General features: G+C 58.8%; 91 protein-coding genes and 14 pseudogenes. 44 read left to right on the top strand and 61 right to left on the bottom strand.

Translation table 11 applies throughout. The features are described from left to right. Nucleotides 1-128 precede the first annotated feature (128 nt). Nucleotides 129-380 (top strand): hypothetical protein, encoded by a 252-nt coding sequence (locus BLU35_RS24485; protein WP_143032982.1) that lies wholly within the window; start codon nt 129-131, stop codon nt 378-380. A 237-nt stretch (nt 381-617) separates the two neighbouring features. Here the strand turns inward: BLU35_RS24485 and BLU35_RS24480 are convergent, their stop codons facing one another. Both BLU35_RS24480 and BLU35_RS24475 read right to left on the bottom strand, forming a co-directional pair. Then, the gene (locus BLU35_RS24480; protein ID WP_093234857.1) at nt 618-1,481 is read right to left on the bottom strand and encodes a class I SAM-dependent methyltransferase; all 864 of its coding nucleotides are present in this window, start codon (nt 1,479-1,481) and stop codon (nt 618-620) included. A gap of 35 nt (nt 1,482-1,516) precedes the next feature. Next, entirely contained in the window at nt 1,517-2,164 is a 648-nt protein-coding gene (locus BLU35_RS24475; RefSeq protein ID WP_093234856.1) for a TetR/AcrR family transcriptional regulator, read from the bottom strand. A gap of 90 nt (nt 2,165-2,254) precedes the next feature. On the opposite strand from BLU35_RS24475, the gene BLU35_RS35745 reads away from it, so the two are divergent. The 5 genes from BLU35_RS35745 (at nt 2,255) to BLU35_RS24450 (ending at nt 6,262) form a co-directional block, all read left to right on the top strand. Next, nucleotides 2,255-2,452 (top strand): hypothetical protein, encoded by a 198-nt coding sequence (locus BLU35_RS35745; protein WP_158539459.1) that lies wholly within the window; start codon nt 2,255-2,257, stop codon nt 2,450-2,452. Next, nucleotides 2,445-3,338, top strand: a complete 894-nt coding sequence (locus BLU35_RS24465) for an NAD(P)/FAD-dependent oxidoreductase (RefSeq protein WP_093234854.1) — start codon at nt 2,445-2,447, stop codon at nt 3,336-3,338. The genes BLU35_RS35745 and BLU35_RS24465 overlap by 8 nt, the downstream gene beginning before the upstream one ends. Nucleotides 3,339-3,690: 352 nt before the next feature. Then, the gene (locus BLU35_RS24460) at nt 3,691-4,260 is read left to right on the top strand and encodes a TetR/AcrR family transcriptional regulator (protein WP_093234853.1); all 570 of its coding nucleotides are present in this window, start codon (nt 3,691-3,693) and stop codon (nt 4,258-4,260) included. 49 nt (nt 4,261-4,309) lie between these two features. Next, nucleotides 4,310-5,227 carry an oxidoreductase gene (locus tag BLU35_RS24455; protein WP_093234852.1) on the top strand — a complete coding sequence of 306 codons (918 nt, stop codon included), beginning with the start codon at nt 4,310-4,312 and terminating at the stop codon, nt 5,225-5,227. 393 nt (nt 5,228-5,620) lie between these two features. Beyond that, nucleotides 5,621-6,262: a recombinase family protein gene (locus tag BLU35_RS24450; protein WP_502688173.1), complete on the top strand. Its 642-nt coding sequence runs from the start codon at nt 5,621-5,623 to the stop codon at nt 6,260-6,262. Nucleotides 6,263-6,393: 131 nt separating this feature from the next. On the opposite strand, the pseudogene BLU35_RS24445 reads toward BLU35_RS24450, so the two are convergent. Beyond that, a pseudogene (locus BLU35_RS24445) lies at nt 6,394-6,873 on the bottom strand (transposase); the annotation flags it as partial. Between the two features lie 589 nt (nt 6,874-7,462). Between BLU35_RS24445 and ku (BLU35_RS24440) the strand changes: the two are divergent. From ku (BLU35_RS24440) to ligD (BLU35_RS24430), 3 genes are read left to right on the top strand one after another with little or no spacing between them, the layout of a single operon-like run. Continuing rightward, entirely contained in the window at nt 7,463-8,359 is an 897-nt protein-coding gene (gene ku, locus BLU35_RS24440; RefSeq protein WP_093234850.1) for a non-homologous end joining protein Ku, read from the top strand. A 15-nt stretch (nt 8,360-8,374) separates the two neighbouring features. Further along, a complete protein-coding gene (gene ku / locus BLU35_RS24435; RefSeq protein WP_093234849.1) occupies nt 8,375-9,184 on the top strand; it encodes a non-homologous end joining protein Ku in 810 nt (269 codons plus the stop codon). Next, on the top strand, nt 9,181-10,224 hold the full coding sequence (gene ligD / locus BLU35_RS24430; RefSeq protein ID WP_093234848.1) for a non-homologous end-joining DNA ligase: 1,044 nt from the start codon (nt 9,181-9,183) through the stop codon (nt 10,222-10,224). The genes ku (BLU35_RS24435) and ligD (BLU35_RS24430) overlap by 4 nt, the downstream gene beginning before the upstream one ends. Nucleotides 10,225-10,352: 128 nt before the next feature. Here the strand turns inward: ligD (BLU35_RS24430) and BLU35_RS24425 are convergent, their stop codons facing one another. Genes BLU35_RS24425 through ligD (BLU35_RS24415) form a run of 3 tightly spaced genes read right to left on the bottom strand, consistent with a single transcriptional unit; the run spans nt 10,353 to nt 14,402 of the window. Then, entirely contained in the window at nt 10,353-10,862 is a 510-nt protein-coding gene (locus BLU35_RS24425) for a DUF4334 domain-containing protein (RefSeq protein WP_286161609.1), read from the bottom strand. Further along, nucleotides 10,837-11,751 carry a hypothetical protein gene (locus BLU35_RS24420; RefSeq protein ID WP_093234872.1) on the bottom strand — a complete coding sequence of 305 codons (915 nt, stop codon included), beginning with the start codon at nt 11,749-11,751 and terminating at the stop codon, nt 10,837-10,839. The genes BLU35_RS24425 and BLU35_RS24420 overlap by 26 nt, the downstream gene beginning before the upstream one ends. Before the next feature lie 29 nt (nt 11,752-11,780). Beyond that, nucleotides 11,781-14,402, bottom strand: a complete 2,622-nt coding sequence (gene ligD / locus BLU35_RS24415) for a DNA ligase D (protein WP_093234846.1) — start codon at nt 14,400-14,402, stop codon at nt 11,781-11,783. 480 nt (nt 14,403-14,882) lie between these two features. Between ligD (BLU35_RS24415) and BLU35_RS24410 the strand changes: the two genes are divergently transcribed. Both BLU35_RS24410 and katE read left to right on the top strand, forming a co-directional pair. Beyond that, nucleotides 14,883-15,542 (top strand): DUF6766 family protein, encoded by a 660-nt coding sequence (locus tag BLU35_RS24410; protein ID WP_093234845.1) that lies wholly within the window; start codon nt 14,883-14,885, stop codon nt 15,540-15,542. Between the two features lie 525 nt (nt 15,543-16,067). Continuing rightward, nucleotides 16,068-18,179, top strand: coding sequence for a catalase (katE, locus tag BLU35_RS24405; RefSeq protein WP_093234844.1), 2,112 nt, complete (start codon nt 16,068-16,070; stop codon nt 18,177-18,179). Nucleotides 18,180-18,391: 212 nt separating this feature from the next. Here katE and BLU35_RS36290 read toward each other — a convergent pair whose 3' ends face one another. The 3 genes from BLU35_RS36290 to BLU35_RS24395 all read right to left on the bottom strand — a co-directional run bounded on the left by BLU35_RS36290 (nt 18,392) and on the right by BLU35_RS24395 (nt 19,978). Beyond that, nucleotides 18,392-18,718, bottom strand: a complete 327-nt coding sequence (locus BLU35_RS36290; RefSeq protein WP_286161608.1) for a YihY/virulence factor BrkB family protein — start codon at nt 18,716-18,718, stop codon at nt 18,392-18,394. After that, on the bottom strand, nt 18,706-19,278 hold the full coding sequence (locus BLU35_RS36285; RefSeq protein ID WP_286161607.1) for a YihY/virulence factor BrkB family protein: 573 nt from the start codon (nt 19,276-19,278) through the stop codon (nt 18,706-18,708). Before BLU35_RS36285 ends, BLU35_RS36290 begins: the two co-directional genes overlap by 13 nt. A gap of 466 nt (nt 19,279-19,744) precedes the next feature. Next, nucleotides 19,745-19,978: a hypothetical protein gene (locus BLU35_RS24395; RefSeq protein WP_093234871.1), complete on the bottom strand. Its 234-nt coding sequence runs from the start codon at nt 19,976-19,978 to the stop codon at nt 19,745-19,747. A 1,077-nt stretch (nt 19,979-21,055) separates the two neighbouring features. Between BLU35_RS24395 and BLU35_RS35165 the strand changes: the two genes are divergently transcribed. The 3 genes and pseudogenes from BLU35_RS35165 to BLU35_RS36730 form a co-directional block, all read left to right on the top strand. Further along, nucleotides 21,056-21,433: an RNA polymerase sigma factor gene (locus BLU35_RS35165; RefSeq protein ID WP_143032981.1), complete on the top strand. Its 378-nt coding sequence runs from the start codon at nt 21,056-21,058 to the stop codon at nt 21,431-21,433. A 326-nt stretch (nt 21,434-21,759) separates the two neighbouring features. Then, on the top strand, nt 21,760-21,990 hold the full coding sequence (locus tag BLU35_RS24380) for a hypothetical protein (protein ID WP_093234870.1): 231 nt from the start codon (nt 21,760-21,762) through the stop codon (nt 21,988-21,990). A gap of 124 nt (nt 21,991-22,114) precedes the next feature. After that, nucleotides 22,115-22,315, top strand: a pseudogene (locus BLU35_RS36730) (hypothetical protein); the annotation flags it as partial. Between the two features lie 61 nt (nt 22,316-22,376). On the opposite strand, the pseudogene BLU35_RS24370 reads toward BLU35_RS36730, so the two are convergent. The 6 genes and pseudogenes from BLU35_RS24370 to BLU35_RS35160 form a co-directional block, all read right to left on the bottom strand. Continuing rightward, nucleotides 22,377-22,917: pseudogene (locus tag BLU35_RS24370) on the bottom strand (cysteine hydrolase family protein). A gap of 790 nt (nt 22,918-23,707) precedes the next feature. After that, nucleotides 23,708-24,661, bottom strand: coding sequence for an SDR family oxidoreductase (locus BLU35_RS24360; RefSeq protein ID WP_093234840.1), 954 nt, complete (start codon nt 24,659-24,661; stop codon nt 23,708-23,710). Between the two features lie 171 nt (nt 24,662-24,832). After that, nucleotides 24,833-25,768: a DUF3618 domain-containing protein gene (locus BLU35_RS24355; RefSeq protein ID WP_093234839.1), complete on the bottom strand. Its 936-nt coding sequence runs from the start codon at nt 25,766-25,768 to the stop codon at nt 24,833-24,835. Continuing rightward, nucleotides 25,765-26,184, bottom strand: a complete 420-nt coding sequence (locus BLU35_RS24350; protein ID WP_093234838.1) for a phage holin family protein — start codon at nt 26,182-26,184, stop codon at nt 25,765-25,767. Before BLU35_RS24350 ends, BLU35_RS24355 begins: the two co-directional genes overlap by 4 nt. Further along, nucleotides 26,177-26,548: a hypothetical protein gene (locus tag BLU35_RS24345; protein WP_143032980.1), complete on the bottom strand. Its 372-nt coding sequence runs from the start codon at nt 26,546-26,548 to the stop codon at nt 26,177-26,179. The genes BLU35_RS24350 and BLU35_RS24345 overlap by 8 nt, the downstream gene beginning before the upstream one ends. 326 nt (nt 26,549-26,874) lie before the next feature. Further along, the gene (locus BLU35_RS35160; RefSeq protein WP_143032979.1) at nt 26,875-27,084 is read right to left on the bottom strand and encodes a hypothetical protein; all 210 of its coding nucleotides are present in this window, start codon (nt 27,082-27,084) and stop codon (nt 26,875-26,877) included. 414 nt (nt 27,085-27,498) lie between these two features. Between BLU35_RS35160 and BLU35_RS24340 the strand changes: the two genes are divergently transcribed. Then, nucleotides 27,499-28,230 carry a carboxylesterase family protein gene (locus BLU35_RS24340; protein WP_093234836.1) on the top strand — a complete coding sequence of 244 codons (732 nt, stop codon included), beginning with the start codon at nt 27,499-27,501 and terminating at the stop codon, nt 28,228-28,230. A 206-nt stretch (nt 28,231-28,436) separates the two neighbouring features. On the opposite strand, the gene BLU35_RS24335 is transcribed toward BLU35_RS24340, so the two are convergent. Continuing rightward, on the bottom strand, nt 28,437-28,946 hold the full coding sequence (locus tag BLU35_RS24335; protein ID WP_093234835.1) for a DEAD/DEAH box helicase family protein: 510 nt from the start codon (nt 28,944-28,946) through the stop codon (nt 28,437-28,439). A gap of 378 nt (nt 28,947-29,324) precedes the next feature. Between BLU35_RS24335 and BLU35_RS24330 the strand changes: the two genes are divergently transcribed. The 3 genes and pseudogenes from BLU35_RS24330 to BLU35_RS24320 all read left to right on the top strand — a co-directional run. Beyond that, the gene (locus BLU35_RS24330; protein ID WP_093234834.1) at nt 29,325-30,533 is read left to right on the top strand and encodes an MFS transporter; all 1,209 of its coding nucleotides are present in this window, start codon (nt 29,325-29,327) and stop codon (nt 30,531-30,533) included. A gap of 731 nt (nt 30,534-31,264) precedes the next feature. Continuing rightward, a complete protein-coding gene (locus BLU35_RS24325) occupies nt 31,265-32,263 on the top strand; it encodes a purine-nucleoside phosphorylase (RefSeq protein ID WP_286161606.1) in 999 nt (332 codons plus the stop codon). A 169-nt stretch (nt 32,264-32,432) separates the two neighbouring features. After that, nucleotides 32,433-33,158 (top strand): annotated as a pseudogene (locus BLU35_RS24320) (PAS domain S-box protein); the annotation flags it as partial. Nucleotides 33,159-33,371: 213 nt separating this feature from the next. Here the strand turns inward: BLU35_RS24320 and istA are convergent. Beyond that, nucleotides 33,372-33,908, bottom strand: a pseudogene (istA, locus tag BLU35_RS24315) (IS21 family transposase); the annotation flags it as partial. 375 nt (nt 33,909-34,283) lie between these two features. Between istA and BLU35_RS24310 the strand changes: the two are divergent. Next, nucleotides 34,284-34,565, top strand: coding sequence for a hypothetical protein (locus BLU35_RS24310; protein ID WP_093234833.1), 282 nt, complete (start codon nt 34,284-34,286; stop codon nt 34,563-34,565). A 193-nt stretch (nt 34,566-34,758) separates the two neighbouring features. Further along, on the top strand, nt 34,759-35,658 hold the full coding sequence (locus tag BLU35_RS24305) for a sulfotransferase domain-containing protein (protein ID WP_176907411.1): 900 nt from the start codon (nt 34,759-34,761) through the stop codon (nt 35,656-35,658). Between the two features lie 190 nt (nt 35,659-35,848). Here the strand turns inward: BLU35_RS24305 and BLU35_RS24300 are convergent, their stop codons facing one another. From BLU35_RS24300 to BLU35_RS24285, 4 genes are all read right to left on the bottom strand, one after another. Continuing rightward, nucleotides 35,849-37,030, bottom strand: a complete 1,182-nt coding sequence (locus BLU35_RS24300) for a DegT/DnrJ/EryC1/StrS family aminotransferase (protein ID WP_093234831.1) — start codon at nt 37,028-37,030, stop codon at nt 35,849-35,851. Nucleotides 37,031-37,111: 81 nt separating this feature from the next. Next, nucleotides 37,112-37,795 (bottom strand): PIG-L deacetylase family protein, encoded by a 684-nt coding sequence (locus BLU35_RS24295; RefSeq protein WP_093234830.1) that lies wholly within the window; start codon nt 37,793-37,795, stop codon nt 37,112-37,114. A gap of 38 nt (nt 37,796-37,833) precedes the next feature. After that, on the bottom strand, nt 37,834-38,505 hold the full coding sequence (locus BLU35_RS24290; RefSeq protein ID WP_093234829.1) for a sugar transferase: 672 nt from the start codon (nt 38,503-38,505) through the stop codon (nt 37,834-37,836). A 51-nt stretch (nt 38,506-38,556) separates the two neighbouring features. Beyond that, nucleotides 38,557-39,801: a polysaccharide biosynthesis/export family protein gene (locus BLU35_RS24285; protein ID WP_093234828.1), complete on the bottom strand. Its 1,245-nt coding sequence runs from the start codon at nt 39,799-39,801 to the stop codon at nt 38,557-38,559. A 243-nt stretch (nt 39,802-40,044) separates the two neighbouring features. On the opposite strand from BLU35_RS24285, the gene BLU35_RS24280 reads away from it, so the two are divergent. Further along, nucleotides 40,045-41,379 carry a lipopolysaccharide biosynthesis protein gene (locus BLU35_RS24280; RefSeq protein ID WP_286161605.1) on the top strand — a complete coding sequence of 445 codons (1,335 nt, stop codon included), beginning with the start codon at nt 40,045-40,047 and terminating at the stop codon, nt 41,377-41,379. On the opposite strand, the gene BLU35_RS35155 is transcribed toward BLU35_RS24280, so the two are convergent. Then, a complete protein-coding gene (locus BLU35_RS35155; RefSeq protein WP_176907409.1) occupies nt 41,376-42,785 on the bottom strand; it encodes a pectate lyase in 1,410 nt (469 codons plus the stop codon). The genes BLU35_RS24280 and BLU35_RS35155 overlap by 4 nt on opposite strands. A gap of 208 nt (nt 42,786-42,993) precedes the next feature. On the opposite strand from BLU35_RS35155, the gene BLU35_RS24270 reads away from it, so the two are divergent. Further along, nucleotides 42,994-44,169: a glycosyltransferase family 4 protein gene (locus tag BLU35_RS24270; protein ID WP_143032977.1), complete on the top strand. Its 1,176-nt coding sequence runs from the start codon at nt 42,994-42,996 to the stop codon at nt 44,167-44,169. Between the two features lie 96 nt (nt 44,170-44,265). On the opposite strand, the gene BLU35_RS24265 is transcribed toward BLU35_RS24270, so the two are convergent. After that, on the bottom strand, nt 44,266-46,551 hold the full coding sequence (locus BLU35_RS24265; protein WP_176907407.1) for a GumC family protein: 2,286 nt from the start codon (nt 46,549-46,551) through the stop codon (nt 44,266-44,268). A gap of 323 nt (nt 46,552-46,874) precedes the next feature. Between BLU35_RS24265 and BLU35_RS24260 the strand changes: the two genes are divergently transcribed. Together BLU35_RS24260 and BLU35_RS24255 are read left to right on the top strand one after the other, a co-directional pair. Continuing rightward, a complete protein-coding gene (locus BLU35_RS24260; protein ID WP_093234823.1) occupies nt 46,875-48,164 on the top strand; it encodes an O-antigen ligase family protein in 1,290 nt (429 codons plus the stop codon). A gap of 69 nt (nt 48,165-48,233) precedes the next feature. After that, nucleotides 48,234-49,193 carry a class I SAM-dependent methyltransferase gene (locus tag BLU35_RS24255; RefSeq protein ID WP_093234822.1) on the top strand — a complete coding sequence of 320 codons (960 nt, stop codon included), beginning with the start codon at nt 48,234-48,236 and terminating at the stop codon, nt 49,191-49,193. A 192-nt stretch (nt 49,194-49,385) separates the two neighbouring features. Here the strand turns inward: BLU35_RS24255 and BLU35_RS24250 are convergent, their stop codons facing one another. Further along, nucleotides 49,386-50,531 (bottom strand): glycosyltransferase family 4 protein, encoded by a 1,146-nt coding sequence (locus tag BLU35_RS24250; protein ID WP_093234821.1) that lies wholly within the window; start codon nt 50,529-50,531, stop codon nt 49,386-49,388. 680 nt (nt 50,532-51,211) lie between these two features. Here BLU35_RS24250 and cysD point away from each other — a divergent pair. From cysD to BLU35_RS35740, 3 genes and pseudogenes are all read left to right on the top strand, one after another. Continuing rightward, nucleotides 51,212-52,111, top strand: coding sequence for a sulfate adenylyltransferase subunit CysD (gene cysD / locus BLU35_RS24245; protein WP_093234820.1), 900 nt, complete (start codon nt 51,212-51,214; stop codon nt 52,109-52,111). After that, nucleotides 52,111-54,015 (top strand): bifunctional sulfate adenylyltransferase/adenylyl-sulfate kinase NodQ, encoded by a 1,905-nt coding sequence (gene nodQ / locus BLU35_RS24240; RefSeq protein WP_093234819.1) that lies wholly within the window; start codon nt 52,111-52,113, stop codon nt 54,013-54,015. The genes cysD and nodQ overlap by 1 nt, the downstream gene beginning before the upstream one ends. 84 nt (nt 54,016-54,099) lie before the next feature. After that, nucleotides 54,100-54,219 (top strand): annotated as a pseudogene (locus BLU35_RS35740) (3'(2'),5'-bisphosphate nucleotidase CysQ); the annotation flags it as partial. A 278-nt stretch (nt 54,220-54,497) separates the two neighbouring features. Here BLU35_RS35740 and BLU35_RS24235 read toward each other — a convergent pair. From BLU35_RS24235 to BLU35_RS36725, 7 genes and pseudogenes are all read right to left on the bottom strand, one after another. Next, on the bottom strand, nt 54,498-55,742 hold the full coding sequence (locus BLU35_RS24235; RefSeq protein WP_093234818.1) for a glycosyltransferase family 4 protein: 1,245 nt from the start codon (nt 55,740-55,742) through the stop codon (nt 54,498-54,500). Beyond that, nucleotides 55,739-56,956, bottom strand: coding sequence for a glycosyltransferase (locus tag BLU35_RS24230; protein ID WP_093234817.1), 1,218 nt, complete (start codon nt 56,954-56,956; stop codon nt 55,739-55,741). Before BLU35_RS24230 ends, BLU35_RS24235 begins: the two co-directional genes overlap by 4 nt. 9 nt (nt 56,957-56,965) lie before the next feature. Continuing rightward, nucleotides 56,966-59,041, bottom strand: coding sequence for a polysaccharide biosynthesis protein (locus BLU35_RS24225; protein ID WP_093234816.1), 2,076 nt, complete (start codon nt 59,039-59,041; stop codon nt 56,966-56,968). A 441-nt stretch (nt 59,042-59,482) separates the two neighbouring features. Further along, entirely contained in the window at nt 59,483-60,181 is a 699-nt protein-coding gene (locus BLU35_RS24220; RefSeq protein ID WP_093234815.1) for an HAD family hydrolase, read from the bottom strand. Nucleotides 60,182-60,184: 3 nt separating this feature from the next. Further along, on the bottom strand, nt 60,185-61,282 hold the full coding sequence (locus tag BLU35_RS24215; protein WP_286161604.1) for an ATP-grasp domain-containing protein: 1,098 nt from the start codon (nt 61,280-61,282) through the stop codon (nt 60,185-60,187). Continuing rightward, entirely contained in the window at nt 61,222-62,133 is a 912-nt protein-coding gene (locus BLU35_RS24210; protein ID WP_093234867.1) for a methionyl-tRNA formyltransferase, read from the bottom strand. The genes BLU35_RS24215 and BLU35_RS24210 overlap by 61 nt, the downstream gene beginning before the upstream one ends. Nucleotides 62,134-62,294: 161 nt before the next feature. Beyond that, nucleotides 62,295-62,478: pseudogene (locus BLU35_RS36725) on the bottom strand (XRE family transcriptional regulator); the annotation flags it as partial. Between the two features lie 328 nt (nt 62,479-62,806). Between BLU35_RS36725 and BLU35_RS24200 the strand changes: the two are divergent. Next, nucleotides 62,807-64,107, top strand: a pseudogene (locus BLU35_RS24200) (transposase). Nucleotides 64,108-64,736: 629 nt separating this feature from the next. On the opposite strand, the pseudogene acuI reads toward BLU35_RS24200, so the two are convergent. The 6 genes and pseudogenes from acuI to BLU35_RS24170 form a co-directional block, all read right to left on the bottom strand. Then, nucleotides 64,737-65,664 (bottom strand): annotated as a pseudogene (gene acuI / locus BLU35_RS24195) (acrylyl-CoA reductase (NADPH)). 33 nt (nt 65,665-65,697) lie between these two features. Next, the gene (locus BLU35_RS24190) at nt 65,698-66,777 is read right to left on the bottom strand and encodes a quaternary amine ABC transporter ATP-binding protein (protein WP_093234814.1); all 1,080 of its coding nucleotides are present in this window, start codon (nt 66,775-66,777) and stop codon (nt 65,698-65,700) included. Beyond that, the gene (locus BLU35_RS24185; protein WP_093234813.1) at nt 66,770-67,657 is read right to left on the bottom strand and encodes an ABC transporter permease; all 888 of its coding nucleotides are present in this window, start codon (nt 67,655-67,657) and stop codon (nt 66,770-66,772) included. Before BLU35_RS24185 ends, BLU35_RS24190 begins: the two co-directional genes overlap by 8 nt. Before the next feature lie 87 nt (nt 67,658-67,744). After that, a complete protein-coding gene (locus BLU35_RS24180) occupies nt 67,745-68,746 on the bottom strand; it encodes an ABC transporter substrate-binding protein (RefSeq protein ID WP_093234812.1) in 1,002 nt (333 codons plus the stop codon). A 117-nt stretch (nt 68,747-68,863) separates the two neighbouring features. After that, complete coding sequence (locus BLU35_RS24175; RefSeq protein ID WP_093234811.1) at nt 68,864-71,377, bottom strand: CoA transferase; 2,514 nt, start codon at nt 71,375-71,377, stop codon at nt 68,864-68,866. Nucleotides 71,378-71,401: 24 nt separating this feature from the next. Next, on the bottom strand, nt 71,402-73,090 hold the full coding sequence (locus BLU35_RS24170) for a GMC family oxidoreductase (protein WP_093234810.1): 1,689 nt from the start codon (nt 73,088-73,090) through the stop codon (nt 71,402-71,404). A 160-nt stretch (nt 73,091-73,250) separates the two neighbouring features. Between BLU35_RS24170 and BLU35_RS24165 the strand changes: the two genes are divergently transcribed. After that, nucleotides 73,251-74,177 carry a LysR family transcriptional regulator gene (locus BLU35_RS24165; RefSeq protein ID WP_093234809.1) on the top strand — a complete coding sequence of 309 codons (927 nt, stop codon included), beginning with the start codon at nt 73,251-73,253 and terminating at the stop codon, nt 74,175-74,177. Between the two features lie 127 nt (nt 74,178-74,304). Here the strand turns inward: BLU35_RS24165 and BLU35_RS24160 are convergent, their stop codons facing one another. Beyond that, a complete protein-coding gene (locus BLU35_RS24160; RefSeq protein ID WP_093234808.1) occupies nt 74,305-75,201 on the bottom strand; it encodes a LysR family transcriptional regulator in 897 nt (298 codons plus the stop codon). A gap of 105 nt (nt 75,202-75,306) precedes the next feature. Between BLU35_RS24160 and BLU35_RS24155 the strand changes: the two genes are divergently transcribed. From BLU35_RS24155 to BLU35_RS24140, 4 genes are all read left to right on the top strand, one after another. Beyond that, nucleotides 75,307-76,389 carry a 4-oxalomesaconate tautomerase gene (locus tag BLU35_RS24155; RefSeq protein WP_093234807.1) on the top strand — a complete coding sequence of 361 codons (1,083 nt, stop codon included), beginning with the start codon at nt 75,307-75,309 and terminating at the stop codon, nt 76,387-76,389. Nucleotides 76,390-76,429: 40 nt separating this feature from the next. After that, the gene (locus BLU35_RS24150; RefSeq protein ID WP_176907405.1) at nt 76,430-77,431 is read left to right on the top strand and encodes an ABC transporter substrate-binding protein; all 1,002 of its coding nucleotides are present in this window, start codon (nt 76,430-76,432) and stop codon (nt 77,429-77,431) included. Between the two features lie 65 nt (nt 77,432-77,496). After that, nucleotides 77,497-78,264 carry an ABC transporter ATP-binding protein gene (locus BLU35_RS24145; RefSeq protein WP_176907413.1) on the top strand — a complete coding sequence of 256 codons (768 nt, stop codon included), beginning with the start codon at nt 77,497-77,499 and terminating at the stop codon, nt 78,262-78,264. Continuing rightward, nucleotides 78,251-79,027: an ABC transporter permease gene (locus BLU35_RS24140; RefSeq protein ID WP_093234805.1), complete on the top strand. Its 777-nt coding sequence runs from the start codon at nt 78,251-78,253 to the stop codon at nt 79,025-79,027. Before BLU35_RS24145 ends, BLU35_RS24140 begins: the two co-directional genes overlap by 14 nt. A 424-nt stretch (nt 79,028-79,451) precedes the next feature. Here the strand turns inward: BLU35_RS24140 and BLU35_RS24135 are convergent, their stop codons facing one another. Next, complete coding sequence (locus BLU35_RS24135; RefSeq protein ID WP_286161602.1) at nt 79,452-79,883, bottom strand: winged helix-turn-helix transcriptional regulator; 432 nt, start codon at nt 79,881-79,883, stop codon at nt 79,452-79,454. A gap of 71 nt (nt 79,884-79,954) precedes the next feature. On the opposite strand from BLU35_RS24135, the gene BLU35_RS24130 reads away from it, so the two are divergent. Further along, nucleotides 79,955-80,908 carry an aromatic alcohol reductase gene (locus BLU35_RS24130; protein WP_093234804.1) on the top strand — a complete coding sequence of 318 codons (954 nt, stop codon included), beginning with the start codon at nt 79,955-79,957 and terminating at the stop codon, nt 80,906-80,908. Between the two features lie 380 nt (nt 80,909-81,288). Here the strand turns inward: BLU35_RS24130 and BLU35_RS24120 are convergent. From BLU35_RS24120 to BLU35_RS24060, 13 genes and pseudogenes are all read right to left on the bottom strand, one after another. Further along, a pseudogene (locus BLU35_RS24120) lies at nt 81,289-81,420 on the bottom strand (tyrosine-type recombinase/integrase); the annotation flags it as partial. Nucleotides 81,421-81,521: 101 nt separating this feature from the next. After that, nucleotides 81,522-82,425, bottom strand: a pseudogene (locus BLU35_RS24115) (homocysteine S-methyltransferase family protein). Nucleotides 82,426-82,444: 19 nt separating this feature from the next. Further along, a complete protein-coding gene (locus BLU35_RS24110; protein WP_093234802.1) occupies nt 82,445-82,888 on the bottom strand; it encodes an Lrp/AsnC family transcriptional regulator in 444 nt (147 codons plus the stop codon). Continuing rightward, the gene (locus tag BLU35_RS24105; RefSeq protein WP_093234801.1) at nt 82,885-83,679 is read right to left on the bottom strand and encodes a phosphotransferase; all 795 of its coding nucleotides are present in this window, start codon (nt 83,677-83,679) and stop codon (nt 82,885-82,887) included. Before BLU35_RS24105 ends, BLU35_RS24110 begins: the two co-directional genes overlap by 4 nt. Nucleotides 83,680-83,692: 13 nt before the next feature. Further along, on the bottom strand, nt 83,693-85,102 hold the full coding sequence (locus tag BLU35_RS24100; protein WP_093234800.1) for an aspartate ammonia-lyase: 1,410 nt from the start codon (nt 85,100-85,102) through the stop codon (nt 83,693-83,695). 20 nt (nt 85,103-85,122) lie between these two features. After that, on the bottom strand, nt 85,123-86,394 hold the full coding sequence (locus BLU35_RS24095; RefSeq protein WP_093234799.1) for a trans-sulfuration enzyme family protein: 1,272 nt from the start codon (nt 86,392-86,394) through the stop codon (nt 85,123-85,125). A 93-nt stretch (nt 86,395-86,487) separates the two neighbouring features. Then, on the bottom strand, nt 86,488-87,366 hold the full coding sequence (gene dapA, locus BLU35_RS24090; RefSeq protein WP_093234798.1) for a 4-hydroxy-tetrahydrodipicolinate synthase: 879 nt from the start codon (nt 87,364-87,366) through the stop codon (nt 86,488-86,490). Nucleotides 87,367-87,391: 25 nt separating this feature from the next. Beyond that, nucleotides 87,392-88,081, bottom strand: a complete 690-nt coding sequence (locus BLU35_RS24085) for an ABC transporter permease (RefSeq protein ID WP_093234797.1) — start codon at nt 88,079-88,081, stop codon at nt 87,392-87,394. 10 nt (nt 88,082-88,091) lie between these two features. Further along, nucleotides 88,092-88,814, bottom strand: coding sequence for an ABC transporter permease (locus BLU35_RS24080; RefSeq protein WP_093234796.1), 723 nt, complete (start codon nt 88,812-88,814; stop codon nt 88,092-88,094). Between the two features lie 118 nt (nt 88,815-88,932). Next, nucleotides 88,933-89,703, bottom strand: a complete 771-nt coding sequence (locus BLU35_RS24075) for a transporter substrate-binding domain-containing protein (RefSeq protein WP_093234795.1) — start codon at nt 89,701-89,703, stop codon at nt 88,933-88,935. Nucleotides 89,704-89,736: 33 nt separating this feature from the next. Further along, nucleotides 89,737-90,516 (bottom strand): ABC transporter ATP-binding protein, encoded by a 780-nt coding sequence (locus tag BLU35_RS24070; RefSeq protein WP_093234794.1) that lies wholly within the window; start codon nt 90,514-90,516, stop codon nt 89,737-89,739. A gap of 129 nt (nt 90,517-90,645) precedes the next feature. After that, a complete protein-coding gene (locus BLU35_RS24065; RefSeq protein WP_093234793.1) occupies nt 90,646-92,055 on the bottom strand; it encodes an aldehyde dehydrogenase family protein in 1,410 nt (469 codons plus the stop codon). Beyond that, on the bottom strand, nt 92,052-93,116 hold the full coding sequence (locus tag BLU35_RS24060; protein WP_093234792.1) for a homoserine dehydrogenase: 1,065 nt from the start codon (nt 93,114-93,116) through the stop codon (nt 92,052-92,054). Before BLU35_RS24060 ends, BLU35_RS24065 begins: the two co-directional genes overlap by 4 nt. 230 nt (nt 93,117-93,346) lie before the next feature. Here BLU35_RS24060 and BLU35_RS24055 point away from each other — a divergent pair, with 230 nt between their 5' ends. Further along, complete coding sequence (locus BLU35_RS24055) at nt 93,347-93,814, top strand: Lrp/AsnC family transcriptional regulator (protein ID WP_093234791.1); 468 nt, start codon at nt 93,347-93,349, stop codon at nt 93,812-93,814. A 121-nt stretch (nt 93,815-93,935) separates the two neighbouring features. Here BLU35_RS24055 and BLU35_RS24050 read toward each other — a convergent pair. Together BLU35_RS24050 and BLU35_RS24040 are read right to left on the bottom strand one after the other, a co-directional pair. Beyond that, nucleotides 93,936-94,814 (bottom strand): annotated as a pseudogene (locus BLU35_RS24050) (LysR family transcriptional regulator); the annotation flags it as partial. Nucleotides 94,815-95,569: 755 nt separating this feature from the next. Continuing rightward, nucleotides 95,570-96,484 (bottom strand): nucleotidyltransferase and HEPN domain-containing protein, encoded by a 915-nt coding sequence (locus BLU35_RS24040; RefSeq protein ID WP_093234788.1) that lies wholly within the window; start codon nt 96,482-96,484, stop codon nt 95,570-95,572. 385 nt (nt 96,485-96,869) lie between these two features. Here BLU35_RS24040 and BLU35_RS24035 point away from each other — a divergent pair, with 385 nt between their 5' ends. Both BLU35_RS24035 and BLU35_RS24025 read left to right on the top strand, forming a co-directional pair. After that, the gene (locus BLU35_RS24035; RefSeq protein WP_093234787.1) at nt 96,870-98,066 is read left to right on the top strand and encodes an NADPH-dependent FMN reductase family protein; all 1,197 of its coding nucleotides are present in this window, start codon (nt 96,870-96,872) and stop codon (nt 98,064-98,066) included. A 486-nt stretch (nt 98,067-98,552) separates the two neighbouring features. Beyond that, on the top strand, nt 98,553-99,647 hold the full coding sequence (locus BLU35_RS24025; protein WP_093234786.1) for a nucleotidyltransferase family protein: 1,095 nt from the start codon (nt 98,553-98,555) through the stop codon (nt 99,645-99,647). Nucleotides 99,648-100,083: 436 nt separating this feature from the next. Here the strand turns inward: BLU35_RS24025 and BLU35_RS24020 are convergent, their stop codons facing one another. From BLU35_RS24020 to BLU35_RS36275, 5 genes and pseudogenes are all read right to left on the bottom strand, one after another. Then, nucleotides 100,084-101,067 carry a Nal1-like putative serine protease gene (locus tag BLU35_RS24020; RefSeq protein ID WP_093234785.1) on the bottom strand — a complete coding sequence of 328 codons (984 nt, stop codon included), beginning with the start codon at nt 101,065-101,067 and terminating at the stop codon, nt 100,084-100,086. A 198-nt stretch (nt 101,068-101,265) separates the two neighbouring features. Further along, the gene (locus BLU35_RS24015; RefSeq protein ID WP_093234784.1) at nt 101,266-103,725 is read right to left on the bottom strand and encodes a hypothetical protein; all 2,460 of its coding nucleotides are present in this window, start codon (nt 103,723-103,725) and stop codon (nt 101,266-101,268) included. 153 nt (nt 103,726-103,878) lie between these two features. After that, the gene (locus BLU35_RS24010) at nt 103,879-105,669 is read right to left on the bottom strand and encodes a sensor histidine kinase (RefSeq protein ID WP_286161612.1); all 1,791 of its coding nucleotides are present in this window, start codon (nt 105,667-105,669) and stop codon (nt 103,879-103,881) included. A gap of 25 nt (nt 105,670-105,694) precedes the next feature. After that, nucleotides 105,695-106,390, bottom strand: a complete 696-nt coding sequence (locus BLU35_RS24005; protein ID WP_093234782.1) for a response regulator transcription factor — start codon at nt 106,388-106,390, stop codon at nt 105,695-105,697. 83 nt (nt 106,391-106,473) lie between these two features. Next, a pseudogene (locus BLU35_RS36275) lies at nt 106,474-106,584 on the bottom strand (integrase core domain-containing protein); the annotation flags it as partial. A 578-nt stretch (nt 106,585-107,162) separates the two neighbouring features. Between BLU35_RS36275 and BLU35_RS23995 the strand changes: the two are divergent. The 4 genes from BLU35_RS23995 to BLU35_RS23980 all read left to right on the top strand — a co-directional run bounded on the left by BLU35_RS23995 (nt 107,163) and on the right by BLU35_RS23980 (nt 111,982). Next, on the top strand, nt 107,163-107,963 hold the full coding sequence (locus BLU35_RS23995) for a DUF2092 domain-containing protein (protein ID WP_176907401.1): 801 nt from the start codon (nt 107,163-107,165) through the stop codon (nt 107,961-107,963). Nucleotides 107,964-108,016: 53 nt separating this feature from the next. Continuing rightward, nucleotides 108,017-108,286, top strand: a complete 270-nt coding sequence (locus tag BLU35_RS23990) for a hypothetical protein (RefSeq protein WP_286161611.1) — start codon at nt 108,017-108,019, stop codon at nt 108,284-108,286. A 30-nt stretch (nt 108,287-108,316) separates the two neighbouring features. Continuing rightward, on the top strand, nt 108,317-109,759 hold the full coding sequence (locus tag BLU35_RS23985; protein ID WP_093234779.1) for a DUF1254 domain-containing protein: 1,443 nt from the start codon (nt 108,317-108,319) through the stop codon (nt 109,757-109,759). Nucleotides 109,760-109,969: 210 nt separating this feature from the next. Continuing rightward, entirely contained in the window at nt 109,970-111,982 is a 2,013-nt protein-coding gene (locus tag BLU35_RS23980; protein ID WP_176907399.1) for a mechanosensitive ion channel family protein, read from the top strand. Nucleotides 111,983-112,044: 62 nt separating this feature from the next. Here the strand turns inward: BLU35_RS23980 and BLU35_RS23975 are convergent, their stop codons facing one another. Beyond that, on the bottom strand, nt 112,045-113,070 hold the full coding sequence (locus tag BLU35_RS23975) for an AraC family transcriptional regulator (protein WP_286161600.1): 1,026 nt from the start codon (nt 113,068-113,070) through the stop codon (nt 112,045-112,047). Nucleotides 113,071-113,726: 656 nt separating this feature from the next. Between BLU35_RS23975 and BLU35_RS36270 the strand changes: the two are divergent. Both BLU35_RS36270 and BLU35_RS36265 read left to right on the top strand, forming a co-directional pair. Next, nucleotides 113,727-113,858, top strand: a pseudogene (locus BLU35_RS36270) (formylglycine-generating enzyme family protein); the annotation flags it as partial. A gap of 72 nt (nt 113,859-113,930) precedes the next feature. Next, nucleotides 113,931-114,140, top strand: coding sequence for a cold-shock protein (locus BLU35_RS36265; RefSeq protein WP_286161610.1), 210 nt, complete (start codon nt 113,931-113,933; stop codon nt 114,138-114,140). Nucleotides 114,141-114,367: 227 nt separating this feature from the next. On the opposite strand, the gene BLU35_RS23960 is transcribed toward BLU35_RS36265, so the two are convergent. Continuing rightward, nucleotides 114,368-114,748 carry a hypothetical protein gene (locus BLU35_RS23960; RefSeq protein WP_286161599.1) on the bottom strand — a complete coding sequence of 127 codons (381 nt, stop codon included), beginning with the start codon at nt 114,746-114,748 and terminating at the stop codon, nt 114,368-114,370. Between the two features lie 187 nt (nt 114,749-114,935). Here BLU35_RS23960 and BLU35_RS23955 point away from each other — a divergent pair. Continuing rightward, nucleotides 114,936-115,343: IS6 family transposase (locus BLU35_RS23955; protein WP_143032975.1), on the top strand; the 408-nt coding region annotated here is incomplete at its 3' end.

Below are 115,343 nucleotides of genomic sequence, written 5' to 3'. Positions count from 1 at the left end.
CCACTCTTAAGGACCGGATGCGGGGTCGATTGACACAACCGACCTTAGGATGCGGTGCAGGTGCCTTCTCCTATCGCCCAAGTCGCCTAGCGACTTTCCCGGAACTTGAGCCTATGCAGGAGATTACGATGCTGAAACGCTTTTTGGCAAAATGGCGACTCTGGGAGCAAGCGCTCGACGGGATAGATGACCTGCACGGGGATCATCTCGTGAACCTGGAGAAGCGCGTGCTCATCCTTGAAAAGGAAATGACATTGTTGAAGGAAACGCCCTCCCCGGAATCTCCGATTGAGCGCCTCTTGTCTCTCGACAAGCTGAACGCTGAAGGTGGAAGGGGCTCTGTGGGCATTACTGCACTAATACCTGCTAAGGGAAACTGACTTGTTTGGATTGAATTGGTTAGCGCGGATTGACCTGAATCGTTCAAAGGGGCGGTCAATTTCGTTCCAGAGGTAGTCGCCGATGAGCGCGACATAAACCAATGGCGGCGGTGCGACCTGGGACAAAAGCCCGCCGCCCTACCTCCTCTGCGTTCCGGCCGCAAGCGGTGCGGGGTCGATCGCGTCACGGCCGACGCCGAGCCATCGAGACGGGGCGTCTACCCCTGTTAATCCCTGTCAGCTTGCCGGATTGCGCGCGGTGACGATCCACGCCGCGCCGTCGATCATCACCGACCGCTCACCGGGGCAGCCCGCGAAGACGGCACGAACCGCAGCCGAGGCGCGGGCGCGGATATCGTCGGGCTGATCAGCGAGAGAGCGCGCCAGCGGGCCGACCTCGAGTGTCATCTTCACCGCGTCGTCGAGCGCCGCGTCCCGCGTCTCCCCCTTGCCGAACGGGATGGAGGCATCGAATGGCGTGATAGCGACATCGGTGAAGCCAGCCACCGTTAGAATACGCGCCACCCGCCCCTGGTCGCCAAACGAGAACGGGCCGGGCGCGTCGGGACCGGGCGGCGTCATCGGCGGGAGGATGCCCTTCATCGCGCCCATCGGCAAGCGCACCCAATCGTTCTCGGCCATGCCGCGCCAGCAGACGAAAGCGACCCGCGCGCCCGGCTTGAGCGCACGGCGCATATGAGTGAAGGCCGCCGTAGGATCGTCAAAGAACATCACTCCGAAACGCGAGAACAGGATGTCGAACGCGCCCTGGGGCAATTCGGTGCTGCTGGCGTCGGCCACCTGGAACAGGGCCGGCGTATCCTGCGGCGCTAGCGCGCGCGCTCTGCCGATCAGCGGTTCGGATATGTCCACGCCTAGCACATGGCCCCCCGCGCCGACGCGGGCGGCCAGGTCCAGACTAGACGCCCCCGCGCCGCAGCCGACGTCCAGCACGCGTTCGCCCGTGGCGGGCGCGGCGGCTTCGATCGCGGCCTGGCCGAACACCGCCATCATGGCATCGAGCCGGGCCTGGTAAGTGACCCAGCGCTCCCCGCTTTGGCCTTTCCAGTCGGCTACCTGATAAACACTTTTCTCTGTCATGCCATATCCTTTGTTCTGATCCGTTCTTAACCAGGCTATCCGCCCGCGTGGTCGTTCCCACCGTGTGCGGCGACGAACATGGCGACGGCGGACCGGCAATAGGATTCGATTTCGTTGTCGTCCTCTGCTCTCGCCTGATCGAAGCGTGCGATAATCAAGAGATCGGATCCTTTGATAAGCGCGGCAAACAAGCGGGCGGACCGGAGAGGATCGGGCACGTTCAGAACCGCCTTCGCGTGCAACTGACGCAACAGGGCCTCGATTTGGGCGATGACATAGGCGGGGCCGGCTTCGTAATGGAGCTTGCTTAACGACTTTTGATTCGTCTTGTCGGCCATGATCATGGCTTCGACACTGCGGACGTCCGGGCTCAACAGCGTGCGAAGCAGGGATGTGCCCACCGCCATGAGCTGATGTTCGGCCGAACCGTCGACGCCTTCAATAAGAGACTGGGGTGCAAACTGATGGCAGTGGGCCGCGATGGCCGCACTGAACAGCGCCTCCTTGTTCTCGAAGTGCCGATAGATGCTGAGCTTGGATATCCTCGCTCGCTGGGCGACCTTGTCCAATGTCGTCGCTTGAAAACCCAATTCCACAAAGAGTTCGCACGCGGCGTCGACTATCGTTTGGCCAAGCGCCTCGTTGGCGGGCCGGCCGCGCCGGCCCTGGCTGTTTTCGGTCACGACAATTCCAGTACTTGACAGTATCCTAATTCTTGAATTACGATACCATATAGTTTCTAAAATGTGCAAGCCATTGGGTAGGTTTCAACCATGTCCTCCAAATCCGGGCCGCCCGGCGATATCGAATGCGGCACCGTCCGGTCGATCAACACAGTGATGGGCGACTTTCTCGCCAATGCCGAAGCCCGGCTCGCTGCCCGTTTCGAGCGCGTATCGCTGGACGATATTGCGCACCAGGCCCAACCCAACCACCTCCAACCACAACACGGAGCCCATCACCATGGATGACGTCGTCATCATCGGCGGCAGCTTTGCCGGTCTCGCCGCCGCACTGCAGCTCGGCCGCGCCCGCCGCAAGGTCACCGTTCTCGATACCGGCCTGCCACGCAACCGCTTCGCCAGCCACTCGCATGGCCTGCTCGCTCACGATCACAAGCCACCGCTGGACATCCTAGCCGAGGCGCGACAGCAGCTAGCGCGTTATCCCACGATCAGGCTGGTCAATGCCCGGGCCGACAGCATCTCCGGCGCCATCGACGATTTCTCCGTCCTCACTGGCGATGGCGAAAGCCTTGGGGCCCGCCGCCTGATCCTGAGCTATGGCGTCGCCGACCAGATGCCTGATGTTCCGGGCTTTGCCGAAGGCTGGGGCACGTCCATCGTGCCCTGCCCCTATTGCGACGGCTTTGAAGTCGCCGGCCAGCATTGGGGCCTGGTCTGGTCCGGCCCGCAGTCGCACAATCAGGTCAGGCTGTTCCACGATTGGACCGACAGGTTGACGCTCTTCGCCGATGGTCACGACATTCCGCCCGATATCCGGGCCGATCTGGCGCATCGCAACATACCTGTCGTCGAGGGCCGGATCACCGAGATCGCCCGTCACGGGGGCCATAGCGCCACCGTCAAGCTCGATACCGGCCCCGATGTCGCGGTCGACATCCTGTTCGCGCATCCGCGCAACAAGCCGTCCGCAAGCCTGCATGAATCACTGGGTCTCGCCACGGTCGATACGCCCCTCGGCATCGCCCTCAAGGTCGACGAGCGCCGCGAAACCAGCATGCCCGGCATCTACGCCGCCGGCGACCTCGCCAACCCCCTCATGCCCTCGGTCACCACGGCATCATCGCACGGCGCGATGGCGGGCATCTTCGCCCAGCAGTCGATGCTGGTTTGAGAGCACAAATTCCCTTCTCCGGTTGCCGCCGGCTATCATATTCAGATGGTTGCGGGCAGCGGACGGACCGGGCGCTCTACCTCGCTAAGACCTCCGGCCGCAATCGTGTGGTGACGGAGGCACCTGCCGAGCGAGCCGCCTAGCCCAGCAACCTTCGTGCACTTAAGCGGAATTATGTAGCAAGCGCCACCAGCCGGTGATCGTGCGCGGTGGCCGTGACGCTCGGGGAATTCCGGCCCAAAGCCTCCGTTTGCGGGAAGTGCAAATTTGGTGACTGCATTCCTTGACCAATCTCATCTCATCCAATATACATAAATGAGTAACAACTCACTCACTTTCAGCTAGCGGAAATATGGCGCGTCCCCTCAGTGAAGAAAAGCGACAGGCACTGCTCAATGCAGCGGCGGACTTTGTCGCCAGCCTGGGCACTGGCGCGTCCACGGCTAAGATCGCAAAGGCTGCTGGCGTTTCTGAGGGGACGTTGTTCACTTACTTTCCAACGAAGGACGATCTGCTCAACCAACTCTTTCTCGAGATCGAGGCCGACCTCACGAATACGATGCTGGCGCCATATCCCGCGGGCGCCTCCACTAAAGACCGGCTACTCGCGGTTTGGAACCGTCTGATCGACTGGGGACTGGCTCACGGCACGGCGCGCAAGGCCCTTCGCCAGTTGAAGGTGTCGGATCGCGTGACAGCGGAAAGCCGGGGCCGGTGCCACGCCATGCAGTTGGATGCGCGTGCGATGGTTGAAGAGTGTCTTGCCGGCCATGCCGCGCCTGACAGAATAGCCTTCTACATTGATACCATTCTCTTCGACTTGGCTGACATCAGCATCAACGCGATCACCGCCAAACCCGAGGAAATTGATGCCATCCGACAGGCCGGGTTTGACCTGTTCTGGAACGGGTCTGCAGCCTAAGTTTTAACTGATAAATGAGTATGTAGTCACTCATATACAAGGGATAAAAATGTCGATTAGCAAGGGTTTCACCGAAGCCGATGTTCCGGATCAGTCCGGCAAGACCTTCATCGTTACGGGCGCCAATGCCGGCGTCGGTTTCGAGATTGCGCGCGTCCTCGCCACCCGACGCGCACGTGTGTTGCTTGGCTGCCGCGATCAGGCAAAGGGAGAAGACGCGATCGCCGGGATCCGAAAGATCACGCCCGCCAGCGAACTAGCATGGCTGCCGCTCGATCTCAGCGATCTTGAGTCCGTGCGAGCGGCAGTCGAAATCGCTGGAAAAGAGCCGCGCCTCGATGGGCTGATCAACAATGCGGGCGTGATGAACCCCCCGCTTATGCGGACGAAGCAGGGGTTCGAACTGCAATTCGGCGTCAACCATCTCGGTGTCTTCGCGCTTACCAGTCTGCTGTTGCCCAAGCTCGCCGAGACGCCGGGTGCGCGCGTGGTCGTGACCTCGAGCGTCGCGCATCTGAAGGCCAAGATCGAATGGGATGATCTGAACGCCGACAAGAGCTACCAAAAGAATGGTCGCTACGGCGCCAGTAAGCTGGCGAACGCGCTGTTCTTCTTCGAACTCGATCGTCGACTGCGCGCGGCGAAGTCACCCGTCACGGCGATCGGCGTCCACCCTGGCATCGCCGCAACGAGCCTTGGTCGTCACATGGGGCTTGCCCAGCTCGCAGGCCCGATCGTCGGTCTGGTGCTCAACAGCGCTGACAAGGGCGCGTGGCCGGCGCTTCTGGCTGCAACCGGCAACGCGGCACCTGGGGGGTATTACGGTCCCACCGGCTTTGGCGGAATCCGCGGTGTAGCCGGCAAAGCAAGGCGCGCGCCGCATGCCGAAGATCCAACACTTGCGAAGCGGCTGTGGGAGGTCTCGGTGGCGATGACAGGGATCGATCCCGGCCTCCCGGCCGCGTGATTTCACTCATTGGGCGGCATTGCGCCGCACCTACCTAATACCGCACTTAAGTCCCTGTCGGCGGGGATGATGTTGCTTCGAAGCAGCATCGATCACGCCAGTTTCAATGTGGCTCGCCAATCCTAGAAATGGCAGTAGCTTGGCGACTATATGAGCAACCTCAACGCGGTTACTACGCAGCTCTTGCCGTATGTGAGGGCGTAGCGTTGGTTTCCCGCAAAACAACGACAAGGGAGAACGAAGCCTGAACGCCCTTACGCTACTCGCTGTTTTCCAGCCAGGTTGAGCGGTTTCCGGCCGGTCGCCCTCGCGGCACGATCCCAAAGGAAATCGCCGGAGAAGGCGACGTGCTCCCATCCGACTGGTGAGGTGTGGGTCAGGAGATCGTATTCTGTGGACGGAATCGAAGCCGTTCAATGTATCAAGCGTGGTTATCCACAGAACGGCCGTTTCGGAGACAGAAAAATGGGAGCAATTCTCGGCTATGCTCGGGTTTCTACCGGCGACCAGGACGTCGCCGGTCAGACCCTGCGGCTTGAGCAGGCCGGCGCGATCGAGGTCTTCACCGACGTTAAATCCGGCAAGAGCATGGACCGACCGGGCCTGGCTGAACTGTTGAACTATGCCCGTGCCGGCGACACGCTCGCCGTCGTGAGGCTCGACCGGCTCGGACGTTCATTGGCGGAACTGTTGGAAACGGTGAAGGTGCTTCGCGAGCGGGAGATCGAGCTTCTTAGCCTTGAGGAGAAAATCGACACCTCCTCGGCCGCCGGCGAGCTAATCTTTCATGTGTTCGGCGCCATCGCCCATTTTGAGCGCCGGTTGATCTCGGAGCGGACGAAGGATGGCATCACCGCCGCTCGGGCTAAGGGAAAGAAGCCGGGTCGCCAGCCGCTTGATATGAAGAAAGTTGAAGCCGCCATAAAGCTGATCGAGGCGAAAACGACTCCGGCGGAAGCTGCCAAGCAACTTGGCCTTGGCCGTTCCACGCTTTATCGAGAAATGCGCCGGTTAGGCATCAGCCGTCCTGCGTAGTGCAACTTCGCTTTTCGACTTAAAACCGTCGTTTGCGATGAACTCGATGGATGTCTCGATTTGAGCAAAGCGGAAATATGCTGTTTTCAGAAGCCTTCTGTGTCCGCCACTGCGCCGCCCTTGACGATCCCGCGGAAGCTCTTGATCGACGCCCAGGCCTCGATCAGCGTGCCATCGACAGAGAAGTGGTCCGTTGACAGCAGCCGCTTTACTTTGGGCTGCGAAAGGATCGCACCGAGGAACTTCGCGGCGATGTCGCCTTCCAGCAACCGGTCGCGGTTCTTCGAAAACACCGAATGGTCCCAAGCTGGATCGTCAATGCCAATGCCGACGAACCAGCGGAACAGAAGGTCGTATTCCAGCCGCTCCATCAAAAGCCGCTCCGAGCGGATCGAATAGAAGGCTTGCAAAAGCATGGCGCGCAGAAGCTTCTCAGGCGCAATCGATGGCCGCCCGATCGGCGAATAGAGCGCTGCAAACTCCCGTTCCAAGAAAACCAGAGCGTCGTTCACGATCTGCCGGATTGCCCGCAGCGGATGATCACGACGAACGCGATCCTCCAGATCGACATAGCTGAAGAGTTCACCCGTCCTCACATCGCCGCCGCGCATCCACTAACTCCGAACCCCTACGAAGCCAATGAATCACGTCCAAACGCCCAGCGCCAGAGCCCTTTTTCAACGGCCTGCTAGAGGCACCTCGATCGCCGGTCAGCGATCGAGAGCAAAATGAAAGCTAGGGCGGTGACAAAGGGCCACCATTGGACCTCAGTCCGATGCCCGCGCCCCAAAAGTCTGACGTTCTTAATGATCGCAAACCGTCGCAAACGCCAAACCCTATTGCGCAATGCGACAGCGCCGCGCAGGCGAGCGTACGTGCGCAGCTTTAATGCACGGATGAGCGCTAAGAAAGCTGAACCCGTCTTTTTTGCCGATCTTGCTACCTCCCGTCAGCTACACCACGTCCCGGGCTCTGCTCCAGTATCGATCCGTTCGCGCTTGGTCATGGACCCCACTAGGTTGCTCCACCCAGGAAATGCGCGTGACCGCGTAAAGATGCACCGAATCAGGACTTTAGGCGAGACTCGCAAAACGAGCAGCCGACGAGGGCCGAGTTATTGAAAAATGATTCGTTTCGACGCGGAACGATTCGCCGCTGATTCGCTTGAATCGTTTGAGTCGCGTCAGGAGCATCAGGGTCATGGTAAGTCCAAGAGCGAATTGGAAAGGCTATATCAAGTTCGGCGAAGTCTCTTGTCCGGTCGCGCTTTATACGGCTGCATCGTCGTCGGAGCGCATCGCCTTCAACACGCTCAACCGCGCAACGGGTAACCGGGTCAAACGGGAATTCATCGACACCGAGACCGGCGACCCAGTCGAACGCGAGGACCAGGTCAAGGGATACGAGGTCGAGAACGGCCAGTACGTCGTGCTTGAGGCCGACGAGGTCGCCGCCGCCATCCCCGAGAGCGACAAGACGCTGAGGATCGAGGCCTTCATTCCCTGCTCGCAAATCGACACCACCTATTTCGACAAGCCCTATTACCTGGCGCCCGACAAGATGGGCAAAGATGCCTTCCTGCTGCTGCGGGACGGCATGAAAAAACAAGGGGTCGCGGCGATCGCCCGTGCGGTACTTTTCCGACGGATGCGCACCGTTCTTATTCGCGCTCACGGCAAGGGCCTCGTCGCCTCGACACTCAACTTCGACTACGAGGTTCGCTCGTCGGAGAAAGCATTCGACGACATGCCGGACCTGAAGATCGAAGGGGAAATGCTTGAGCTCGCCGAGCACATCATCGGTACCAAGAAGGGCAGCTTTGACGCCAGCAGCTTTGACGACCGCTATGAGGCCGCTATCGCAGAGCTGGTGAAAGCCAAGATCGAGGGCCGTTCGTTGCCGAAGAAGAAGGTGCCCGTCGCATCCAAACCCAGCGACCTCTTGCAGGCGTTGCGCGAGAGCGCCGGCGCGGACGCCAAGGACACGAAGGCGAAGCGGACCGCCGCTAATGCCAACCGGGGCGCTAGCCGCCAGAAAGCCGCCAAGCCCGCTGCGAAATCAAAGCAAGCCGCGACACCTGCCCGGCGCGCCGGCTGATCGGAGGTCACCGCCATGGCCCTGCGTCCCTATTGGATAGGCTACCTGAAGCTTTCGCTGGTCACCTGCCCGGTGCAGATGATGCCGGCCACCTCGGAGAGCGAAAAGGTCCGCTTCCACACGCTCAATCGCGAAACCAAGAACCGTGTCGTCAGCCACTATGTGGACTCGGTGACCGGAAAAGAGGTCAAGGAAGAGGACGAGGTCAAGGGCTACCAGCGTGGGGAAGATGAATACGTTATTCTCGAAGACGAGGAGCTCGAGAACGTGGCGCTCGAGAGCACCAAGACGATCGACATTTCTACCTTCACGCCGCGCGACAGCATCGAGTGGATCTGGCTCGACACGCCCTACTATCTCTCCCCGAACGACCCGGTCGGGCAGGAAGCGTTCTCCGTTATCCGCGACGCGATGGAAGCCCAGAACATGGTCGGCATATCCCGCCTGGTGATCTCGCGCCGCGAGCGCGCCGTCATGCTCGAACCACGGGGCAAGGGTATCGTTTTATGGACGCTCCGCTACGGTGACGAAGTTCGCGATGAAGACAGCTATTTCGAGGCGATCGGCGACGAAAAGGCGGACTCGGAGATGATGCCGCTGGTGCTGCAACTGATCAAAAAGCAGACGAAGGACTGGAGTCCTGGCATGGTGGCGGACCCGGTCCAGGAGCGTCTGCTCGATATCATCGCCGCCAAGAAAAAGACCCTGAAGAAACCTGCCAAAGCCAAGGGCAAACTCGCCGCGTCGGCTCCGCCGAACAACGTCGTCAATATCATGGATGCCTTGAAGAAGTCGGTCGCGGCCGAAAAGCGGGCCGGCAAATGAGCCGTCGCGCCAAACCTCTGCTTCAGAACGATTCGGTCGCCAAGTCCAGGCAGGCCCGGCCGCGCGATCCCGCTCAACCCAATCTTCCGTTCGACCCGATGCCGGCACGGATCGAGCCGTGCCTGGCGCTCCGGAAGTCCGTTCCACCCAAAGGGTCGGATTGGGCATTTGAGGTGAAGTGGGACGGGTATCGTCTGGCGATCCACATCGAACCGAACGGCGTGCGGATCCTCACCCGCGGCGGCCACGATTGGACGCACCGATTTCCGGCAATTGACGAGGCGGCGAGGAAGCTCGGTATTGGGACCGCCATCCTGGATGGCGAGGCCGTGGTGCTGGATGAAGAGGGACGTTCTGATTTCGGGGCGCTACAGCGATCGCTGGGTGGACGCGGCGGCAAGCGTTCGTCGACGGAATCGGTGTTTTTCGCGTTCGACCTGCTCTATTTCGATGGCCACAATCTGACGCGAACCGAGCTCTCCGTCCGCCGGCACCTGCTGGAGGACTTTCTCGATGGCGCCACCGGCGCGATCCAGCTGTCGGAGGAAGTCTATGGTGATGGTGCAGCACTTCTGGCGAATGCCTGCTCGCTCGGGCTCGAAGGCATCATCGCCAAGCACCGGGATCGGCCGTATCGCTCCGGTCGCGCCGGCGACTGGCTGAAGATCAAATGCGTCCAGAGCGAAAGCTTCATGATCGTTGGCTACGAACAGTCCACATCTACCCGCAGCGGGCTCGGCAGCCTGCTTCTCGCCGGCCGCAAGCGACATAACTGGGTCTATGTCGGCTCGGTCGGAACGGGGTTCAACGCCAAGGACGCCGAGTATCTGCGCAGCACGCTGGACAAGCTGAGAACCAGACAGCCGGCTGTGCCGCTGAAGGGCAAGAACATCGTTTTCGCCCAGCCGACCTTGATCGCGGAGATCGAGTTTCGCGGCTGGACCCACGACGGCAATTTACGCCATGCCTCCTACAAAGGACTGCGCGAGGTCCAGGACAATGCCGCGGTGTTTGACATGAGCGAGGAGCCGGACGACTAAAACAGACAGGGCGCTCGACCCTTTGCGGGGAGCGCCCTGCCGGACCCGGACGACCGTGCACGGCAGACAGGCTGCGGGCCAAGCGGTCATCGAAACGGGTGGTAGGCGATTGTCCCACTATCCGGTTTTCAAGGTTCGTCCACACGCTCGAGTTCGAAGAAGTAGATGCGGTCGTCGCCTCTGATCGTCATCGCCCCCATGACCCTCAGCTCGTCGATGCGCCGGAAATAATCGATGATGGGCTGGTGATCATAGACCATGGCGGCACTTTCGCCGCCACGAGACACCAAGCTCTTCAGAGATGCCACCGGTCCCGGCGCCCGCAGGCGGTGCTGAAGATAGGAAAACAGATTTCTCGCCACACGCGTTCTACCAAGCTGATGGAAGCGCAGCGCCAGGCCAAGCGGTATCCATTTCGGATCGATGGCTTCCAGCCGGCGTTCGCTCGAGCGAAACAGCAATGCATCCGCGCGCATGTCCGGCGTGAACCGCTTGCCGAACCAGCCAAGATTTTCCAGCACGCCGTCGAACGGGTGGCCTGCCGGTATGCCGCGCCCCTTCCATAGGCCGACGAGTTCGCGCGGCTCGATCGGCGGCAAGCTTCCGAAATCCTCAAGTACTGTCTGTTGGTCTCTCACCGAAAGAACTATCCTTTTCCTTGCGCTCTCGGGCCCGCCGCCTCGATCTGGCGTCGCGGCGGGCGATCCGCAACTCATCCAGCGTCGGCGTCCACCAGCCTCGGTCGACTTCGTGTTGTGCCGGCGGAGCTCGCGACGGCCAAGTCGTCACCAATTCCTCCAACGAGCCCGGCCGCCACGACGCCCAAACGTATTCTTCACTATCAGCCGCGGGAAAGTAGAATGCGCCGATCGTCGCCGGGTCCGCCAGTTCTCCGTCCGTGCCGATGAAGAAGACCACGCCGACATGGGTGCCGATCGCGCGCTCGAAGGGTGGGCCATCATCGGCAGGGACGGGATAGCGCTTCCGCCGGCGCTCCCTCGTCCTCGCCTTGGAAGCCCGCTCTTCTTCCGTCCCCTTGATTGCCTCACGCCGCGCGCGCCTGGCTTCCGGCTCACTGCGTTCAGCTGCCGACTCGATGACCGGCCACCGTCGCCGGAGATCTTCGAACGAGCGATAGGGCACAGTCCAGAGGCGACGATCACCATCCCAGCGCGCATGTGGGATTTCGCGGATCTCGTTGATGACGCTACGTGAATAGGGGGTCCGGATCTGGAAGTTTGCCGGTCCCGCCTCAAGGTAGTGGCTCTCGATCGGATCGAACACGAAGGCGTCCTTGCCCTTCTCGTCGGCAAAGGCGTCGGCCTCAGCCTCCATCTCGGCCAGCCAACGGCGAATACGCCTCTCGGCAGTGAGGCCCGGCACGAACCACGCATTCAGGCTGTCGCTCCACCGCGCACGCGGGAACGCCTCCCGAAAGCGCTTGACCGTCATCCGGTCGTGCGGCAGGTCAGTCGTTGCTCCCACCCGCGTTGGGGGGGCCGATGTGTCTTTGGTTTCCTCTTCCATGTGCCATAGCCCGAGAACAACCTCGGCGTTCACGCGGCCCGTTTGGATTTGCCGAGACGCTTGATCGCCTGCTCCAAAGACCTCTCGCCGTCCCAATAGTCCTGCCAGGCCGACGTTTTCGCAAGCAGCGCAGGCACGGTCCTAATCGTAAACCGCTTCGGATCGAGAGCGGACTTCACCTGCGTCCAGTTGAGTGGCATCGATACCGTGGCACCGGGACGGGCGCGCGGGGACAACGGCGCCACTGCCGTCGCCATGCGATCGTTGCGGAGATAATCGAGGAAGATTCTTCCGCCACGAAGGCTCTTGCTCATCTTGATGAGATAGAGATCCGGGTTGTCGCGCGCCATCTGCTCGCAGACCTCGTGGGCAAAACCCTTTGCTTGCGTCCAGGAGAGTGGCTCGCGCTTTTTGACGGCAAGCGGAGTGACGACGTGCAGCCCTTTGCCGCCGGTGGTCTTGCAGAAACTGATGAGGCCGAACTCGTCGAGGCGGTCGCGCATCTCGCGCGCGGCCGCAGCCACGGTGGAGAACGGCACGTCAGGCCCCGGATCGAGATCGAACACCAGCCGGCCCGGTACTTCCGGCTTGCCGGGCTCGCAATTCCAGGGGTGCAATTCGATGCCGCCGATCTGGGCGATGGCTACGAGTCCCTCGATCCGGTCGATTTGCAGGTAAGGCTTTTTGTCACCGAAGACTTTCACCAGTTCGAGAAGGTTCGATGTGCCGGGCATCGCATGGCGCTGGAAGAACTGCTCTCCGCCGATCCCATCGGGTGCTCGAATGATCGAGCACGGCCGGCCCTTGATGTGCTCGATCAGCCAGACGCCGACGGCTTCATGATAGCGCGCAAGTTCTTCCTTGGTGACGGGCTCGCCATCGCCGGCATCCGGCCAGAGCGGTTTGTCGGGATTGGAGATGAGGACGCCCATGACCGCGGCCTTTGCGCCTTTGCGCCGGACGGGTTTGGCGTTGGCGATCTGAGCTGTATCAGTCTTGGCAGGCGATGCCGGCTTCCCGGCCTCGACCTCTTTCGCCGGCTTGTCCTCGCGCAGGCCCTTAAAGGCAGCCTGGCGGACAAGGCCGTCCGCGGTCCACCCTTCGAATTCGATTTCGGCGACCAGCTCGGGCTTCAACCAGACAACTTCGGCCTGCTTCTTCGGAGCGCCGATACCTGTGAACGGCGATTTTGCGGTCTCGATCGCCTTCAGTTTCGGTAGCAGCAACTCGACTTTCCTGGCGCCGTAGCCGGTTCCGACACGACCGACATAGACGAAGTGTTCGCCACGGTGCACGCCGACAAGAAGAGATCGGAACTTGCCGTTGGTTTTGGCGTAACCGCCGATGACCACCTCATGACCGGCCCGGCATTTCGACTTCGCCCAGGTTTTGGTGCGGCCCGATTGATAAGGCGCATCCATCTGTTTGGAGATGACGCCCTCGAGATGTAGCTTGCAGGCGGAGCGCAGCACCGCGTCGCCACCGGACTCGAAATGTTCAACATAGCGGATGCTGGGATCGTCGCCCGCTTGGGCAAGCAGATTTTGCAGCCGCGGCTTCCGTTCAACCAGCCGCATCGACCGCAAATCCTCATCGCCATCGAACAGCAGGTCAAAGGCGAAGTAGACAAGGTTACCGGTCTTGCCTTCCGAGAGCGCGGCCTGGAGTGCTGCGAAATCGGGTGCGCCATTGTCGTCCAGGGCGCAAATTTCGCCATCGATGATGCAATCGGGCAGTTCGGATGCAGCACCGGCGATCTCTGGATATTTCGCTGTCCAGTCGAGGCCCTTGCGCGTCTTCAGCGCCACTCCTCCGTCGGCGACACGCATCTGGATCCGATAGCCATCGAATTTGATCTCGTGAAGCCAGTCATCACCGGCCGGCGGCCGGGCAAGCGTGTCGCACAGCTGCGGCTCGATGAAATCCGGCAGATCGACGGCAGTCGCGACAGCCTTGCGCGACCTCTTTCTGCGCTCGGCGGCAGCCAGCCCATGCTTGCTGTCCCAGACAGCATCCGCCTCCAGCTTCGCGGTCGCCATCATGAACGGTCTCGGTTTACGCCCCCTGCCCTCGGCGATCTGCTCCATGCTGCGGCCGGAGGCGACCGACGTCTTGTTCTCGTCCAGGATCGCCGCGCCGTCCTCCTCGAGCGAGTGATCGTCGTGATGCTTGAACAGCAGCCAGTTGGTCCGCTTGCCGCCGTCGCGGTTGTTGCGCATGCGCACCAGGACGAAACTGCCATGCAAACGCTTGCCATGAAGCGTGAACTTGAAGTCGCCCTTCTGCAGGGCCGCTTCCGGTGACTTGCTGCCTTCCGGCTCCCAATAGCCGCGGTCCCACAGCATCACCGTACCGCCCCCATACTGGCCCTTGGGGATGGTGCCTTCGAAATCGCCGTAGTCCAGCGGATGATCCTCGACTTCGACGGCAAGCCGTTTGTCATGCGGATCCAGCGAAGGCCCTTTGGTTACCGCCCATGACTTGAAGACCCCGTCAAGTTCCAGTCTGAGGTCATAATGAAGCCGAGTCGCGTCGTGCTTCTGAATCACGAACCGGCGGCGGTTCGACGGCTTGACGTGGTCCTCGCCACTCGGTTCGCTTGTCTTTTGAAAATCGCGCTTGGCACGGTATTTCGAGAGATTATCGGCCATGTGTCTTGCGGACCCTTCCATAGCAGGAGAGCGGCGCTGGCCTGTCTCCTGATGTTGATCTCAACGAAACGACAACGCCTCCGGCGACCGGAAGTTTCGAGGATGCGTGTTACAATCCGGGGAAAAGTAGTGGAAGACGCAAGACAGAATGCTACCCCGCCAAGTTCGCCAAACGCTTAGGAATGCAAGCGACTTACCATCGGGTGTTTTCGACGGGATTATCTTAGGTCAAGTGGAGCCCGGCAAATTTGCTCTCGCCGGCGGCGTGTGGTTTCTTCGGAAACCGTCCATCCACGAAGCGTCGATACGGCTTTCTCTCACAAGAAATTTCATGGCATCGCAAGCGATGCAGGCAAGACTTCCATAATGGCCCGGAGGACGGGCCCCCACAACATTCCGCGTAGGAAGATCTCCAAAAGGAACAGCCGCGGCGCTGCGTCGTTTATGCGGAAGTTGTGTCACGCAATTAGGAACTCAAAAATGCGCTTCTTCAGGGATAACGGGCTTTCAGTTGTCTTGATTGCTCTGTCGCTCTTCACTATCGCGGGGATGCTGTTGACCGGATTGTATGCTTACGGGCGCGAGCTTACCGATCACGGCTCAGGGGATCTGGGTTTGGTCGCCTACGCGAAAACCGGGCACTTTTTGTCGGCGCTTTTTGAAAATTGGGAATCTGAGTTCCTGCAAATGTCGGCCTATGTGATGCTGACCGCGTTCCTGTTTCAACGTGGCTCGGCCGAATCCAAGAATCCGGACGAACCGCCAGAACAGGAGGAGGACCCAGCACTCAAGCACGGCGACCCGGAGGCTCCTTGGCCGGTTCACCTCGGTGGTTTCGCGAAATGGCTCTATTCCTACTCATTGGGCATAGCTCTCGGGCTGCTCTTCCTCAGTACCTTCGTCCTACATCTTTGTTACAGCAGCCAGGCCGAGAACGCAGAAGCCCTGTTGCATGGACAACCAACTGTTTCAATTGCCGAGCATCTCGCCAGCGCTTCGTTCTGGTTCGAGTCCTTCCAGAACTGGCAAAGTGAATTCCTCTCGACAGCCGTCATCGTTATTCTCTCGATTTTCCTGAGGTTTCGCGGTTCTCCCGAATCCAAACCCGTGGCTGCCCCCCACGGGCAAACCGGCGCATAGGATAGTTTCTCGAGGTCGTGATCAATAATCTCAGGACGATCCCAGCCCGAAGAAGGCGCAGTTCTTGGCGTGATGGCAGTGCCCCGTTCATCTGCCCATGTCGGCGATGAAGTTGAGGTTCTTTATCGGCAGGCACAGCGCTTTCGGCGCCTTGTTATCCAATGGCCGTCAGAGTTAGTCGGGGAAGGTGAAAGCCAGGATCATCGCGATCCCGCGAAAGCTGCAACTAGCACGGCCAGTTCAACGATCATGATGCTGAGTATGACCACACATGCCAAAAACCTTCAGATAGCGGCGAGCATTTAACAGAACGCCTGATCTGTAGAAATGTTCAGTGGCTGCGGGAATTTTGGGCTGCAGATCTATGCCCCAGGGGAGACGGATTCCTCTGCGGCTCGGCGGCATAAAACGAACACGGACTTCGGCTCCAGGGGCCTTGCCCGCCCAATCCTCGGAACATCCGCGGGCCCAACAGGTTTGGAGCCGACACAAAGCTCGTCTCTCTTTCACTTGAGGATTATCGGTATGGCCAAATCTGCGAAACAGACACCGGACAAGCGCGCGACGATTCACGATCAGAAGCTGTCACGCGGTCGCGGGGGCGAACTTCATCAGATTGCCAGTGGGAATATTGATGTTCTCACGACCGCGCAGGGCGGTTCCGTAGCCGACGATCAAAACACTTTGAAGATCGGCGAGCGCGGGCCTACGCTCATTGAAGACTTTCACTTCCGCGAGAAGATCTTCCATTTCGATCATGAGCGTATTCCGGAACGCGTGGTGCATGCGCGCGGCTATGGCGCCCATGGGTATTTCGAAACCTATGAATCGCTTGCCGCCTACACCCGTGCCGACATCTTCCAGCGGTCAGGCGAAAAGACACCTGTTTTCGTACGCTTTTCGACCGTCGCCGGTTCCAAGGGTTCTTTCGACCTGGCGCGCGACGTGCGTGGCTTTGCTGTCAAATTCTATACGAAGGAAGGCAATTGGGATCTCGTCGGCAACAACATTCCCGTCTTCTTCATCCAGGATGCGATCAAGTTCCCGGACATCATCCATGCGGTAAAGCCCGAGCCTGACCGAGCTTTCCCGCAGGCCCAGTCCGCGCACGACAATTTCTGGGACTTCATCTCACTCACACCGGAATCATTGCACATGATCATGTGGGTGATGTCTGATCGGGCAATCCCCCGGTCCTTTCGCTTCATGCAAGGGTTTGGCGTCCACACCTTCCGGCTCGTCAACACGAAGAATGAATCGACCTTCGTCAAGTTCATCTGGAAACCCAAACTCGGCCTGCAGTCGGTCGTGTGGAACGAGGCGGTCAAGATCAACGGCGCCGATCCGGATTTTCACAGGCGCGATCTGTGGAACGCCATCCAATCCGGCGATTTCCCTGAATGGGAACTGCAGCTGCAGCTTTTCGATCAGGAATTCGCCGACAGCTTCGACTTCGACATCCTCGATCCGACAAAGATAATCCCCGAAGAGACCATAAAGCCCATTCCCGTCGGACGGCTTGTCCTTGACCGCATGCCGGACAACTTCTTCGCAGAAACCGAACAGGTTGCATTCATGACCCAGAACGTTCCGCCCGGCATCGATTTTTCGAATGACCCGCTGCTGCAGGGCCGCAATTTTTCCTATCTGGACACGCAGTTGAAGCGCCTCGGCAGCCCGAACTTTACGCACATTCCGGTCAATGCCCCAAAATGTCCATTCCATCATTTCCAGCAGGACGGGCATATGGCGATGCGCAACCCGGCCGGGCGAGCCAACTACCAGCCGAATTCCTGGGGCGAAGGTCCGCGAGAAAGCCCACAGAAGGGCTTCCCGACGTTCGCCGCTGAAGAGGAGGGTCCAAAGGTCCGGCTGCGTGCCGAGAGCTTTGCGGATCACTACAGCCAGGCGCGTCAGTTCTTCATCAGCCAGACCGCAACGGAACAGCGCCATATCGTCATGGCTCTGACGTTCGAGCTGGCGAAATGCGAAAACCCCGTTATCCGCGAGCGCATGGTTTCCCATCTTCTCAACGTCGACAAGACGCTTGGTACCACCGTTGCCGACAAGCTTGGCATCACGACGCTTCCCAAACCCGCCGACGCGGCGGTACCGCCACGCAACGACCTCCCGGCCTCGCCCGCCCTTAGCATTATCGAGAATGGGCCAGATAGCTTCGCCGGGCGAAAGCTTGGCGTCTTGGTCACGGCTGGGGCGGATGCCCGCATGGTGAAGGCTCTCCAGGCGGCAATCGAAAAGGAAGGCGCCGAGATGGAAGTCGTGGCACCGAAAGTCGGCGGCGTGGAGGCCGCTGATGGCAGCTTGATCGAGGCCAACCATATGATTGACGGTGGACCTTCGGTGCTCTTCGATGCCGTGGCGCTTATCCTATCAAAGGAGGGGGCTGAACGTTTGGCAGAAGAATCTGCAGCCCGCGACTTCGTCGCGGACGCCTTTGCACATTGCAAGTTCATCGGCTTTTCATCCCAGGCGCTGCCGCTTTTGGCCCGAGCCGGGATTGAATCCGAAATGGATGAGGGACTGGTTGCGCTCGACGCTCCAAAAGCGATCCCTGCGTTCATCAAGGCCTGTGGCAAGCTGCGCTTATGGAGCCGCGAAACGGCCGTCAAACTTTAGGGCCAGCGCTGCCGCTTGTCCGCCTCCCCGTCTCGCCTCGTCGAGGACGAGGCAGGCAGGCTTTTTGCAGGCCTATTACCGGAACTGGGTGCGAGCGATGGAGAGCACGAACTTCGTCGACCTTGCCTGGGTGCCGAAGGTGGGTGCAGACCGCCGTCGACATGCTTTGCTCGCAACACCGTTCACCTGGCGAGACTGACAAAGGACAATCCCTATGGGCGCGGCGGCTCACGCTCCAGCTCGGCGTTCAGTTCGGCGCCGATGATGACAATGACGGTGGATACCCAAATCCAGAGTAGGAAGCCGATCAGAGCCCCCATCGTGCCATAGGTGGCGTTGTAGTCTGCGAAATTGTCGACGTAGAAGGAATAGGCCAGAGAAATTGGAAGCCAGCAAAAAGTACTCAGCACAGCGCCCCAGGTGAACCATCCGGCCTTTCGCGGATCTCGATCAGGACAATAGCGATACACCAGCGTTATGCCGGCGCCGGCCAGTAACAGGAGCACAGGCCATCGCAACAACGTGGCTAATTCTGCCATTTGCTCGTCGGGGCGAATCGCGGCCAGGACGGACGGCAGACCGCGATCGCTGCTAGGAGGAGTGCCAGGAAAATCAGCCCCGCAACGGTAAATACAAGACTGATCAAGGTAAGATGAACGAAGCTGCGCCCCTCGGTTTCACCGTAAGCGATATTGATCGCTTCAAGGAGCGCCGCGACGCCGTTACGTGCGCTCCAGATCGTAACGAGCAAACCGGCAGCGAAGCCGACACTCAGACTTGAGGTCTTTTGAGACACAATCGCTTCTAGCTGTTCTGCAACCAGCTCAAGCGACTGTGACGGCAACACTGCGGAGAGATTGACAAGCTGCCGGCCGATTGCCACTGGATCGGATATCAAGCCGTATATGGACACCAGGGACGTCAGTGCGGGCAGCAGCGCAAGGAGCACGTAAAACGTCACGCCCGCGGCGACGAGCGTCACGCGATCGTCGATGACCTGAGCGACCACTCGTGAAGCGAGATCAAACGCGCGGCTGTGCCCGCCATGGCTGCTTTGCTTTTTCTCGCGTTTCGGCCCCGCCGGTTTGGCATTGTCCATAGACCGACCTCATACCACGTCGTCGCCACTGCCGCCCAACGCGCGACTGCGCGCCTAGTTCCTTTTCGCGTCGCGGCGCGGATGCGGCGTCCGCCCGACCCTAGAGGGAATGGTTCCGCGCGTCGCGTTTACGATGAAGCCGTGCGGCCACTGAATGTCGGCGGGCGGGAACCTCCCGGCTATAGGCTGGAGCAGCAGGCGCTTGACTTATCATCCGCCAAGGCGATCGCTTGCCATTGACGGGATCCGTGCGCCGAACATGCGCTTCCCGCAGGACAATCCTTAGGACGCGTGCTTCGAAACTATCGCGGACGCTGTTTCGAACCAAATGCCGGCAAGCCGGCTTTTTTGCTCAAAAGGCCTCATACGAGTCATCAAATTCCCCGGTGGCTACTCGGCCATCCTTCATGAAGACCTGCCTCATACGCGCGTAAACGGGTAAAAGATCCTATTAGGTTGACCAATTTCAGCGTTGGCGTCGTTTCCACTCCCGGTATGGCACCAGCAACTGGCCCGGAAAGCGCTTTTGAATTTCTTCTTCGGTTAATGCAATTCTCGCCATAACCTCCTCGCGCTCCGTGCCTTCAGCACTTTCGCTTGCAGCCTCCAGATCAGTCATGACGGAAAAAACTTCATCCTGTGTCATCGTCTCAAGTCGACCGGCAAGATCCGCAATGGGAATGTTTTTGTAGTCTGTCATGAATAGCCTCCCGCCTTCCAAGCCATAAATCTTTACTCGGCTCGAAGTTCCCCCCATACGGTCACTCAGTCGCCAGACGGGGAAGCAAGTGAAGTCTTTGCTTGCCCCCACGCTGAGATTGTTTTTGACGCTGCTTCTTAAAAAGTGACTAGGAAGCGCCATCATGAGTGGCAAGGACGAGCAAGGCCTGACGCCGTCCCCGAAGACGGCCCTATAAGCCGGGATGAGCTGACAGAACCCCGTCAACCTGTTCTCGACCCGCATGACCCGGACGAAGACGACGATCCGGACGAAGTCGAGGAAGTGAAGGTTCCCGCCCCCGAGCTGGATCCGGACAACGAAGAGCCGGACGATTTGCCGGCTCGCGAGTAAGGGTGGACTAACTCCGACTCGGCGGGCGGCAGAAGCACCGAAGGAGGTCTGCCGCGATGGTCTTCATTCGACCGGAATTTGATTGCCGCGGCGGCGAAGGCTCTGACGCCTCGGGTCTCATCGCGTCCGTAAAGTTCGCATTGGCATCCGAGGCGCCATTCGAAACGCAGAACCTTTGCTTCAGATCGCTCGGAAAATGCCTCGTCATTGAGGGACAAGTTACAGAACCGAACGGGGACGTATTCATTCGCCGCGTCGCCGAGGAAATCGCTGGTGCAGACCGGGTCGTGGTGCGGGTCGGTTGCCCTCGATCAAACCCATAGCGCCAGCCAGAGGGGCTCGTGTCCCCTATCCTTCCCGAGGACCGCGAACAGAATGCCCGGATCCCCTCGGTCAAGCTCACGCGAGCGCCATACGCTAATACACCGAGGGCAACGATGCCCCATAAGCTTTCACATCGTCGGTGACTGGCTTAGCCCCTGAGAGAGCTTGCCGTCCCTCTTCGCCTGCTGGTGGGGGCTGGCGTGCCAAGCAGACGACATGTCAAAGTGAGTAGTCAGAGCGTCCTTCTGGACGCACAATCTACCCATCGCCGGACTGTACAACGGGCTCCGGCGGCTGGGAGATCATAAGCGCTTTCGCCCCAACTGGAGGAGATTGCGTATCAACGGCGATCTGGTTACATCCTAGGTCTTTGATAAGGTCTTGGATGACCGGGATATTGCCAGATACAGCGGAGAAGGCGAATGCCTCGCTCGACACGCGCTCAGGCTCTACATGAGCGGCACACGTGGAACGTTAGAGCTTGAACACCAACTCATCGATGTCTGGCGCTCCAAAGCCAATGCGCAACCCACAACCAGCGGCACGACCACTGTCGTCGACTTGCTGCCTGAACTGGCGGCATGGGCTCGAAGACTCAGCCCTTCCCCGGAGGCAGCGACTGAGCTCACTGAGCAGACACTCGAATATGCCATCGAACATCTCGATGAATTCGTGAACACTTCCGACGTCAGAGGATGGCTCGTCAACCTGATGGTGGAGCTTCGCCTGCGCCGCAGTCGGCACCTGCACAGCTCGTGAACGCAACGCCGGGTGACCTTTGTCCTCGCGCTTAAGATCTTATATTTTAGTGCTTCCTAATTTCTAGGGAGGCACCCTTGGCCATCAGTGCAGAGTTTCGGAACACTAACGTTGCGGTAGTGCTACCTCCTGCCACCTACACCACTCCCGTGGACACGATCCAGGCTGCGCCGCGAATGGCGAACCGGGCGAGAACCATTTCGAGTTTGACGAGTTGGATTGATCGGGAAGGGAAGCCAGAAACGGGTGGCACCGCCGTGGAAAATACCCCACCCAACGCGCCCTTCCACGTTCGTCACCAAGTGCCGATGGACGAGGAGGTATCGATGTCGATTTACGTTCTCATCAGTGCTGTTTGCATCGTGGTCGGAGTGCTTCTTCTCTGCTGGGAGGCGCTTGCTGGACGGCCCTTGAGCAGTCCCCGCAACCCGGCCGCAGACGCAGCCCCGACCTTGGAGCCCAAGGGACAGGGGCTCGGCTTTCTCGGCGTTAAAAGAAACTGGACGGGACTGGGCCTGATTGCGGCCGGTATGGTCATCTTCGTTGCAACCTTCTGAGCGAGAATCCGGCTGTCTCGGCGGCCGGCTGGAACATGGTCCTGATTAGACGGACGACGGGGGCAACAAGGGAACGTAGTTGCGCCGCAACTGGTTATGCACCGTCGCCACTTGAACGGGCTCTGCGGTCGCGCACGCCGATATAGTCTGCGACCAGGCCGGAATGACGAAGCTTGAGACCGATGTAAATTCGATTAGGGACGCCTCGAAGAAGGAGATGGCCACTAAGGAGATGGCCATGGCCAAGGAAGCGATGACAGCGAATGATACGCAGAAATGCAAAACGCATATAGAGAATGCGATGAAGGGGAAGGACGGCATGTAAGGGCAGGCTCGCCGATTGGATATTGGCGTCGCGTTCGCCGTCGTATGAGCGGGCTGCTCCCCTACCTTGCGGAAACCGCACTCAACCATTCTTCAGCCGTTGAAAGCTCGAGCTGCACGGAAAAGCGGTTGCCGAGAAGCTGGAGCGAAGCGTCATGCGTTTGATCAAGTCCACTATAGACGCCGTCTTTTAATAGGGTCACCCCGTAGCCGCGGTCGATGGCGCCAAGCACCGCCGACATGACGCACACATCGGTTGCGCCGCCCGTAACGATGATCGTCTCGACGCCTTCAAAGCTCAACGCTCGGTCAAGCCTCCCGCTCAGCCACGGCGAATAGGTGCGCTTGTCCAAAATACGGGCCGGGGGGACCAGGCGTTGGAGGGGATGGATGAGCTTGATCAGTTCCGGGTCCATCTGTGATGCTGTCATCATTGGCCATTTTTCGTAGTAGTCGCGCCACGTGCCCGGCATCTCCTGGGGGTGTCCCGACCTCGATTACCTGATCGGCGATTTTCGGCATCCATCTTGCCTGCCATGGCGTCTCGTCTTCGAACATACGCTGCATATCGACGCAAAGATGGATCCATTTCTTCAATATCATGCCACCTCCCCATCAATCGCTTGAAAGCCACTACCAACTTCGCGCAGGGACAGCCGGTTCCCAAAACAGCTGCGCATGGGCCCGCGAACAGCGCACCCGCGCGGGAGAAGATCGGGATGCCCGGAAAACAAGTGTCGGCTAGGGCGTCGGTGCGTGACCAAGCGCATCGACAGGCGCGCCGGGATTGGGTGTCGGGGTTTCTTGTGTGTCTCGAGGAGGCTGGGTGGACTCTTCACTGGGCTTTGGTGGCGGCCCCCTGGCGCGGGCCGTTGCTCGCGCTGCGGTTTCCGATCACCGGGTTTGGAAGGAGTTGGGATCTGCTCGTTGATGGATTCAGCCCTCGCTTTTCCCTTCAAAACCTATCAACCGGCGCTGGGTTCCGGCTCCAAACCCTTGCGACCGCAGCCGCGAAACAAATCTGAGTACCGCAAATTCGCCAACGCGCGGACATCGTCCCATTCGCCGAAAAGCGCTAGCGAACCGGTGGCACGGGAATGACTGGACGCTCCTGTCCGGGATCTATGGGCGGTATGAGGTCGGACTCGTCCTCGTCCGGCTGGGGCTTATTCCTCGTCTCCGGCTCGCAGCTTGGCGTGGGTGTAGGCCGTTCAGGTCCCGGTTCTTCCTGCGCGCACCAGCTCGGACTGAGTTCAGCCAGAAGACTCTTAATCACGGTATTCATCACATCCACTTCCGTCGATGACGGTGGGTGGCGCTGCCCGTCTGTCCTGTGGCAGCGCCCCTGAGATCGCGCGACGGGCAAGTGCCGACGCCATGCCGGCGCCTGCGATCAGTAGCCGCCGATGATCGGCAAGATTTCGCCGGTGATGTAGCTCGACATCTGCGGCGAGGCGAGGAAGACGTAGGCCGGGGCGATCTCCTCCGGCTGAGCCGCCCGCTTCATCGGTGTCTTGGACCCAAATGTTTCTACGTCATCAGCTTCCTTGTCGGAAGGGTTGAGAGGGGTCCAGACAGGACCGGGGGCAACGGCATTGACGCGGATGCCTTTGGAAATCAGGTGGCCCGAGAGGGCACGCGTGAAGGCATGAATGCCACCTTTTGTCATCGAGTAGTCGAGCAGGTCCTTTGAGCCGTTAAGCCCTGTCACTGATCCGGTGTTAATGATCGAAGAGCCATTTTTAAGATGCGGGATGGCGGCCTTTGCCATGTAGAAATAGCCGTAAAGGTTCGTTTTCATCGTCTCGTCGAAGTGTTCCGCCGTCAGGTCTTCGATGTGCTTTGTGTGAATCTGGAATGCGGCGTTGTTTACGAGGATGTCGAGGCGATCGAACTTGGCCACCGTCTCCTCCACCACCTTTCGACAGAATTCGCTATCTTTGACGTCGCCTTTGATCACAAGGCACTCGCGGCCCTCGGTTTCAACCGCGGTTTTCGTGTCTGCTGCGTCCTGCGCTTCATCAAGATGCACGATTGCGATGTCTGCTCCTTCGCGGGCAAATAGGATCGCAACCGCTCGACCTATGCCGGAGTCTCCGCCGGTAATCAGGGCCACCTTGCCTTTCAGTTTCTCTGAACCTTTGTAAAATGGGGCATCATACATCGGCGCGAGCGGCAGATCGGCCTCAGAACCGGGCTTGGCTTGATGCACCTTAGGAAACGGGGGTTCGGGATAGCGGCGCGCGCCCGCTTGCATGGCTGCGGGCGGCTTGGTGTCTTCCTTCCTGTCGGCACGCTCCACCTGTTTCTGAATCTTGCGCTGCTTCTGGGCGGTCGGGGGCGTCATTTGAATCTCCCTTTAACTGAGAAGAGGAAACGCAGGCGGCGCAGAAAAGTTTGAATCGAGAGCCCGCCGATGTTCGCGTCTGCCGTGGCGTTTGCCGGCGGCAGAACAACCGGGATACAACGGCAGTCCAGCGGGGCCTATACCGGCGTCGTGTTCGCGGGTTTCAAGCTATCAGCCGGACGGCGTCAGGTTTTCAAGCCTGTCGGCCTCGTCAAGGGCGCTCTTGGCACCTTCGATCGCGCCTTCGGCCGCTGCATCGGCCGTTGATACAAGCTGGTCGCGAACGCGATCCGAAACCTCGCCGGCCGCCTCATCCTCAAACTCGGTTGCGGGCAAGGCTGCTCCAATGGCCGCGCCGATCGCAAACGCCAGTGCACCGCCAACCAAGGGCTGATCGCGAAACGTCTTGACGATGACCGCATTCAACTGCGCCCCATGGTCGTGGGCGCTCTCGCGGACATTTCGAACGCTGTCGGCGGCCGACCGGCCGGCGTCTGAAACGGTGCCCGAAATCGAACTGGCCGTACCCTTCATTTCGCGCCATGTCGCCGATGCCCAACCGGTTGCTTCATCAAACAAGCCGCCGGTCTCATCGCGGATATCTTCGATTGCTTGCCCAGAGGCGTCGGCGAAACCGCGATAGACTGTACCGCTAGGATCTACGAAATGACCGGCCCTGCGGCCGACGGCATCCGTGCGGGCACGAAAGTGACTGCCGTCCTGATCTTCGAAATGGCTGTACCGCTCGCCGAAATTCGCCTCAACCGGTCCAACCCTCCGCATATTGCCCTTGACCGTCGCGAGCGGATAGTCGTCCATTCCCCTGTCGGCGACGGAAGCTTGAGGAGCCCTGGAGGCGGGATCTGCAAGCAGCCATGCAAGGCCAATCCCCGTCAGCGCGACCGGAATCGGATTCGCCTTCATAGCGCCGCTGAGATTGGTGAGGAATTCGGCTCCTCCGCTCCCTCTCGCATAGGCGATAACCTCGTCCATTAATTCGCCCGGTGACATTCGCTCCTGAATTGCATGGAGCTTTTCTTCGATCCTTTGGCGATCGGTCTCAATTTCCCGCTGGAGTTCTGCGGATGAGGGTGTATCGGCGGTCATTTCACTGTCTCCTTGGCCACATCAAGGTCGCGCTGGAGCGATGCCGTTGTTCTCTCGAAGAGGATGCTGCGGTTTCCGAGCCTTGCAAGGCTGCGGGAGATCATCACCCAGGCGAGAAGTCCGACGACAAGCCCGACCACAACCGCTGACAGCGCATGGGCGTTCGCCTCCTGCATTCCTTGCCCAATGAGGAACGCGCTGAGCCCCTGCACCACCGCGCTCAAGAGCACGCCGATGGCCGCGATGGCAAAGATCAACCCGACCAGAAGTGTCTCGATACTGCCGATTGCCCGGTTGAGATTTTCGCTCGCCTCGGCCTTTGCAAGATCGATCTCTTTACGAAACAGGCCGGCTATGTCGGTTACCAACCCCGTCATGAGGTCGGATAAAGAGCGGTCGTCGCGGTGGTTAAGCATCGCGCAACTCCTTTTCAAATGTCCAGTTGCCTTCAGGTTGCTGCTTTGACGAGGTGGCCGGTGCCGCTTCGGTCGATCGCTTTGCCGAAGCATTCAGGAAGCGACTTGCCGCCAACCCCGCCATTGCTGCCATTCCGAGAAAAGCAAGTGGCTGCTTGCGCCCAAAGTCTTCTGCCAACGCGGCGATTTCGCCGAGGTCGCGGTCATCGCAGTCGCGTGCGAGGCGTCCAACAGAACGGCCCAGTCTCTGCGTGTAGCGCCCAAGCCCTTGCTGGTTCGACTGGCAAAGCTCGGATCCGACTTTCTCCATGGCGCCCGCAAGCCCACGCAGTTGGTGCGCGAGTGCGCCCTTCTCCTCATCCATGGCTCTGGCAGCGGCCGCCTTGGCCTGGCTGGAGCGATCGCCGCTATCTGCGGGATCATCGGCCCGGCGGTCATCGACGTTGGTTTCGGTGCCGTCTGAATTGGGGTCGCCCTCATTTGAGGACCAGACGTGTCGCTGCTGCTGTGGCCTGCGGTTTTGTGGGTCGCCCATCGTTTCGTGCCTCCTGGTTTGTGCGGACCGCAGCCCGATCCGTTGGGCTTCAAACCACCCACAAACGATCTTGTTCCCGGCCCTGTACGGTCATTCCCGCCCGCTCAGCTGAGCCAGCACGGCAACAAAACCAGCACCCCTTGAGACACGAAGGGTCAGGCCGATCCGATCAACGCGTCGATACGGATCGGCAGATCCCGCACACGCTTGCCTGTCGCATTGTACACAGCACTGGCGATGGCGGCCGCGGTGCCGACATTGCCGAGTTCGGACGCCGGATTATCGCGCTTCAATTGCCGCAAGATCGTGTCGTCGCTGACCGACATGCCGAGCCGACGAAAGGCTTGCAGGGCTCGTGGAAGCACAGTTCTGTCCGACCCGTAAGGCGCGTCCACGCTTAAGTCTGCAAACGACAGCATTGCGCCCCAATTTTGGTCACTCACACCACCCGCGCGAGCTCCTGGAAGCCGTCGGTCTGCTTCGCCAATGGTCGCGTCCGGAAGGCGCCCGACGAGAACATGTTGGAGGACGCTTGGCAGACTGGATTTTCGCGGGGCTTTTACCAAAGGCGCTGTAATCCGGCTTCGCCTCCATATCCAATCGTTACGAATTTCGGCATCGGACACACTCCTACCTTTGCGCTTCTGAGCTTGCCGAGGCTTTCCGCGAGAACGCTTCCCAGAGCCGACTTCCATCCTCCGAGTGGGAAGGCTTGAGTTCTGGTTCTTCGGTTCCATTTGATGTGCCGACAGGCTCAACATCATGAAGGAGGTGGTCGAATGACGCGGAACATCATGGCACTGGCTTTCACGGCCGTAATCGGAATGTGTAGTGCAGGCGTGGCGCATGCCGAGCAGTTGGCAGCCAGATCGAGCGCCAGCATACAGAATGATCTCAACTATCTGATGTACACGCCCGACGACTATGCTTCGTCCAGCAACGCGTATCCGCTTGTTGTTTGGCTACACGGCGGCGATCAGGGCGGGACCGATATCGAGAAAGTCAAATCGAGTGGCATTCCGAAACTGATTGAGGATGGAAAGACATTCCCCTTCCTAGTGTTTTCGCCTCAGAATCCGAGTGAAGAACTGCTTTATCCGATCGAGAAAGTGGAGGCGGCACTCGACGAGGTTATCTCGAAGTATCGCGTAGATCGCGCGCGTGTCTATGTCGTGGGGTTCAGCCGCGGGGGGTTCGGTACTTGGGCCATGGCAGAACAGTTTCCCGAAACATTCGCCGCTGTCGTTCCGATCGCTGGTGGCGGTAATCGCCACTACCTTAGCAGGACAAATGAAAAGGCAGCTTTCTGGGTGTTCCACGGCACGAACGATGAAGTCATCCCTTTGTCGGATTCGGTCGTGCTGTACGAGCGCCTCGTGGGTCTGAAGCGTAATGCTCGTTTGAGTGTTCTGGAGGGCGTGGACCACTCGGGCGTCGAACGGGCCGCCTTAAATGATCCCGAGCTTTGGGATTGGCTTCTGAAACAGCGCCTTGAGGTCGCGCCTGAGTAACCTTTCAATCCTCTACGCGTACCGCGGAATGCGAACGGCGTCTGCTTAGCGCCCTCAAGACGGTCGTTGAGACGCCCGGTTTGTCGTTCTGAAAGCTGCCGGTCGGCTACGAAAACGACAATGCCGCCAGTGAGCCGTTCAGGCGGCCAGCGTCTTTCCCGCAATAATCGAGTGCTTCCTATCCCATTCACAATACTTTCAGGGCTTCAGGGGAGTTGAGCGAAGATATCGTCGACGACACTTGGGACGGTACCCGCCGTGTCTATATTGATGCCGACGGGAAGATATTCCCGGGTATGATGGTAGCGGAGTACCAGCGCCCGCTCGGCCGGCTCGAAGCCCGGCTCATTCGGCCGCCCATCTAATCGTCGGTTCAACGTCTCAACGTCGATGTCGAGCACGAAAACCTTGTCGAATAGGTCCAGGAATTTGTGGAAATTGCGCGAGCCGCCACAGAAGAAGGTGGCAGGATGGGTGGTGTCGGCAGCAATAGCCCGGAGCTTGTCGACCGGCCAGATCCAGTGCGCGTATCCCCAAACGATGCGGTCCGCGCCTTTGGGCGGTCCTGCGAGTGCCTGGCCTGTCTCGGGGTCGCCGACATAGGCCAACACCCGGTCACCATGGACGGCATGGTAGCCCCGCCGCTCCAGTTCGGTAGCGACAGACGTTTTTCCAGTGCCGGAACCGCCTTCGATCAGATAGTTCTTGATTCCCATAGGGGCTCTTATCATGGCCTTCAATCCGGTGAGAAGAGTCTCTCCGGGCGGGCGCTCCGCTACTCAGTTCTTCGTCGAGGCCGAGTAGTAGAGCCGCCCGACGCTGCATCTCGATGTCGAGGTCACCTGGTCTTCCGATGTAATCCAGCGCCTGATCGACGAGACCGCCGATGTCGGCTCCGGCTTCCTCACGACATTGGCGCGCGACCTCCATCGGGATAGGATTGCCACCTATTGCCCTCGTAGCGCGAATAAACGGTTGCCCGCCCCTCGGGCGATGCATAAGCTCCCATTGCGGCGCGCCGCGTTCTACCGATGACGGTCGGATGCCGCTGCAAGCCGCCTCCCCAAATTTCCCAAGGGCCAAGAACAACAATCATGACTGTCGCCATTCCCACCATGACGCGTCCCAAGACGCATCTCGCTGTGCTGGTCTTTCTGGGTCTCACCCATCTACTCAATGACCTGATGCAGTCACTGATTCCGGCGGCCTATCCGATCCTGAAGGACGCCTATGCGCTGGATTTCGTGCAGATCGGCTTGATCACCATGACCTTCCAGATCGCCGGGTCGCTGCTGCAACCGGTAATCGGCATGGTGACGGACAAACATCCCGCGCCCTATTCACCGGTCGTGGGGATGATGTTTACACTCTCTGGCCTGGTTAGCCTTGCCTTCGCCCATAGCTACGCGGTGATTCTGGTTTCAGTTGCGCTGATCGGCATTGGATCGTCCATCTTTCACCCGGAAGCGACGCGCATGGCGCGCTATGCCGCCGGCGGGCGCCAGGGGTTGGCGCAGGGACTGTTTCAGGTCGGCGGTCAGGCGGGCGGCGCGCTCGGCCCGGTCTTCGCTGCGCTGATCATCGTTCCCTGGGGACAGCCGAGCCTCGCCTGGTTTGCCGTTCTCGCATTGATGGCCATGGCACTTCTTGTATGGATCGGTAGCAAGCAGCGGGAGATCGGCGCCGCATTCATGGCGTTGCGGGCAGACGGCAAGAAGGCGGGCGGCGCCGTTCGTCACGCGCCAGCGACGATCGGGGTAGCCCTGGGTGTCCTGACGCTGCTGATGTTTACTAAGAACGCCTATGGCGAGAGCTTCCGCTCATTCTACACCTTCTATCTCATGGAGAAGTTCGGCCTCTCGATCCCCTCCGCACAGATGTTGCTGTTCATCTTCCTACTGGCTTCGGCCGCGGGCGCGCTGATCGGCGGCATCGTCGGTGATCGCATCGGGCGTTATCGTATCATCTGGATTTCGGTTCTGGGGCCGCTTCCGCTGACGCTGATCCTGCCACACGTCGACCTCCTCTGGACCGGCGTGCTGACGGTGATGATCAACCTGATCATGGCGAGCGCCTTCGCCTCCATCCTGATCTACGCAATCGAGTTGCTGCCGCACCGGATAGGACTCATTGGTGGGCTGTTCTACGGTCTAAATTTCGGCCTTGGCGGTATAGCCGCAGCGCTTCTCGGAATATTGGCCGACAGCTATGGTGTCGGAACGGTTTACTACGTCTGCTCCTTCCTCCCGCTTGCGGGGCTTCTCGCGTGGTTCCTTCCGAGGATTGAAGAGGGCCACGCTTGAAGACATCGGTCCTATGGCCGGATGCCCCGTGGTAATAAGGTCCAGTCGATACATTATGCGATCTTCAAAGTCCCAAACATCAACATAGGTAGAATTCCGCCCTTACATGGGCAACCCTTGCCACTTGGCTTCGAGCAAATACACCTCGTTGCCAAGCAGGAAGCTATTTAATCGCGAGACTGTGCCTCTAATATTTTCAACAACATAGCGCGCCACATTATTTGAGATTAAGCAGTTAATTTGAGATTTTGGCTCGTGAGCTGGCACCTAATTTGAGATTTTCCGCAATGGCAGCAACGTCATATCTTCGGAGATGACCCCCCCCGCTAAACCCGCATGTTTACAGATGCTTAAACCCTCAAATGTCCAATGATGCGTGGGCATGCGATCTCAAATTAACCGCCAAAAGCTGCCGCAACGAACGCAATCTAACGGTTCACTGCCAAACGACATCTACGCCAAGGCCCTGCCGATGGAGGAATTCAGACCTTCTATCGAAGGGGCTCCGCTCGAAATGCGTCCTGACGCAGGACCAGAGCAGTTCGGGGACGTTTTTCATATTCGAGAAAGGCACGGACGCCCTTTCGTAACCGACCATCCTTTCCTGCCTGCCGTGAATCTGCCGTAGCGGCGAATTCTGTAAGAAGATGCAGCGCCTTGCGGAGTTTACGTTATGGTGGCAGGGCGTCCTGTACCGGGATATCGCAACGGCCATGAAGAAGGTAAGGCAGATGAGAAAAATTGCGCTGATTTCGTTGACACTCGCATTCCCGATGGTCGCGCATGCCGAAATCGTCACCCCCAAAGTTTTGGTGATCACCATGTTCGGGGAAGAAACCAAGCCCTGGCTGGAAAACCTGCAATTGCCCAAGCGCATCGCGGTGACAGGGCTGCCGAAAAGCGCTCCCGACGTCGTCTGCAACGACGATCTCTGCGTCATGACGACCACGATGGGATTTGCAAATGCGGCCGCGTCCACAGCAGCGGTCGCGCTTTCGGACAAATTAGATCTGTCGAAGACCTATTTCATCATCGCAGGAATAGCCGGAATCGACCCTTCGAAGGGCACGCTCGGCTCGGCTGCCTGGGCCGATTATGTCATCGATGGCGGCCTTTTCCATCGCATGGCCACGTCTGAGGCGCCGGCAGAATGGAAGTCGACCGTCGTCGAGCTTGGTGCAGGCGTGCCTGGAGAAAAGCAGGCCTGGGGCGCCGGAACCGAGGTGTTTGAAATGAACAAGCCGCTGCTCGAGGCGGCGCTTGCGGCGAGCCGGAATGTCACGCTGGCCGACGGCGAGACCGCGACCGCCTATCGCGCACTCTATTCGCAGCCGGCCGCCAAGGCCAAGCCGGGCGTAACGAGTTGCACGACCATTTCGGCCGATACCTATTGGCATGGCGCGGGCGTTGCTACGGAACTCGCCGCGCACGCAAAGGTCCTCACCGATGGAAAGGCGGATTACTGCACGAGCCAGATGGAGGACAACGCCACCCTGACCGCTCTCAGCCGCGCCGCGGATGCCGGGCGACTGGATTTCGGCCGGATCGCCGTATTGCGCACGGCATCCAACTTCGACCGTCCGCATGACGGCCAGAGCACGGCGGAGTCGCTGGCGGCGAAGTCCGGCGGCTTCGGCCCGGCAACCCTGAACGCCTTCCTCGTCGGCAATGCGCTCGCCTCAGACATCATCGCCCATTGGAGCCGCTATGAAGCAGGGCTGAAAAACTGACCGGAAATTGGCGCGGTCGCAAATGTCCGCGTCTGGGTCTGTGAATCGGCGTTAAGTTTCGGCGCCTGTTGGCAGAATAGCCTAGCCGACTGCTATAGAGAGGACGATGCACGCAAGCTCTCTTCATCAGCCGGCGTCCCGCATCGAATACTCTTGAGGAGGACGCGCCATGGAAATTCCGGGCGACGACGAACAATCTGGAGGCGAACGGGCCGCGCAGATCCGCAAATTGCCGTTCAGCGTGCGCTCGACGTCTCACAACCATGCCTCCAACTTTGCTGACACATCGGTCGCGGATGGACCCGATCCCCGCGATTGGCTGGCCGCAATAATCGAGGGCTCCGACGATGCGATTGTCAGCAAGGATCTGCGAGGCATTATCCAGAGCTGGAATCCCTGCGCGACACGCTTGTTCGGCTATCGGGCCGAAGAGGTCATCGGAAAGTCGATCACCATCTTGATTCCACAGGACCGACTGGATGAAGAGCCGGCGATCATCGCCGAAATCCAACGCGGCATGCGCGTCGAACACTTCGAGACACTGCGGCGACGCAAAGACGGATCATTGGTCGATATCTCGCTGACCATCTCGCCGATCCGGAATGCGGACGGCGTGATCGTCGGCGCCTCGAAGATCGCGAGAGACATTACTGAAAGACGCGTCGCCGAGGAGCAGCAGCAGCTCTTGATGGGCGAAATGCGGCATCGCGTGAAAAACCTCTTTGCACTCGCTTCCGCGATCGTCTCGATCAGCGGCCGGTCGGCCAGCGATATCGACAGCCTCCTTGCGACGATCCAGGCGCGGCTATCGATGCTCTCCCGCGCCCATGAACTGACCATGTCGGATTGGCAAAACGGAACCGGAAACAAGCAGACGATTTCGCTGCACGCACTGATCAGAACGATCCTCGAACCGTATGCGGTGGCAGAAGAGAGGATAACGATCAGCGGGCAAGATCGTGTTGTGGGAGGCCAGCCGATGACGCATATAGCGTTGTTGCTGCACGAACTTGCAACCAATGCCGCAAAGTATGGGGCGCTCTCCGTGACAAACGGTCATCTCGATTTGAGCATCCGGGAAGAGAACAACTGGACGCACCTTGGCTGGCGCATCGAACGCTGCCACGTGGCATCGCAGCACCGTTGGCAGATCCTGATGCATAACAAAACGCGCCCAGATGAGACGGCTATGGCCCAGCACCATGGAAAACAGCCAGACAATCCTGGGGGTAGCCGGCTCATCGGTGAAGACAACATGGAATTGGGCGAAATCCACCTGAGCTTGTTCGCCGGGAGCCGTTTCGAACCGAACTTCAAACCCGTGTTCGGAGGACGGGCGGACGTCTCTGAGAAAGTCCGTGACTGCAGTGTAGCCACCGGAATATCCGCGTTCCTTGAGCTCACGCAGGAGCCGTCGTCCGCTAAGACCGGGATAGGCCGCCACCCGTTCACGCAAATACGCCGTGAACGGGTCAATGACCGTCGCCCGAGGCTTCCTTGGTCCATAGGCAGGTGCCTCAAGGCCCCGTTCGATATATTTGCGGATTGTCTTTCGATCGACGCCGGTCTGCCTGGCGATCGCAGACACCGACAAGCCTTGCCGGTGTAAATCTAAGATCATGGCTATCTCCCCGAGTTTGATCACCGCCAATCCCCTCTCGACCATCGAGAGTAGTATCGGTGAACGCGTGCCGCCGGTCTTCCGGGGCGCGCCCCGGAAGACCGGCGGCGTCGCTAAACTGGAGAAGATTCAAACGGCACTTCTGGGGAGTATTGATCCGGTATCGACAGTTGAACTATGCAACTGTCTCGTAGGCCCCAGCAAGCAGGAAGTTGTAGGCAGCTGAGGCCCAGAGGCGCCTCGATCGCGGGCCCCGAGCGAGAGCGTATTTCCAACTTAGGGCGATCGCAGCGTCCATCTATGGGACTTAGGTACAGCTCGCGCAAAGGTCGTCTTGGGCGAGCCGGCCTGGAACAACGCCCGCATGGGCGGGTTGGACTTCTACAGGGAGTTCTGGCGATGATCCTAATCCCACCCCAATTTGACAGCAGAGGCGGCGGGGGTTGCGACGCTTCGGGGCTCATCGCCTCCATCAAATATGCGCTGGCGGCCGAAGCGCCGTTCGACATCCAAAACATTTGCTTGAGCATGCTCGGCAACACCGTTGTCATCGAAGGATTGGTCGACGCCCCTTACGCCGACGCATATATTCAACGCGTGGCGGAGGACATCGCCGGCGAGGGTCGCGTTCTAGTACGGGTGAGTTGCCCCAAGGGCGATCCGGGCGGCGAGGCCCATTAGTCGAAGCTTCCTTAAGTGATTTCGCACTCGCGGCCTTGCTTTTCTTTGCCGCGGCACAGGTGTTTAGCGATCCGACATCAAATGGCCCATAGCTGGGACAAACATACCCAAGTAGATTTCGGTGCATGTCATGCGGCATGCATCGCGGTACCGTGTATACGAAAAATTTCTACGCAACGGTCGGGGGAGGCACATGAAACCAAACCTGTTTATTGTGGGGGCACCAAAGTGTGGTACGACGGCATGGGTAGAGTATCTTCGATCGCATCCGCGTGTCTTTTTCTCAAGCGTCAAGGAGCCCCATCATTTCTCGCATGATTTTCCGAAGTGGTGCTGGGCCCGTACGCAGCACGAGTATCTTGCTCTGTTTCGTGAAAGCGGGGACGCGCCTGTCGTCGGTGAGGGGTCGGTCCGGTACCTCTATTCACGGGTGGCCGCGCGGGAAATTCACAAGTTCAATCCCGATGCAAGAATCCTGATATTCCTGCGCAGCCAGGAAGATTTCCTTCCATCGCTGCATAATCAGCAACTCTACAATCGGGACGAGTCGATTGAGAATTTCGAGCAGGTCTGGCGGCTCTCCGGCAAGCGTTCCGCTGACACCATACCTGCCTGTTGCCGTGAACCGAGCTTTCTTGACTACAAGGCGATGGGTCGCTTCCGCGAGCAGGTCGAACGCTTCTTCGCTGTCTTTCCGGCTGACCAGATCAGAGTATTCGCCTTTCGCGATTGGATCGGCGATCCACGCCAGACTTATCTTGACATCCTGCGCTTTCTAGAGCTGGAGGATGACGGGCGGACCGACTTTCCACCCACCAACGAAGCCAAGCACCACAAGAGCAAGTTGGTGGCATCCCTTACACAGAACCCTGCACCATGGGTGCGTAAGATCTCCACACTCTTGACGCAAGTCGCCGGGAGACAGCTTGGCCTGCTGACGCGGTTGCGAAAGTTGAACCGTGGCACTGGCTATCGCTTGCCTCAGATAGAGTCCTCCCTAAAGCAGGAAATCCGGGAGTACTACGAGGCGGACAACTCGTCTCTGTTGCCACTGATTAGTTGGCGTGCTTCCGGTGAACATACCCGATTGTGAAAAGCCTAACTCGAATTTTCGTTGCGCGGAGCGCGTCCCTTGTCATCCATAGCAATGGATCGTTTACAGCCTCGCTGGCCCAATGACTTGCAAAGCTCAATTTACGGAATCACCGGCAGCCACTTTTGCGCGTGGTCTTCGCGAGGGACAGTGTTTTCCACGCTCCGACCGTAGCTGTGGCGCGATAGTCTCACGCGGTAGCGCTTATCCTGTGACGGCTCGCCCGTGAGAGAACATCGGCAACAATGGTACAGGCATGACGTGACGCATTTGTATCGATCGTGGGATCTACCAGGAATGCGATGCTGGACTCTCCAAGCAGCTGGGCGTTTGGTAAGGCGCGCGCCGGTGCCAGGCCGAGATCAGAGAATGCTCTTTCGCGATATATTTCGGGGCAGCTTCCGCTGAAACATGCAAGACCGGCTCGGTTGATTTCTTCGACAATACGATCTCTTGTCCATCCTTCACCCAGACGGTCGCTCACTACGAAAGTGTAAAAGCGATACCAGGCATGCTGGCAATCTCGCGGCGGCATTGGGGTCCGCAATGCGTCGAACTTTGATGTTGTCTCAAACAAGGCGACGGCGTTGCGAGCACGATGCTCGCGCCATTCGAAGAGCTTATCCAGTTGGTATCGTCCGAGCGTCGCCTGGATTGAGGTCATGCGCCAATTTGTCCCGATGCTTTCGTGCAACCAACGAAAACCTGGAGGATGTTCAACGTCAAAACACGCATGCCGGGATTTCCCATGGTCCTTTCGGCTCCATGCACGCTGCCAGAGTTCCTCGTCATTCGTGGCCAGTAGTCCTCCCTCCCCGCCCGTTGTGATGATCTTGTCCTGACAGAACGAAAACGCCGACATATCCGCGAAGCTGCCGATGGGGCGCCCGGCGATTTCCGCTCCATGTGCCTGGGCGCAGTCCTCGACGACCCACAACCCTTTATCGCGCGCAAGCTCCATGATGGCCGGCATGTCGCAAGGCCAGCCGGCGAGATGAACGGCGATGATGCCTTTGGTCCGCGGAGTAATTGCCGTCAAGATGGTTTCAACCGTCACGTTTTGACTGGCGAGGTCAACGTCAGCAAAAATGGGCGTTGCACCTGCCATGACCACGCAAGACGCTGAGGCAATGAAGCTTCGAGGTGTCACAATCACTTCGTCGCCCTTACCAAGCCCCAGGGCAAAAAGGGCCAGCTCAAGAGCGACGGTGCCGTTGGCAAGAGCGATGGCGTGGCGAACGCCCAAAAACGCCTCATATGCAGCTTCGAAATCACGCACATGCCTCCCGGTCCAGGCGTTGACTTCCCCGGACCGTAAGACAGCGACCACACGCTCTATCTGCGGCTCGTCGTAGAAGGGCCATTTTGGCATTTTGCACCTCCCAGTCCACATAGCCAAAACCAAATCGAGCGTGTCCTTTCTCTGAGGGAGAAGCGCCACCCTTCCCCGCGCTCATAGTACAGCGCGCACGAGCACAAAGCCCTCCGCGGCCTCCCTTATAACTGTTGCGCCCCTTACACACGCAAGCGCCTGCAGGTTTGCAAGTGATCGCTCATGTGGTGGTGAGCGTAGCTGCGACGAGTAGCATTTTATCGCGGCAAGTTTCGTCTCGAGATGTGCGGAGATGTCGACGAATATGTTGGGCGTGAAAGCCGGGGAAAGAAACGGCGCGTTCCAATTGGTTTCTGACACCGTTTCGTAGGCCAGGACAAATTTGGGAAACTCCGTTTGGTGGGGACGTGATGCAACCAGCCCGGACAAGAATGTTAGCTGATGGTCCACATGAATATCGCCGACAAAAGGGAGAAGGAGTGTTTGCGGTGCTACATGCCGTACCACCTTCGATATCGCGGCGTTTAGCGCAGAATGACCAACCTCGCCGAGGGAGGCCGCCGGCATCCCCAACCAAAACGTCTCCTCAACCCCAAGCGCGCGGTGTGCTTCAGCCGCTTCGGCCTTGACCCGTTCAACGCTGTCGTGGGAAAATTCGGGTTGGCGCCCCTGCGTAACAATGGCAGCGAACACGGATTGCCCCTCCGCGGCCAGCCTTGCCAATGTGCCGCCAGCGCCCAGGACTTCATCATCCGGATGGGGCGCGAGAACCAGCGTTCGGCCAAACCCCAGTTGCGTATCCATTCAAAACTCCCTCGTCGTTCAAGGAATTCCGTCGCATCTCATCGTCGTCGGGAGGGGCATGCAACGGGTCGCTGTCGAAGATAAGATTGTGCGGTTCGTAGCGCTTCCTGGTTTACCCGTTCTCCGAAGGCAAGCATGCGTAGAGTGAGGAATAAAATGCGGATATCCAATGCCAGGCTGCGATGGGCGATATACCAAAGGTCAAGAGCCATCTTTTGATCGTTGGTCAGACGCGTGCAGCCGTTGACTTGCGCCCAACCGGTCAACCCAGGGGCCACCTGACAGCGAATTCGGCCCAGTTCGCCAAGTTCATTTATGACCTCGGGGGGGAGTGGCCGTGGGCCAACCAATGTCATCTCACCGCGCGCAATCGCCAAAAGCTGCGGGATCTCGTCGAAACGCAGCCGACGCAAAAAAGTGGTCAGCGGCCTCTGACGCATCCTGTCTGGCAAAAGCCGGTCTTCAGCGTCCCGCAGGTCCATCATCGTGCGAAGTTTTGGTACGTCGAAGAGCTTCATCCCCAGGCCGACGCGCTGTTGTTTGAATAAGATGGGTCGACCCAGCTCGAACCACACGATTGCAATCGATAGTAAAAGCAATGGCAGGCTTAATACGAAAAGACAGGTCGCCAGCAAAGCCTCAACAGAACCACGCAAGCCAGACGTCGAAATGACATCGTTGTCGTGTCCATATCCGAGTCGATAGTTCACGGCACCTCTCCTTTGATCAGGAAGTCAGCCGTGCCAGGTCGGCTACATCCTTTAAATACCCGTCATGCTGACCACGAGAACGTCGCCCGGGAGCAGCTCGGTCAGCGGCGAAGCCTCAATGCTGGTGGGTTTGCCCCCAACCGGGTTCCGTCTGATCTCATAGGAATAAGAGATTTTGCGCTTCTTGGACTCGTCGGCGGATGCTGCGGCCATGAGAAGCATTTGTTCTTCCGCGGAACGCCTGGCGGCGATGAGCTTCTTCAGCGCGACTTCTCTTTCCTGCAGCTGAGAGAGTATCTCTTTCTCGCGATCGGCTAGGAGCTTCGACAATTGTAGCTTCATTTCGCTCAGTTCCCTTCGGGAACGCGCCAGCGTCGCAAATGTCTCCAAAAGTTCGGCCTTTTCATTCGAGGCATTGTTTTTTGCTCTCGACAGGTCGCTCTCCGTATTCAGTTCGCGTTTCCGCAATGAACTGACCCTAGCCAGATCCTTTTCGTTGATATCAACGACCGCCTTTTGCTGAACGACCAGTTCATTCAGGATCTCGATCGCGCCTTCGCCCTGGACAATGCCTTCCGAAAGAATGCCCGCCTGCGATTTGCTTGCTGCCAGATCGGCCTTCAATATTTTCTCTTCGATCTCGATCAGGCTATCGAGAGGTTCATCCTTGATGAAGTCCTGTGCCGCTTGGGGCGCATCCGACAGGGCTATCTTTTCCTTGGAACGCAGTTGCGCGACAAGCCGGGCAGCAAAAACGGCTTCATAAACGATCTCGGCATCTATGCCTTCGATTTCACCGCGAAGGCGTGCACGGGTAACAATACGATCTGAGGGATTTGCGGATGCGATCTGGGAGCCGCCAGCAAGCCCGACAGCCTGTTCGACGGTAAGACCACTGTAAAACGGGAAGGAGCCCGGAGTTCTTACTTCACCGAGGACAAAAATCGGACGAAACGCGGAGATGTTCAAAGAAATCTTCGGATCAACGAGGATCTCGCGTTTGCGATACTCGGAGCCGAGCCGGTTCAAGGCTTCCGTGACGGTGAGGCCTTCCACTTCGACCCCGCCTATCAACGGAAACTGCGCTTCACCGTCGGCCGAAATCGTCACGGTGACGGGAATCTCCGCATCATCGAGAAAATCGAATGTCAGAATATCGCCGGCCGCCAGGCGGTATTCACCGGCTGCCAATGCGGGATAGATCGGGGTTAAAAGCGCAGTCGAGATCGCAAGCACCACCACCAGTGCCCGCTCGCGGAAAGGGATTCGCCGGCGTTCTGGCCTCCCGATGTTCATGTGTAGACACCTTCAGATCCGCCTTGACGCAGGCATGATATTCCGCTGCAAGTGATTGCGTCAAAGGAATTTGACTGTAAGACTAAAGATCCTGGCGCATATATATTCCGTTATTTGACAGTAATTCCAATGGATTAATTAGATTGGGTGAGCACGGTCTTACTTCGGATTGCGTGTACATGAAACGTACTGGGATGAAAGCAAAGGGATATTCAGCGTGCCGCTGTGACCATTGGTCGAGTCTTGAAAAGAGCAAAACGTGCGCTGCGCGGCCCTCTTGAGGGCGAAGCCAGCTTACGCGATCGACTGAGAGCAATTACCCATCTATTGGCGGGCAATGTCGTCACGTCCATTATCGGCCTCGCTGCCTTTGCGCTCACTGCGCGTGCACTTGGTCCATCCGATTATGGCATTCTGGCTTTGTGCTTTACTTACACGAAGGCGATTGAACGTCTCGTAAATTTTCAATCCTGGCAGCCGCTCATCAAGTTCGGGGCCGAGGCTCAGCAGTCAGGGCAAAAGACGGAACTGCGTGCGCTCTTTAAGTTTGGCTTGATGCTTGATGTTGCGTCCGCCTGGGCAGCATGGATGCTGGCGATCGTGCTGGTTCTCGCCTGCGGACCATTGGTGGGAATTTCGTCCGCGATGACAAACCTCGTTATGTTCTATTGCTCGGTGCTGCCCTTCCAGATCTCGGGGATGCCAACAGCTGCGCTGAGGTTGCACGGCAACTTCCTGTCCATCGCCTATGGGGAAGTCATCTCAAGTCTATTCAGGCTCGGCTTATGCGTGACCGGTTTTTTGATCGGTGGAGACCTCTTCACCTTCATCTTGATTTGGATGGCAGCCCAAATTGCAAATGCGATCGTTCTTGTGATGTTCTCGATCGTGACCCTCAATCGAGAAGGCCTTTTGGCCGGCTTGTGGAAGGCGCCTATTATCGGCATCAAGGCTCGCTTTCCAAATATCTGGCGCTTCGCCTGGTCGGCCAACCTCTCCCTAACCATTCGCTCGAGCGCACACGATCTCGACACGCTGATTGTCGGCTTCTTCGCTGAGCCAGCCTCAGCGGGGCTCTATCAAATCGCCAAGCGGATCGGACGCATCGGTCAGCAGGCGGGCGTTCAGGTGCAGGCCGTTCTCTATCCCGATCTCGCGCGCAGTTGGGCCGCGGGCACGTCCATCGATTTTCGAAAGTCAGCATTGGAAATGCGGTCCATTCTTCTTGGCTTTGGCGCTATCTTGATCGTCGGCCTTTATCTAACAATCACCCCGGTGCTTCGCTGGACCGCCGGACCGGCGTTCGTGGGTGCTGCCCCATTGGTTGTCGTCCAGGCAGTAGCGGTTGCGATATCCCTCTTGGGTATCGTTACCCGAACAGCCCTTCTCGCCATGGGACGCGACCGCGATGTACTTAGAAGCGTCCTTTTCTCAGTCGTGGGCTTCTATGTCACTGCGTTCTCCCTCATCCCGGCGATTGGAGCAATGGGAGCAAACGTCGCGCACATCGTTCTGGCGACCATCTGGGTTCTGTCCATGACTATCGCCTATCGGCGCGACCCGCCTGCCTCGGCCTAACCCGGATACCGACCAGCGATCCGCTCGCCGGAAAGCCAGTTCATGAAGTCGTCGAAATTCGACCACCCGTTACCGTCGCCATCGATCCAAGCGTCACTTGTCGTCGAATCGGCCTTGAACCTGGCCTCCGCGCTGTCGGCCATGCCATCGCCATCGCCATCCTTGTACGGCTGCCCATCTGCAACTACTGGAAGCGTGCCGGGTGCGTTGACCAATTTGCCGCTGCCTTTGGATCCAAGCGCACCTATCTCGCCGATCACGCGGACATCGACAGCGTCTCGCGGAAACGCGCCCGCTGTTAGGTTCACCTGACCGTAGGCTGCCTCAGCAGATCCAAGTTGTGCGGTCGATAGTGCACATGATGGGGCATTGACCATGTAGCGTTGCGTATCTGGAGCAACAGCAACAATTGATTTGCCCGGCGGGCTCCACGTGACATTGCCCGTTTCATATATTCTCGGCTCGGCAACGCTTGCCGCCTCGTTCCAATTGATCGCGTAACTCAAATCATTCGTGCTCGGGCCGGCTTTGAAATAATTACCGACATAGGCGACAGGCGTTCCCCCGGGAAACTGCGAGAAAACCTCGCCCCATTCCGAACCGGCATTGTAGAAAACGTTGTTGACGATTTCGACGCACGATCCGGCGTAGTGGTTGTTGTCGGGATTGCGATCCGTATTCGAGACGCAAGCGTTCTTGATAAAGCTTATGTTCTGAGGGCCTTTCGGATCGGATCCGAGCAAGGCGCATTTGCTGTGCTTGTTAAGGCCCTCGGCAAAGATAGAGTTCGCGACGGTCAGGTCTGTTGTCGTGGAATGGGCGTTGAAATTCTCGTCCGTTGCCCAGGATGATGACACGTGATCAAGGTAGACCCGGCTGCTGTTTTCGACCGTGAATCCGTCCACGTTTCGCATGGTACTTGGAAAACGTGGCCGCACTCGAACATGCCTGACGACCACGTCCGCTGCGTTCTTGATAACAAATGGCGTATGCCGTTTCTCGGTGTTGGGCTGATCAATCGTCAAGAGAATGCCGCCGCCCGGAGCCGTCTGGCCAAGGATGGACACTTTGCTAGCGGCCTTATTGACGATGAGTGACGATTTCAGTCGAATGGTTCCAGAGATACGAAAAACGCAACTGCGGGGCCCACTTCGCTCTATGCATGCGCGCAAGGTTCCAGGTCCGGAATCCCCGAGGGAGGTCACGGGTACGATTGCTCCGCCGCGCCCTCCTGTCGCCGTTTTGCCAAAGCCCTCGGCCCCTGGAAATGCGAGTTGTTGCGCCTTGGTCTCACCAATCGCTGAGAACGCCGCTAAGGCAATTGCGACGAGGACTTTCAGTCCGTTCCGACCCCTGCCCGATCGAGAGATGGCGGGCACGCAAGGGGTATCCGGCATGTATTTCATGGGGAACCTCCAAATAGCTGCGCGGCCGGAGAATGGCAAAGTCAATGCATGCCGATTGACGGGCCGCGGGAAGGCTTTCGATCGTTTCCATTGCTTGCCCAGCATTCAATCTCATGGATTGAGCGTTGACGGGAGTGTATATTAGCGATGCCGGAACGGGAAGGTCGCCAATGTGAGGAGCGTTGAGACACGATTACAGGCAGTGGCCTTGCCCCCAAGGATCAAGGTCGCATTTCCATTCGTTGGCGACGAACTCGGTGGCAGTCACATTTCGGCAATTCAACTGATCTGCGCGCTCGACCGCAAGAGGTTTGATCCGGTTGTCATCTTGCATCGCGAACAGGGTCCGGTCAGAGACTTCCTGCAAGAGCATTCGCTTTCCGTCATCGCGGCCCCGGATGTTGCGATCTATTCCCCGCGAGATAAACTCGGTACAGCCGGGAGAATCCGCCGCGGCTTAGGATTTATCGCCACAACAAGCCGGTTGGCGGGACTGTTGCGACGGTTAAACGCCCATATCGTCCATACCAATGACGGTCAAATGCACGCGACATGGGCGTTTGCGGCACAGCTCGCTGGAGCAAAGCTTGTGTGGCACCACAGAGGAGATCCAACCGCCTGTGGGGTCAACAAAGTCGCACCCCTTCTTGCGCACCATATCGTAACCGTTTCGAACTTCGGTAAACCGAAGAACCCGATCTTTCCGGTAGATCACAAACTCTCGGTAATCTACAGCCCCTTTGCGCATCCCAGGACGTTGCCGCTCCGCGACTTCTGCCGCCGACAGTTCATTAATGAGCTGGGCCTTGCCGAGGAGACGCGATTTGTCGGCTATGTCGGCAGTCTCATAGATCGCAAGCGGCCGGTGCGATTCGTGGAGATCATTTACGCGTTCCTGCAGCAACATCCCGGTTTCCCGCTTGTCGGGTTGATCTTCGGTTCGCCCGCGCCAAACTTGCGCAATCCCGAAGCCGATATCCGTTCGCGAGCCACTGAACTTGGGGTAAGCGATAAGATTTGCATGATGGGTTTTCGCGCGCCTGTTGACCCGTGTATCTCAGCGCTTGAGGCCTTGCTTGTCCCCGCCGTCAATGAACCATTCGGACGGACACTCATTGAATCCATGTTGCTGAAAACACCGGTTGTCGCCACCCGGCATGGGGGTAACATCGAGGCGATCGAGGATGGTGTGACAGGGTTTCTGGTGCAGCCTGAGGCACCGGCAGCCTTCATTCCGCCACTTGAAAAAATCCTGTTTGACAAGGATGAATGGCAACGGATCAGTTCAGCGGCCTTTGATAATGCTCGGCTGAAATACGGCACTGAGGTGCATGTTGCCGACATCAGTATGCTCTACGAGCAACTATCACGAAGGGGCGGCTAATAGCCTGCCATTGGGGATTGGCCGGTTGTTTCTATCGAAGAGAAAACAACTCTCGCCCGTATTCGCTCATAGCCATGGCGATGGCAGCGATCCTGCTCATGCATCCTTGAGGAACCAGGCGAGGGCCGTTCGTCGCCGTGCTGCCCAACGGGCTCTGAAATTGCGTACCGACAAGGACCTTTTCTTTCCGCGATCTTTGTTACGCGTCCGGCGGCAGAAGTTGAAAACGGAGCCGGCAATCGGGGCACCATTCATGGACAGGCGCTCGACGGTTGCCAGGAGGTCACTTTCTACGGCCTTCTCCGCTGCAACAACCAACACAACCGCGTCCACATAAGAGGAGATCCAAATCGCATCGTCATCGCTAGCGACCGAAGGTGGATCGATTACGATGAGATCGAACCGACGACGGAGTTCGTCGAACAAGCGTTGAGGGTCAACAAGGGCCAATCGGGACGCCATGCCCCTCAGAAACGGATATTCTGGAGCCTGAGTAATCATGCTGTCGACATCCGCCGTCGTGCTCGAGGCAACCGGAAAACCTTGCGGTGGCGAGGCAATACCGAGCACCGAGGCTGCGCTCTGTGGTCCAGGATCGAGATCAAGCACAACGACGCGAAGACCATTGATCGCCGCGGTGCCTGCCATTCCAAGCGCGCAGGTCGTCTTGCCTTCTCCCGGTCCCGAAGAACAAAACATGACGACCTTACTTTGCGAGCCGCGTTCATAGGTCCGCCAGGCAAGGCAGAGGGAACGCATTGCCCTTGAAAAGAGTGAGTGCGGATCGGCAAGCATGGTCTGATAAAGGTCCTGCCCGGGCTCCAAGGAACCCCTCATATCAGGTACTGCCACGAGCGTTGGACGGTTGACGATGCTGTCGACCACGCGAGAGGTGCGAATACGCGTGTCGATGGCTGCGTGCGCGACGGATGCAACAAGACCCAGGGCAAGAGAAGCTAGTGCACCAACTGGGAGAATGATGCCTGGTCGCGGGAAAGAGGGATCGATGGGGATTTCGGCAAACGATGCAATTCGCGCTGTGGCAATGATCTGCTCCTGTTCCGGGTCAAGAACCCCGAGCCGCAACATGACCGCGTCATATCGTTTCTGTTCGGCCAGAAGGTCGCGGTCGAGCTCTCTGCGGCGGATCTCGTCGAGATTGCGATCCTGCATCTGCTTTTGCAGCTGGCCGACCTCCTCCTGGAACTTTCTCACTCTGACAGTAGCGACCTTTGCGTCGTTCTCCAGCTCCTGCACAACGCGCGTGATTTCAGTCTCGATACCGCGTTTGTTGGAGGCGAGCTGCGCGTCTGTCTCCATGACAAGAGGATGGTTGCGGCCGAACTTCGCCGTCAGTTGCGCCCTTTTTCGCTCAAGTTCCCCTTCCTCTATCCGCAATGCGCTCAGAAGATCCGAAGTCAGCACGCCTCCGGCTGCGTCAAGACCGGCCGCGGCGACCAGCCGAGTCGCCTCATTATGCTTGGCCCAGGCGCCGGCCTCCTCCACCCGGGCAAGCGTGAACTGTTCATTCAACTGTTCGGTTCTCGCCTTCAAAACGTCGTCGCGTGGATCGAAGGTCAGATCGCTACGCGTCGTGAATTCGGCGATCTCGCGCTCCTTTTTGGCGATGGAAAGCGCAATAGCGTCGGCTTGCGATCGCAGATAGTCAACGGTCGCCTTTGCCGCCAACTGCTTCATGCGTGTCGACCACACGACATAGTTGGCTGCCACTCCGTTTGCGATTTCGGCGGCCTTTTCTGCGTGCGGGTGTTCGATGAAAATCGTCATCGCCAGACTATCGCCCTTGCGGCTGGCCGACAAAGCAGCGGCAAGTCGTGTGATTACGCGGTCGCGATTTGCTGGATCAGTGACCACGCGCTTGCCCAGTTTCTCGGGACTTGCCTTGTCTCCGACGCCGGCTTCCGCCAGTTGTGGCGACCAACGCAACTGCCAGAAGGAAGCCTCTTTTCGATCCGCAGGGGGCAGGCGGGTGTTGAAGTATGGATCGTCCATCAGTCTGAGGTCATCGACGACGAAGCCCAGGAACTCGCGTGACTTGAGGAGATCCATCTCTGTCTCCATCGCGGATTTGTCACGTTCCTGCTTTTGCAGTTCCAGCACAGCTTCATAGGGACGCGTGTCGTTCCTGTCGAACACCAGAGTTGATGAGGCCGTGTAAATCTCGGTGACGCTGAAAATAATCACAAGAGAGACGATGAGGCCTACAGCGATAAAGCTCGCAATAAAGGCGGCGTATCGCGAAAGAAAATCGAAGAAATCCGCCAGTTCGTAGGCAGATGAATCTCGCAAGTTCGCTCCTGCCGGACCTTGCCGACGACGAGCCCCCTCCCGGCTGTCATACTCGCGGTCGATCGTGAGCATCATGCCCCTCTTGCGAACTCCGTACCTCCGACTGGGCACATTACTGTGCCACTGGATGCCAGGTAGTCTGCATGATCCTTTAGTTGGATCTATATTAGCGGCAATGTCAAAGAGATTCTGACCAAACAGACAGTTGGTTCCCGTTAGGAAAAAACGGCTTGCATCGCCAAGATCAGAGGTGGATAAATTATGCCGCCGCTAAAAAGCTCGGACGCCCTTGGCTGTAGTGTATTGCGCTTTCTCCAGCTTCGGCCTCCCATGCCGAAGCGCCAGATGACCGAATCAAAATTGACTCTGCCGCCAAACCTGCCACCGAGGCGCAGATGGCACTGATCGATGCAACGCTCTATCGTCATGATTCCACGAGCGAAGGCTCCTGGCACCGCTGGGAACTTGCCTGTGCGACTATCGCGATCTTCCTTTCAGCAGCGAATTTTCTGCGTCTGGATGCCTTTTATTTTACGCTCAGTGACGCCTTTTGTTGTTTAAGCATCTGCATGCGGCTGATTAGCGGTGGGTTGCCGGTACGTCCGTTTGGGCGGGTCGGCACGACACTGTGGTTCGCCGGCGTATTGCTGCTCGGCTTCGGGCTCGCCTTTAGCAGCCTGTTCACACAGGCACCTGCCCGCGGCCTTGTCATCCTTGGTCAGTATCTCTTTGCCTATATCATCATACTCTTCGTGATATCGGGGCGCACCTTCGCTGACACCTTATTTCTCGCCAGGGCTTACGTCCTTTCAATAGTATTGATGTGCTTGCACGGAATTTACGTCATCCATTGGTCCGGCGAGCGGAACACGGCTTTCGTCAGTGGTAACGGCCGACTGACAGGCTTCGCCGAGCGAGAAAACGAGTGCGCCTCATTGATCGCTTTGGCACTGCCGCTCCTGCTGCTGCTTGCCTCAAGCGGCCGAGTCAAGCCATGGGTGCTCGCGGCCGCTATACCGGTGATGCTCTACGCAATCCTCTTAACCGGCTCAAACACCGGACTTGCCAGTTTCGCCTATGGGCTCTTCGTCTTTCTCATCTTGAACCTGAGCTGGAAGGGTATGGTAGCGGCAGGCGCCAGCATCGTTGGTTTCTTGCTGACTGCCTGGGAAAGCGGGCGGGACTATATGCCCGTCGTGTTCCAAAGGCGCGTGCTGAGTGCCCTGGAAAGTGGTGATCTCAGCATGGCCGGCAGCTTCCAACATCGTCTGGAACTCATTCACGAGGCGTTGGGAAAAGTTGAATCGAGTTTCTGGATCGGACTGGGCGCTGATCAGTTCCCGGTGATAAGTGCGGTCCGGCAACCTGTGCACAATGTGTACCTCCTTTTGTGGACCGAAGGAGGAGCGGTCTCGGCGATCGGATTCTGCGTCATGCTGCTTGGAAGCGTTTGGGCGATCGCAAGAGCGTTTCGAGCGCCCGGTGGCCGCGTTGTCGGAGCCTGCGCGCTCGTTAATGTGACGCTCTTTGCGCTGATGGCCAACGCTTTCCCCCATCTTTACGCGCGGTTTTGGTCCGTGCCTGTCATATTGCCGCTGTGTCTGGCGCAGAACTTCTGGTTTGAACAAAGGTTGCGTGGGCGCCTCGCCGCCGAGGGGGCCACGTGGCTGCGAGCACTGGGATGATCGTTCAGAATAATCTCTGGAATAGTTCGCCCCCCTGGTCGCTTTGAAGGCATAACGAAGGTAGCGCGGATGCTCGTCGGTTCCGAAGAATGTTTCCAGGCATTGCGTTGTCCCAAGACGCTTAGAAAAATCGAGCGTGACGGAGAAGCACTCGTGAGCGAGCCCTCGGATGAGGGGCGGCGGGAGCATTATAAAATTCTCGATGGCAAGCCGGTGCTGATCAATTTCGAAGACTCTGTTTTCTCCGAATGCATGGTGTTTTGTTCCAACGCCGGAAGTCCGATCAAGCGCTCGAGCTATCGCGGCCCGATTCATGCGGTCAAAAAGATCCTATCTCCGACGAAAAAAAGCACCGTCCACAACGTCGCCCGCCTCATCGACGACCTTTCGCGCCTGGACGGCGACGCAAAGCTCCTTATGGTGGGCGGCGGTAGCGTCGGCCAAGGCATGGAGCCTCTATACGCACACCTGAACATCCACATCTACGCCTTCGATGTCTACAGTTCACCGCTCGTACAATTCGTCGCCGACGGTCATCATATTCCGCTGGCCGATGAGTATTTTGACGCCGTGGTGATCCAAGCTGTGCTCGAACATGTCCTCCAGCCGGCACAGGTAGTCGCGGAAATCTGGCGCGTGCTGAAGCCGGGCGGCCTGGTCTACTCCGAAACACCCTTCATGCAGCAGGTGCACGAAGGAGCATTCGACTTTACGCGTTTCACAGAGAGCGGCCATCGCTACCTCTTTCGTTCATTCGAACGGCTGGATTCCGGGGCCAACGGCGGGCCTGGCACCCAATTCATGTGGTCCGTTGATTACCTAGCTAGAAGCGTGTTTCGCTCAGTCATCGTGGGAAAAATGGCAAAACTAGCGTTCTTCTGGACCCAGTACTTGGACGCGATTATTCCGCCTCAGTTTGCCGAGGATGGTGCAAGCGGCGTGTTTTTCTACGGGCGGAAATCGCAGCATCCAATTTCTCCATCCGATATTATCCGCCACTACCGGGGTGCGCAGGCAAATCACGGCTAATCGACGCGGGATCCGGGGCAACGGACAAAAGACTCCCCGCATTCCTTGGCCGCGAAGATCTCGCGACATATGCTACCCTCTACCCGAGGAAAACCCTCGTACAATTGGAAAATGGGTCCGGCGCACGTCGAAAAGGCGCTGGTGGCGGGCCGTCGATCGTCTACTTCCCGACCGTTTACAATTGGTCCGCTTCTAGGTGCTTGCGCGCGTTGCCGCCACAGCGACCTCGTCCCAGTCCGCCAAAACCCGATCCTGGCTGAAGCGTCGCGCGCTCTCTTCAGCGCTCCGTCCGAGCTGATACCTGAGCAGCGGATTTCGCATCACCTTCAAAAGCGCAGTCGCAAGCGCCTCTATATCTTCCCGTTCGACAAGAATCCCATCCTTGCCATCGCTCACCATTTCCTCTGGCCCCCACTCGCACTTGAACGACACGACCGCAATGCCCGCTGCCATAGCCTCCAACAGCACGATCCCCCAGCCCTCGTAGCGAGATGAAAGCACGAAGACATCGGCCGTTTCCACCCATTCCCCAGGCCGTTTGGTCACGCCCGGCATCCTGACCCGGTCGACAAGGCCAAGTCTCTCCCTTTGCGCTTCGAGCTTTGCCCGGTCCTCACCCTCTCCCCAGATGCAAAGCTGCCACTCCGGCAGGTCGGGCGCTATCTTCGCGAAGGCCTCAAGCAGAAGATCGAAGCCTTTTTGATATGTCAGACGGCCGACGGCCGTTAGAATGTTTTCCTGCCGCCTGTTGTGCCAGCCCTCCGGCAGGTCGAAGGCGTTCGGAACGACCCATCCACGCTTGCGCATGGTCGGGGGAAACATCTCGAGCGCCCCGCGTGTCATTGTTACGAGCCCGAAGGCGCGCGGATAGAGCCGCTCCCGCAACCATTTCCAGCCGCGTCCAAAGGGCTGAAGTTGCGGATTGTTGCGTTCGGAAACGATGATCGGGACCTTGAGACGATTGCCCGCGAGCAAAGTAAGCACGTTGGTTCGCGTCAGGAAACTAAGGACGAAGGTCGGGCGGGACCTGCGAAGCGCTGTTGCCAATCGGCGCATGCGCCGCCAGGCCAAGAGAGCCGAATGGAGCTTGCCACGAGGACGTTCGGCGCCCCCGATCCGCCATATCTCAATGCGTGGATCAAAAGCATAATAAGCGACGCTCGTCGGTTCCTCGAAGGTGAGGATGGTCACTTCGAAACCCTTGCTCGCCCAATGATTGGAGACAAGGTTCACCACATGTTCGGTTCCACCCGGCCCAAGTCCGGGTACGACGATCGTGGCCCGCACGATCGTTTCCGACGCTTCTGGCGTCTCGGTTCGACTATCTTCACCTTGCATGCCGCCCCTCACCCATCGTTGCCTTTCAAGCATCTCTCGGTTTGCGTCAGCATTTGCAGCGTTGTCCTTCTCGATTACACCGCGCAATTGATGAATATTTAGCCTAGCCTAATGTAATACGCACAAAAAGTATGTCGATGGTTGGCCTATTGTGCGCGTACGGGCGCTGTATTCCCTTGCTGCAGGCGGAGCGACCAGGAGTATTGGCGTCGTGAAAAATGCGGGCGGACTTGGCTCCGCTAACACTATTTCGCCGAGGTCGCCGGCGTCCCGAGGAAAACGATCTCCACAATATGTTCTCGATCCTTCCCAACTTCGATTTCGAGGAGACCCGCGGTATTCTTGCCTATAGATTCGGCATGGCGCAGATCCGCTGTCACGATGGTCAGGGATCCAAGAGCAAACCCTTCTGTCCGTGCCGTTTCTGAAGGGCATGGTTCATCGTGTTCGGGCCCGATGGTTCGCGCCGTTAGCGCGTTGCGAAGCCGGTTGTCCTAGAAACGAACCCTCCCATTCAGCCCATTTAGGCTAACCCGTTCTCGCTAATTGCCACGCTCTGGTCGTGGTCATTTAATGCGGTCTCCTATTTGAAGATTGCTCGGGCGCCCGCAAAAATGCCGGCCTCGGGCGAAGTTTTGTTTTCACTGAGCTTTCGCAACGCGACACAGAGGGGTTGTCGCATGGGTCTTTCACATCTTTGCCGCCTCGAAGCCGAGGCCATCCACATAATCAGAGAAGTCGGCGCAACGTCCTCAAACCCGGTGCTGCTTTACTCGGTCGGCAAGGATTCAAGCGTCCTTTTGCATCTGGCGATCAAGGCGTTTTATCCCGCAAAGCCGCCCTTCCCTCTCCTCCATGTCGACACGACGTGGAAGTTCAAGGAGATGATCGCATTTCGCGACAAGGTGGCGCGGGAAAATGACCTCAGACTTCTGGTTCACATCAACAAGGAGGGTGTCGCGAAAGGGATCAATCCCTTCGTTCACGGATCGAACCTTCACACGCATCTGATGAAGACGGTGGCCCTGCGCCAGGCACTTGAAGAATACAAGTTCGATGTCGCTATTGCTGGCGCGCGACGCGACGAGGAGAAATCGCGGGCCAAGGAACGCATTTTTTCGCTTCGCACCGCCGGCCAAGCCTGGGATCCGAAGCGTCAGCGACCCGAAATGTGGAAGACGTTCAACACCCGGCTTGCCCGGGGCGAAACGATGCGGGTCTTCCCGCTCTCCAATTGGACCGAGCTTGACGTCTGGAAATACATTCTGCGAGAAAACATCGAGGTCGTGCCGCTTTATTTCGCGGACACCCGTCCGGTCGTCAGTCGCGACGGCATGCTCATTATGGTCGACGATGATCGAATGCCCCTTTATCCCGGTGAGGTGGCGACAAGGCAACAGGTCCGCTTCCGTACCCTCGGCTGCTACCCCTTGACGGGCGCCGTTCGCTCCACCGCAACAACCATACCCGAGATCATCGAGGAAATGGTCGTCAGCCGATTCTCGGAACGGCGCTATCGGGTCGTCGACAGCGACGAAGCCTCCGGGATGGAAAGGAAGAAACGGGAAGGATACTTCTGATGCTCGGTCAACCGTCCGTCTTTTTGCCGGAAGTCGCCGCGTTTCTCGATCTCGAAGGCAGCAAATCGCTGCTTCGGTTCATCACCTGCGGTTCGGTCGACGATGGGAAATCCACCTTGATCGGCCGGCTGCTCTATGACGGCGGATTGATCCTCGACGACCAAATAGCCGATCTCAGCCGCGAGAGCGAGCGTCAGGGCAAATTCGACCACGTCGATTATTCCCTCCTGCTCGACGGCCTAGAGGCGGAGCGTGAGCAGGGCATCACCATCGACGTCGCCTACCGGTTCTTTTCGACCCAAAGGCGCAAGTTCGTCGTTGCCGATACGCCCGGACATGAGGAGTATACCCGCAACATGGTTACCGGCGCTTCGACCGCGGATCTTGCCGTCATTCTCGTCGACGGCCAGCACGGCATGCTTCCGCAGACCTGCCGCCACACATACCTCGCCTCGTTGCTCGGCATACGTCACATCGTTCTCGCCGTCAACAAGATCGATCTGGTCGACTATCGTGCGACGACCTTCGAGGCGTTGCAGACCCATTACCGGAAATTCGTGCTGACGCTGGGTTTCGAAACCATCCAAGCGATCCCCGTCTCCGCAAGAAACGGCGACAACGTCACATCGCGTTCGGTCAATACGCCCTGGTATCATGGACCTTCCCTGCTCGAATATCTGGAGACGGTCGACGTCAACCCCCGTGGTGCGGATCGACCCTTTCGGTTCCCCATTCAGTGGGTCAATCGTCCCAACGCCGGGTTCCGCGGCTATTCCGGCGAGATCGCATCGGGTAAGGTCGCCGTCGGAGATCCGATAACGGTGGCCAAGTCAGGCCAGAAAACGGCGATCAAATCCATCGTTACCTATGACGGCGAGGTTGAGGTGGCCGAAGCCGGCCAAGCCGTCACTCTGGTGCTCAAGGACGAAGTCGATGCTTCACGCGGCAATATGCTGACCGCTCCGTCGGCGGAACCGTTTGTTGCCGATCAACTGCAGGCCCATGTGATCTGGTTCGACGCCAATCCATTGCTCCCGGGTCGCAGCTACATCCTGAGGACCGAGACCGACAGCGTTAACGCGACCATCACAAAGCTGAAGTACCGGGTGAACGTCAAGAGTTTTGCCCGCGAGGCCGCCAAATCGTTGACGATGAATGAGATCGGCGTTTGTAACATCTCGACACAATCGCCGATTGCTTTCGATGCCTACAAGGACAACAAGACCACCGGCAACTTCGTCATCGTCGACCGGTTGACCAATGACACGGTCGGCGCAGGCATGATCGATTTTCCGCTGAGGCGCGCGGCAAACGTCCATTGGCACGCCATGGACATCACCAAGCGTGCTCGCAGTGCCCAGAAGGAACAGAAACCGGCGGTTCTGTGGTTCACCGGCCTGTCGGGCTCCGGCAAGTCGACGATTGCGAATACGCTCGATCAAATCCTTAATGCCCATGGCAAGCACACCTATATCCTCGACGGCGACAACGTGCGTCATGGCCTTAACCGTGACCTCGGCTTCACCGATGCCGATCGTGTGGAAAACATCCGGCGCGTCGCTGAGGTCGCCAAACTCATGACCGATGCGGGTCTCATCGTGCTCGTCTCCTTTATCTCGCCGTTTCGCGACGAACGCCGCATGGCACGGGCGTTGATGGCGGATGGCGAGTTCATCGAAGTCTTCGTCGATACGCCGATCGAGGAATGCGCCAGACGCGACCCAAAGGGGCTCTACGTGAAGGCCCGTGCCGGTGAGATCGCAAATTTCACCGGTATCTCGTCACCCTATGAAGTGCCGGAAAAGCCCGAGTTGCATCTGTCCACGCTCGAGCGCGATCCGATGGACCTGGCGCTCGAGATAGAGGACTTCTTGATCAGGAGGCAGTCCAAATGGGCGCCATGAGCGAACTTCTAGAAGAAGCCGATCTTGCGGCAGGTACCGCGGTGCCAACGTCGATGAACCGCCTTTCTATCTCTAGTCGACCCCTGGACGGCCACCAAGGAGTTTGTCGCCTATCGGGACGATTTTACCATCAACGCCGCTCTTATCGACCACGGATCGCCGATTGCTGGCATCGTTTATGCGCCGACCCGGCGGGGCGCCTGATCGGCGTTGCCAGTCGCAGTCACAGCTGTGCCCAGACTCAATACCTCTTGAGCCGGCTCCTTATCCGGAATGCACCTCCGTCGGGTCATCCCTGAATTTTGCCAGTTGGCCAAGTGGGAAGCCGATGTCTATCCTCCCTTCAGACGCACCATGGAGTAGAATACGGCCGCCGGCGACGCCGTTTTGAACGCAGCCGGAGGTACGGCATTGCGGCTCGACGGCTCGGTTTTAGGGTACGGAAAGCACCGACAATCATCCAACCGCGACTTCGCCAACCCTCATTTCGTTGCTTGGGGCGCTGCGCCACCGGCCGGCTGGTGTTGATGAACGGATGCCGACGCGGCGCAATTGTCAAGGTTCATTCTGGATAACAACAGGCGGTTGACGAGCCTCACATCGAACCGCTTCTCGGCGATACGCCGCGATGCGTTGCCCATGGCGGTTATGGTGTCTGGCGCGGTGAGGAAGCTTTCGATCGCTCCTGCAAGGTCCGCGCTGTCGCGTGGTCTCACAAGGACCCCATTTATCCCGGGCTCCACCGTGTCGCGGCATCCCGGCAGGTCCGTGGTGATAATGGCACGACCGGTCGCCATCGCCTCCAGGATGCTCCTTGGAATTCCCTCTCGATAGTAGGAAGGCAGAACGAAGACACTGCAGTTCTTCAAGTAGAGGCGGATATCTCGGGTGGTGCCGAGGTATTGCACTGCACCTTCCGCCACCCATTGAGATACCTGGGCACTGCTGATCGCCGTCGGATTGGGGTCGAAATGACCGATCAATTGGAACTGGGTCCCAGGCTGTCGCGCGCGGACCACACGCGCGGCCTCCACGAATTCGGCGATCCCCTTGTCATGAAGAAGCCGAGCGACCAGCAGGAACACCGGCGGCGACAGGGGTGGCTCGCTTGCGCCGTAGTGCTGGAGATCAACCCCTGAGCCCGGCACCATCGACACGACCGATATGTTGTCGGTCAAGCGCCGCGCCTCGATGTCGTTAAAATCAGCCTCATTGTAGACGAACACGCAGTGCGCACCTTTAAGCGCCAACCGGTAAAGCCCGACGCACATTGCCCTGAGCGTCCGGCGAAACGCCGTCTCGCCTTCGTCGACGGCGAACATGTGTCCGAGCCCCGTCACCAGGAAATAGCGGCCGCTGATGCCGCTGAGGCGTGCAGCTATGCCTCCATAGATAATCGGTTTCATCGTATAGGGAAGGATGGCGCTCGGTCGCTCCCTAAGGAAGTGCCACACCAGCGCGGCAAGCGTGGCAACGTCCTTGATCGGGTTCACGCCGGCCCGCGACATCGGTATCCGTATGAAGCGAACGCCAAGGGTGCGCAAATCCCTTTCGACGGGAGGATCATGGTCGGGTGCCATAGCGACGACCTCATGACCAGCCTTGATCAGTTCCTTGATCAGTTCCAGTCGGAAGTTTGTCAGCGATGAGGTCAGGCTGGCGATCAGCACGATCTTTTGGCGACCCTTTGTCGGGTCGGCAGAGCGATCCTGAGTGGAGGCACTCATGACCGCCGCCACATGCGCAGAGCGGCGCTCAATGCCCCCTGCGACGGACCGGCAGAGTCGACCGTCTTTCGGCCGGCTAACTCCTGGTCCATAATCTCCTCGTATAGCGACAGATGGTTGTCGACGTAGGATTTGAGCGAAAACGAGCTTATGACGCGTCCACGGGCCTGCTCGCCCAGACGAGCGCGTCCCTCTTTTGGTAGTGAGAGGATTGAATAGGCGAGGTTTGCCAAGCCTTCAGTGTCTCGCGGTTCCACCGTCAATTCTACTTCCCCGAGCAACCAGGCGCAATCGCCGACGTCGGTGGCGATTGCAGGAACGCCGCTTGCCATCGCTTCAGCCACCGCAATCGGGAATGCCTCGCCCCAGGCCGAAGACAACATGAACAAGTCAAGGCCCGGCACCAGCCGGTCGATATCGGACCGCGCCGGCGAAATCGTGATCATCGCTCCGATGCCGAGCTGCGAGGCAAGGCTCAGCGCCACACCGTCATTATGACCGTCCCCGATCAGCACGCCTTGGACGTCAAGCCCCATCGAGCGCAGTCTTGCAATCGCTCTCACGAAATTGGCGTGATCCTTCATCGGGTGCGCCCGGGCGATGTTGCCGATCAGCATCCGTTCTTCAGGTAGCGACAATTGCTTGACCAGATAGCGCCGGGCATCGGCGCGCGGGCGAAACTGCTCGCAATCGACGCCATTGGGGATGATACGTCGTTTTGACACATCAAAGCCTAGGGCTTCGTGTTGCCGTGCAGACACTTTGGAACAATAGGATATCGCCTGAACCTGATAGGAGAGCCTCGCGCTTATTCGAATCAGAGCGCGGGTCGTCAGTTTCTCCGAGCTGAGATTCGCTAACGAGTGATGCACACTCCAGATCACCGGCTGTCGATCGCCTAGGTATGACCCGATCGATGCGGCGACGTTGCCATGGTACATCCATCCATGCAGCAGGCCCGGACGGGCGCTTCGCATGACGTCGTGCAACCTCATCAAGGCACGGGGGCCTGGCCGCGACTGCTTCATCTGGAGAGACGCGATCGCAATTCCGTTACTTGCAAGCAATTGCGCAACTGGACCCGGCCGCATCAGCGACAAAACCGATGGCTTGAAAAATGAACCGGCAAGCTTTGGCGCAAATCGCGCTAGCATGTATTCGGCGCCACCGACATTCAGTCCCGTTATGCAATTGAGGACGTGGGTCTGTGCCAAGCTTCCTCCTTAATGTCGTGCCTTGCTGCTCGATTGCGTCCGGCGCACCGCTTTCTTGCCGAGCGCAATCACGTTCGATCGCGGCCTGACGCCCCCACCCTTGACGTCCCGTGGTATCTCAGCGTTGGGCAGCAACTCGGCAATCCCGGTTAACACGCCACGCTCGTCGCATCGCTCCGCATGACGCTGCATGCGCTGGAATGCACTCTTCAGGACCGTGGAGGGCACAGCGTGCGGCACGGCCCCGAGTACGCCAGGAATGGCGGAAGGAATGCGCTTGTCCGTTTCGTCGAAGAGTTCCTCGAAGAGCTTCTCGCCGGGCCTGCATCCGACGATCTCGATATGGATGTCCTTGTCGGGTACAAATCCGGCAAGCCGGATCATGCGACGGGCTATATCGATGACCTTCACCGGCTCGCCCATGTCGAGCACGAAGATTTCGCCTTGGCCAATCTGCTTTTGAAAACCATAAGCTGAGGCCTGCAAAGTGAGTTCGACCGCCTCGCGGATCGTCATGAAAAAGCGTGTCATCGCGGGATCGGTGACCGTCAATGGCCCGCCCTTTGCAAGCTGTCGCTTGAAGAGTGGAATGAGCGATCCACTCGATCCGAGCACGTTGCCGAAGCGTACGGTCATAAAGCGGGGCCCCCGACCACTTTCGAGGCCGTCGAGGTCCAATGCCTGGCAATAGAGTTCGGCAAGCCTCTTTGTCATTCCCATGATACTTGCGGAATTGACCACTTTGTCGGTGGAGACCTGCACCATGGCGAGCGCGCCGAAGCGTTTGGCGGCGTTGGCGACATTCATGGTGCCGATCACATTCGTCAGGACCCCTTCGCAGGGGTTGATCTGCACCATCGGCACGTGTTTGAGCGCCGCGGCGTGGAACACGAGCTCCGGCAGGTGACGCTCGAAGATCTCATTCACCCTCTGGCTGCGCCTGACACTGCAGAGATAGCTCGAATGGCGCACGCTCGGGAATTCTTCGTTGAGGCAAAGATCGATCGAGTAGAGATTGAATTCGGTGTTATCGACAAGCACGACCTCGGCTGGATCACAGGCCGCGATCTGGCGGGTGAGTTCGCTCCCGATCGACCCACCGGCCCCCGTTACCAGCACGTGTCGACCGGTGATCAACTCCCGGATCGCGTCGCGATCCAGCGTCGCTTGTGGGCGTTCTAGCAGGTCCGTCATTTCGATAGAGCGCAGCTCGTAAGGATTCTCGTTGTTGGTCTTCTTGAATTCCGTCGCGCTTGAAAGCCGTGAGACGGCGATGCCAAGGCGATCGGCCGCACGAAGCAACTCGCCGGACGCCGCCTCGTCGAAAGACGACAATGGCTCGGTATAGACGATATGGCAGGGCTGCTTACCGATGCTTCTAAGATCGGCGACGATTTGCTCGAGATCATTGAGCGTGCCGACAATCGGGACGCCGCGCAGGGTGGAGCCTACCTGCGCTTCGCTCGAATCAAGACAGGCGACCGGAAGGTAAGGTGCATCGGGGTCGCGGCACAAAGCCCTGAGGTAGAGGTCGGCGGCGTTACCAGCGCCCACGAGCAGAAGAGGCACGCGATGCCGATGTCCTTCACTCTCAGCCTGCACGGGCCGTTTTGACTTGGGCGGTAGAAATTCGTCAGCGCGAAAACTCAACCGGGATGCCGCTAGGAAGGAGATCAAAAGCAGTGATTGAAGCGGGACCACTGTGCGAGGCATGTCGGTGAGACGCGTGGAGAAGAAGAGCAGCGTCACGAGGACGAGCGACGTCAAGATGACCGCCCGGACGATGATCAGGAGGTCACCTACAGAGCCGTATTTCCAGTTTCGGCTGTAGAGCCCCGAAAGGGGAAACATTACTCCGCATACCGCCAGGTATTGTATCGATGACCATGCCAAGACCTCGACCGCTTCCGGGCGATCACTGAGACCGCCAGGACCGTATCTAAGTATCAGCGCAACGAGAAGTGCGACGCCCGCCGATGCCAGGTCCGCGACGTAAAGTGCCCCGTTTTTTCTGACGCTTCGAAACGCCGACCTCAGTCTTCTGATGGCTATATGGGCAATGGCGATCCCAGCGTCCTGGGCCATTGCCGGCGTGATAGATTGTTCCCCACTGCCGCGCAAATTCGATAGACGCAATGCCAACGTACCGCAGAACGCCCGGACGGCGACAGGAATACGAAACATAACGCTCTCCTTCGACATGGCTTCGCCGGCCGGATGCCTAGTAGACCGGGCCAAAACAACAAAACCGAAAGTGTATGCGTTACTCTTATCGAACTATCTGGTTTCTTCTCCGAAATTCACAAAAAGATTTACGCTCTCGACACATCAATGTCGGAGCGTTCTGATTGTTGTTCTTCAGCAAGCAACGCCTTAGAGACCATTTCATCTTCTGAATGTAAACTAACGTTGATTGATTAATCCTTTGGATCGAATTAAAAATCCATATTCTTTATAGTTTATCGTCTTAATGCCAGAGTTGCTTTTAAAACAAATGATTGTTCGCCCCTGCCTTTCCAGGGCGGCCTAACAATTTCGCTTTTCTAACCCCTCAAGGGCTCGCTCGAGTTCGTCCAGTGTAATGATTTGTGAATGGGGTTCATGCGCGGCGCTAGGCGGTTGGCCATCATGCACGCGTTCACTGCGAAGGATTTGCACGGTGCGCCATCCCCTTTTGCGTGGAGTGACAAAATCCTTGGTCGCGTTGTCAGCGACATAGACCAACTGCGAGCCCCCCAGACCCGACCATTCCTCTATCGTTTCGAATGCCTTTGGATGCGGTTTTCTGTATTCGACACCCCATTCATCCGTGCAAATCACAAGCTGAACTTTCCTGTCGAGGCCCAGTGTTCTGACCTTTGTCCATTGGGTTTTGACCGGTCCATCGGTAATGATTGCGAAAAGTTCGTCATCGCGACGCGTGGCGAAAAAGCGCAGTGCATCCTCGGCCAAGGCGATCGACGGGACATGTCTGCGATAGACCGTCGCCAATTTTTTAATAAGATCAGGGTCAAACTGACGATCGAGTTCGCGCAGAACCCTGTCAAAGATCTGATCTCGCGTTCCCGAATTGAAGAGGTGGATGCAACGCGCCGCAAAACCCTCCTCGCCGGTTTGCTGACGCCACCAAGCACCGACGGCTTCAAACCCGCTCAACGCAAACTCGCGCTCCAGATAAAGCGTATCGTCAAGATCGAAAACGATGACTCGGGTGATGGTCGACATCACTCACTCTTCAAAAAGGGCTGCGTCGTAGCGCAACATCAAGACACCATCCCTCCAATCGTCATTGGCGGTCGAAGACAAGCCCGCAGCCTCTTCAAGCAGCCACTGCGCAAATTTGGCGCCCGCCCTGTCAGCGAGCGGATATCCTCCGCCAAAGCGCGCGTTGAGCTCGATCACCTTCAAACCGCCTTCCCGGTCGGCGATCGCCTGGAAGCACAAAACACCCCTTGCCTCTGGCAGAGCGCGCATCATGCCGTCGGCAAGCGCTGGCAGGCAAGGCAGTCGAACCGTTCGCCCCTTTTCAACCTCACCCGCACGCACCGCCAGACGTTCGTGTGCGATGCACGAGCGCATGATGCCCGATTGGTCTATGAACATATTGATCGTGTACTCCGGTCCCAACAGGTATTCCTGAACGATCATCGGTTCGGCATAGTCTCCATTAAGATGACTTGGTTCGTGGGCCATGTAGATGGAGCGGCTGGCGCTGCCTGCGCGCGGTTTGACAAAGACAGGCCATTTCCAGGCCGCCGACTGTCGGCGCACGATCTCTATCGCTTGTGTCCTGGGAACCGGCACGCTCGCCTGTTTTAGAACCTCGATCGTGCGCAGCTTGTCCCTGGCGATATCGATGACTTCAGGTGCACTTACATGAATGCGCGTCCCCGTCTCGGCAAACCGTTCCATGTGCACCGCATAGGGAGAAAGCTCCGGATCAATCGTTGGTATCACCAGGTCGACATTCTCGACCTGGCAGATACCGTGGACCTCATCGATGAAGCCGTGGTGATCGCACGCCGGGACCGCAAATGAGCGATCGGCCGCGTGACAGGCGGCGCTCAATTCTGGCCTCTTGTCGCAGGCGAGCACATTGAGCGTCAGGTCGAGGCGTTCAGCCGCCGCTCGAAAGCACCTGATCAACTCGACTCGCCTTCCCGCGGAAGAAAATAGAACGCACAAGTCCCGGCTGGTCATCATTGAAGTCCCACTATCCAAAAGCGCCTTCCGGTTGAAGGCGCCTTCCTCATCAGCAACCGGATCTAGAGACCCTTCGGCAAAACTGAGAACTTGGAGTGAACCGGCGGCCTTTTGCCCGTCCATTCGGTCACTTCGAGACACTGCCCATCACCGCAGCGGACGAGAAAACCTGCCTCCGTGTAAGCCTGAACCTGGGCGGTAAGGCCAATGTACCGGCCCGTTTGATACCAGAGGCGCGCCTTGCCGATCGCAATTTTCTGGTCGCGCAAATAGGTAAAAGCTCCCGGATATGGTTCACCCAGCGCCCGCACATGACGCTCAACGTCGCTTGCACATCGCGACCAGTCGATCAATCCGTCCTCCGGGGTGCGTTTCGCGCAATAGCTGGCTTGCGTTGCGTCCTGCGGGATGCCCGGGACAGGACCATTCTCGAGAGCCTCGACAGTCTCGACGATCATTTCTGCGAGGTTGCGAGTGTGCTTATCGTAGAGGGATCGCGCGGTTTCATCCGCTGCCACGTCGAACAGCCTTTGCAAGACGATCGGACCGGAATCGGTGCCTTCGTCCAGCCAGAAAAGCGTCGACCCCGTCGTCTTTTCCCCGACAAGAATTGTCCAGGGTATGACTGCGCGTCCGCGCAAACGCGGGAGTGCGGCCGGGTGAAAACCAAGGCAGCCCCATCGAGGTACCTTCCGGAACGCCTGCCCACAAATCTGCGACCAACCAACGACGAGAATGACGTCAGGATCGACATGGCGCAAACTGCGTAGGGTAGCCGCGTCGTTAATATCAGCGGTCTCGATGATGTCGATACCGGAACGGCACGCAACCAAAGACAGATCGGCGTGGTCAGAGTGGCGTGATGCCTTGTCACGTGGAAGCGTAACCACCAGCCCCGGAGGTCGGTTGGCCGAAACAAGCGCCTCAAGCGCGATCCTCGAACCCTCAACCGCACCCACCAGCGCAAATCGCATCTTCGCCATCAACTCCAATAGTAGTACAGGAGACCGGATAAGTTTGCGGATAGAGTTTCTTTGGAGGCATACATTACAGCATACCCAAGCGGAGGCCAGTTGTTTTGCGTATCGACGGCACGGTTCGCTTCTTCGGTAGACCGCGTCAAGATAGCAGCCCCTACCGGAAAAGCATCCTGATGAGACTGCGGTTCTTCTTCAACAACTGAAATCGTCTGCGCTCCGGCCAGCGGATCCACGACGACACGGAAACTGACCTGATGGCCGGCCTTTCGGCTCAGTTTAATCGCCTCAGCGTATTGCCTGTTTCGCCTTCTCGAAATCTGCCTTCCGGGGTAGCTTCATCGAGAGCGCAGTGTTGGAAGGACCGGTTCGGGGCTCGTTGTCTTCAGCCTCCCGCGCTACTATTTAGGCAAGATGCAGAAGTTCGTCAGATTTGTTAAGTTCGTAAATATCCGGCGGCATTCGCCGTGCAGGTTCGAGTCCTGCCGGGCCCACCATGCCCTTAGGATCGAAGGCCCTCGCCCACGGGTCTCGTCCGATTGATCTTGGGCGTCAATCCGAAGTGCGGCAGAGTGACCGCTTTGGGCCGATACCGTTGAAAAACTCGGCATTGCGGGCACTTGGGACGCGTGATTCAATCCTCTGAGTGATTTGGCAGGGGATCAGGCGAATGATGGGAACGCAGGCGGCTCCGGCGCAGCTCTTTTACGATTTCAGTCTCGATGAGCACGTGCCAGCCGACCATCTTCTCCGCCGGATCGACAACCACCTGGACCTCGATGGCGTCCGCGCGCAGTTGAAGCCCTATTACAGCAACACCGGCCGTCCGTCGATCGATCCGGAACTGATGATGCGCATGCTGATCATTGGCTACAGCATGGGCATCCGGTCGGAGCGCCGGCTGTGCGAGGAGGTTCATCTCAATCTCGCCTATCGTCTGTTTTGCCGGCTTGGACTGGACGGCAAGGTGCCGGATCATTCCAGCTTCTCGAAGAACCGCCACGGACGTTTCCGGCAAAGCGATATCCTTCGGCATCTGTTCGAGACGGTGGTTGAGCGCTGCCTGGTACAGGGTCTTGTCGGTGCTGAAGGCTTTGCCGTCGATGCCAGCTTGATCGCCGCGGATGCCAACAAACAGCGCTCGGTATCTAGTGCAGAATGGAGCGCGCAAGAAGCGAAGGAGAATGCAGGCCGCTCCGTTCAGGAATATCTGGCGGTACTTGATGACGCTGCTTTTGGTGCGGCTTCGCCGGTAACGCCGAAGTTTATTTTCCCGTCTGACCCGGCAGCCCCGTGGACGGGTGCCTATAAAGGCCATGCCTTCTTCGCCTACGCCACCAACTATCTGAACGACACCGACCATGGCGTCATTCTCGATGTCGAGGCCACCCGTGCCATTCGACAGGCTGAGGTTGGCGCTTCGCGCACCATGATCGACAGAACAGAGAACCGCTTTGGCCTGAAGCCGGGCTATCTGGTCGCCGACAGCGCTTACGGCTCCGCTGACAATCTAGCCTGGCTTGTGAAGCAAAAGGAGATCGCTACATCTGCCCGGCGGGCAAGGAGCTGGTTCAGTTCCGCCGCACCTACGCGACGCCCCGATCGGGCATCACCAGTGAAGGCACCCGGCTTTATCGGGCCAGCAAGAAGGACTGTGATGTGTGCGACCTGAAGCAGCGCTGCTGCCCGAATGCAGTTGCTCGCAAAGTCCCTCGTGATCTCAATGAGGATGCCCGTGACGTCGCCAGAGCCATTGCCGGCACGCCCGATTACGAACGTTCACGGCATCGTCGCAAGAAGGTCGAGATGCTCTTCGCTCACCTCAAGCGCATCCTGCGAATGGCCAGGTTGAGACTGCGTGGTCCATGTGGTGCACGCGATGAATTCCTGCTCGCAGCAACGGCACAAAACCTCAGAAGGCTGGCAAAGCTTAGACCGTCTCGCCTCCCATCCGCCGCCATGGTGGCATAACGGCCGGTTGCCTGGTGTCGTTCGAAATTCGATTCTGGAGAAGCACTGGTCCGCTTCTGGGCCGAAAGACGCCATCGCCCCGCCATTGGCCGCTGATTCCGGCCGGTTTCGGGTACTGATAAATGAAAGGACGGCCAGCGTGATCTCGCGGCAGCAACGTGACGTCAATCGGTCGCCCGACCCCGTTCCAGATAACGGCAGTCGCGTCCTCGAAGTCTTGTGGCAGGCCGGGGACATTTAGTCCACTTAGGCTCTGCCCGACTAGCACGACTCTTTTGTGCGCCGGGTTTTGAGCTGGGGACCTTGCCGCCACACCTTCATTCAGGGTGGCGTGCATGCCAAGGCTCGGAGCCCCTACCGCGAGAATGATCAAGTCCGTCGGCCTGGTTGCACGGACACCGCCTGCATCCTTGCATCCGTTGCCGCTGGTCATCAGGTCGAGCAGCCGTCGAAATCGGCAAGCCGGTGCAGCAATGTCCGGGTCCAGGCAAGTTGGCGACATTGGAAGCGACGGTAGCCGATGAACACACTGGTCTTTGAGTGGAAGCCGTCCCAAGTAATATCGATCCCTGTTGCTTTCGCTACGGCTGAATTCACCCCTTGCACCCAATGATACGCCGGTGTCGTTCTCAACCAAGCTGTGGATTGACCGGCACTAGTATTCGGCCGCGCACCTTACCCTCAATGAATCTCGGGGCCGTTGAGACAACATCGGCGTGGTGAACTTCAGTTGTCATCGCGTCAAGTCTTGCCATGTCGAGTTCCTGTGCCAGTCGCTGCCAAGCGATCAGCCTCTCGGATTTTGGACACATAACGCTATCGATCCCGACAAGCGTCACGCCGCGCAGAATGAACGGCGCGACGGTCGTGGGCAGGTCCATGCCACCCGCGAGCCCGCACGCGGCGACGACACCGCGATAGCGCATCGAAGCCAGTAGATTCGCCAGCAACACTCCGCCTGCAACATCAATCGCTGCCGCCCAACGCTCCTTGGCCAAAGGTCGGCCGACCCGCGCGAACTCCGCCCGATCAATGATGGTCGTGGCGCCGAGGCCCGTGAGATAGTCCGCCTCCGCTGTCCGCCCGGTAACGGCAGCAACGCTGTAGCCACGCCCGGCCAAAAGCATGGTTGCGATACTGCCGACACCACCGGCAGCACCGGTAACCACCACTTCTCCGCTATCCGGCATCACCCCATTTCGCTCCAGCGCCATGACGCACAACATCGCCGTGTAGCCAGCCGTCCCTATCGCCATGGCATTGCGGAGGCTGACCCCTTCCGGCAGAGCCACGAGCCAGTCTCCACTCACGCGCGCCCTGGCCAAAGTCGGAATGGGAACTTTCGGCAACGACCCCCGCAAAATCGATCCCCGGCACCATCGGAAAGCTGCGCACCACGGGGGAGGCACCGGTGATCGCCAGAGCGTCCTTGTAGTTCAGGGTCGACCAAGCGACCTCCACCAGCACGTCGCCATGGGGCAGTTGCGCGGTATGGATTTTGGAGAGACCGGCCACCTGCCCGCTATCGGACTTCTCGATCAGGGCGGCGTCAAACATCTGAGGTTCATTTCCTGGTTTTCCCTATCTTGCTTACGCGACTTTCTTTGCGTCGGACGTTGAGCAGGCCGCTTGCGAGTTGACCATGGCGTCAACAGCTTGTGGAAGCGTCAGCACACCCATGGCTTGACCGTCGGCATCGACAACGGTGATCTCGCTTGCCCCGGCCAATGTCATCGCTCTTGCCGCTTCCTCCAGCGTCGCGCCGATCGGCACCGAAATCTTCAACTCACAGACCGAAGCATTCAGCGGTGTGGCGACCGTCTCGACTTTGATGACGCGCGCCCGGTTCACTTCCCGGACGAAGCTGGCGATGTAATCGTCGGCAGGGTTCATCACGATGTCCTGTCCCGTACCCTGCTGCACGACTTCCCCATCCCGCAAAATTGCGATGCGATCTCCAAGCCTCAACGCCTCGTCCAGATCATGGGTGATAAACACGATCGTCTTCTTGATCTCCTTCTGCAGGTCGAGAAGCACGGTCTGCATATCGACGCGAATGAGCGGGTCCAGCGCGGAAAACGCCTCGTCCATCAGCAGGATCGGCGCATCGTTCGCCAGCGCACGGGCAAGACCGACACGCTGTTGCATGCCGCCCGACAACTGATTGGGATATTTGCTCTCGAAGCCCTTGAGCCCGACACGTTCGATCCAACGCATGGCGCAATCGACCTGCCGGTTCCGAGGCGCCCCTTGTATCTCCAGGCCATAGAGCGTGTTTTCGAGAACGGTACGGTGCGGGAGAAGCGCGAACTTCTGGAACACCATGGCTGTCTGATGCCGACGGAACTCGCGCAATTGCACGACATCCATCTTGACCACATCGTCGTCGCCGATGACGACTTCACCAGACGTCGGATCGATAAGGCGATTGATGTGGCGAATGAGCGTGGACTTGCCTGATCCCGAAAGCCCCATGATCACCTGAATGCCGCCGGCAGGCATGGAGATATTGATGTCTTTCAGACCAAGAACATGGCCATGTTTCGCGTTCAATTCCGTCTTCGTTACACCTTGCTCGACGAGCTTTACGCAATCCGCGCCATTTGGACCGAAGATTTTGTAGAGCTTTTTGATTTCGATGCCGAAGCCGCCGATTTTCTTGTTACCCATAGACAATCTCCCGGTGCTTTTGAAGGCGTGCGCCGAAGGCCTGGCTGACACGGTCGAAGATGATGGCGATGCCGACGATGGCGAGACCATTGAAGATGCCGAGCGTGAAATACTGGTTCGAGATCGCCTTCAGAACCGGCTGGCCGAGGCCCTGCACGCCGATCATCGAGGCGATGACGACCATGGCGAGCGCCATCATGATCGTCTGGTTGATGCCGGCCATGATGGTGGGCAGCGCCAGCGGCATCTGCACGTTCTTCAGCTTCTGCCAGCTCGACGAACCAAAGGCGTCGGCGGCTTCCAGCACGTCCTTGTCAACGAGGCGGATGCCGAGATTGGTCAGGCGGATCATCGGCGGAATGGCGTAGATGACGACGGCGATAAGGCCCGGCACCTTGCCGATGCCGAGCAGCATGACGACCGGGATCAGGTAGACGAAGCTCGGCATGGTCTGCATGACATCGAGCACAGGATTGACCATGCCCTGCACGCGGTCCGAGCGCGACATGGCGATACCGATGGGAATACCGACGACGATCGACAAGACCGTACAGACGAAGATCATCGAGACCGTCTTCATCGTGTCGTCCCACATGTCGAAGTAGCCGATAAGCAGCAGCGTCACGACCGTTCCCGCAACGATCTTCCAGTTACGGCTGGCGAACCACGCGACGGCGGCGATCAGAAGCAGGATAATCGGCCAGGGCGTCTTCGTCATGAAGCGCTCCGACCAGATCAGAAAGTGCTGTAGTGGCTCGAAAATTGCCTCAAGTCCGTCGCCATAGGCCCGCGTGAAACCGCGGAACCCTTCGTCGATTGCCTTCTTGAGATCACGCAATGACGCATCATCCATGTGCGGAAAGCTGAATAGCCAATCCAAAATCTATCCTCCTCGATAACAGCTAGCGCATTCTTGACGCGCTGTTCGTTGCCGGCGCGATAGGCGCCAGCAACGTCTTGAACGAGATCAAAGCGCCGCCTTGATCTTCTCGGCTGCCTCAGGCGATACCCATTCCTTCCACATGGCCTCGTTCTCTTCGAGGAAGTGCTTTGCACCATCGTCGCCGCTTGCCTGGTTGTCGGTCATCCAGGCCATCAGCTTGTTGACCGTGTCGTTCGACCAAGCGCGCTTGTTGAGGTAGCCCATGACGTCCTCGCCGGCGCGCTCGGAGAACGCTTTGGTCACGAGCGTCTGGACCGTATCCTTCGGCCAATCATTCTTTTTCGGGTCCGGGCAATCCGCGACGGTGTTGCAGCGCTTCCACTCGGCCGCGTCGTGCGGCACGCCATAGTCGAGCTTGACCATGTCGTACTTGCCGAGCAGCGCGGTCGGAGCCCAGTAGTAACCGACCCAGCCTTCCTTGCGCTCGTACGCCTTGGCAATCGATCCGTCGAGGCCGGCCGCCGAGCCCGCGTCGACGAGCGTGAAGTTTGGAGCTTCCCCGCCATAGGCCTTGTAGAGCTGGCCGGTCACGACCGTGCCACCCCAGCCTTGCGGGCCATTGTGAATGGCACCCTTCGATTTGTCTTCGGGATCCTGGAACAACTCCGGGTGCTTGAGGACATCATCGATCGTCTTGATGTCCGGATGAGCGTCGGCAAGGTATTTCGGCATCCACCAACCCCGCACCGCACCATCGGTCAGAACGGTCGATGCAACGACGAGCTTTCCGTTTGAAACGCCGGCGTTGACGACATCGGGCAGAAGATCGACCCATCCTTCGGGCGCGATGTCGGGCTGCCCCTTCTCGGTCATTGACGTGATCGTCGGGACCGTATCGCCCTGTATGATCTCCGCGTTGCAACCGTAACCTTCGGTCAGGATGAACTTGTCCAGACTGGCGAGCACTTCCGCGCTCTGCCAGTTCATGCTGGCGATGGTGACGTCGCCGCAATCCGCAGCCTGCGCCGAATTGCCAAAGGTCAGCATCGCTGCTGCAAGGCATGTCGAGGCGAAGAGTTCTTTCATGGCACTTCCTCCCTATGCGCGATGTTGAAGTTTTAAGCCCGTCGACGCCATCGCGTACCTCGGCGGGCCGCCGGCGGCTCCGGTATCCTCCTCAGAACCCGAAGCCGCCGTTTCCTGCTAGCTTGGCAGATACTCCTCACTCCAGGTCTCGCTGATCGCACCGGAGGCAATCAGCCGATCGATCTCGGCTTCGGTGTAGTTCAGGGTCCGGAGAACGGCGCGCGTGGACGCTCCGTATTTCTCCGCCGGCGCGACGGCCGTGACCTTGCCGACAACCGGACGGATGGCGAAGGGGTCGAGTTGCGTGACCGTGTGTCCGCTCGGATGGTTCGGGAAGATGGAGAAGGAATAGCTGCCCCGGTCGATGCCCGGCGCGCCGTCGGCTATGCGGGCACTGCGGCTGCGGATCGTTTCGATGTTCTCGCAGAGCGATACGCCGATGTCGGCTTCCCGCAGGCGCTGCTGCCAGGTTTCCGCAGGTGCTGTCATGAAGGCTTTCGCCAGATAGGCCTCGCGGTCGGATGTCGCCATTTCGACAATCCCTCTGAGACCCTCAACCTTGCCGAAGCGCGGGAGGTCGGCTTCCGAGGCGCACAAAAGAAGGTGATCTCCCGATGCCGTCTCGTAGAGCCGCGACAGGGCGTTATATCCCTTAGTTTCGCGGCCGGACGGCTCATCGAAAGGGCCGCGGTCGGCATAGTCATAGCAGAACGGTATCTGCGCGAGGCCGGTCAGCGCCGACAGCGACGTGCGCGGGCGGCCGACGATCCCGGTTCTGGATTTCTGGTAGAGGGCGGCGGCAATGCCCAGCGCCGCGCCGAAGCCGCACATGACGTCGATGGTGCCGACATGGGCGTGTTCCTCCGGCGTCTCCATCGAGCCGCCGAAACGCAGCATGATGCCGGTCGCCGATTGCACGAGGTCGTCATAGCCGAGATAATCGGTGCGCGGGCCGGTGCGCACGCCACCGAAGCAATCGAGCTGGCAGAAGATTGCCTGCGGGTTGAGCGCTTTCAGGCCTTCGGCATCGAGCCCCATCGCCTTGACCTGACGATCGGTGGCATTCCAGACCACGACGTCGACGGAGCGCACCAGTTCCTCGAAGACAACGCGACCATCGGGCGAACCTATGTTCAGCAGCACGGACTGCTTTCCGCGCATGTGCGACATGCCGAAGATCACGGTGTTCCAGCAATCATAGAGTGGTTTGGCCGGATCGATCTTGATGACCTGCGCGCCGAAACGGGCGAGATAGGCGACCGAGTGCGGGCCGGCGATCACGTTGCAGAGATCGAGAACTTTGACACCGTCCAGCCAGCCGCCGGGGACGTCGGTCGTGGGCGCCGGCAGGGACCGGCGCTCCATGCCGGTGAGAAGCGCAAGAGCCTCCCTGGCTGTTCCCCAGCGCCTCGGGCTTGGCGTCAGCATGGGTTCGGCGCTCTCCTGCAGCCAGGCCATCGGCCCTGGCTGGGTCATGCGGCCAAGGATCGAGTCGTCCACCTCGATCATGAGGCCGGCGGCCTTGGCGTGATCGTCGGCGATCCATTCCTTCAGCCAGCGCTGAGGCGCGCCCGGAAACAGCCCTTCCCCGAAGACACGTTCCCATTCGGCCGCCGTCTTCGTCAGGAAAACATCCTTCATGCGGGCCGCGATCTTGTCGGCCCAGAATTTCGGGAGCGGATAGACGCCAAGCGACACGTCCGACGACCATTGCGACACCGGCAGATAGGTGTCTTCCTCCTCGCGCAGTCCCTCGGCCGCCAGCTCATCATAGAGACCGAGGGCTTGCAGGCAACGCTTCGCATGGTTCTTGTGGCTGGGGCACACGACGTAGAACATCCGCCCGTCGGCGCACATATAGCTGCGATAGAAGGGATCGAGGAATTCCTGAAGGTCGTCATAGGACATATCCATCGGCAGGCCTTCTTCGCGGCGCCGCTCGATCTCGCGCTCGCGCTGGGTCTGGTAGCGCAGCGGATAATCGTCAATCAGGATGGAATTGTATGACAGGCCCTCCATGACGGCGCTTGCCAGCGGCACTTCGATGTGATCGCCGTGCCCGGTGCGCTCGCGCGCCTGAAGCGCCAGCACCGTCGCGGACGCCGCAAGCATTGTGCCATAGGCGGAAGAGAGCGGCAGCGGCGAGAAAGACGGATTGATGCCCATGAGCACGCGATTGAGGCCCATATCCGTGAAGACGCCAGAGGAGGCCGCGATCACAGCCTCGAAGGCCCGCCAGTCGCGGCGGAGCTGGTCGTCGGAGGCGAAGCCGGGGATCGACAGGGTGATCAGTTCCGGTCGCGCCTTGCGCAGTGCGGCAAAATCGATTCCAAGGCGCGCGAGCACGCCGGGGCGGAAATTCTCAACGACGATATCGGCCTCTGCAACCAGCGCTTTCGCCTCATCCAACCCCTGTTGCGACTTGAGATCGAGGGTGACGATCAGCTTGTTGCGGTTGAGGATGGCATTAGCGGGATTGTCCCAAAGCGGACCGCCTGGCGGATCGACATGCACGACAGTCGCGCCGAGATCGCCAAGGATCATGGCCACGGCCGGGCCGGCAATATATTGCCCGAAATCAACCACCCGAACGCCGGAAAGCGGAAGCGCGGAACGCGCGATCAATGTCATTTCTCTTATCTCCCCAGGAATTTTCTAGACGCGCGCGTCGGCGACGATCCAGCCGGCCGCCTTTTCGGCGATCATCAGCGTCGGCGCGTTGGTGTTGCCGCTGGTGATCTTCGGCATGATGCCCGCATCGACGACCCGCAGGCCCTCTATGCCCCGCACCTTGAGACGGCTGTCCACCACCGCCATCGGATCGTCGTCGCTGCCCATCTTCGTCGTTCCGACCGGATGAAAGATGGTGTTGGCGATATCGCCTGCGAGCCGCGCCAGTTCGTCGTCGCTCTGGAACTGCAAGCCGGGCTTCCATTCCTCCGGCTGATATTTCGCGAGTGCCGGCTGCGACACGATCGTGCGTACCTGCCGCAGGCTCTCGGCAGCGATGCGGCGGTCCTCATCCGTGCTCAGATAGTTCGGCGCAATCGCCGGAGCATCCGACGCCTTGCCGGAGCGAATGCGCACGCTGCCGACGCTGGTCGGGTTGAGATTGCACACACTCGCGGTGAAGGCGGGTACGTTGTGCAACGGTTCGCCGAAGGCGTCGAGGCTGAGCGGTTGAACGTGATATTCCAGGTTGGCGTAGGCCTGGGTGTCGTCAGACCGGGTGAAAGCGCCGAGCTGCGATGGCGACATGCTCATCGGGCCGCTGCGTTTCAGCACATATTCCAGCCCGATCATCGCCTTGCCGAACAGGCTGTTTGCAAGCGTATTCAGCGTCTTCGCATTGCCGACCTTGAAGACGGCGCGGATCTGCAAATGGTCCTGAAGGTTTTCCCCGACGCCCGGCAGGTCATGCACGACCTCGACGCCGTGGCGCTTCAGGAGGCCACCCGGCCCAATGCCCGACAATTGCAGGATTTGCGGGGAGCCGATCGCGCCGGCCGACAGGATGACCTCCCTGCGGGCACGGACCTCTGCGCTCCCCCCCTGCCGTTGGACCACGACTCCGGCGCAACGCTTGCGGCCGGAACCGTCGGTTTCAAGGATCAGTCGTTCGACATGGGCCTGCGTCCAGACCGTCAGGTTCGGGCGGTTCTTCGCCGGGCGGAGGAAGGCCTTCGACGTGTTCCAGCGCCAGCCGGAGCGCTGGTTGACCTCGAAATAGCCGATGCCCTCGTTGTCGCCGCTGTTGAAATCGTCAGAGCGCGGAATGCCGGCCTCGACGGCCGCCTCAGCGAAGGACTCGAGGATCTCCCATTTGAGCCGTTGCTTCTCGATCCGCCATTCGCCCCCGTGGCCGTGCATGTCGGAGAACCGGCTGTTGCCGCCGATCTTCGGATCCGCTCCGTTGTCCAGTCGGTAATGATCCTCATGCGCCTTGAAATCGGGCAGGCAATTCTGCCAGGACCATGCGTCGTCTCCGGTCGCCGCCGCCCAGCCGTCGAAATCGCGCGCCTGGCCACGCATATAGATCATGCCGTTGATTGAGGAGCAGCCGCCGAGCGTTTTGCCGCGCGGATAGCGCAACGACCGTCCGTTCAATCCGGCATCCGGTTCGGTCTTGTACAGCCAGTCGGTGCGCGGATTGCCGATGCAGTAGAGATAGCCGACCGGGATGTGAATCCAGGGATAGTCGTCCTTCCGCCCGGCTTCCAACAGCAGCACGCGCATCGCCGGATCGCGGCTTAGGCGATTGGCAAGCAAGCAACCGGCCGAGCCGCCGCCGATAATAATGAAGTCGAAGGCATCGCCGGAGAGGTGAGAAGTCGCGCGCGTCATCGGCTTGCCCGCGGATCGTCACGCAACACCGCATAAGCACACGATTCGACGACTTTCCGTATCATTCGAGCCTCCTCCTCATTTCCGTCTTCTGGAATAGCGGAGGAGCGTCGCAGAAATCCAATGACAAATGATATAAAGCATTATAAGCAAAAGTAATATGCTTCACGCCGTCGACCTGAGAACACTTAGGGCTTTCGTCACCGTCGCACGCGCGGGTAACGTCACGCGCGCCGCAGAGCAACTGCATGTCACCCAACCTGCCGTCACGCTGCAATTGAAGCGCCTTGCAGCCGATACCGGGCTCACCCTGTTCCGGCGGACCTCCACCGGTCTGGAACTGACACAGGAGGGCGCGCTGCTGGCCGCCAAGGCGGAGCAGGTGCTGGCGGCGCTGACCGATTTTGGGCAGACGGCCGGGCACCTGGCGACGCGGGTGCGCGGAAAGCTCAGGATCGGCACGATCATCGATCCCGAGTTCACGCGACTGGGCGCGTTTCTCAAAGCGTTGATCGAAAGCGGACCGGGCATAGAGACCACACTGCGTCACGGTATGAGCGGCGACGTACCGGAAGGGCTGCGGCGAAATGAACTCGATGCCGGCTTCTTTCTTGGCGACCCAAGAGACTATGATCCTTCCGCCGATACGATCGAGGAGAATGCCGCACCGCTTTTTCACGCTCGCGAACTCGCGCAATTGACCTATCGCGTCGTCGCTCCGCCATCGCTCGCCAGTTTCGTGCGCGGTGCGGATTGGACGCAGCTCGCATCTCTGCCGTGGATCGGGACGCCACAAGCCTCTGTACACAGCCGGTTGCTGGCTCGTTTGTTCGCGGACCTGGGTATCCGACAGAATGCCGTAGCCGAAGTAGATCAAGAAGCATCCATGGTTGCGATGGTGAGGACAGGGGTTGGTTTGAGCCTATGCCGAGAGTCGATTGCTCTTCATGAACAACAATCCCATGGGCTCGTGATCGCGGAGAACGTTAAGATCACAACCAAACTTAGCTTCCTTTGCATGCAGGCCCGCATCTATGATCCGACCATACTTGCCGCTTTCGAAGCGATCAGACGGGCCTGGGGCTAATTTCGGCGATTTCCGGCCGCAATCTCGTTCACCCCTTCACCGGAGCGCGGGCGATATCGGAAACCAACCGCGCTGGTGCGCGGTGGCCTCCTCATCAGCAGTTTCCGCCCCCGTCTTGCCAGAAATATTAGCGTTTCCAGACACTTAAGAGAACTTCGATGAATTTTTCTGCCGCCGGAGAGAGTGATGCGCTGCGCCGACGCACAATCCCAATAGTTCTTGTAACGACCGGGTCGATGATCGGACGGGTCACCAGATAGGGATGCTCCTCCTGCGGCGTCGCAAGCTGCGGCAGGACGGATATGCCCAGCCCAGCTTCAACCAGACCAAGTGACGTGTTGAGATGCGTGACCTCGTAGAACCAGTTGAGACGCAAGTTGTGCTTGGCGAGGGCACCGTCCAAAAGCGCTCGATTGCCGCTTGACCTGTCGACGACCACGAGCGGATAGCCGTCAAGTTGGCGCCAGTGGACGTTATCGTGTTTCGCGAGCGGGTGATCCTTGCGCATCGCCAGCACGAACGGGTCGTCGATAAGTGGCTCGAACGACAGGTCGGGATCCGAATTCCCCATCAGATTGATGCCGAACTCGACCTCTCCACGCGCAACCGCCTGCAAGCCCTCATTGGCTGTCAGGTCTCGGATACGAAGTCTTATATGCGGGTAATCATTACCGAATGCCTTGATGACCGTCGGCAGAAAATAAAACGCTGCGGTAGGCACGCACGCCATCGTGATAAGCCCACGACGCTGGGACCCGCTCTCCTTGAGCGCGAAAAGCGATCCGTCGAATTCCTCAAGCATGCGGCGCACGAGCGGAAGCAATTCCTGCCCGGTCGCCGTCGGCGCCACATGTCGTGTGGTGCGGTCAAGCAACGGCACGCCAATGGATTGTTCCAGCTTCTGAATGCGCCTGGTCAATGCCGGCTGGGAAATATGGAGAGCCTCTGCAGCGCGGTGAAAGCTCTCAAGATCGACAACCGCCTGAAAAGCACGCAGATCAAAAATCTCGCAATTTATGCTCATGACGCATCAATCCCTTGAAACATTGCATTTCACAGTTATCCCATATTTCGGATATTGCAACAAGACACCCGATTAATCCGGGTTATGCAATATTGAGGTAAGGCGATGAACGATCTGATACGCATCCCATGCGTCCTGATGCGCGGTGGCACATCGCGAGGCCCGTTCTTTCTTGCTTGCGATCTGCCAGCCCAAAGGGAACAGCGCGATGCGGTTCTCCTGTCCATCATGGGGTCCGGCCACCCTCTTCAGATCGACGGCATCGGCGGCGGAAATCCGGTGACGTCGAAGGTCGCCATCATCGGTCCGTCGAGCGTGGACGGCGCGGATGTCGATTACCTTTTCGCCCAGGTGCGCACCGACAGGCAAATGGTCGATTACTCGCCGAACTGCGGCAACATGCTTGCAGCGGTGGGCCCGTTCGCCATCGAGGCCGGGCTTGTCCGGGCCAGCGGATCGAGCACGCATGTGCGTATTCACAACGTCAACACAAAAAAGATCATCGAGGCGAAGGTCCCGACCCGCGACGGCGAGGTCATTTATCTCGGCGATGCGTCGATCGACGGCGTTCCGGGGCTGGCCGCGCCCATCGCCCTCACCTTTCTCAACGCTGCTGGCGCCAAGACGGGCGAACTGTTTCCCACGGGAAATCCTTCAGATATCATCCAGGGAATACCCGTGACGTCGATCGATTGCGCCATCCCGATGGTTCTGATGCGCGCAGACGATGTCGGTGTCTCCGGTTATGAAGACGCTGTATCGCTCTCAGCCAATCGTGAACTGGTCGCGAAGCTGGCATCGATCCGCACGGAAGCAGGTCGCCTGATGGGCATGGGCGATGTGTCCGACATGGTGATCCCGAAACCGGTCATTCTTTCGGCGCCACGCAACGGCGGCACGCTTTCCGTCCGCTACTTCATGCCAAACGAATGCCACCCCGCCCTCGCGACAACCGGTGCTGTCGGCATCGCCACGGCGGTTGCCAACCCGGGTACCGTGGCCTCAACGATCGCCGGCGCCACGGAACTGCCGGCTCTGATCCGTATCGAACATCCAGACGGACGCATCGACGTTCAGTTGGAAACAAGAAGCGGATCCACCGTCGCGGGACTGGTCAGGACCGCGCGGAGACTTTTCGAAGGTTATGCCTTCGCAAAACCCAAAGGGCGTGTCGACCACGCCGCTTAACCCGCTCTGGTGAGGACCGGAGCATTAACGGAGGAAAATCATGCGCAAACTACTTCTGGCGACTGCCGCTGTGCTCGCCCTGACCACTGCTGCCCAGGCCGAACCCGTTCGTATGAGCGTCGGCTCCTACAACCTGAACAACCTGCCCTTCCCCGTTGCCGAGAGCCTCGGCTTCTACAAGGAAGAAGGTCTCGACGTGACTATCGAGAACTTCGCTCAGGGCGGTTCGAAGGTGCTTCAGGCGCTGGTTGCGGGCTCGACCGACGTAGCCGTCGGCTTTTACGACCACACGATCCAGATGCAGGCGCAGGGCAAGCACGTCATCGGCTTCATCCAGCTCGCACGCAATTCTGGCCTTGTCCTCGCAGGCAAGAACGACACCGATTTCGATCCGGCCAAGCCGGAAACGATCAAGGGCAAGAATGTCGGCATCACCGCGCCGGGATCGTCGTCCGACTTCTTCATCCGCTATTTTCTCAAGCAGCACGGCCTGACCGACGATGACATCTCCATCATCGGCGTCGGTTCGGGTGCGGCTGCCGTTGCGGCCCTCCAGCAGGGCAAGATCGACCTCCTGGTCAACTACGACCCGGCCGCGACGATCGTCGTCGAGCGCGGACTCGGCAAGATCCTTATCGACGCACGCAGCGACGAAGGCGCGAAAGCCGTCTATGGCGGCATCTATCCGACCTCCGTACTCTACGCGAACCAGGACTACATCGAAGCCAACCCGCAAATCATTCAGAAGGTCACCAATGCGACGTTGAAGGCGCTGCACTGGATGAAGGATCATTCGGCCGAGGAGATCGTCGCCAAGCTGCCGGAGGACTTCGTGTCCGGCGACAAGCAGACGTATACCAGGGCCGTCGAGAACGCCAAGGCAATCTTCTCCGAAGACGGCAGGTTCGTCCCGGCAGATCTCGAAACTCCGCTGGCCGTCCTGAAGAGCTTCAACGAAAGCGTCGGCAACGCCACCATCGATCTTGGCGCGACCTACACAAACAAGTTCGTCGAGGCTGCAGGCCAGCCCGCGAACAATTAAGGAAAATCGTCATGTCTATTGCAGCAGCTAAAATCGAGGCTGTGTCGCAGCCCGGTCTGCCTCCGATGGTCACGATCGACAACGTCACGATGGCGTTCGGTTCGTTCGTCGCGGTCGAGAACGTCAACCTCACCGTTGGAAACGGCGAGTTCCTGTCGATTGTCGGGCCGACCGGGTGCGGCAAGTCCACCATCCTCAACGCGATCGCCGGGCTTCTGAAGCCCGCGAAGGGCCATGTCTCCATCGACGGCGCACCGGTCAAGGGCGTTCAGAACAACATCGGTTATCTCTTCCAGCAGGACGCCCTGCTGCCCTGGAAGACGGCGTTCCAGAATGTCGAACTCGGCCTGATGTTTCGCGGCGTGCCCGTTGAAGAGCGTCGTGTCAAGGTCATGGCATGGCTGGAGAAGGTCGGCCTGAAGGGCTTCGAAGGCCGCTTTCCGCATCAGCTTTCGGGCGGCCAGCGCAAACGCGTCCAGATGGCGCAGGCGCTGATCACCGAGCCGAAGGTCATCCTGATGGACGAACCGTTCTCCGCGCTAGACATCCATACGCGCCACCTGATGCAGAACGAATTGCTGCGCCTGTGGCAGGAGGACCGCCGCGCCGTCGTCATGATCACCCATGATCTCGAGGAAGCCATCGCGCTCGGCGACCGCGTCGTCGTGCTGGCCGCGGGTCCGCGCAGCCGCGTCATCGAAAGCTTCGGCGTGGATCTCGAACGTCCGAGAAACGTCGCCGAAATCAAGCTCGACCCGAAGTTCATGACCCTTTACCGCGACATCTGGGCGTCGCTGCGGGGCGAAGTGGAGAAGTCCTATGCAAGCCGTTAACGTTCGTCTCATCCAGATTACGCTGTTGGCCGTGATCCTCGGTGGCTGGCAGCTCGGCGTGACGAGCGGCCTCATAGACCGCTTCTTCTTTCCGGCGCCGCTAGACATCGTTCAGCAGGTTGTCACCTGGATCATCGATCCCGGCTTCTACAAGCATGTCGGTATCACGCTTAGCGAAACCGTACTCGGCTACCTGATCGGCACCGGCCTCGGCGTTGCAGCAGGTGTCTGGCTTGGTCTGAGCCCGTTCACGGCCCGCATCCTCGATCCCTTCATCAAAGCCATCAATGCCATTCCGCGGGTCGTACTTGCACCGATCTTCGTGCTGTGGCTGGGCCTTGGCCTATGGTCGAAGGTTGCACTGGCCGTAACGCTGGTGTTCTTCGTGACGTTCTTCAACGCCATGCAGGGCGTGCGCGAAGTCAACCCGGTCGTCCTGTCCAATACGCGCATCCTCGGAGCACGCCGCTCCGATCTGCTTCGCCACGTCTACTTCCCCGCGGCGGCCAGCTGGATCCTGTCGTCGCTGCGCACATCCGTCGGCTTCGCGGTCGTCGGCGCGATTATCGGCGAATATCTTGGCGCCTCGGCCGGTCTCGGCTACCTTATCGCCCGTGCGGAAGGCAACTTCGACGCGGTCGGCGTCTTCGCCGGGATCATCATCCTCGCGGTGTTCGTCCTGATCATCGACCTGCTTCTCGACGTCGCTGAAAGGCGCCTGATCACCTGGCGCCCGAAGGTCGGCGAAGAACGCCCGGCCTGACCGGATCAACGAAACGTCAGCCAGTTATGGGCGGCTTTGTGTCGCCCATTTCCTTGTGCGAGAATACACAAATGCGTGGCTCGCCAGAAACTGAGGTACAATAACGACTTGCAGCACAAGAAGGAGAAGCGGACGGCGACATCGCTGTTACTAGCCAGCCCTTAGATCTTGTGTGAAAATCGGCAACCCGGGCAATGGTTGAGCGTCGCCCAAGCATCTCGTCGTGCCAAAGGACGGCAGCTTTCCCTCTTGGGACTTTGAGATATGTTGCCGGCAAACAGAGAAGAGGTCAGTCCTCGACCCGGAACGAGTTCTCTTTCGCGACCCTCAAAGCGCCTTGAACGCCCGCAGCATGGCGACGCCGCGTGGGAAGTGGGCATCCGTTCAAAATTGCACGAACGCCCGACATCTGTCGGCTGCGCGGTCAGTCGCCATCTCTCCTGGCGTCAAAGGCCGCCCTGGACTTCCGAAAGCGATCCGCGTTCTCGACGATCCATGTCCACAATGGGATCATGCGCAGGAGCAGATCCATGCCCGTTTCGGAAAGCGCGTACTCGACCTTCGGAGGGTTTTCATTGAAGTCGTTTCGGATGACCAGACCGTCCCGCTCCAACTGACGCAGAGTCCGTGTCAGCATGCGTTGCGTGACGCCGTGCATGCGTCTTCCAATCTCAGCATGACGTAGGCTCCCGTAGACGCCGAGCGTGTGGATGATGCCGAGAGACCAACGGTTGCCAGCATGCGCCAGCACTTCGCGACGCACACCGTCGTCGTCGTCTCGCAAGCCATCGCACACCGTTTGAGAATACGTCAGGACGTCTTCTCGGCTCAAAGTCTGGTTTACAGTATCACGCATGTACCTTCTTTCATGTGCCAGAGCGCATCGCTAGATCATTGCCGAAACGCATTCTCAATGAGGCAAATACGATGATTGATACACCATCCCACACAACGACGCGGTCCATTCTTGTCCTGGGCGCCGGTGAACTCGGGCAACCCGTCCTTCGCAATCTGGCACGCCGTGCACGCGAGGAAAAGCATACGACGATCAGCGTCCTTCTACGGTCCAGCGCCATTTCGTCGAATGATCCGGAAAAACAACGTACCGTTGCAGAAATCCGAGAGCTCGGCATCGAAATCGTCGTCGGCGATCTGGTCAAGAGTTCGATCAACGAGCTCGCTTCGCTGTTCGCACGATACCACACGGTGATTGGTTGCACCGGCTATGCTGCTGGGATCGACACGCCCATGAAGCTGGCGAAGGCGGCATTGCAGGCCCGTATCCCCCGCTATTTCCCCTGGCAGTTCGGCGTCGACTTCGACGTGATCGGGCGCGGCAGCCCGCAAGACATCTTCGACGCGCAGTTGGACGTCCGCGAGCTGTTGCGGGCTCAGACCCAGACCGAGTGGGTCATCATCTCGACCGGGATGTTCATGAGCTACTTGTTCGAGCCGGAGTTTGGCGTCGTCGACTTGAAAAATTCCGAGGTCCATGCGCTGGGAAGTCTCGATACAGCCGTGACGCTGACCACTCCCGAGGACATCGGGAAGCTGACTGCGGAAATCGTGTTCGCCGAGCCGCGCATCATCAACGAGATCGTGTTCCTGGCAGGCGATACGGTGACCTATGGGGAGGTTGCTGACAAGCTGGAGGCGGGTCTCGGGCATCCCTTCCGGCGCTCCGAGTGGAGCGTGCCCTTCCTGATGGAAGAACTGGCGAAAGATCCGCAGAACATGATGCGCAAGTACCGGGCGGCCTTTGCCATGGGTCGCGGCGTCGCGTGGGACAAGGCCGGGACGTACAACGAGCGGCATTCCATACCGGTCACGGACATCGATGCTTGGATCCACGCAAACCTGGGTGCCTCCGGTCGGGCATAGCCCGCGATCACCCTGGGGGTTCACGATTTCGAGCGGGTGGGTCCGGCAACGCATGAATGTCGTCCCCACCCGCTGTCCGACGCCCCTCCTGCAAGAATGCCAGCCTCGTTGGCACATTCGATTTGCGCCATGCCGCGTTTGAGAATGTGGCTTCGATGGCGAAGCCAGTGGTCCGCCCCAAGCGGAACGGCCAGCCGTGCTATTTCGGATAGCGTTTCGATTGGGACCAGCGCCGTGCTGATTTCGCGATACCGTCTGCTGTCTGCCAGCCAGATGTCGCCCGAGCGCAGGGCATTGCGAAGTTCGAACAACAGCCCGATTTCCCACGCTTGCCGATTTGGCTTCCCCATCCTTCAGAATTCGTTTGCGCCAACTTGCGCGATTGCGAGATTGAACAGCGCCAGGTCGCGTATCGCACCCGACATCTGCAGTCGGATTCGGATGGCACAGACCTCCTTCGGCTTCAATGGAGGCTTGTGACCGGTGATGCGGCCCGAGTTCCAGCTAGACATAGCTGTGCTCCTAGAGCCACCCTCCACTGCCGATGTCGCCCAGTCCGGATGCGTCTCTCGCCTTGAGAAGAACCAACCTTCGATCATGCGCGATACCTCTCTTACATGCCCGCGAGCCGAGAAGTGAGACGATGGATGTGCGCCGCACCTACACCGCAGCAGCCGCCAATCATCGTCGCGCCGCTATCGACCCAAGCACAGGCAAAGGCCGTATAGCGGTCAGCCGAAAGATCGTCGCGGATCGCGTGTAACGCCTCATTTGCAGCTCCACTTTCGTCCGCTGCGAACGCGTTGGCATAGACACCGATTTCGATGAAACACGCTTCCTTCGCAAAGACGGTTACCGCCTCCTCGACAGCCCGCCGCATGACTTCCGGACGGCTGCAGTTGAAGAGCAGCCCCGAAGCGCCGGACCCCGCAATCCAGCGCGCGGCTTCCGCAACGCTTTCACCAGAACGCAGCGCTGCGGGTCTTGCCTCAGCACCCGGTTCGTCCTTAAGCGTGAAGGAAATCCAGAACGGCTTGCCGGTATCGGCTACAGCCTGCTGCACCGCCTCCGCCTCGGCAATGAGGCTTAGCGTCTCCCCAAGCCAGACATCGACGTGAGGGGCAAGTTCCTCGACCAATACCGTGAGATAGTCCTGCACCAAATCCGGCCTGAAGCTTTGCGGTTCGTAGGAACCGAAGATCGGAGGCAGCGATCCTGCGACGAGAACATCACGATCCGGCGCGCGGGCGGCCCTCGCGCGCCAGACCCCCGGCAAGTGCAATCAATCTGCGACCCTCGGCGCGGAACCGTTCCTCACCGATATGAAACGGCACCAGCGCGTAGCTGTTGGTGGTGACGACATCGGCACCCGCCGCGATGAACTCTTCATGCACCTGTCGGACGATTTGCGGATTGTCGATGAGCGCAAGCGCGGACCATTCGGGTTGCCTCAATTGCGCACCGAGACGTACAAGTTCGCGGCTCATGCCGCCGTCGAGAATTCTGATTGATTTCATGGCATACCTTTAAGTTCAATTAGCGCTTGATCATCGAAGACAATGCGAATGCCGTCAGGGTGTCACGAACACCAGGCAGTCCCGACACCTCCTGCCACACTTCCCGGATGCGATCCGCCGTACCCGCCTCGACCCGGACGACAAGATCGAATTCACCGCTCATGACGTCGCAAGATACGACCTCTGGCACGCGCTTTAGCGCCTGGATAACATCCCCGCCACGCATGCGGTCGTGGCGGTAGACGAACATCATCGCGGTGACTGCCGCGATCCGCGGCTTTCCTTCACCGGCTACGATCGTGTAGCCCTGAATGAGGCCGTCACGCTCCAGGCGTTCGATACGCTGGCGGACGGCATTCCGCGAAAGGTTGACTTTCTCCGCCAGTTCCGCGTGCGCAATCCGCGCGTTGCGGGTCAACTCGGCAAGAATGTGCTCATCCAGGCGGTCGAGGATGCGTTTCATGGCTGCATGTCCTGAACCATTTCCTTGGCTGAAATGAACGCGGCCCGGGAAATAGCTTCAAGGTCGGCAAGCCTGCCATCCTGTGCAAGTGCGGTCGCCGCGGCTGCCATGACGAAGCCTGGCAGAGCCCGCCGCTCGGCCAAGCTCAGTGGACGGATCTCTTCGTATCCGGCAAGCAAAGTGACGGCGAGCGTTCTTTGAAGCGTGCCGTCCGCCTCCATCGTCCAATGCAGCAGCGCCTGGGCGACTTCGGCAATGAGAACGTCGTCGTGGCGCAGGCGGAAATTGATGATGCCGCTGACCTGCCCGTCGAGAAAGAACACGTTGTCGCGGTTGAGGGCGCCGTGCACGGGGCCTTTCGGTAGCCGGGTTGCGATCCCTTTTCCGAAACGCCCCAATGTCTGATGTATTTGCGCCATGCACATCCCCAGCGCATGGCATCTGTCGGGAGTGATGCCGGTCGGGCGGGATCCGGGCACGAAGCCGACCACGGCGACAAGTTTGCCCGAAACGGTGATGGTCGCCGCCCCGGCATCGGTGCGAAAGATCGCCGGACAGCGAACGCCAGCAGCGGCAAGCGTCTCCATCGTGCGGAATGCTCGCTCGATATCAAAAGGCTCAGCATCGCTCTCGAACAGAGTAACAATGAACTCGCCGCGTTGCGAGCGGAAGAGGAAGGTGGTCTCTGCGTCGCCATCGGCGATGCCAATTACCGATGTCAGTTGCCCAAGCCTATAGGCCGTCGCAATGCGGCTGCAATCAGCATCCGAAAGGTCCGTGAAAACAGCCATATGTCCCCTCCTGTCAGTGCTGCACCGGCCCGGGGCCTTCGGCCGTGTCAGCGCCGAAAATCAATTCGATCTGCGCGGCACTCAGACCGCTGTCGCGCTCAACTACGTCGCGCAACGCCATCCCTTCAGCAAGTGCAGCACGCGCAAGGGTAGCCGCCCGTGCATAGCCCACGAACGGATTGAGGGTCGCGGCGAGGACGAGGGAGCCGTCGTGAAGAGCCCGGCAGCGCTGTTCGTCCGCTTCGATCCCGTCGACGCACCGGGATCGCAGTGAATCCATTCCTTTCGCCAAAAGGCGCATGGACTGCATGATGTTCAGAGCGATGACCGGCTCCATGGCGTTCAGCTGGAGTTGGCCCGCGCCGGCTGCGAGCGTGACGGTGAGGTCGTTGCCGATTACCTGAAATGAAACCTGGTTCATCATCTCGGGGATCACCGGGTTGACCTTGCCTGGCATGATCGACGAACCCGCTTGCATCGCCGGAAGCCGAATTTCTCCAAGACCAGCGCGCGGCCCGCTCGACAGGAGCCGAAGGTCGTTGCAAATCTTGGAGAGTTTCACCGACATGCGCTTGAGCGCACCCGACACGGAAACGAAAGCGCCCGTATCGGACGTTGCTTCGACGAGGTTACGCGCCGGCCGAACTGTGACGCCTGAGATGCTGGAGAGATGCTGGCAGACGACGGCTGCAAATCCCTTCGGTGCATTGACCCCGGTGCCAATCGCGGTCCCACCCAGATCGACCTCGCGCATCAGTTCTATGGCGGCGAGAAAATGTGCGACATCTTCCTCCAACGTTTCGGCGAAAGCCTCAAATTCCTGGCCAACAAACATTGGTACGGCGTCCTGAAGCTGTGTCCTGCCAACCTTGACGATGTGGGCAAACTCCTCGCCTTTGCGTCGGAAAGAGGCTACGAGCGCCCGAAGCGCCGAAACCAATGTCTCGCCTTCCCTTAAAACAGTCAGACGTATTGCGGTCGGATAGACGTCGTTGGTCGATTGCGACAGATTGACGTGATCGTTCGGGTTGATCGCGTCGTAGCTGCCTGCAGGTCGACCAAGGCTCTGAAGCGCCATATTGGCAACGACCTCGTTGACGTTCATGTTGGACGAAGTGCCGGCCCCGCCCTGCATCATGTCGACCGGAAAATGCGGCGCCAGGATTTCACCAGCAATCAGCCGGTCGCAAGCACGCTCGATCGCCTGCGCCATCGCCGGATCGACAAGACCCAGGTCCAGATTGGTCGCGAGAGCCGCCTTCTTGACCATGGCGAGCGACTGAACGAGCTCTGGAAAATCCTGAAGTCTGGAGCCGGAAACATCAAAATTCTCCACTGCGCGCAGCGTATGGATGCCAATCAAGGCATCGGCGGGCAATTCCCGACCACCTAGAAGATCCACCTCAACACGCGTTTTCGCCATGGTCTTGTTCCTTCTTCCACTCACCCTGAAATGGCCTGGTCGAGATCGTCGATCAGGTCTTCGGCCGCCTCCAATCCGATAGACAGGCGGAACACGCCATCGCCGGCAAAGCGGCGGTAATCCTCCAAGGGCTCTCCGGTAAGCTGATAGGTGCTCTTCATCATCTCCTGGGTGTCGAGCAGCACGACGATCGAGCGCTGGTGGCCGAGCGAGAAGGCGTAGTGGCCAACTTTGAGGCGTTCGGCCAACTGGCGTGCCGTCCGGTCCTGATCCTCTACCTGGAACGTCAAGATACCGCCCGATACCGCCATCTGGCGCTTTGCAAGGTCATGCTGCGGGTGTGACGAAAGCCCTGGATAGGTCACGACCGCCACAGCGGGATGGCGCTCGAGGAAAGCCGCGACCTTTGACGCCGTTTCGGAGATCGTTCGGATCCGCGGGAAAAGAGTATCGATACCACGCATGATAAGCCACGCGTTCATGGCGGGCATCGAGGCGCCGAGATAGACGCCGGCACGCGATCTGATCGTCTCCACCAGGTCCTTGGATCCGCACACGACGCCGCCGAGGGCATCGCCGTGACCGTTGATGAACTTCGTAAGCGAATGGATCACCAGGTCCACCCCCAACGACAACGGCTGCGTGGCGACGGGTGTGGCAAGCGTCGAATCGACCGACATCAAGGCGCCGTGTTGTCGCGCAAGCGCCGAGATGACGGCTAGATCGGTCAGACGCAGGATCGGATTGCACGGACTTTCACAATGGACGAGCCGGGTGTTGGGCCTGAAGGCCTTCGCCACGTCTTCAGGACGGGACATGTTTACCGCCGTCACCTCGATGCCGTAGTCCGGCAGTATGCGCCGGGCAAGCTCGTTGGCACCGGCATAACAGACATCGCTGAGGATCAGATGATCGCCCTTCTTCAAGAAGGTGAGGAAGGTGGCGCCGATGGCAGCGATCCCCGTCGCCGTGGCAAGCGCGTCATCAGCGCCCTCAAGCGCGGCAAGACGTTGCTCGAGCTGTCGAACCGTAGGATTGGTCCAGCGGGCATAGAGAAACGGCAGCGCTGTCAGATCATCGATCCCGTCTGCCGAGAATGCACCGTCGCCTGGTTCCAGCACGTTGTTGACGGACATGGATATGTTGGGTGCGATCGCCTTGGTCGCCGGATCGATGACGAGCCCACCGCTTAGTGCCAGAGTGTCGCGCGCCAGTTCCATCTGTGCGCCAGGCCTCCTCATGCGGCGATCAGGACCGGGTGCCGGAATGTGTGAGAGTTTCGATGCAGTCATCGCTTCCTCCTGCAAATTGGCTTTCTAGGAACCCAAGGGATAAACTTCCCGTCCACTGCGGACCTTGCTGACCGCTGCGGACAAATGAGCGCATCAATCAAGAACGCCGGCGTGGCGCATTGCCGCGTCGATTTCGGCCTCGACCACAGGGGAGACGCTCACCAGCGGCAAGCGTACGTCACGGGCCATACGGCCCTGGCGCCAGAGTGCATATTTCGGCCCCGCCGGATTGGTCTCCAGAAAAAGCGCGCGGTGAAGTGGCATCAGCCGGTCCTGAAGTTCGATAGCGCGACGGAAGTCACCGGCAAGGCAAGCGGTCTGGAATTCCGCGCAAAGTCTCGGCGCGACATTGGCCGTTACGGAAATGCAGCCATGACCGCCATGCGCCATGTAGCCGAGTGCCGTCCCGTCCTCTCCCGAAAGCAGGTTGAAATCCGGTCCGCAGGCGATGCGCTCGAGCGATGGGCGCAAGAGGTTGGCGGTCGCGTCCTTGACGCCGACAACGTTGCGGCAATCGCGCTTCAGTCGTGCAAGCGTCTCCACGGAGATGTCGATGACGCTGCGTGGCGGGATATTGTAGACGACGATCGGAATGGAGACTGCCGCATCGATCGCACGGAAATGTTGATAGATGCCTTCCTGTGTCGGCTTGTTATAGTAGGGCGCAACGATCAGCAGCGCATCGGCGCCAGCCGTTTGCGCGTGGCGGCAAAAGTCGATCGCCTCTTCGGTGCTGTTCGAGCCAGCTCCGGCGATGACCGGAACGCGCCCTTTTGCAACGTCCACGGTCATTTCGACCAGCCGCTTGTGTTCGGCGTGCGAAAGGGTCGGGCTCTCGCCGGTCGTCCCGCAAGGCACCACGCCGTGGCTGCCTTCCGCAATCTGCCACTCTACCAGCGACCGGAAGGCCGCATCGTCGACCATGCCGTCGAGAAATGGCGTGACGAGCGCCGTAATCGATCCTTTGAACATTGCAATCTCCATTGCTCGACCGGCCTTATCGGCGTATCGGCACCTGCATTTCGACGGCCCGGAAGGCACGTGTGATGATAAGGGTGAGGCAGACGTAGAAGATGGTGACGACGAGAAGCGGCTCGTAGACGAGAAGCGTGTCCTGCCTGATCTTGTACGCGACGGCATAGAGGTCCATCACGGTGACGGTGAAGGCGAGCGGCGTGGCTTTCAGCTGCAATACGACCTCGCCGGCAATCGTCGGGAGCGCGATCCGGATCGCGCGCGGCAGCCATATGCGGCGCAGAAGCGTCGAGCGGCTCATCCCAAAGGCGCGCCCGGCCTCTAGTTCCCCCTTCGGCACCGCAAGCAATGCCCCGCGCAGCACCTCTGCCTCGTAGGCTGCGTAGTTGAGGGTGAAGCTTACCGCCGCGAAGAAGAAACCCTCACGCACGATTGGCCAAAGGAAGCTTGAACGCAGCCCCGGGATCATCGGCAGCAACGAGCCGACGCCATAGTAGAGCAGCCACAATTGGATGAGCAGCGGCGTGCCGCGCAAACATGTACAGTAGGTCTTGGCGCACCACCGCAACCAGCCGGGGCCGTTGACCTGAGCAAGCGCAAGTCCGATCGCCAGGATGAAACCGAGAACGACGGAAATGACGAGCAGCAGTACGGTCTGTATCGCGCCGGCGACGATCAGCGGCCAGTAGCCGGAAATCCACGAGAAGTCCATTGTCCGTCCCTCAGGCTGTTTTCGGCTGACCGCGCCGGAAATAGGTTTCAAGGCTGCCGAACACGACATTCGAGACGAGCGTGATCGCGAGATAGATCACGGCGGCGGCGAAGAAGAACAAGAAGTAATGTTTGGTGTTGCCACCAGCGAGCCGCGTCGCGAGCGCCAGTTCCTGGTAGCCGACGACCGCGATCAATGCGCTGTCCTTCGTTACCGACATCCACAGATTGGCCATACCTGGAAGCGCATTCGGCATCAGCGCCGGAGCCAAGATCCGCCGAAACCGCAACCAGGGCCGCATGCCGAAGGCACTCGCCGCTTCGATCTGCCCCACGGGGATGGCAAGGATCGCACCGCGCAACACCTCTGTCACGTAGGCACCTTGCACAACACCGAGGACCGTGACGGCTGCCAGGAAACCGTTGATCTCGATCGGCGGGAAACCGAGCGCGGAGAGCAGTCTGTTGATGCCGTCCGTTCCGGCATAATAGAGCCCGATGATCAGGATCAGCTCCGGGATAGCGCGGACCGCAGTCGTGTAGATATCCAGCAAGACAACGACGGGGCGGCTGCCCTTGACCTTGCCAGTGGCCCCTGCCAGCCCGATCAATATGCCGAGCAGGTAGGCGCCCAGCGAAATCAGGATGGTCGAGGCCGCGCCCGAAAGCAGCACCCCTCCCCATCCCGGCGGATAGGGGGAGAGCAGGTCCAGAATGGATGAGCTTGTCGACATGAAAACGGCTCCTCGGCAGCCGAACGGGGTCGCTGCGGCTCGAACGCGATCCTAGATGGGAGGCAGTGTCATAGTTCGTGCCGGACGCACGGCGTTGGCCGTGGCCCATGCACTCCGGTCATTCGCCGAAGGGATCGAAGTCGAAGTATTTCTTAGAGATTTCGGCGTACTTGCCGCTCGCGCGGACGGCAGTGATCGCGGCGTTCAACTTTGCCAAAAGCTCAGTATCTTCCTTTCGAAGGCCGCCGCCGATGCCCTGTCCGAGGACGGCCGGGTCGTCCTTGACGTTTCCCTTGTCCTGGCAGCAATCCTTGCCGAAATCGGAGCCAAGAAACGTCATCAGCGGAATGGAATCGCCGAAGACGTAATCAACGCGGCCGACGGCGAGATCTTGAAACGCCTCATCCAGCGTTGCATAGGTCTTTTCGGATGCAACAGCCGAATAATGCTTCTTGTAGTATTCCGTCTGTATCGTGGAGACCTGGATTCCGATCGTCTTGCCCGCGACATCGTCGGCGGTTGTGCCGCTCTTGCCGTCCTTTGCCCCAATCAGCTTGCTGGGCGTGTTGTAGTACTTGTCCGTGAAGGCGATTGTCTTCTTGCGCTCGTCGGTGATCGACATCGAAGACCAGATAACGTCGAACTTCTTCGATTGGAGACCGGGAATGAGACCATCCCAGGACATGTCGACGACCGAGCAGGTTTCTTTCATCTCGGCGCAGACAGCGTCCATCAGTTCGATTTCCCAGCCGACCCATTTCCCGGCCGCGTCCTTGGTGAAGAAAGGCGGGTAAGCCTCGTTCATGATGCCGAAGCGCACTTCGGCGCTCGCAGCGACAGCAGAGGTGAGGAGCGCAGCTCCGACAACGAGATAGATTGCGGTTTTCATGTCAGTTCCCTCTTTTCTTTGATTGGCGCGCATTCAGTGGCGTGACGAACTTGTGAAATCGCGACACCGGGTGCTGGTTGGAGCACCGAAGATCTGCTCCGGTCTGCCCTCTTCCTCCACGCGGCCCTGGTGGAGGAATATGACGTGATTGGAAACGTCGCGGGCAAACTTCATCTCGTGCGTGACGAGAAGCATCGTCCGTCCCTCTTCGGCAAGATCACGGATGACCTTGAGCACTTCGCCGACGAGTTCCGGATCGAGCGCCGACGTCGGCTCGTCGAACAGCATCACGGAGGGGTCAACGCAGAGCGCGCGTGCGATGGATGCGCGCTGCTGCTGGCCGCCCGACATGAAGGCCGGATAAACATTGCGCTTCTCGTAAAGGCCGACCTTCTGCAGCAACGCCTCGGCCTTTTCTGTCGCCTCCTTGCGGCTCAGGCCAAGGACATGGACCGGCGCTTCGATGACATTTTCCAACACGGTCATGTGGGCCCAGAGATTGAAGCTCTGGAACACCATGCCGAGACCTGTGCGGATGCGCTCCACTTGCCGCCAGCGGGCTGGATGGGCACGGCCGTCTGCTCCCGTCTTCATGAGAACTTCCTCGCCATTGATGACGAAGCGGCCCCGATCTGGAATCTCCAGAAAGTTGATGCAGCGCAGGAAGGTGCTCTTGCCGGAGCCGGAGGCGCCAATCAGCGAGATGACATCCCCTTTCCTTGCGGCAAGTGAAATGCCTTTCAGCACTTGATGGGTGCCGTAGCTCTTGTGTACGTCGTCCACGCGTAGCGCGCAGGAAATATCGGTTGTCATTCGTTCCCCACTTTTTTCGTGGCTTATTTTGGTGCAGTTTAGCGATCGCTTGTGCGGCAAGTCCGCGCATTATGGCGTCATGGCGATTTATTTCCGCTGACTTTATCGCCTTTGCGGGTATTTTGGGCGTCATTCACGATTGATGCAGATGACCTTCGGCTGCGTCATTTCCTCGTAAGCAAAACGCACGCCCTCGCGCCCCATGCTACCGTGTTTGAACCCACCGAAGGGCATGGCGTCGAAGCGATAGTCCGAGGAGTCGTTGATCATGACGCCGCCGGCCTCAATGCCCGCCGCGGCTTCGAGCGCATCGGCCAGTTTGTCGGTGAAGATGCCGGCATGCAGGCTGTAGTCGGGCTCATTTGCCATACGGATTGCGTCGGAGAGCGTCTCGAAGGGTTCGAGCATCACGACCGGCGCAAAAACCTCCTCGCGCCAGAGCCTGTTGTCACGCGGCACGCCTTCGAGCACCGTAGGGTGGTAGACCGCACGCTCGCGCTGATGGCCGCACAGCAATCTTGCGCCGGCAGCGATCGCCTGCTCGACTGCCGCCTGTGCGCGTTCGGCCGCGGCGACCGAAATCATCGGTCCCACATGAGTGTCCTCGCGGCCCGGATCGCCCGCTTTCAGGTGTCCGGTACCGACGACGAATGCATCGCGGAACCGGTCGTAGCAGGAAGCCTGGACGAGGATGCGCTGCGTGCCGATGCAGTTCTGGCCAGCCGCCCAGTAGGCGCCTGACAAGCAACCTTCGACCGCCTTGTCGAGATCACAGTCCGACATGACGATGACTGGAGCGTTGCCACCGAGGTCCATGGCGAGCTTTTTCAGCCCGGCGGACCGACTGATCGCCTCGCCGGTCGCAAAGCCGCCGGTAAACGACAGCATTCGAACGTCGCGCGCTGAAACGATAGCGCGCCCGAGATCCGCGCCGCCGATCGCGACTGTGATGATTTCTTGCGGCATGCCCGCTTCAATCAAGATCTCGACCAGTTTGAGTGCTGAAAGAGGTGTCAACTCAGACGGCTTGAGAAGTACCGCGTTGCCGCCGGCAATCGCGGGTCCAAGCTTGTGAGCCACAAGGTTCAGCGGATCGTTATAGGGCGTGATCGCAGCGATGATACCGAGCGGCTCGCGCGTGAACCAGCCCTGACGCGCCTCAGACCCCGCATAGGCGTCGAACGGCACGATCTCACCGGCGTTTCGTTTCGCCTCCTCTGCAGAAAGCTTCAGCGTATTCACGCAACGCAGCGTCTCCTTGCGTGCCTGGACGATCGTCTTGCCAGCCTCGCAGACGATAGTGTGTGCGAATTCCTCGCGCCGCGCGTCGATGAGAGTTGCCGCAGCTTCCAAGATGACGGCCCGGCGATGCCGGGGCAACGCCTTCGATATCACGGCACCCTGCCGCGCCCTCTCAAGGAGAGCACCTACGTCGTCAGGGCTGCAGGTGCTCACGCTTTCAACGAGCGAGCCGTCATAAGGGTTGAAAACGGCGACCTGCTCCAAAGGCGCAACCACCTGACGTTTCACGCTCGTCATTCTGCGGCCTCCTTCGTCGGGCGAGCCGGTCCGGCACGGTGGATCGCGATGATGTCCGACAAAAGGGCATAAGCTGTCTCGATCCGCCCAGCCCCAGGACCGGTGACCGTCACGGCCCCGAGCATATCGGTGGTAAAGGAAACGGCGTTTACAGCGCCGTTCACGCCGGCAAGCTGGTGGTCGACGGAAAGACGGCGCGGGGCCACGGACGCCGTGATCCGCCCGTCCTGTTGGCGAACGGCCGAGCCAATCAGTTTCCACCTTTGCCCGTCTTTAGCGGCATTCTCGATGTCGGCGACCGTGAGCGACGAAATACCCTGGCAGGCGACGTCGGCTGGCTTAAGCGACGCGCCCAAGAGTTCGTTCGCCAGAATGACGACCTTGAGTCTTACGTCGTAACCTTCAACATCCGCGGTCGGATCGGCTTCTGCATAACCGAGTGCCTGAGCCTCTCCGACCGCCTGCGAGAAGCCGAGCCCGGCCTCCATGCGACCGAGGACGAAATTAGAGGTGCCGTTAAGGATGCCTTCGAAACCGCTTAGCCCCGATCCCGCAAGCATTGTCTTTGCCGTGCGCAAGACCGGCGTGCCGCTCATGACTGCGCCCTCGTATTCGAAGCGGGCATTTCGCCGGCGGGCGAGTGCGTTGAGTTCGGTTGCAGCCAGAGCCACCGGCCCCTTGTTGGTGGTCACTACATGCTTGCCGGCTTCGAGCGCCCAGCGGCAGTGAGAAACCGCTGGTTCGCCATCGTTAGGATTGGTGAAGGTGGCTTCTGCAACAATGTCGGCGGGTGCCTGCTTGATTACCTTCTCGTTGTCAGCGTCCGCCGACCCGCCTGAAAGCCGCGCAAAGCCGCCCTTTTCCCACTGCGTCTCGACAAGCATGCGGGCATCGATGCCGTTCTGCGAAACGACCGATCCGAGATTGAGATCGGTCACCGCAACGATGTTCAGCCGAAAACCCAGCTCGGTCTGCCACCGATCATTTCGCTCGGCGACAAGCTGAGCGAGAGCGCGATTGACACCGCCAAATCCAATTAGTGCAATGTTGTACTGGTCCATTTCGCTTCCTCATCAAGGTCGATGGGGAGAGCATGCTGGTCCGCAGAGGCACGCGGAAGGTTGCGAAACGGCCAAATGACTGGCCAATCTGCCAAGCGCCGTGACAAATGCGTCGAAATCACGCAAAAACGACAGGCTGCGAAAGCCGGAGGCGCAAGCGAGCACAACTTTGCAGTTTCGCCGCGCCAAATATAATCTTCACGCACGCGAGCAACCCGCAGGATGCCGTCATGGAACCGCTTGACCATTTTGATCGCAAGATTCTCGAGATCGTACAAATCGATTGCCAGATGAAAGCTGAGGCGATCGGCGAGCGCGTCGGGCTGTCTGCGTCTGCCGTGCAGAGACGCCTCAAACGGATGCGGGATTCCGGGGTCATTACGGCAGAGATCGCGCTTGTTGACCGCAAAGTAGCAGGCAACTCCATGACGTTCATCGCTGGCATGGAGATCGAACGCGAGAATTATGATGCCCTTTCACGCTTCCGGGTCTGGTTGGCCAAGCAGGAGCATATTCAGCAAGTCTACTATGTTACCGGTGCAGTCGACCTTATAGCGATCATCACTGCGCGGGATGTCGGCCAGTACGACGAAATCACCGCCCACCTGATGTCGGAGAACCCGCAGATCAAGCGCATCCATACCAATGTCGTGCTGAAGGATATCAAGCTCAGCATGTTCGTCCCGATTGCTGACTAAATGCTGGAGCTCGCCGCACGTCCCGTCAGGCAATTCCCACTTCAGATGAAATGCCTTCAGACTCACGTCCATCGCGCGCTCGATACCCATACGCCCCAAAGGAGTCGCGCGCAGCACAAGTCTTCCTGAGTGACCGGGCAATGTCGATGATGTCGTCGCGTGAAGCGGTTGGGTCTTCCTTGCTCCAGGCGACGCCCAGGCCGATTTTCAGATCGACGCCGCGCACCGGCTTGAGCTCGAAATTGCGGTTCGGCAGATCCTTCGTCCATTCCGGCACAAAGCCGATGCCAAGACCGGCGGAGACCAGCGACACGAGCGAGAAGGTGTCGTCACAGCTGTAGGCGATGTTACCGGCGAGACCATGGGTCTCGAACATCTCGGAAAAATAGCGCTCCGAATAGGAGAGGTTTTGACGGGAGAACGCGATGATCTTCTCCTCCCTCAGATCTTCGATGTCGATCTCGCTTCGAATCGCCAAGGGGCTCGTCTTTTCGACCGCCAGCAGATAGCGCTCGTGTGCGATCGAGAAGAAGCGCAACGAGCCGATGTTTTCGACCGGACGGATAAAGCCGAGATTGATCTGCCCGTTTTCAAGTCCGCGGATGATGTCTGAGGTCGAGCCACTGCGCACATGCAGCGCCACATCGGGAAACTTCCGGCCGATGCGTGACAGAAACGCCGGCAGCACCCCGGTCGTTGCCGGATAGACCGTTCCAATCCTGATCGTTCTCGCCGCTTTGCCGGCAACCGAGCGCGCCACTTCGGCCGACAGTCCGACATCGCCCATGATCCGAACCGCCCGATCGTAGAACGCCTCCCCTGCCTGCGTCAGTTCCACCCGACGCGTCGACCGGTCAAGCAACCGCACACCGAGCTCCTTCTCCAGCGCCTGGATGTGAGAACTCAGCGCCGGCTGAGCGATATGCATGCGCCTGGCCGCCCGGTGGAAGTGCAGTTCCTCGGCCACTGCAACGAAATATGAGAGTTGACGTAGTTCCATGTCGCGGCCTCGAATCTGATCGACAGGCGCGCGCCAAGGCGCAGGACGGAATACGCCCAGCGAACGACGCGGAATCGTTGAAGGAGATATCGATGCAGTGTATCTATATAGCGTCCCGGTGTTTGTCAATACCATGTATCGAAATTAATACGAGGTCGCTGTGAATCCTGCCCAAGCCCGTGCTGCGCGTGCCATCTTGAAGCTCGGAGTACGGGAAGTCGCGGAACTGGCGAAAGTGACAGCAAACACGGTCAGCCGGGTTGAGCAGGATGAAGCAGGCCCAAGAGGGCCTCAACCCGTGACAATTGAGGCGATCAAGCGAGTCTACGAAGAACGAGGCGTTGTTTTCTTCGAAAGCGGTCCCGGACCGGACGGCGGCCCAGGGGTGCGGTTGGCTCGCTGAAAAGTTCGTGGACGTCCGCCCTTGGAATGCCCCCCTCATTCCAGTCGATACATTATGCGATACTGGACGCACAAACCGGAAACAAACCCGGCACATGATCGTGGCGCCGTGTCTTGCGGCAAAGGGTTCAGATTAGCTGCCGACGACCTACTCGATCACGTTGGAGCCGGAACAATCGTGCTGGCGGACAAGGCCCGGTGGTCCAATCAGCGAACTGATACGTCTGGGTGCGAGCGCAGGATAAGGCTGGCGCGATAGGGGACAGCTGTGGGTTTGGCCATGCTGGTTGTCGCGGTCTCGTCTCCAGCTCGAAGCTCATCTACCCGACCGGCAGCATGCCTACGATCACTGTTTATTCGGTGATCGCACCGGCCAGCCTCGCCAGATAGTCCTCACACACCGCTTTGACCAGGGCGTGAAGAACAGCAGCCCGGTCGAGGAGGAAGGCAAGCGCTTCGTCACTGATCTGATAATGCTTAGAATAGCGTGCCTTCACATAGGCTTCGTTGATCGTGTTGAACCAGGCGGCATAACGCTGCCGGTCCCGCGGCCAGGCATCCGCCAGGCGGCGGTCCAGATCTTCGGCGAAACTCCGAAGCGAACGAAGATTGTGGGTCGGTGGGCCGTAATTCTTGAGCACGAGAAGCACTGTCGAATAGGCGTGCTCGATCGCTTGATGCAATTGAAAAGCAGCCAGTACGGTCTCGCCCTCCGAGACGCAGAACCGCGCGACCTTAAGAAAGCCTTCAGCATGCGGAAGGCGGGCTTCGTAGTAGTCGCGTGCGATTTCCAGCTGCTGGGCTGAGCTGATCGGCCGTGGTTCGACCAGCGGTTCACTGTCGAGTTCGTAGAGCACGATGCCCTGTCGGCGAATATCGCAGAAGAAGTCTTTTCCCCGCCTCAGTTCCTCATTCACCTCGCGCCGGGAATGCACGATGAACGACACCTGCATGCCCTTCAGCAACCGGTCGTTCAACAGCCGGTCGGCGGCATTGTTCCAGTACGCGGTGAAATCCGTCAGTTTGCGATTGTTGACGATGACCAGCAGGTCGTAGTCGGAGCGGTAGCCCTTGCCGGTATGTTCCTCATCGACCCAGTCGCCCCGGGCATGGGAACCGAACAGAATGACCTTGAGGATCCGGCCCTTCTTCTTGAAATCCGCCGTCCCCTCAGCCAGCGCGTCCTCGAACTCCTCGCGCAGGATCTCGAGTGCCCGGGCGAGTTGGCGCCGCTTGGTTTCGGGCAGATGATCGAGACTCGTCTTCATCAACAAACAATCGGTCCTTCGTGTGGGAATCGCACCGTGTGGTCGTTGATACCTTGCCGAAAGGTGCCGGCCAATTCAACGAAGCAACCGTAAAGCTAAGTTTGCCAGACCTTCACAAACAGCGAGCAAGTGGAACGTCCGGCGCTGATCACGTAGTATGTCCCCGACGGTGGTTCTCGCCGCGAGACCATTTGAGACCGGTGGTGCCTGGTACTTGGAGGGGACGCAGATTAGTCGTTCGCTGTGATCTCAGCGCGATCGAGCGTGCTTTGAAGTTCTCCGGCCACTCGCTGAGAGCGGCCTCGCCATTATGAGACCCCGCGATGAGAGCTAACCCTTCTTTGAGAAAGCCCGTTTAGATGGATATCGCACAGAGGGGACACGCATGAAGATTTTTTGGTCGTGGCAGTACGATACGCACGGAAAAACCAGCCGACATCTCATACGAGAGGCTCTCGATGAAGCTGTGGAACAGCTTAAGGTGGATGCCGCCGTCGACGAACCGTTCCCAAGGGATATGCACGTAGATTCCGACCGCCAGGGGATTTCCGGGAGCCCGGACCTCGCGAATGAAATTTTCAAGAAAATCGCCGCCTCAGACATCATCGTGGCTGACGTAACCCCGGTCGGCGTAGTCGTTAATCCCGACGATCTGACCAAGCCGCTGAAACATCTAATGAACCCGAACGTCGCCATCGAGCTGGGCTATGGGCTGCACGCATTGTCGGAGTATAATCTCATAATGGTGATGAATCGACACTACGGCGGGCCGGAAACGCTTCCGTTCGATCTTCGGCAAAAGTCTTTTCCAATCACCTATGATCTAGCCCCATCGGCGAACAAGCAGGCGCGCATTGACGCCAAGCAGCGCCTCGTCTCGGCTTTTGTCAGAGCGATCGGGCTTTGCCTCGATGTGCGGTCTAGGCCAAGGCCGCCAGCGTTCGATCGCACCAGCGCGTCCTTTACCGAAGGCGTGTTCTTCGAAGAAAATGAACTGCTACTCGGCGACACCCCGAATAACGCCACCTTCAGAAACGGCGAGGGTTTTTATCTCCGACTTCTGCCGCAAGCGTCGCAAATGAAGCACCGGTTCTCAAAGCAGGAACTCAAACGCGCTTTTGAGGACGCGCCTGCGCCGATGGGAGAAAAGCGGCCAGAAATGGCGGCCTTCAATCGCTATGGCGCTGTTGTTTTCAAGCGGGACGACGACGACGATGGATATCTGGCGGCGATTACGCAGGTGTTCGACACAGGGGAGCTCTGGGGGTTCACTAAGGAATTAGTCATCATGAATTCCAGAGGTCGATACGCGTATTTCCCGAGGGTCAGGAACGCATTGGCTGCGACTCTGCGGGATTATCTCCGGTTCATGGCCAATATCAATATCGTGCCACCGTATCGAGTGATCGCCGGCGCGGCAGGACTTCAAGGCGTCCCGCGCATTACCGTCGAGAGCGACACCCCGGGCGGCGACAAGTTCGCTTCGAATAAGATTACTTACGAGGCAACACTTCAGAGTGACAGCTGGGAGGACATCGATAGTTTCCTTCGCGAGGCGGGTAGTGCCCTTTGGGGCCAATAGACGATTGCTCGCGTGCGGGCCGACTTTGTGCCTAAGCTGCCGGGCGTCGGTATCCCGTGCCGCCGCCTTAGAACTTCATTGTGGGGCCTCTAGTTCAGTGGTCAGAGCCGTCCGCACATAACCGATTGGTTGCAGGTTCGAGTCCTGCCGGGCCCACCATTATCACCTCGAGCGTCACTACCCTGCCCGGCACACCCAGTACGGCCCGTATTCGGTGCCATTCATTCCGTGGAATAGAGCTCCTCCTCGCGCGTGTTTAGCATTCCCGCCAATGTGCGCAAGCCGCTGTCGAGCTGATCCATCGTCGGGGTCCCGACGGCGCGCGGTTATAATACTTTGGCAGAAACTTATAACATTGACAGCTTGCTCACAGCGTTATAAGTTCTTGGCAGAAAATTATAACGGCGACCACGACTTTGGTCAAAGGGAAGCGCGCGTCAGGCAGATCGCTGCGCTTGTCGGCGCTTTCAAAAGGACGAAATGCCAATGATGAGAGAGATCGACATCAGCTATCGGACGATGTTCGCGGAGCTGACGCAACGGACGCTCGACGGTCAGTTTTTGGCAGACTTCCCCATGGAAGGATGGTTCGTGACCGTGACCGTCAAAGACCGCAATTACTGGTATTTCGACCTCCCAGATGGCGAGGGCAAATACAAGCGAAGCTATGTCGGTCCAGAAAGCGACGAAGAGATCACGGCACGGGTGAAGGCGCACAAGCAGATCAAGGACGATCTCCGGGAGCGGAGGCGCATGGCGAGCACGCTACGTCGTGCCGGTCTCCCCGGTCCCGACACCTTCGCGGGCGATATCACGAAGGCGCTTGCCGACGCCGGCTTGTTCCGGCTACGTGCGGTGCTGATTGGGTCGGTGGCATTCAGCACCTATGCGGGGATGCTTGGCGTCCGACTGCCCTCGTCTGCCATGCAGACAGGCGACGCGGATTTCGCGCAAGACTTCGCGATCTCGGCCGGGGTGCAGGACAGCCTTCCGCCCATTCTAGATATCCTCCAGTCGGTCGATCCCGATTTCCGGGCCGTGCCGCACCAAGCGGACAAAGCCAAGGTGGTCGCCTTCCAGAACGGTAGCGGCTACCGAGTGGAGTTCCTGACTGGAAACCGAGGATCGGACGAATACACGGGCAAGCCGTCTCCCATGCCCGCCCTCGGCGGCGCTTCGGCAGAAAACCTCCGGTTCCTGGACTTCCTGATCTACGAACCTGTCCGCACGGTGCTTCTCTTCCGCGAAGGCGTGAACGTCCTGGTCCCCGCTCCCGAGCGGTATGCCGTCCATAAGCTTATCGTTGCCTCGAGAAGGCTCACTGACACGCTAGGACGCGTGAAATCGGACAAAGACCTGGTGCAGGCCTCCCTACTATTCGAAGCCCTAGTAGAGACGCGCCACGAATACGAGTTAGTCGATGCTTGGGAAGAGGCGTGGGATCGGGGAGATTCTTGGAAGGAAGGCCTTTGCAACGGCCTCTTGAGGCTATCAGCCAAAGGTGTGAAGGCGCTTGGTAAGGCGCTCGGATCGAAGATGCCTGACTTGGAAAAGTTGAGAGCTGATGATCGTTCCAAATGAATTCCCCGGCGACGCAAGCCGCTCCTTCGCGCCGACAACGGCCGTCGGCGTCGCGGATCGCCTGCAACGGCCTCTGGTCTCACGTCGACACGAACAGCGTCCCCGGCGTGCGTTTGTCAGCCTTCCCTGTAGCAGCCACCGTGGGCAACAATGCCTGTGCCTGTTGTAGACACTATCTGGCCGCAGAGGCTGCTCAGACCGTCGAGGCTGAGCGCCTAGCCGGGCGGCTACAATGCGTTCCGCCAGCGAGCGCGCAGCACGTCGGGGCGGTGGTAGGTTCACCCGCAGGGGTGGCAAAATTCGCCAGGTCCTCGAAGCGCCGAGTTTTTGATGCGCCTGGATATGCGTACTCAACGTTGGCTGCGCGATGCACATCCGCGCTGCTGCTCCTGCGGCCCTGCTCGGATGGATACGCAGAAACAGCGAGGGAGGACCCTCAAATCGCTATGTTCAAGGCCTGAATAACGGCTTCGATTGGAGAGGCGATGGTGTATTCTCGCCCCGCGTCCTCGTTTTTCCCCCACAAAAGGCCCATCACACGCAGGTCGCCGTCAGGATCGCGAACAAGAACGACGCTGCCGCTGTCTCCGTGATCGCTGAAGGGAGTGTGATTATTGCCCTCGATCGCGAACTGATTGAATTGTTGGGGCGAATCTATCGATATGTATCTTACTGTCCCGTCAGTGATCCCAGTGGTCAAGCCAGACTTGATCACTTGATCGCCGATCTGGATTTGTGTGCGAGAAATGCTGCCTGCCACCAACTCATCTGTACCGAAAACCCTCGTCGGATCGGCGGTCCGCGTGTCAAGGACTGAAGCGACCGCTGCGTCGATGAACGTCTGCCGGCCATTAAACGCGATATTGCCTCGGTGAGCGACGAGGTTGTCGCCGGCGGGATGGTTTCTCACCGAGTCCCCGCGCGCAGGCTGACAAACAGTTGTCGTCTGCTGGTCGTAGAACATGACATGTTCATTGCTGAGGATGCCCAATTGGGTGCCGCGGCGTACGGCCAAGCCCAAGGTTCCGCTCCATCCGACGAGCATGTTCACATCCGGGCCACACGCAATCCCACCGATCATTGGATTCATCGCCTCTTTCCGAGCGTTTCCGACCATGATTTGATCCGTAGTGCCCTCGATGAGGGGCAACGGAACAAAGGTGTTGCTGTGTTCGATGATGTCGATAGCCACGCCTGTCGAGCGGATTTTGTCGAACACCGCGATGGATGGATCGTTCGCGAGAATGGATGATCCCCTGTCGACAAAAATTACGAGAACGGGCTCGCCCCGCTCCCCGGTTGGCGTGGTGTTGAGCCCGACCGCCGATCCGTTGACGCCCTTGATGGCGTAAAGTTCGGTCCTGAATCGATCTTGTGCCTGCTCTATGCTTCTGTACTGGCTTAGCTCTCTGTTTTTCATCTTTGCCTCCGTTATGGAAACTGGAAACGTCTTCAACTCGGAACGATCCGGAGAAGCGATGGGGGGGCGGAGTCGACTGCGATAACTACAGATCTGAACGACGACCTGATCGCAGCCGCCCCATGAGTTGGATCGGCGATGAGAGCAACCTGGGTCAACGGTCTAGGTGCCCGCATGTCCTTGATCCTCACTCGGTTCTCACCGAGGCGGCGCATCACGCTTTGGAGCGATTTCCTTATGCGAGCGGAGGCTTGTTATGCTGCGCGTAAGCTGTTCCGGCACCTGAAACTTCAAAATGCGTTCGAGCGCATTCGAATCCAGATAGCGGGATTGATCGGACGGCAGAATCTGGTTCCACACGCCAATGATTTGAGGAGACGGAATCCGGAACACATAGTCTCCGCCCATCGCATAACTGGTAGTCGCCTTCCTGTCGGCCGAGGAAGCCTCCGTGCGCGAGACGCTAAAGCACAAGAAGCCGCCGCCATTGGAGACATTGCGCTCGGAATGCTCTTGAAGAGCTTTCGTAGCGGCGGCTTTGATCTTGAGCTTGATAGTGACGTCCTTGACCAGCAGCAAGGCAACCGGATAGCCGGGGAGCGTGTTGCCCGCAAGCCTTTGGCAGTTGGCTTTTGCGTTTTCACGGGTCGTCTCGCCGCCAAGCAAGCGCGCCAGTAACGTGCCTTTGGTCATACTGGCATCGGGTGGTGTGGTAGCGATGGTATCAAGGGCCTTGAAATACTGCTTGGTCAATGCAAAGACTTCGGGATGCATCCATGGCCGCTCGATCAAGACCTTCGTCGCGAGCATGCCGATCTGGATCTCAGAGCCGATTTCCATGTAGTCCGCTGCAAATTTCTGCGACGCCTCGGTGCTCTGCCCCCCAGCGCTGCCGAAAAACAGATCGACATTCCAATTGGTCTGCGAAAACGACGTGCTGGTATTGGATTCCGCCACCATATCGTTCTGCGTCACGGTCAGCGTAATAGGATTCCAACGACGATTGATGACGGCGTCCGCGACGGACGCAAACTCTGGGGTGTCGGGCGTACCAGCGGCCAATGAGGCGACGCCGTCGCCATTGAGAACGATGGCGCGTCCGGCAGACGCATTGAAATTTTTGGACGATGACAGCAGGGTTTCCAACTGCGCGTTCAGCTTGGCCAAAATCGGCTCAATCATTTCGCGCAGCCCGGCGCCAGCTCCAGATTTCAGATATTTGGTTGCTGCATCGGCCAGGCGCTGCCCCTTGGACACCATGCTACCGGTGTCGTCGACCAGCTTCTTTTGAGCGGCGCCAACGGCCTCGGCCACTTCCTCCCAGTTCGGCGTGCCTGGTTTGGCTACGAGCGGTTTTCCGTTACCCTTGTTCTGGGTGTTTAATTTCGCGATCAAATCATTTGCGCCAGTGGTCTTCTGCGCGTCGCTGCCCTGCTTGTATTGCAGGTAAGTCTTGACAGCCAGGACCGTGTTGTCGGTGAAGTTCTTGATTAGGTCGCTCGTCGCTAAGTAGTAGGCCTCGCGCGCCGAATTGAAGTCCGTCAGGGCCTGGGCGATAGCTTCCTTGTCGGGCGAAGCCGGGATTTGCGAAAGCAAGGCGTTGAACGCGTAGATCTGCTGCGTCAATTGCTCGATGCAAAGATCCTGGTAGCGTTGCAGCGCGTCTGGGGCCGCCAGCAAATCCGTGAACGTTGTCGACGGCTTCAAAGCGTAACCCCAGTCGCTTGGTGTGGCCCTCGTATTGTAAAAGAAGCTGCCAACCTCGGGCGGGATCGGCGTGGCGGCATTGCGCATGTCCTGCTTGGCACGCAGCAGAGCGGCTGCATCGTGCGTATCGAGAATGGCAAGGGCGTCCTCGAACTCCGATAGCGGAAAGTCGGCCAGCATACGGTTGTAGGCGGCATTGATCGCGTCGACATATCCCTCAGCGTTGTTCTCATACCAAGTGACGTAACGATCCCACCAGTCCGCGTCGCCGTTCGTCTTGAGACGCTCGTATTCGTCGGACTTGAGTTTGGCCCAAGCCTGCTTCTTTTCGATCCACCGCTCCTGCAATATTGAGAATTTCTCCAGGAGCGTCACCGTTGTCTGCACACCGTTAATGTCCACCTCGACCTTCTGATCAAGCCGGCCGCGGATAACACGCTGCAGATCAAGCAGCCGTTCGTTGGGAACAGGACCGAATGTCTCAAGCGCTTGGCGGTAGCGGTCCGAAACGCGTGTCCCGTCGGGCTGCGTGATCGGCGCGATCGGATAAAATTGGTCGAACAACACGGACTGGGCGATTTGCACCAATGTGTCCGGCGTGCCTGATTTGCCTTCGGGCAGCTGATACGGATCATAATCCAACACCGTGCCCGGCCACACGAGCGAGAAGAGCTGTTGTGGGTTGTCGTTGCCGAAAACACTGGCGAACTTTTCGTAAAGCTTGTCGGTCGGCGACGATGCTTGCTCGCCGGCTGCCAAGAGAAGTACAGGCGCTATTCCGGACTTCGCGCTGTCGGTTACTTCCTTCTTCCTCCCTTTTGCAATCAAACGCTCATCGGTTTCGAGGGGATTCAACTCGCTCTTGGCGATCGGAGTGAGGGCGATCTCAGTTGCCACCAGTGTGGCCTCGGGAGCAACTTTAGAGTCTGCATTTGCCAGCTGGGTCGACATCTGCGTGTTTCCTCTTGTTGGTAGAGCTCTGGTGTCGCGGAATTTTCGACGCGATCGTGTGCGATGTTGAAGATTTACCGCCCAGGTTGTAGTTACCACGATAAGAAATACGTTCGAAATACCTGAAACTAGGTAGAGTAATGACGCCACGGATTAAGTCGGAAGGGGTATCGCCGCTTCGATGACGGTGGCGCCCGGCTGCGAATCGATGCTGAGCGTTCCATTGAGGCGGCGGGTTCGTGTCTTCAAGCCTTCAAGGCCAATGCCCGAGCCAGGTTTCGTGACGTCGAAGCCTCGGCCATCATCCTCGACGCGCATCAGCAAGAAATTGTCCTCCACCCGTAGCGCAATACTGATATTGCGTGGCTCGGCGTGTTTCAGGGCATTGGTCACGCATTCCTGCAGCATCCGCATCAGTTCGCGGCTATATCGGGACGGCATGTAGCGGTTTTCCAGTCCTGCGAGGTGCCAGTCGCAGGTGACATCACGGTTTTCGCAGAGAAGGACGTAACGGCTTCTAAGTGGCGCAAGCCACTCAGCCAGACTTTGTGGTTCGTTGTTTTGCCCCGTCGACGTGTCGACGACGATGCGCAATTCCTCGCGCAACTCTTTCAGAATGGAGAGGAAGCGGTCGGAGCCAAATCTCTTCGGTTTGCGCTCGAGCAAGGCGATATTGTTAACCAGCGTGCCGCCGAGGCCGTCATGAAGATTGTGTAGAAGCGACATACGCTCGGCCTGGCGCGTATTCGACAGAGCCATCTCGTGCTGTTCGCGCAAGGTCAGGGCCAATTCCTGCTTTGCGACAGTGATCTTATCGACCAGTTCCTGATTGAAGCGTTCGATGCGTGTGAGGCTGGCAACGAAATGCCAGGCCAGCACGAATGCCATAGACACCACGCGGAGCTGGGTCGTGATCGGGAAATAGTAGAGCGTGCCGGGCAACCCCCCGATGAACAACAGTATGTCGTGAACTGCTCCCAGCAGCACAATGAAGTTGACGATGTTGAGGGCGATAACGTCGAGACGCCTGACTTTGCGGGTAAGCACGAGAAAGGCGATACAGGCTGCCAGATAGAGAATAAGGGAAAGCATCGAAAGCGCGATACGCGTGGTCGCGATATCAGACGATAACAGCATCCAGACCGTGGCAAGTGCGAAGCTGGCGAGGACCGCCTGTTCGAGCCTCGGAAAGCGACGCTCGCAGAACCGCATCGTAAACATGAAGAAAGCCACGCAGCACAACATGAACATGATCATGTTGATCCGGCTCCAGCTGTTCGTGTTGTTCAGCGGCCATGTGCTGGTCGCGATCTGATTGATCGAATATCCCGCCCAAGCCAACGACATCAGAGCGTACCACCCGTAACCGACTTCGCTCTTGCGTAGGAGCCAGACGATCAGGAAGAAGATGGCGAGCGCCAGCGTAAAAGCGATTTCGAACACCGGTATATCGTGGCGCAGGAATTCGATGTCGCTGAAGTACGCCTGGATGGCTACGGCATCGCCGGCCATGACACCGCCTAGCCCTGGTTGAAAGGCGGACAAACCGGAAACGCGGATCAGCAGCGTGTTTTCACCGACGACTAGTGTCGGCGGCGAAAGATAGAAAAGGCGCGAAACATTCCAAGAGCGCGACAAGGGTTCGACCAGGCTCGCGTCCTGATAGAGCAACGAACCGTTTAGCCAGACCGCGCCGGCGAGCGACCAGTAGTCGATCATCAAGGCTGCCTGTCCGGTGGTGCCGGGAGCAGCAAAAGTTAGTCGATACCAGACGACACCGTCGAAGCCTCCCCAACGCCTGCTCCAATCGTCTGGCAATTTAACGGGGGTCCAGCCGCTCGCGGGCGGAGTTTTATCGCTCCAATCCGACTGGGCCGCCTCGATTGTCTTGAAAGCGACGGTCGGCGCGGGCGCCGCGAAAGCCACGCCGGCAACGAGAAGCATCGCCACACTTAGCTGCGCGATCAGCCTAAGGCAAAAGACCATGAATGCGGGCCTCGAAGACCGCCTCGGTACGAGAGCCCACGGCGAGCTTTTTGTAGGTATTCTTTATGTGGCACTCCACGGTGAACCGTGACAGGCATAGCACGTTGGAAATTTCTTTGTTGGTGAGCCCCTTTGCGACCATGCCTAGAATTTCGATCTCGCGCGTCGTCAGGGCCGGGCCTTTTGTCGACAACGATGCGCCAGGGGGCGATGCAATGGTGTTCATCATTGCTAGAATGCGTTTGGCGACGAAGGGATCGATGGGGGCGCCGCCTCTCAGCGAACTGCGAATCGACAGGCTGATCTCGATATCGTCCCGCTCTTTCAGCAGATATCCGATAGCACCCGCCTGCAGCGCCTCAAGGATCACCTGGTCGGAACTCCAGGCAGAAATGACGATGATGGGTAATGCTGCATCTTGCCAATGCAGCTCCCGGATCAACTCGATACCGTTGCCGTCTGGCAGACCGATATCGACGAGGACCATCGCGAATGGCTGGTTCGAGAGCTGATGACGCGCCTCGAGCATGCTGCCGGCAAATGACAGGGCAGTCGCCTCGTAGCCGAGACCGACCAGTATGGTGTACAAGCGCTCATGCATCACTGTTTCGTCTTCAACGACAAGCAATGGGCTCGGCACTAGCGGGCCCGGTGCGTCGAGAGATAGATCTGTCGTCATCACCCTACCGGCCGCATGAGAGTAGTGAGGAAGCAGCAATACCCATAATTGCACCAGACGGACACCCTGAGATCAGATGGGGTGGGGCGGTTCAGGCTATATTCGCTTCGGCAATCTTCGATGATCTCACTAGCATGGAGGTAGCTGACGAACAGGTGCTCGTTGAGGCATTCGCCGCGCAAGCGTCCGTTGAAAGGGCCCTATGAGGCCGAAGACAGCAAGAACTAGGCCTTGGTCGAACGCTTCGCCAATGCAGCTAATGGCATGTCCAAACAAGAAATCGAACTCTGTGTGATACAGGCAGAGGCAATTGTCGCCGCCAAAAACCGGGCCTAACCTTTGCCCTTCAGGCATTCCACTCGATACATTATGCGACATTGAACGCCCAAAACAGGAACATTGACTGAATACGGGGTGTGCGGCGTCGTTGTAACCCACCTTAAGGGCGACGTCTGTCGCTTATGCAGTGAATGCCTTCGCAGGGCAACCGGATCGCCTCACTGCGACGCGACCGGTCGGGCAACTCCTCAAAATCGACCGCGGCACTTTAGGTGTCACTGCAGCGTCCGCGTCGGCGTACCCCAACCTTTGAATCGCGTGCTGAATGCAGCACTGAAAATGCTACTTGGCGTGAAATGGTAAGATGAAACGCGGCTAATACCGCAGTAATGCCACGGGCTGGGAGGCGTTCGCAACCAAGTTCTTCGCAGCAGCAAGAACTGTTGCGAGTCCTGGCCGGCAAGCGAAATCAACGAACCTCCTGGGTGAACGAATGAATGGCGGACTGAGATTATTTGGCGCGGCTTGGCGGCGCCGACTTACAGGGATGCTGGTGGTCGCTGGTAGTGTGATGGCTTGGCCGGTATCGGCGCAAGACGGAATCGAGCCGGAGGCCGATCGGATCCTGGCCGCGATGAGCGAAAATCTCAAGTCGACGCCAACCCTCAGTGTCGACTACGACGCGGATCAGGAGGTGGTCAATCTGCAGGGTCAGAAGATCCAGTACAGCGCCTCCGGCTCCATCGCCGTCGATCGCGCACAAGGTTTTCGAATGAAGCGCATGGGCCCCTTTGCCAGGGCGGAGGTGATATTTGATGGCTATACGATATCACTGCATGACAAAATGCTGAACGTTTACGCGCAACTTCAGAGCCCCGGCCGAAGTGTGGAAGATGCGGCCGAGGAGCTGCGCGCCGCCACCGGACTTGATGCTCCGGGAGCGGATTTTCTGGCAGGCGATCCCTATGCCGTTCTCACTGACGGCGTAACGGAAGGAACCGTTGTCGGATCGGCCTTTGTCAACGGGGTTGAATGCGATCATCTCGCCTTCAGGACTGATATCGTCGACTGGCAAATCTGGATCAGCAAGGGCAGCCGACCTTTGCCGCTCAAATATGTCATCACGACCAAATGGATGACCGGGGCGCCCCAATATACGCTGCGACTCAACAACTGGACGTCGGATACAATCGAAGCCGCACAGTTTAAATTCACGCCGCCAGCGGCTGCTCACAAGCTCGAACACGTCCACGCCGATGTTACCGGCGAGCTTTCTCTGGAGACGATGCAATGACGACGCGCAAGCTGCACGGAAAGATCTTTTCAGTCGCCATCGCAGGTCTAGGGATGCTTGCGGCAGACACTCTCGTTCCCGCGCCGTTCGGCTCGTTCGTACCCGAGGCGCAGGCGGTTGTGGGACGCCCGTTGACACCAGGAAGTGTCGCCGGTGTTGCTCGTCGTACCACGCGCCGAGTGATCCGCCGCTCCACGATATATGTCGCCGCACTGCCCGCAGGCTGCGTCAGCACCAGTGTCAATGGCACCACGGTGTGGCGTTGCGGCGGGGTCTACTACCAACCCTACGGCGGGCGTTTCGTCGTCGTTTACATCGACTGAAGCAACTCAATTTTTCAATGGAGGGATAGAATGGATATTACGCGTCGTGACTTGACGGCCGCCGGTCTTGGAGTACTGGCGACAGGTTTTCTTACTAGGCCTGCTGCTGCCGCCGACGGGTTGGTGGCAGATTTGCCGGAAGGGCTCGATGAATTCGCGCTCGCCGTCGAGGCGTACATTTATGCCTATCCTCTGGTGACGATGGAAGTGACCAGGCGTGTGATTACCAACGTCGCGGAACCCGAGGGAACCCGTGGCCCGATGGGGCATCTTATCAAGCTACGCCAATATCCAGACGCCAAGTTCCGGGATGTCACGGCGCCGAACGCCGACACTCTTTATACGACGGCTTTCTTTGATGTGGGGGACGAGCCCTGGGTGGTAAGCCTGCCCGATCTGAAAGACCGATATGCCCTCTTTCCGATGCTGGACGGCTGGACAACCGTATTCGACGTTCCCGGAAAACGCACGACGGGCACGGGCGCCCAGACATTCGTGGTCACCGGCCCCGGCTGGGAAGGCACACTTCCCGAAGGCGTGACCCAATACAAATCTCCGACGAGCATCGTTTGGCTACTTGGACGCATCTATTGCACGGGTACCCAGGAGGACTACGCCGAAGTTCATAAGCTCCAGGACGAAGTGAAGCTCTATCCCTTGAGTGCATGGGGCAAGGACTGGACAGCACCCAAAGGCAAGGTCGATCCGGCTATCGATATGGAGACTGCCGTTCGCGAGCAGGTCAATGGCATGGATGCCACTGAATACTTCACCCTCTTTGCCGAGCTTCTGAAACGAAACCCGTCGAGTGAGGCGGATGCACCGATGGTCGCCAAGCTCGCCGAACTGGGTATCGTTCCCGGCCAGGACTTCGACAAGAGCAAGTTCGATCCCGCCTTTGCCAAGCGCGTGCCCCAGGTCGCCTTTGCGCGCACCATGATGCACTTCAAGTTCAGCGATGGTGACGTGCAGAATATCGATGGCTGGGGTTTCACAACCAAGACCGGGATTTACGGTACCAACTACATTCAGCGCGCCCTGATCACCGCGATCGGTCTCGGAGCAAATCGGCCACAGGATGCGATCTATCCGACGTCGATGAAGTCCGGCGGCGGTCTGATCAAGCGGGCCTATAATGGTTCCGACAAGTACGTCATGACCTTCAAGAAAGGCCAGACGCCGCCCGTTTCGGGTTTCTGGTCGTTGACCATGTATGATGCGGACTACTTCTTTGTCGACAATCCGCTCAATCGCTACTCGATCAGTGCACGGCAGGACCTGAAGGCAAATCCGGATGGCTCGATCGACCTGTACATCCAAAATGAGTCGCCCGGAGCGGACAAGGAATCGAACTGGCTCCCGGCCCCGAAGGGAAAGTTCATTCTCATGATGCGCCTCTACTGGCCGAACGAGAGCAATCCCTCCATCATTGATGGTTCTTGGACGATACCGCCGGTGAAGAAGGGAAGCTGATGCTGTCAGCGTGCATGCAGCCGCCACGGCTCCGGTTCGTGGCGGTTGCGAACACGAACTATCGGCGTCCACGTCTCTCGGGAGCATGGTGCCATCGAGATACATAGCCTCAATCCAAGATGAATCAAACCACGTTAGCTTCGGCCCTGTCATTGGTTTTTGGAGACCAATTTTTGACAAATGGGGTCTGATCCAGTGGACTGGGCTTCTATGCACATCCTTCGGCCTTTGCTATTCAGTTTGTTCCTCTGCCTTTATGGGCTGACGAACCTACAGGCGCAAACACCTGCGGCCCGAAATGCGCAACCGTCAAAGGTCGCCGAACTGCTGCGTCTTCTCGAGGATGAGGACGTAAGAGTCTGGCTGGAGCAGAAGCAAGCGGCCGTATCCGAGCCCCGCGACAATGAGGCAGTGTGGTTCATCGAGGCATGGGAGGCCCGCTCGCGGGCCCGTTTCAACGCACTTCTTGCCGCAGTGCCACGCGCCAGCGATGAACTTTCCCGCGTCGTGTCTGCGGTTCGGCAAGAGGCGCGGGGCAGCGGTTTGGTGCCTGCGGCCGTGATGTTCGCTATCATCGCAGGCATTTCGTTTGGCACCGAATGGATTTTTCGTCGTTCAGTGCCAGTGGCACCCTTGCCCAACCATCCTTTGAGGCAGGCCTACACTGAGTTTCTGACGCTTTCGATATTCACGGCGACCGTTGCGATCCTCTTTTTCCTGTTCGACTGGCCGCCACTCATGCGGGTGGTGGTCCTCTACTCGCTTGTCGCCTTGGTCACCTACAGGCTCGCGACCGCGCTCTTCCGCATCGCGCTGGCCGCGTCCATGGTGTCGGCCTGCTCCTATTCGCGGATCAGAATATTCGTTGCATTGCTGGCGGCAACGATGACATTCTCGGCGATATGCAAGCGGCTTGCAGTTGCAGCCGGCGTCCGGTCGGCTCTCGCTAGCGGAATGTCGATTCCGCTTGTCGTTGTGGCAATCGCGATGATCTGGCGTGAGCGCTCCAGCGATGTCCGATCTTTGCAAGCCCGTGTCTCTCGCGCTATGAGCATCTCGGGCGTGGTCGTCCTGTGGCTGCTCTGGTGCGGCGACTTCCTCACTTTATTCTGGCTCGGCATGATGCTTGTCCTCGTGCCCCGCGCTTTGTCGATTGCCGGCAGCCTGACCCATACATTCTCGCCCTCGCTTTCAAGCGGAGGGGACCTAACGGACCCGAGGACGGTCCTGCTTGTCCGCGGAACGCGGGCCATTATCCTCATTGCAGCGGTCGACTGGGTCGCATTCGTTTGGCGCCACAATTTCCCTTTTGTTTCCGGAGAAGTGACATTGATCCGGACGATCATTGCCGGGGCATTCAACAGCGTCGTGATCCTGCTCATCATCGATCTCGTCTGGCAATTGGCAAAAGCCTACATCACCCGCAAGTTGAGCGACGTTGGCGATGAAGGGGCGCTCACATCGAACGCGCTCGCGCGAGAAAGCCGGCTTCGTACTTTGCTGCCTGTCTTCCGCAACGCCTTGGCAGCGGCACTTCTGTGTGTCGCGGTGCTCACGGTTCTTTCGGAGATGGGCGTCAAAATCGGCCCGCTGGTCGCCGGCGCGGGCGTGGTCGGCGTTGCAATTGGATTCGGCTCGCAGACCTTGGTCAAGGACGTCGTCAGCGGCATTTTCTATCTACTGGACGATGCCTTTCGGGTCGGGGAATACATCGAAGCAGGAAACTATACGGGCTCCGTTGAATCCTTCAGCCTTCGTTCCGTGCGGCTGCGGCACCACCGTGGGCCAATCTTCACCGTACCCTTTGGTTCGCTTGGCGCGATCAAGAATGCCAGCCGCGATTGGACTGTCGACAAAATCCGCATCCGTGTCCCTTTCAAAACCGATGTTGATAAAGTCCGCAAGCTCATCAAGGAAATCGGCGCGCAATTGCAGGCCGATCCGGAACTCGGTTCGCTCTTTATCGAGCCGCTCAAGCTCAAGGGCGTTGAGCAGATCGGTGAATACGGAATAGAACTTGGTATCGCCTTCACCTGCAGGCCTGGGGAACAGACGATGATCCGTCGGAAGGCTTACGCGATGCTGATGCAGGCTTTTCATGGCAATGGGATCGACTTTGCTCAGCCGGTGGTTCAAGTCAGCGGTGACGACAAGGAAACAGCCGCTGCGACGCTGGCTGCGCGGCAGCTTCCAGATAAGACTGCTGCACCGGGCACGGTCTAGCCAGCTTGATCGCGTCGAAAGCCACGTGAAGGGGAATCACGTAATTGCTGAGTGCGGTCCGCCTATAGATCGGTACCCGCTGCTGTGGGTGCACTGTCGGGATCAGTAGCGGATCGGCTCTCTTTCAAGCGATACTCGCGAGGTCCAAATCCGGTGGCCTTCCGAAAAGCACGGGAAAAACCAGCGGGAGAGGAATAGCCTAGATCCTCCGAAATGTTCGTGATCGAGACGGTTCCGTCGCGCAACATTTCCGTCGCACGCTGAATTCTCACCGCGCTTGTCAGGCCACGGAAGTCGGCCCCTGCCTGTCGAAGCTCCCGCTGCAGCGTCCGAACGCTCGTGTCCATGGATCGCGCAGCATCCTCGATCGACACATCGCCCGCCAGGAGTTGGGCGCGAATCTGTGCAATCGCAATTTCCAACAAGCTCCGAGGTGCACCGCCTGGACGATCGCGAGCGACGTCCTCGAGAGTCAGGATCGACCGAGATGTTCGTCGCGACGCAGCCATCATCCGATGCCGCTCAACGACGACCGCCACTGCTGGCGCATTGAATGTGACCGGGCATTGAAACACGTCCTCAAAAAGTGAGGTATGGCTCGGGGTCGGGATGTCAAGTTCGACGCGAAGGGGGCGCCAATGGTCAGGCAGATATGCCTTGAAGAGGCTCAGCAGTTCGCCAGCGGCAGCACATGCGACCGACTCATAACCCCTAGACCCAGCAAGAGCGAATTTATAGCCAAAACGTAGTTCCTCCTTCGTGGTGGTGACAATCAAATTGTCAAAACTACTATGATACTGCAGCGCCACGATGCTTCGCTTGATCGCTTGGCCGAGCGTGTCTGCTTCCGTGATAAAACGCCCGAAGCTGCCGTACGCGGAAACGTCCATATTGGGCACGAGCAGAAGACCGAGATTCGCGTCGCCCGCTGCCCTCGCCATCGCTTCGACGAACCCCACAACGGACTGCTGGGGAATATAGACATTGCGATCTTCGATCAGTTCTACGTCGAAACCCGCGGCGCGATTGGCCCGCAGCAGCGCTCGCTCCCCGAGCTCGCTTCGAACGAACGCGGGCAATCCTTGCAAGACATGGCTCGAGATCACGGGAATCGCGGCGATCTGAAATAGTTCCTGAAAACGGCATTGGCATAAAATGGATAGTTCTCACATATTCGACCGCCGGGACTATTGGCAAGTGGTATCTGTAAATCGAGGTGGATGGGACATACGCATGCAGAAATCCGTCTTCCTTCAAGATGCCGATGGCGGCGTCCAACTTATCGAGCCGGCAGTCCTTGCCACGGGCTTCCAAGCCACAGGCATGGCCAGTCAGTCGTTTTGGCACGAATAGCGCTGTCGGTCGCAGGGCGCTGGTTACGAGCAGGGCGGCAAAAATCCTGGAGGGCATCTGATTTCATTCATCCCAGCATCTCGTTCTGAAGATGCTACGGAAGCGAGCCCGCGTCTTATCCTTTTACGCCAAGCCTCTTCGGCCAAAGCCCCGAATATTCGCGCTTTCAAAAACAATCAAAAGTGGTATCTGTGACGTGCGCGTAAGTTGCAGTGACCGGAACGTAGCGTCAAATGATAAGTTCGTCGTCTGCTTCCATTGTACCTAGGATCGAGATGAAGAGGGGTAGCGGTTTAGCCGGTGAACTCCTTTGTTCGGACACTGAAGGGGCTCACCGGTGCACTCTCAATCGGCTCACGTCGAACTGCTAGGAAATTCTCCGCGAGATGGCATGATCTTCGTGCCTTCTGGGACCTTCTGGATGGGTTCCGATCGTCACTACCCTGAGGAGGGACCGGCCCATCGCGTGGCAGTTGACGAGTTCCTCATCGACGAGAGGCCGGTGACCAACGCCCAGTTTTCCAAATTCGTCGTCGGAAAAATGCCCGCTGTGCGTCGCCCAGCGGTGATCAATGTTGCTAAGAAGGGGTTCGTTATGGCCACTGGCACAGTTAAATGGTTCAATTCCATCAAGGGCTTCGGCTTCATCCAGCCCGACGACGGCAGCGTCGACGTGTTCGTTCATATCTCGGCCGTCGAGCGCGCAGGGATGAACTCGATCGTCGAAGGCCAGAAGCTCGGCTTCGAGCTCGAGCGCGACAACAAGTCGGGCAAAATGTCCGCAGGCCAGCTCCGCGCTGCCTAAAAGCTTTTAGCCGCCGATGACCACGGATGTACTGGCATGGCGGCAAGAAGTTCGAGAAGGTCAGGCAGATGTCTGGCCTTTTTCTGTTCTGAGGCTATCGCGCGTATTTATATCGGCTGACGCCACCGCCGGTGCTTGAAAACGGAATGGAACGGTTGGGTCCTGCTCTTGCGGCTCCCAGTGTTTCGCGAAAAGTCCAATGGTCAAACTGCTGAGCTAAATCCGTGCTAGAGCAACTCATTCCGGTCCTTGGTCGCTTTCGCCCGTCGCCGTGTGCCATCCGAGTCATTGCCACTCCCGCCGCAAGTTTCGCTGCGCGGCGGTTTGCCGACTGCGCCGCCTTCATTATCCCATTCTTCAAGCGAATCCCTCATCCGCGCCGCGGAAGCAGGATCCGGGTTGTCTACGTCGAAACCCGCCACGGATGCTTCGCTGATGATGGCATCCATCAGGTCTGGATCTGAGATATCCAGATCAGGGAAAACACGCCGCACTGCGCCGAGGGCTTCAGACGTCGCAAGCGGCCGGGCTTCTTTCTGACACGCGCTCAGAAACGCGCTGATGGCCGCGCGCACCTCAGGCGATATCTCGCGGGAGTGCTTTCTCATCATCACCTCCCAGTCCATCAAGGCTCTGAATCTAAACGGTGCCTGCGTCTCAATGTTCCTGGTTGCTCGCGAACTGGCCGTCGTCTGTGATCTTGGCCACCTCAGACATAGGTTGGATCAGTTCGGCGGAGTCGGCGGGGCATCGTCAACTTAACGCAATGTCGAATTCGATGTGCGATGACGGGGCATGCCACATCGTGATCCGCTCTATCGCCGCCATCGCTTCCCCGCCGAGATCATCGCCCACGCGGTGTGGCTGTATTTCCGGTTTCCTCTCAGTCTGCGGATGGTCGAGGACTTGCTGGCTGCCCGTGGGATCATTGTCTCCCATCAGACAATCCGGCAGTGGGCGGAGAAATTTGGCCGCACCTTCGCCAACGAGATCCGCCGTCGATCATCCGGTCGGCTCGGAGATAAATGGTACCTCGATGAGGCCGTTGTTTCGATCCGTGGCAAGAAGCATTGGCTGTGGCGCGCTGTGGATCAGGACGGTTTCGTCTTGGAGGTTCTTGTGCAAAGCCGCCGAAATGCCAAAGCGGCCAAACGCCTGATGCGCAAGCTTTTGAAGAGCCAGGGTCGAGCGCCGCGGGTATTG

This window comes from Sinorhizobium sp. NFACC03, from assembly GCF_900103435.1.
Classification (GTDB): Bacteria; Pseudomonadota; Alphaproteobacteria; order Rhizobiales; family Rhizobiaceae; genus Ensifer.
Note: the sequence above shows the minus strand (reverse complement) of the source record. Positions and strands in the feature narration are given on the sequence as shown.

Coding starts and splice junctions, on each gene's coding strand:
- BLU35_RS24485 (WP_143032982.1), top strand. CDS start 129: ATGCTGAAACGCTTTTTGGCAAAATGGCGACTCTGGGAGCAAGCGCTC.
- BLU35_RS24480 (WP_093234857.1), bottom strand. CDS start 1,481: ATGACAGAGAAAAGTGTTTATCAGGTAGCCGACTGGAAAGGCCAAAGC.
- BLU35_RS35745 (WP_158539459.1), top strand. CDS start 2,255: ATGTCCTCCAAATCCGGGCCGCCCGGCGATATCGAATGCGGCACCGTC.
- BLU35_RS24465 (WP_093234854.1), top strand. CDS start 2,445: ATGGATGACGTCGTCATCATCGGCGGCAGCTTTGCCGGTCTCGCCGCC.
- BLU35_RS24460 (WP_093234853.1), top strand. CDS start 3,691: ATGGCGCGTCCCCTCAGTGAAGAAAAGCGACAGGCACTGCTCAATGCA.
- BLU35_RS24455 (WP_093234852.1), top strand. CDS start 4,310: ATGTCGATTAGCAAGGGTTTCACCGAAGCCGATGTTCCGGATCAGTCC.
- ku (WP_093234850.1), top strand. CDS start 7,463: ATGGTAAGTCCAAGAGCGAATTGGAAAGGCTATATCAAGTTCGGCGAA.
- ku (WP_093234849.1), top strand. CDS start 8,375: ATGGCCCTGCGTCCCTATTGGATAGGCTACCTGAAGCTTTCGCTGGTC.
- ligD (WP_093234848.1), top strand. CDS start 9,181: ATGAGCCGTCGCGCCAAACCTCTGCTTCAGAACGATTCGGTCGCCAAG.
- BLU35_RS24420 (WP_093234872.1), bottom strand. CDS start 11,751: ATGGAAGAGGAAACCAAAGACACATCGGCCCCCCCAACGCGGGTGGGA.
- ligD (WP_093234846.1), bottom strand. CDS start 14,402: ATGGCCGATAATCTCTCGAAATACCGTGCCAAGCGCGATTTTCAAAAG.
- BLU35_RS24410 (WP_093234845.1), top strand. CDS start 14,883: ATGCGCTTCTTCAGGGATAACGGGCTTTCAGTTGTCTTGATTGCTCTG.
- katE (WP_093234844.1), top strand. CDS start 16,068: ATGGCCAAATCTGCGAAACAGACACCGGACAAGCGCGCGACGATTCAC.
- BLU35_RS36290 (WP_286161608.1), bottom strand. CDS start 18,718: ATGGCAGAATTAGCCACGTTGTTGCGATGGCCTGTGCTCCTGTTACTG.
- BLU35_RS36285 (WP_286161607.1), bottom strand. CDS start 19,278: ATGGACAATGCCAAACCGGCGGGGCCGAAACGCGAGAAAAAGCAAAGC.
- BLU35_RS24395 (WP_093234871.1), bottom strand. CDS start 19,978: ATGACAGACTACAAAAACATTCCCATTGCGGATCTTGCCGGTCGACTT.
- BLU35_RS24380 (WP_093234870.1), top strand. CDS start 21,760: ATGTCGATTTACGTTCTCATCAGTGCTGTTTGCATCGTGGTCGGAGTG.
- BLU35_RS24360 (WP_093234840.1), bottom strand. CDS start 24,661: ATGACGCCCCCGACCGCCCAGAAGCAGCGCAAGATTCAGAAACAGGTG.
- BLU35_RS24355 (WP_093234839.1), bottom strand. CDS start 25,768: ATGACCGCCGATACACCCTCATCCGCAGAACTCCAGCGGGAAATTGAG.
- BLU35_RS24350 (WP_093234838.1), bottom strand. CDS start 26,184: ATGCTTAACCACCGCGACGACCGCTCTTTATCCGACCTCATGACGGGG.
- BLU35_RS24345 (WP_143032980.1), bottom strand. CDS start 26,548: ATGGATGAGGAGAAGGGCGCACTCGCGCACCAACTGCGTGGGCTTGCG.
- BLU35_RS24340 (WP_093234836.1), top strand. CDS start 27,499: ATGACGCGGAACATCATGGCACTGGCTTTCACGGCCGTAATCGGAATG.
- BLU35_RS24335 (WP_093234835.1), bottom strand. CDS start 28,946: ATGGGAATCAAGAACTATCTGATCGAAGGCGGTTCCGGCACTGGAAAA.
- BLU35_RS24330 (WP_093234834.1), top strand. CDS start 29,325: ATGACTGTCGCCATTCCCACCATGACGCGTCCCAAGACGCATCTCGCT.
- BLU35_RS24325 (WP_286161606.1), top strand. CDS start 31,265: ATGAGAAAAATTGCGCTGATTTCGTTGACACTCGCATTCCCGATGGTC.
- BLU35_RS24310 (WP_093234833.1), top strand. CDS start 34,284: ATGATCCTAATCCCACCCCAATTTGACAGCAGAGGCGGCGGGGGTTGC.
- BLU35_RS24305 (WP_176907411.1), top strand. CDS start 34,759: ATGAAACCAAACCTGTTTATTGTGGGGGCACCAAAGTGTGGTACGACG.
- BLU35_RS24300 (WP_093234831.1), bottom strand. CDS start 37,030: ATGCCAAAATGGCCCTTCTACGACGAGCCGCAGATAGAGCGTGTGGTC.
- BLU35_RS24295 (WP_093234830.1), bottom strand. CDS start 37,795: ATGGATACGCAACTGGGGTTTGGCCGAACGCTGGTTCTCGCGCCCCAT.
- BLU35_RS24285 (WP_093234828.1), bottom strand. CDS start 39,801: ATGAACATCGGGAGGCCAGAACGCCGGCGAATCCCTTTCCGCGAGCGG.
- BLU35_RS35155 (WP_176907409.1), bottom strand. CDS start 42,785: ATGAAATACATGCCGGATACCCCTTGCGTGCCCGCCATCTCTCGATCG.
- BLU35_RS24265 (WP_176907407.1), bottom strand. CDS start 46,551: ATGCTCACGATCGACCGCGAGTATGACAGCCGGGAGGGGGCTCGTCGT.
- BLU35_RS24260 (WP_093234823.1), top strand. CDS start 46,875: ATGGCACTGATCGATGCAACGCTCTATCGTCATGATTCCACGAGCGAA.
- BLU35_RS24255 (WP_093234822.1), top strand. CDS start 48,234: ATGCTCGTCGGTTCCGAAGAATGTTTCCAGGCATTGCGTTGTCCCAAG.
- BLU35_RS24250 (WP_093234821.1), bottom strand. CDS start 50,531: ATGCAAGGTGAAGATAGTCGAACCGAGACGCCAGAAGCGTCGGAAACG.
- cysD (WP_093234820.1), top strand. CDS start 51,212: ATGGGTCTTTCACATCTTTGCCGCCTCGAAGCCGAGGCCATCCACATA.
- nodQ (WP_093234819.1), top strand. CDS start 52,111: ATGCTCGGTCAACCGTCCGTCTTTTTGCCGGAAGTCGCCGCGTTTCTC.
- BLU35_RS24235 (WP_093234818.1), bottom strand. CDS start 55,742: ATGAGTGCCTCCACTCAGGATCGCTCTGCCGACCCGACAAAGGGTCGC.
- BLU35_RS24225 (WP_093234816.1), bottom strand. CDS start 59,041: ATGGCCCAGGACGCTGGGATCGCCATTGCCCATATAGCCATCAGAAGA.
- BLU35_RS24220 (WP_093234815.1), bottom strand. CDS start 60,181: ATGTCGACCATCACCCGAGTCATCGTTTTCGATCTTGACGATACGCTT.
- BLU35_RS24215 (WP_286161604.1), bottom strand. CDS start 61,282: ATGGACGGGCAAAAGGCCGCCGGTTCACTCCAAGTTCTCAGTTTTGCC.
- BLU35_RS24210 (WP_093234867.1), bottom strand. CDS start 62,133: ATGCGATTTGCGCTGGTGGGTGCGGTTGAGGGTTCGAGGATCGCGCTT.
- BLU35_RS24190 (WP_093234814.1), bottom strand. CDS start 66,777: ATGGGTAACAAGAAAATCGGCGGCTTCGGCATCGAAATCAAAAAGCTC.
- BLU35_RS24180 (WP_093234812.1), bottom strand. CDS start 68,746: ATGAAAGAACTCTTCGCCTCGACATGCCTTGCAGCAGCGATGCTGACC.
- BLU35_RS24175 (WP_093234811.1), bottom strand. CDS start 71,377: ATGACATTGATCGCGCGTTCCGCGCTTCCGCTTTCCGGCGTTCGGGTG.
- BLU35_RS24170 (WP_093234810.1), bottom strand. CDS start 73,090: ATGACGCGCGCGACTTCTCACCTCTCCGGCGATGCCTTCGACTTCATT.
- BLU35_RS24165 (WP_093234809.1), top strand. CDS start 73,251: ATGCTTCACGCCGTCGACCTGAGAACACTTAGGGCTTTCGTCACCGTC.
- BLU35_RS24160 (WP_093234808.1), bottom strand. CDS start 75,201: ATGAGCATAAATTGCGAGATTTTTGATCTGCGTGCTTTTCAGGCGGTT.
- BLU35_RS24155 (WP_093234807.1), top strand. CDS start 75,307: ATGAACGATCTGATACGCATCCCATGCGTCCTGATGCGCGGTGGCACA.
- BLU35_RS24150 (WP_176907405.1), top strand. CDS start 76,430: ATGCGCAAACTACTTCTGGCGACTGCCGCTGTGCTCGCCCTGACCACT.
- BLU35_RS24145 (WP_176907413.1), top strand. CDS start 77,497: ATGGTCACGATCGACAACGTCACGATGGCGTTCGGTTCGTTCGTCGCG.
- BLU35_RS24140 (WP_093234805.1), top strand. CDS start 78,251: ATGCAAGCCGTTAACGTTCGTCTCATCCAGATTACGCTGTTGGCCGTG.
- BLU35_RS24135 (WP_286161602.1), bottom strand. CDS start 79,883: ATGCGTGATACTGTAAACCAGACTTTGAGCCGAGAAGACGTCCTGACG.
- BLU35_RS24130 (WP_093234804.1), top strand. CDS start 79,955: ATGATTGATACACCATCCCACACAACGACGCGGTCCATTCTTGTCCTG.
- BLU35_RS24110 (WP_093234802.1), bottom strand. CDS start 82,888: ATGAAACGCATCCTCGACCGCCTGGATGAGCACATTCTTGCCGAGTTG.
- BLU35_RS24105 (WP_093234801.1), bottom strand. CDS start 83,679: ATGGCTGTTTTCACGGACCTTTCGGATGCTGATTGCAGCCGCATTGCG.
- BLU35_RS24100 (WP_093234800.1), bottom strand. CDS start 85,102: ATGGCGAAAACGCGTGTTGAGGTGGATCTTCTAGGTGGTCGGGAATTG.
- BLU35_RS24095 (WP_093234799.1), bottom strand. CDS start 86,394: ATGACTGCATCGAAACTCTCACACATTCCGGCACCCGGTCCTGATCGC.
- dapA (WP_093234798.1), bottom strand. CDS start 87,366: ATGTTCAAAGGATCGATTACGGCGCTCGTCACGCCATTTCTCGACGGC.
- BLU35_RS24085 (WP_093234797.1), bottom strand. CDS start 88,081: ATGGACTTCTCGTGGATTTCCGGCTACTGGCCGCTGATCGTCGCCGGC.
- BLU35_RS24080 (WP_093234796.1), bottom strand. CDS start 88,814: ATGTCGACAAGCTCATCCATTCTGGACCTGCTCTCCCCCTATCCGCCG.
- BLU35_RS24075 (WP_093234795.1), bottom strand. CDS start 89,703: ATGAAAACCGCAATCTATCTCGTTGTCGGAGCTGCGCTCCTCACCTCT.
- BLU35_RS24070 (WP_093234794.1), bottom strand. CDS start 90,516: ATGACAACCGATATTTCCTGCGCGCTACGCGTGGACGACGTACACAAG.
- BLU35_RS24065 (WP_093234793.1), bottom strand. CDS start 92,055: ATGACGAGCGTGAAACGTCAGGTGGTTGCGCCTTTGGAGCAGGTCGCC.
- BLU35_RS24060 (WP_093234792.1), bottom strand. CDS start 93,116: ATGGACCAGTACAACATTGCACTAATTGGATTTGGCGGTGTCAATCGC.
- BLU35_RS24055 (WP_093234791.1), top strand. CDS start 93,347: ATGGAACCGCTTGACCATTTTGATCGCAAGATTCTCGAGATCGTACAA.
- BLU35_RS24040 (WP_093234788.1), bottom strand. CDS start 96,484: ATGAAGACGAGTCTCGATCATCTGCCCGAAACCAAGCGGCGCCAACTC.
- BLU35_RS24035 (WP_093234787.1), top strand. CDS start 96,870: ATGAAGATTTTTTGGTCGTGGCAGTACGATACGCACGGAAAAACCAGC.
- BLU35_RS24025 (WP_093234786.1), top strand. CDS start 98,553: ATGATGAGAGAGATCGACATCAGCTATCGGACGATGTTCGCGGAGCTG.
- BLU35_RS24020 (WP_093234785.1), bottom strand. CDS start 101,067: ATGAAAAACAGAGAGCTAAGCCAGTACAGAAGCATAGAGCAGGCACAA.
- BLU35_RS24015 (WP_093234784.1), bottom strand. CDS start 103,725: ATGTCGACCCAGCTGGCAAATGCAGACTCTAAAGTTGCTCCCGAGGCC.
- BLU35_RS24010 (WP_286161612.1), bottom strand. CDS start 105,669: ATGCTTCTCGTTGCCGGCGTGGCTTTCGCGGCGCCCGCGCCGACCGTC.
- BLU35_RS24005 (WP_093234782.1), bottom strand. CDS start 106,390: ATGACGACAGATCTATCTCTCGACGCACCGGGCCCGCTAGTGCCGAGC.
- BLU35_RS23995 (WP_176907401.1), top strand. CDS start 107,163: ATGAATGGCGGACTGAGATTATTTGGCGCGGCTTGGCGGCGCCGACTT.
- BLU35_RS23990 (WP_286161611.1), top strand. CDS start 108,017: ATGCTTGCGGCAGACACTCTCGTTCCCGCGCCGTTCGGCTCGTTCGTA.
- BLU35_RS23985 (WP_093234779.1), top strand. CDS start 108,317: ATGGATATTACGCGTCGTGACTTGACGGCCGCCGGTCTTGGAGTACTG.
- BLU35_RS23980 (WP_176907399.1), top strand. CDS start 109,970: ATGCACATCCTTCGGCCTTTGCTATTCAGTTTGTTCCTCTGCCTTTAT.
- BLU35_RS36265 (WP_286161610.1), top strand. CDS start 113,931: ATGGCCACTGGCACAGTTAAATGGTTCAATTCCATCAAGGGCTTCGGC.
- BLU35_RS23960 (WP_286161599.1), bottom strand. CDS start 114,748: ATGAGAAAGCACTCCCGCGAGATATCGCCTGAGGTGCGCGCGGCCATC.